Raw genomic sequence first — 114414 nt, 5'->3', positions numbered from 1 at the left:
CGGGAGAGGAGCTGCACGCGGAGATACTGCTGGGCTATGCGATGCAGCTTTTCCATGAACAGGCAATGCTGCCGCGCGAGGTGATCCGCGAAGCGCTGAACCTTGCGATCATCGATCAAATACTGCCGCCGGAGGATTTCGACCCGATCCGCGCCTCCGAGCTTGCTGATCAGGTAGAGATGATCAAGATCACGCCGCGGACGCTGTCCATGGACGATATGTCGAAGCTCTGGACGGCGTTTCAGGCGAGTTACAGGACGACGGTGGCCTATGACGTCTCTGTCGTGCTGATCGAGCGGGAATTGCCGGTGCGTCCAAGCCTGCCGGTTTTGTCGCGGGGCGGGCTGGTGGACCCGGAGACAGAGCGCGACCCCGGCGTGACGGTCCGCCCGGACCTGGCGAACACGGTGCCGACGCTGACGGCGGTCACGCCGGAAGATGGACATCCGGTGATGCGGCTTGGCGGGAACGTGGTGCTGGAGGGGTTCGCGCTGGATGGCGCAGAGGTAACGGTGCGCTTTACCGAACCCGGCACGGGTGTTGTGCTGGCCATGCCGCCGCTTGAGCCGGCAGCGCCGAACCGGTTGGTGGTGACGCTGCCCGAAGGGGTGCCGCTCTTGCCAGGATCGCCGCAGGCGGGCGGGGTGTTCGATCCGGCACGCTGGCGTGTTGGCGCCTACGTCGTTGATGTTTCGGTGTGGGATACTGACGGGCGCGAGATGATTTCCAACGCGCTGCCACTGGCGCTGGCGCCATTGAGTACAGCCGCGGCAGCGGCGGTGTTGGAGGATGTGCAACTGACGTTGACCTGCGCGCCGCCGATCAGGCCCGGGCAGACGGTTGCCATTGCTGCTGGGGCGTCGGCGATACCAGTGGACACGCCGGTGACGCCGGTGAATGAAGCATCCGCCACCTTCGCTGGCCTGACCTCTGGTATCGAGGTGCCGGTGCGATTGCGTGTCGATGGGATCGACAGTCCGGTGATCGACCTGACAACAGAGCCCCCGAGCCTTGAAACGGTGACGATCCCATGACGGTGACGATGCAGACAACGCCCGAGATGGAATTGGCCCTTCTGCGGGAAGGGCTGGAGGCGACAATCGGCTCTGTCAGGGCGCGGCTTTCGGCATTGGCGGAGGGTACGGCGCCACCGCCTTTCGCAGTATCCAAAGAGAGTGCGTTGCTTCGGCTGTCGTCGATTTTCCGGCTGACGGAGGCCGAGCAGGAATTGCTGGTGCTTGCCGTGGCGGTTGAACTCGATGGGGCGACGGCGGCCGTGGTTCAGACACTTGGCGGTCGCGACGTGTGCGACGTGTCGGTCGCTGAGCGCCTCGTGGGCCCGGCAATCTGGGATGCGCTTGTGCCCGAAGCACCGCTGCGGCGGTGGCGGCTGCTGGAGCTTGGCGGGGCAGGACCGCTCTGGCAGCGCAGTTTGCGCGCGGATGAGCGGATCGTTCATGCTTTGCTTGGCACGATGTATCTCGACCAGCGGTTGGAAGGCATGGTGCGACCTGTTTGGGCTGATGGGGTCGTGAGCGCGAGGGAGCGTGACTTGGCCGAGCGGTTGACGCAGGCCTGGCGAGGCGTGGCGCGCCCGCCGGTGATCCTGCTTGGCGGACGGGATGCGGCCGCGAAGCGGGCGCTTGCGGCGGCGGCGGCGGCGCGGTTGGGTATGGGGCTTTACCGGGTTGCGGCGGTGGATATTCCGGGCGACTGGGCGCAACGGTACGCGTTGGCGATCTTTCTGGACCGGGAGTTGGCGCTGTCCTCCGCCGCGGTGCTCATCGAAGGTGCGGCGGGGGCTTTTGCGGATCTGATCTCCGGTCCAACGATCCTGGCAGCGGACGACCCGGACTTGCCGGAGCGCCAGCCTGTGCTGCGCCTCGATCTGGCAGAGGCGGACCGGCGCGAACGGCGGGATCTTTGGCAACAGGCGTTGGGAACCCAGGGCGAGGCGGCATTGCTTGACCGGGTTGCAGCGCAATTTGCACTGCCGCCATCGGCCATTCGCGCGGCAGCGGCAGAGATGGAGCCGGGCATGGAGCCGGAGGCACTGACCGGACGGCTTTGGCAGGCGGCCCGGCTGCAGGGGCGGCGAGCGTTGGATGGATTGGCCGACCGGATCGAGAGCCGGGCGGGTTGGGCTGACCTTGTGCTGCCGGAAGATCAGCTTTCTGTTCTCAAGGACCTGGCGGGACATCTGCGCGACGCCTGGGTGGTAAATCAGGAGTGGGGCTGGGAAGGCAAAAGCCCGCGCGGTCTGGGTGCGGCAGCGCTTTTCGCCGGGCCTTCGGGCACCGGCAAGACGCTGGCGGCGGAGGTACTGGCAGGCGAACTGGCGCTTGATCTCTACCGGATCGACCTGTCGCAGGTTGTTTCCAAGTATATCGGTGAGACCGAAAAGAACCTGTCACGGATTTTCGAGGCGGCGGAGGATGGCGGGGCAATCCTGCTGTTCGACGAAGCGGATGCGCTCTTTGGCAAGCGGTCCGAGGTGAAGGACAGCCATGACCGCTATGCGAATGTGGAGGTAAGTTATCTCTTGCAACGGATGGAGGCGTATTCGGGCCTCGCGATCCTGACCACAAACCAGAAAGGTGCGGTGGATACGGCGTTTTTGCGCAGGCTCCGTTATGTGTTGAATTTCCCGTTCCCCGATGCGGCGGCGCGGGCGGAGATCTGGGCGCGGATATTTCCAAATGAGACGCCACTTGATGGGATCAAGCCCGACGCGCTTGCGGCACTGAACATTGCTGGCGGTGCCATTCGCTCGATCGCGCTTAACGCTGCTTATCTGGCGGCGGGCGCTGGGAAACCGTTGCGTATGGAGCATGTGCTGCGGGCCGCGCGGCGGGAATACACGAAACTTGAAAAGCCCTTCACGTCGGCAGAGATGGGGGCGTTTCGATGAGTGGCAGTCGGATCACACTTCGGATTGATCGAGTTGTCGTGGATCAGCCCGGGTTGACGCGGGGCGCGCTGGACAGCGCGTTACGCGCGGCGATCGAGACGCATTTGGCCGAGCGTGGGACCGCTGCATTTGTCGGGGGAGCGCGCGCGACGGCCACTGCGCAGATGCCACGGGCAGCGGATGCCTTGCCGGTGCGCGTCGCCTCTGCGGCGCTGAAGGCGGTGACGTCATGAGGTCGCGGGTGGCACGGCGGCGGGGTGCGGGTGTGCAGCGGTCCGTTTCGGTGAGCCGCCCTGGTGATGCGCATGAGCGGCGGGCGGATGCGGTGTCTGACGCGGCGCTTGGCGGTGTGGCGTCTCATCTGGGCGCGTCGCACGCGCCAGCTGTCTCATCAGGGGCGCTTACAGAGGCGGCGGATGCGACGGCGCTTGGTGGGCGGGCATTGGGTGCCGCCGAGCGCGCCTATTTCGAACCTCGCTTCGGACGGGATCTTTCCACGGTGCGCCTGCATACGGGCGTGAGGGCCAACGCGGCGGCAGCGGGGATTGGGGCCGAGGCTTTCGCGCATGGTCAGCATATCGCATTTGCGCCTGGTGCCTATGCGCCCCAGAGCCCGCGCGGGCGGCAGGTTCTGGCGCATGAGATTGTGCATACGCAAGCATCGGGCGGGCCGACGATCCAGCGGCTTTGCACGGCGAACAACATTTGCAACCCGCCCTCGGGCGGACCCGTTGCGGGCTCTGCCGAGGGCTTCAGTGAGGATCAGGAGGCGGAGGAGGCAGACCCGCGGGCACGCCGCCGCGGCATGACGCCAACACGGGCGCGCAGCAGCGGCCATGCGGGAAGGGCGCGGCAGCTTGAGCAGGTGCTGACGGCGCATGATGCCTCTCGCGTCGCGCTGGTGCATGGCATCTTCATCGATGCTGATTTGGCCGACGGAAGCTCCGCTATGTTGGCCGATTGCGGACGCTGGGCGCGGGAGAGCCTGCCAACCGGAGACACCGATCCGGACGGGTTCGCTGCCGCCACCAAGCGCTGCATCTTCGTGCCTGGGAAGCTCAATCGAGGGGCTTTGAAGTTCAACCGCGGTGCACGGCGGATTTTCGGCGAAACGCGTGATGCGTGGCACGCAGAGGCGCTTGCGGCGCTGGTCCACGAGAGCGAGCACGCGCGGTTTGAGGATACGATCAGTGGCGGGCTGACGCGGCCGGCGTCAGTGACGACGGCGACGTGCACCCATGCCGCAACGCAGGGCGAGCTTTCCGAGATTGTGGCGCTGGCCTCTGAGTTTCCCACGCATTTCGACGCGGCGGAGGCCGAGACAAGCCCGGGCGGGCCAGCACATCAGCGCCTCGATGCGAACATCGATTTCATCGCGACCTTCGATCCCAACAGCGAGAGCATTCCCGGATCGCTGCAGGCTTTGGGCTGCAAGTGCGAATGCAACGAGGTTGAAACGATGGTGACCCAGACAATGGATGCAGTGACGACGGGTTGGACGACGGCGCAAAAGGCCGGGCTGCGCACGGCGTTGCGGGGGCGGCTGCCCAACTGGCCAGCGGCACCGAGCCCATGATCCGGGCAGGCGCAAATAAAGCGGGAGGCTGCCATGGAGCGTAGCGTTGCCGTTGAAGCCGCCGAGGGTGCAATGGTGCAGCGGGCCTGCGACTGTGGCGGCGGCGAGGCATGCGCAGCTTGTGCGGCTGACGAGCAACTCGGGGTGCAGCCAAAGCTGACGCTTGGCGCACCGGGAGATGTGTATGAGCAGGAGGCAGATCGGGTCGCGGACCGCGTCGTTTCGGGTGCGGGCCTGACAGCGGCGCCGATCGCTGCAACGCCTTTGGTGCAGCGGATGGAGGCGGAGCCCGAGGAGGATGAGGCGTTGCAGATGAAAGCCGAGACGCTGCAGCGGATGGACGAGGAGGAGGACGAGGCCGTCCAGATGAAGCCCGAGTCGATACAACGCATGGCGGAGGAGGATGAAGAGGAAGCAGTGCAGATGAAGCCGGATCGTCTGCAGCGGATGGAAGACGAAGAGGAAGAAAGCGTCCAGATGAAGCCAGCAGCATCGGGACCTGCCGCGCATACAGGGGCAGCGGCCGCAGCGGTGGCCACGGGCGGGCAGCCACTTTCATCCGCGGACCGAGCTTATTTCGAGCCGCGATTGGGCTACGACTTCTCACGCGTGCGACTTCACACGGATGCGTCTGCGCAAAGGGCCGCCCGGGGTATCAATGCCCGCGCCTACACCCTGCAAAACCACATCGCCTTTGCGCCGGGCGAGTATGGTACCTCGACCGAGGGACGCCGGCTCATGGCGCATGAACTGGTGCATACGTTGCAGCAGGGACAGGCCGTGGGGTGCCCTGTGGTACAACGCGCCCCTGAGGCGTCAGAGGATCAGGCGGCGGTCCAAACGACAGATGTGACCACGCCCTGTGTCTGGGACTCCAAGGCTGAATGCCAATGTCCCCCGCCCGAGGTAGCCGCGCTGGTCAAGGCCCATGGCCTGGCCAGAGCCACGATGGCCCGGTCGCTTGCAGCGCTGCAAGCGAACCGCTCTGCGGCGGCGTCCGGCGGACGCAGGACGATGCAGATGCGCCGCATTGACCGCGTATTGAAACGCAATCTCGGGGTGCTGCGCGGCGATGAGGCGGGCCTTGACGAGGCGCTCGGCGCGCTCAAAAAAGCGCAGGTTTTTATCGGCGAAATCGACCCCGCAAACGATATCCGCTGTGAATCCGGCATCGCCGGCACACCTTGCGACAAGGCCGGCGCCGCGGCCTATTACAAATCCGGCAAGGTCACATTCTGCACCGACCAAGAGCGTTTTGCCCCCAATGTGAACGCGGTGACGATCGCGGCCGAATTGGATAAAGACCCAGACGAGCTGACCGAGGAACGCGAAGAACAGATCGAAGACCGCGTCAGCGATATCAGCGCGAAAAAGGAGAGCGAGGCAAAAGAGCTCAAGAAGTCCGGGGGCAATTCAGGCAAGGGCGCTGATCTTGAGACCGAGGATTACGAACGCATCGCGGAAGAGGCGATAGAAGCGCGCCCTGAAGTCGAAGCCGCCGAAGGCGCGTTGGGCCTGTCCCGTCTGGCAGCGACGCTCATCCACGAGGCGATGCACCACGCCATCGATCGCGGTCTGATCGACGTTTATATGGATCAGCAATACTTCACCGAAATGGGGCGCGACCGCAGGCGCGACCCGCCGGCAAAGACACTCGCCCTGCAAAACCCCGACAGCTACGTGATGCTGATCTATGACCTCGAAGAACGAGGCAATGACCCGCCAGCCGGGGATGAGCGACAGATGCAGGCGGGCACGAATGTGCGGCACACCAAAGGGATATACGACCTGCCCAAACCCATTCCCGTCTCCAAGGACAAAGGGGTGGATATCCGGCCCGTCCTTGGCCGCCGCTTGATCGGCACGACCTATGGGCAATCCCGCGCGGTGGTGCAGGAATTGATGTCGAGTTTCGGCGTGGTCTATACCGAGCTGGCCGACCCCGCGACGCCACTCACTGGTCTGGCGAACGCGAGCCTGGACGTGCTTGAACAGGACATCGGCCTGACGATTGATCGCGCCGCTGCGGCCAAAGGCGATGTCGATCTGTCGGCAATCTCCACCATCGCCTTTGCGCTGCAACAAACCTACATCGACTTCTTTATGAAAACCGACGGCAAGATCGTGATCTACCGCCGCTTCCCGGGGCAGGGCGAGGCAACCCACCGTGTCAAGATCTCGAAACACGCGGATTTCAAGGCGCTGGACGCCGAAGGTCGGGTACGCGAGTTGCTGAGCGCGCTGCCGCTCGACCAGACATTCCTGGATATCTTCAACGGCTCTTCTGAGTTGATCAATGGCCCGGTGCCAACGTTGAGCCCAAACATTCACACCGCAGCCATCAAACTGTCGCGCAAATTGGGGGTGCTGGCACAATGAAATTTTTGTCCTCTGCGGCCGCCGCCCGTTGGCCCGGACCCATCGCATCACGAGCCCTGTCATGACAGGTTTCCCACGCTCTCCGAAACTCACGCGTGCCGGGCTGGTGCTGATCTCGCCTGAGAGCGGGGCGGTGGAGCGGATCATCACTTTGCAATATGCGTCCGAAACGCTCTCTCGCTCGCTGGAAGTCCAGAGCATCGCGGACGAGCCGGATCGTTCGCAGCCGCTCAGGTTGACGGGCCCAGCGGTAGAGACGATCACGCTGGAGGCCGAGCTTGACGCGACCGATCAGCTGGAATTTCCACGGGAAAATCCGGATGCGGTGGAAGCCGGAATTTTTCCGGCGCTTTCTGCACTTGAGACGATGCTGCATCCCGCCACGGCGCAGTTGGAGCGGCAGAATGCGCAGGGCGCGGCGGGATCGTTCGAGATTACTCCGGCCGAAACGCCGCTGGCGCTTTTCGTCTGGTCCGCCAAGCGGATCGTGCCAGTGCGGGTGACGTCTCTGTCAATCACGGAGGAGTTCTTCGACGCAAATCTCAATCCCATCCGCGCGAAGGTCTCGCTCTCTTTGCGGGTCCTGTCCGTGGATGATCTGGGGTTCACACATCGCGGCTCCGGCCTTTTCATGGCGTATTTGCAGAACAAGGAACAGCTTGCAGGACGCGCGCGAGGCGGTGTTCTGAGTGGCTTGGGCGTGGGAGGATTGCCATGACGAATCCAATTCAGGCGATGTTTGAGGCGGGGATCGTGGAAGCCACGGATTTTCCACCGGAAAGCCGGTATGCGGGCCTGCCGACGAAGACGATCACAGGGCCTGATGGGCGGGTGATCACGTATGTGACGCGCCGGTTCGTGGCGCAGCCCGACGCTTTTGCGACGCAGGCCTACCGGTTGGTGACGCAAGGCGAACGGTTAGATCAGATCGCTGCCGCTGACATCGGCAACCCGGAGGGCTTTTGGTTTTTGTGCGACGCCAACGGCGCCGTGTTCGCCGAAGAACTTGAGGTTCCGGGGCGCGAGGTGCGTTTGACGCTGCCCCAGGGCGTGCCGGGCGCGGAGGAGGAGTTGTGATCAAGGGGATCAATCTTTCGGTGCTCTTTGGGCCAGGTGTGCCGGTGGCGGCCCCGCGCGCCGTCGTGGATGCGTTGCAATCTGTGAAGGTGATGGAGAATTCGGGAGAGACAGCGAGCGGGTTCGAGATGATGTTCGCGCTGGAGAAGGACTCGCCCCTGAACACGATCTTCCTGCTGGCAGGTGGGGCGGCGTTGCCGATCCTGCGGGTGGCTTTGTTGGCAACGATCAATGGGCAGGCCGTGAGCCTGATCAACGGCGTTGTCGAGAAGACGGATTTGCAACCGGGATCAGGCAGTGAACCGTCGATGCTTTCGGTCAAAGGCAAGGATGTGACGGCGGCGATGGACTACTTCGATTTCTCCGGCATTCCATATCCCGCTATGCCGCCCTTTGCGCGGGTTGGGTTGGTGTTGGCGAAGTATGCCTGGCTGGGCGTGATCCCTCAGATTATTCCCTCGTTGGAGAGTCCGCCGCTGCCGACAGACCGCATCCCCAGGCATCAGGACAGTGATCTGGCCTATATTCGCGCCCTGGCGAGGGAGGCTGGATACACGTTCTTTCTGAAGCCGGGACCGGCGCCTGCGACATCGGTTGCCTATTGGGGGCCGGAGATCAGACTGGGCGAAGTGCAGCCTGCGTTGACAGCAGAGAGCGGGTTTTCGACCAATACAGAAGAGCTTTCTTTCAGTTTCGGGAAGGATGAGTTCGAGGTTCCTGTGGTTTACATTCAGGAGCGGAATACCAAAGCGCCTATCCCGATCCCCATTCCGAGCGCGCATCCGTTTCATCTGCCGCATGGGGCGATCGTACCGCCACCACCCAAGATCAACCGCTTGAAGAATACAGCACGGTTGAACCCTTACGAGGCCGTGGTGCGAGGGTTCGCGGCGGCGGCCCAGCGAAGCGATCCGGTGCGCGGGCGCGGGCGGATCGACGTGTTGCGCTATGGTCGGATCTTGCGGGCGCGGAGCCTCGTGGGTGTGCGGGGCGCCGGGCGGGCGTTCGACGGCGTGCATTACGTCGACAGCGTGACGCACGATCTTTCGCGCGGGTCCTACAAGCAGTCTTTCACCCTGAAGAGGAGCGGGCTGCTGCCGACCCGTGCGTCGGTACCGGTATGACGGAGACGTATTACGGAAAATATCGGGGGACGGTCGTGAACAACGTCGATCCCCTGCTGACGGGCCGGATCCAGGCGATTGTGCCGGATGTGTCGGGCGTCGCTTTGTCCAGCTGGGCGATGCCGTGTTTTCCAATGGCGGGTATCCAGACAGGGAATTTGGCGGTGCCGCCGATTGGAGCGGGCGTGTGGATCGAGTTCGAGAAAGGCGATCCGGATTATCCGATCTGGACTGGCGGCTTTTTTGGCTCGGCCGCCGAGGTGCCCGCGCTTGCGAACATCACGCCGCCCGGCCTTTCGTCTTTGACGATGCAGACGACCCTGCAGAATGGGGTGACGGTGACGGACCTGCCGGGACCCACGGGTGGCATCGTGCTGAAAACCACCGCCGGGGCTTCTTTGATCGTGAATGATACCGGCATCTACATCCAGAACGGGCGCGGGGCCTCGATCACGTTGGTGGGGCCAACAGTGACGGTAAACAACGGAGCGCTGACAGTCATTTAAACAGGGTATTTGAGAGGGAGATCATGCCAGGACCAATGCTGCACCTCGGGGCGACCGTGACATGCTCACACGGTGGGCAGGCTTTTCCGGTGGCACCCAATCCACGGGTGCTGGTGTCCGGCCAGCCCGCTGTGGCGCAGACATCGGTTTGGACGGTGGCGGGCTGCGGGTTCGTGCCGCTTGCGGGCAACGGGCCGTGTGTGACGGCCACCTACGTCGTGGCCGCGACACGGGTGTTCATTGCGGGCGCACCTGCGGTTCTACTCGACAGTGCCAGTGTTTGCGCGCCAACCGGAACGCCTTTGATCCCGGTACAGAGCCAAACACGTGTGGTTGGGAGCTAGATGATGCAGCTTGAGTTTCCATATGGCTTCGATGGGCGGGACCGAACGGCGGAGACGTCCGAGGAGGAGCATATCCGCGATCTTATTGAGCAGGTTCTGTTCACCAATCCGGGCGAGCGTGTGAACCGGCCGGAATTCGGCGCAGGTGTATTGCAGCTTGTGTTTGGTACCGCAACACCAGAAGCGGCGGCGACGGCGGAATTCATGATCCGCGGGGCGTTGCAGCAGTACCTTGGGCAGCGAATTTCGGTTGAGGAGATCACAGCAGAGGCGGTCGAAGCCGCGATTGAGATTACGATCGTGTATCGGATTTTACGCTCCGACAGCTTGAGCACGACGACGTTCCGATTGGGAGAAGGCATATGATCTATCATTGCTGCGATCCCAGGCGGCGGGAGCTTGTCCTGGAAGCTATTGATGGCGGTGCGGCCATCAATGGGATCGACTTTCTTGAGGTGTTGGACAACGAGGCGCCGGATGATGTGGCCCCGCAACAGACGCTACTCCTGCGGTTTCTAGGAGCGGCGCCAGCACTGACAGTGCAGAATTTCGAGCTGACGGGCGGGGAACGGATCACCGGTGTTGCAATCGAGTGGGTGATGGCCGCTGATGCGCCGGATATGACCTTGGCCGAGCCCGGGTTGCTAACATATCTTGGAACGCTGCCAGAGCCTGCGAACGTCCTTGTGCTAAGGACGGATTCCGCCGGAGATTATGCTGGATATACGCTGCGCCTCGTCGCTGGCCCAAATGCATTGACGCCGCCGCCGGGTATAGATCGTGTGCTTTCGGAGGTGGACTTTTCCTTCAAGGTAGAATGCCCCACCGATTTTGATTGCGCGCCGGTCCATGTCTGCCCCGAGGAGGTGCCGGAGCAGCCATCGCTGTCTTACCTTGCCAAGGACTACCAAACCTTCCGCCGCCTGATGCTGGGGCGGATGGCACAGGTCATGCCAGACTGGCAGGAGCGGAACCCAGCGGATCTGGGGATCACGCTTGTGGAAGCGCTGGCATATACGGCAGATCGATTGAGCTATGCGCAAGACGCGGTGGGGACCGAGAGCTATCTGGCAACGGCGCGCCTTCGTTCCTCGATCCGACGTCACGCGCGGTTGGTCGACTACAGGATGCATGACGGGGCCAACGCACGCGTCTGGGTTCATGCAGCGACGGATACAGACGGGACTGTGGTTGCCGCCGGTACGCGGTTTTTGAGCCGGGTGCCGGGGTTCGATCCTGTTGTCTCCCCCGGCGATGACGAGGAAGAGGCGCTAAACACCGGACCGCTGGTGTTCCAGAGTTTTGCGGAGAACGAGCTGTTCGTACTCCACAACGCGATGGACTTCTACGAATGGGGAGATGCGGAGTGCTGCCTCCCGAAGGGTGCAACCCGCGCGACGCTGGAGGGAGATCTCGAAAACCTCGCCGTTGGAGACGTGTTGATCTTTGAGGAGCGGGTGGGACCGCGCACGGGACTGGAGGCAGATGCGGACCCGACGGTGCGCCATGCCGTGCGCCTGTGTGCTGTCGAGGCGGGTTTGACGGATCTGCTGACGAACGCGCCCATCACCGAGATACGGTGGGCAGAAGAGGATGCGCTGCCCTTTCCGTTCTGTATCTCGTCGCGGCTTGACGATGCTGTCGGCGGCGGGCTGGCGGTGCGCGTGTCGCACGCCTTGGGAAACATACTGCTGGCCGATCACGGGCAGACCGTTGTGGCGGAAGAACTCGGCGAAGTGCCCGAACCCCATTTGCGGCTTGTGCCGGAGCGCTCTGACGATCCGTGTAATCACCCGGAGCCGAAAGCGGTGCCACCCCGTTTCCGCCCTGTACTGCTGGACGGGCCGGTGAGTCAGATCGCGGAGTTTGACGAAGATGCGCCTTCGGCATTTGCTTCAACCGCCGTGGGGCTGGCGGGTCGGCGACCGGATGTGACGCTTGATACAGGCACGGTGGAGTGGGACGCGCGGAATGATCTGCTTGGTTCCTTCCCGGAGGACAGGCATTTCGTCGTCGAGACGGAGCGCGACGGTGTTGCGCGGTTGCGCTTCGGGGATGACCAGAACGGGCGGCGCCCGAATTCAGGCACGGCATTCGAAGCGACATATCGCGTTGGGAATGGGCGCGTGGGCAATGTCGGCGCTGAGGCAATAGCCCACGCGATTACGGGTGTGGCGAACATTACGGCTGTGAGGAATCCGCTACCGGCGACGGGCGGCGTCGATCCCGAGGGAATGGAGGAGGTGCGGCAGGCTGCACCACATACCTATCGGCGGCAGGAGCGGGCCGTTACGCCGGAGGATTACGCGCGGCGGGCCGAGACGTTCCGCGATGTGCAGCGGGCGGCGGCAACATTTCGGTGGAACGGGCACGGGCACACGGTGTTCGTGACAGTGGACCGCTTTGCCGGGCGCCCTGTAACGGCGGATTTCGAGGCGGAGTTGCGCTCTTATCTCGATCGGTTTCGTATGGCCGGATACGATCTTGAGATTGATGCACCGCGTTTTGTGGCCCTTGAGGTTGCGCTCTTTGTCTGTGCTGGTCGGGAACACTTTCGGTCCCAGGTTCGCGCCGATGTCCTGGCTGCCCTTTCGGCTGAGCGGTTACCCGATGGCAGCATCGGCTTCTTCCACCCCGACAATTTCACTTTCGGTCAGCCCCTTTATCTATCGGCGATCTACGCACGGGTGATGGAGATTGAGGGTGTGGAGTCCGTCGAAGCTTTGCATTTCCGGCGGCGGGGGCGGACCGACCCGGCGCCATTGCTGGATGGTGTGCTGGAATTTGGGCGGCTGGAGATCGCGCAGCTGGAGAATGATCCAAACTTCCCCGAGCGGGGTGCTTTGCAGATCGAGATGGGAGGCGGGAAATGAATGACGCGCCGATCAGGATTGGCCATCCAGATGAAGGCTTCGCGCCAGATGTCTGCGGCTGTTGTGACGGGACCGAGCTGGCAACGCTCAGACCAACAGAGAACCGGCCCAACCTTTCCGCGATAGCATTCCGGGCGGGGGATCACGGGCAGTTCAAAGCGTCGATGCTGACCCGGCTGGCGTCTTCCACATATCCGGCACTACGGGGGCTGGGGACGCGCGAAGATGACGATTTTTCGATTGCGCTCATTGATGCCTGGGCCTCGGCCTGCGATGTGCTGACCTTTTATCAGGAACGGCTGGCCAACGAGGCCTATATGGGCACCGCGACAGAGCGGCTTTCCATCGGGGAGTTGGCGCGGCTGATCGGGTATCGCCTGCATCCGGGTGCTGCTGCCGAGACCGATCTGGTGATCCTGATGGAAGATCCGCCAGCGGCGGAGGCGGATGTGGCAGAGCTTCTCGTGCCCGAAGGCACGCGGGTGCAGAGCCAGCCGGGACCGGACGAGATGCCACAGGTGTTCGAGACGATCGAAGACCTTGAGACGCGGGTGGCGTGGAATGCACTGCGGCCGCAGCTTTTCGAGGCGGTGCTGCCACGGAATGGGGATAGGTCCACCTGGCTCGCAGGGAGCCCCGCCTTACAAGTGGGCGACACGATCCTTTTTGTCAGCCGGGAACGCGATGATGAGGATTTTGTCGATTTCAGCACGAACTCTCCGTTTTGGGACAGACGGCGCATCGTACGAGTGGAGCTCTTTGCGGAGCTCGACCGCACGCGGATCACTTGGGATCGGCCGCTCAACAGTGTGAATTCCGGCCCCTCAGGACCGACAGCTGGTCTGCGTTTGTTTGTGCTACGCGACCGGGCTTCACTCTTCGGCTACAACGCGCCGCATCCGCTTTCGATCGGGGAACGAAACCGGGATGCCTACGGTTATTCTGATGATCCGCAGCCAAACTCGCCCTCCACCATCTCGGGCACGGATGCGGAGTCGGGTGATTGGCTTTTTACCTTTGCTGAAGACGGCTCGATCTCGCTCGATCTCGTTTACAAGAGTTTTGTGGAAGGTGGCTGGGTGGTCATCACGACGCCCGCAGGATTGAGCACTCTGCACCGGATCGAGACGGCGAGCGCAGATACGGAAGCGCGATATGCTCTGAGCGGCAACGTGACCCGGCTAACATTCGATCTACTGCCGGTAATCGTAGGGCTTGAGACCGTCTATCGCCGGTTCTCGGTGAACGGTGGCAGCGAGGAGCTTCAATTCGCGGACACCCCGGTGACGCGCATCGTTGCTGGTAGCGACGTGACGCTGAACAATGCGGTGGAGGGCCTGCCCGAGGGGCGGAAGCTGATTTTCCGCGGTAAGCCAGCGCGCCTGCGGGTTGTGGCGCAATCGGTGAATGTGGCGCGGCCTGATGCCGACCCGCTGGAGGTGGAGAAAGGCGCGTTACTGACGCTGCTGGCCGATCCAATTTCCATCTTCATCTTCGGCGTGACGATCTCGATTTTCCGGGTGCGGACGGAGGCCGGAGACGAGGGCTCGATCACGGTGTTTGGAGATGTCGATGCGGTGCTCGAGACCGTGGCAGCGGACGAGATGGTGCCGGAAACCGCCGTCGTTGCGGTTCTCAAGCGTGCCGAGACGATAGGGGGCGGTCCCACCGTTCTGACGCTGAAGGACGCGCTTCCCGTGGCCTTCGACCGGGAGAGCCTGCGCATCCACGCCAACGTGGCGCGCGCGGCCCATGGAGAAGGGGTGACAGATATTCTGGGCTCGGGCGATCCTTCGCAGCCCTTTCAGAAGTTTTTGCTGAAAGAGGCGCCTGTGACGCATCGGGTGGCGCCGACAGAAACAGGGATAGAAAGCACGCTGACGCTGCGCGTGGACGGTGCGGAATGGGATGAGGTGCCGGATCTTTATCAGCGGGGCCCATCGGCGCGGGTGTTCAAGACGTCGCTGACGGATGCGGGCGAGACGGTTGTGGAGTTTGGCGACGGGATTTCCGGGTCACGCCCCCTAGCGGGGCGGGACAATATCGTGGCCGAGTATTCCAAGGGGATCGGGCTTGCCGGGAACGTGCGTGCCGGGCAGCTGAAGCTGCCATTGGACAGACCCCTGGGATTGAAAGAAACGACCAACCCGCTGCCCGCGACGGGCGGGGATGACCCCGAGCGGCAGGAGGATGGGCGGCGGAATGCGCCGATTTACACGCTGACGCTGGGGCGGGTGGTCTCGCTCACGGACTATCGCGACTTTGCGCTCGGTTTTCCGGGGATTGCAAAGGCGGAAGCGCGCTGGGTTTGGCAGGGAGAGACGCGGCGGATCGTGGTGACTGTAGCAGGACCCGGAGGCGTAGAAATTCCTCAGGGCTCTACGACGTTTGCCAATCTCCTGGCGGCGTTCCGTGCTCTTGGGGACCCGCTGGTGGGCGTGGATTTGCTGTCTTACGCGCCCGCGTTCTTCCGGCTGGGACTACGTGTCGCCGTGGACACCGCATATGATGCAGACCTCGTGTTGCCTGCCACCGAGGCTGCACTACGCGAGGCGTTTTCCTTTGAAGCGCGGGATTTCGGGCAGTTACTGGCATTGAGCGAAGTGGCCGTGGCGGCGCATCGGGTGCCGGGAGTGGCGGCGATTGATGTGGATCTGCTCTACCGGGAGGAGGCGCCTCAAACAGCACAAATCGCCCATGCCAGGCTGATTTCGCAGCAGGGACGGCAAGGAACCGACGGTGAGCTTCTGCCTGCAGAAATCCTGACACTTTCGCCAGGTGCGCTTGATAAGCTGGAGGTGATGTCATGAACCGGATCACGCCAGAAGCTTTGTACGAGCTGCTACCAGCTGTGCACCGACTTCGCGATGCGGATCAGGGCGAGCCGCTGCGCGCGTTGATGGCAGTGCTGGCGCGCGAGGGTGCTGTGGTTGAGGAGAATATCGAGCAGTTGCTCGACAATCTCTTTATCGAGACCTGTGCGGACTGGGCTTCGCCTTACATCGGCGGAACGATTGGCTACCGGACGCTTCACCAGATCGAAGGCACGGATGTCGGCAACCGGGCGGAGGTGGCGAATACCATCGGCTACCGGCGCAGGAAGGGTACGGCGGCGGTGCTTGAGCAGCTGGCTCGGGATGTCACGGGATGGCCCGCGCATGTGGTTGAGTATTTCCAGGTGGTCGCGACGTGCCAGCATACGAACCATATCCGGCCCGCGCATCACCTCGGGCCGGATCTGCATGACCCTTTGGATATTGAGCCTTTAAACAAGGCGTTTGATCGGGTGTCGCAGACAGTGGATGTCCGCTCCATCCAGCAATCGCCGGGGCGGGAGAGTATTGGGGGCACGCATAATCTGCAGAACATCGGGCTGCATCTATGGCGGTTGATCCCCATGCAGCTGACGCGCGCTCCTGTGCGGGACGTCGATGCGACGCGCTTCCTTTTTGATGCGCTGGGAGCGCCGCGGCAATTGGTGAACCGGCCCGCGCCGGAGGATACGATTGCGAGCATCTCTGCACCGCGCCATGTGCCGGGGGATCTGACTCGGCGGGCATTGGATGCGGATGTTGCCGAATGGTATCCGCGCGCCTTTGAGATTTTTGTGGATGGCGTCGGAGTGCCGTTGGAGGAGATCGAAGCCTGCGACCTCTCGGATGATGGCGTCGGCTGGAACCATGTGCCGCCGAACCCTCCAGAGGGTGAGGTGGCGGGCGTGCGCGTGGATCCAGAGCTTGGGCGGCTCGCCTTTCCAGAAGCGCCAGCGGGTGAGGTGCGGGTGAGCTATCACACTGGCTTTCCGGCGCGGATCGGTGGAGGAGAGTACAATCGTGCGGCGGGGCTGGCAGGATTGCCAGAGGCGGAGGTACGCGAAGTACCAAGCCAGCACGCTACGATCCAGGCTGCGATCGATGCACTGACGGATGCGGGCGGGATCGTGGAAATTGCCTCCAACGATGTGTTCACAGGCAATGTTGTGATTTCCGTAGCAGATGGTCGGGAAATCGTGCTGCGGGCGGCTGACGGGTTTCGCCCGATCCTGCGCCCGGGCAACCCGATCCAGATTGAGGGCGGGGAAGACGGCCGTGTGATCCTCGACGGGCTTGTCGTCGAAGGGCAACGGGTGAACATTCGGGAAGTGGGTGACGTGTCACTGAAAGAGGTGACGCTGCGCCATTGCACGCTGATCCCCGGTCGGCGTTTCACAGAGACAGGTGCCCCGCAAAGCCCGAATGCTTCGAGCCTCACGGTGAACACGGTCGGGCTGGAACTGTTTCTGACGCACAGCATCACCGGGCCCATCCTGATGGACGAGACAACAAATGCGGAAATTCGGGACAGTGTTGTCGATGCCGCTGCCGCAGACCCCGGGGACAGCGCGGAGGCGCGCGCCATTCGGGGGACGGGCGGGGTAAACCAGCCAGCCGGTGCACTGACAATCATCGCGAGCACCGTGATCGGACGGATAACGGCTCGCGCGTTTCCGCTGGTTTCGAATTCCATTCTTTTTGCGCGGAGCCCCGGGCCAGGTGCGCCGATCCGCGCGCTCCAACGACAAGAGGGGTGCATGCGGTTTTCCTGGGTTCCGCAAGATGCGATCACACCAAGGCGCTATCGTTGCCAACCGCAACTAAGCATCGATCAGGCGATCGCGGTGGCCGAGGAGAGTGGGCCGGTGAGCCAGATGGTACGGCAGCTCATCATCCGGCGGATCACACGGTGGCTTGTGCCAAGTTTTACCGCACTGAGCGCCAGCCATCCTGCCTACTGCCAACTCCGGCAAGCGGCACCGTTAGAGGTTCGCACCGGCGCTTCGGATGAAAGTGAGATGGGCGTTTACCATCTTCTCTTTGCCCCACAGCGCGAAACGAACCTGCGTATTCGTCTTGACGAATATCTGCGCTTCGGACTGGAGGCCGGGATTTTCTATGAAACTTGATTTTGGAGGAACACGCCGATGAGTGGTGACTACAGCAGAGACAGTTTCGATGCCCTGCGGGATTATGCCGGGGTGTTCCTTCAGCAAGGTCGTGCAGTTCTGGACAGCGACTGGAACGAGATGGTCGAGATGTTCGAGCGGCGGATCCGGGCGGGCACCGTAGATACCATTGGACGTGCCGTGGTGCCGCGGGAGACGATGACGGGTTTCGAGATCCGGTTTACGGATGACGGTGGGTTGGAAATCGGACGAGGGCGAAAGTATCTGCATGGGCTGCTGCTCGAGTGCCACGGGGTTGCGAATTTTACGGACGAGGCACCCGCGTTGCCCGATCCTGTATTTGATCGAAGCAGGCCCAACACGACCAATGACGATCTTGGCGACCCCGAAGGGGTGCTGGACGAGTTGATCTCGCCCGAAGAAGGGGATTTCGTCAATTACCTCAACCAGCCCTACTGGCCGACGCCAGTAGATTTGCCCATCGGCGGCACGGCACTGGCTTACGTGGTGGCTTGGCAACGGGAGGTGACGCCGATCGAGCGGCCAGATCTATTGGAGCCCGCTCTGGGGGGCGTCGATACGACAACGCGCTGGCAGACAGTTTGGCAGGTGCGCACGTTCGATGTGCCGCGGGCGACCAACTGCCAGACTCCGGACGAAGATATCCCCGGGTGGGAGGCGGAGATCGCCCCCTCGACGGCGCGGTTGACGACCGGGACAGTAGATGTGGAAGACCCGGAGGATCCGTGCCTGGTACCACCGACAGACGGGTATTCGGGGATCGAGAACCAGCTTTACCGTGTCGAGTTGCACTCTGTTGGCGAGGTGGATGAAAACGGGAATCCGCCAGATCAGGAGGATGCGCGATTCAAGTTCAGTCGGGAGAACGCCTCGGTCGTGAGCGCTGTCGAGAGCATCGGCAGCACAAATGAGAGCGTCGTGTTGAATCGGATCGGACGGGATGAGATCTTGCGGTTTCGCGAAGGCGATTGGGTGGAGCTGACAGACGATCACAGGGAGTTCAACCACCGTTCCGGCGTGATGCTAAGGGTTGCGGTGGTGAATGCCGAAACGCGAGAGATCGAATTCGAGGCAGCCATCGACGCGGATGTGGAGAATGCGGATTTGGTGCCCTCAGGCGCGGGCGATGATACGGTCGCTGTGCGCCGCACGCGGCTGGTCCGCTGGGATCAGAGGGGGGTGATCCGAGAGACGGACGGGGCGGAATGGGTCGATCTCGATGCGCCGGGTTCCGACGGGCTGATCCCGGTGCCGCCAGCGGGCACTGTTCTGGTGCTGGAATCAGGAATCACGGTTGAGTTTTCGACGGCGGATGCAACAGGCCGCTTTCGCGAGATGGACTACTGGCGCTTCGAGGCTCGGACGGCTGGCACGCAGATCAACGAGCTGCAGACAGCACCTCCAGAGGGCATCCAACGACACTACTGCCGACTCGCCGTTGTGCGTTTCCCGACGGCGGCGGCGGGCGGGTTGGTGCTCGATTGCCGAGTGTTCTGGCCGCCGGCATTCGAGGGGGGCGATACGGAAGTTGAGGGATGCTTTTGCACCGTCTGCGTGACGGCCGAAGAACACAATTCTGGTTCATTGACCATTCAGGATGCGATCAATCAGGTGGAGGCGGCAGGGGGCACGGTATGCCTTGAGGCTGGCAACTACCTTCTTGGCGATCCCATTGTGATAACCAACCGCAACGCAGTGAAGCTGACGGGCCAAGGGATCGGTACAATCCTTGTCTATCAGGGGGCGGGCGGTGCCATTCAGATCGACACGGCCAACGACATCCAGTTGGAGCGCTTTTCGCTGCTGGTGGCGCCAGAGGAAGACGACTTGGGCAATATCCCCATCACGCATGGGGTGACCGCAATCAATGCAGGCCTTGTTGCGCTGCGGCGGTTGGCGGTGCTGGTGTTCAGCGACGACCCGGAAGAGCGAGTGGATCACGGGATCGCTTTTGACGGCACCCAGTTGGGCGCAAAGGTAGAGGAGTGCGTTGTGGTTGCGCCGGTGGCGTTTGGCTCGCGCTCTTCGTTCGGACTCGACGAGGATGGCGATCTGCAGTTTGCAGCTTTTGCAGAGCTGCGCGTGCTTGACAGCATTCTCTTTGGAGGGCGCTTTGGCATCCAGATCGACCGGGCGGCGATCAACATCTCGGCCGCACTTCTGTCGCGCAATCTGGTGTTCTCCAACGGAGAAGGAGTGCGGATCAACTGGGCGGAAATCCCGGCAGCAAGCCTTTCGATAGAGACAAGCACCGTCGTCTCTGATGCTGCGGCAATGGTACTGGGTGCCAATACGACGCGGGTGCAGGATTGCGAGATCTCAGGCGGGGATGAGGCAGGAGACGGTATCCGGCTGTTGCCCAATCTTGTGCCCGAGGCAACAACGGACGCACAGATCATCGGCAACACGATCTTCGAGCTTTCGGGGGCGGGCATTCGCATCGCCGGGCTGCATGATACGCTGCTGATCAAACGCAACATCATCCGGGATTGCGCGGAAGCCGGGATTGCGACGACGGCGGACGCGGAGATCCGACACATCGCCATCGACAACAATATGATCGAGGAAGTGAGCGGGACGGGTGCACAGTTTGGCGCTGCGGGCATTCTGCTGACGGCCGCGGCGTCCGGCCAGATTATCGGCAATTCGGTGCGGGCTGTGGGCCAGACGGGTGCTGGCCAAGAGAGCTTCGCCGGGATCGCTATCCAAGGGAGCGGGAGCGTGGACATCGCGCACAACTCCATCTCGGAGATCGGGCCACGCGATCCGGGACCGCGGACGTTCGGGATACTTGCTGCGTCGCCGTTCTTCGGGCTGACGATTTCGGACAACCGGATCGTCGAGATCGAGGATGATGTGGGGCCGAACGACATCGTCAACTGGCGGGCTATCCAAGTCGGGCGGTTCGACGCGGATATCGGTGCTGAGATCGGGACGCTTGCCACGGGGTTCGTGGCTGTCGCGCCAACGGTAGCACGTGAGGCGCTGGCTTTTGTGGCTGTCGAAGGAACGATGTTTCGCGCCTCGGCGGCGCGATTTACGGTCGCTTCGCGCAACCTGCCGAGCCAGATTTCGGTGAAGGGCAATCAAGTGCGGAGCAACCGGCAATTGCTGGGTCCTTTGGTCTCGCTTGTTGATCCGGGCGCGCGCAGCCTCGACTTCAGCCAGAACCAGTGCGATCTGCAAAGCGGAGGTGGACTTTCTGAGGTCGTCCTGATCGGTTCGCAGCGGCTTTCTGCAGGTTCCAACACGGTGACGCATCAGACAGATGCGCTTTCCATGCGGCTGGCCACAGGGGCCGCGGGCGCGGCGACGCCGATCGGCAATATCACGACTGCGGGCATTCAGTTGAACGGTGGCGGTCTTCCGGCACCGTTTTCGGCGCTGAACCTGCAAGCTTAGAGAAGGGAGAGAGGCGATGCCGACACGAATAGCGACATTGGGGCGGGAACGCCGGATCGCGACGCTCGCGCGGCGGGTGTTCGATATAGAGGGGGGCCCACGGGGAGAGGCGCAGCGCCGGGCGGAAATGGCGCTGTTGCGAGCCAATCCGCAGTTGGCGACGGAGGCGGGGTTTCGCCCCGGCGCCGCTATTGTCGTGCCAACTGTAGCAGGGCTGAGGCCGACAGAGGCCGTATCAATGGCGCAGGCGGATGCGCGCGGATTGACGGAGGAAGCTCGGCTGCGATTGCAGACAGGGAGCGCCGTAATCACATCTCGCTTTGCACTTTCAGAGCAACGATCGAAAGCGTTGCGGGCACAGCTTTCCAGCAGAGCGTTTCGCCAAGAGGTGAAGGAGGCTTTGCCCGAAGCGCTGCCCCTCGCCGAGGCGGCGAGTGCACGGCTGGAGGAGGAACAGGCCACGAACCGGGAGCGCAGTGCAGCGTTTCAGGCCGGGATCGAGCAGGCTTTGGATGCTGTGCAAGCACTGCAGGATCTGGCCGAGCAGGAGCAGAACAGCTAAGCCAGTCGGCAGGCGTGGTTGCGGCGTAGTTTTTCCGTGACGACATTGCCTGTCATGCGGCTAGGCTCAGGATTCATAACCAAAATATGAAAGCTGCAGCGCGTGCGATTGCGGAGAGGAAGACGGTTGGGGATCTGTCGTACCGCGTCGCGACACACCTCCAGTCCTTGATCCTGCGCAGCATTCTTTCAATCCGGTTACGTCGTTTATGGCGGCGCTTATCATATTTGACGGTTTTCCTGCGCGACTTGGCTCCGGAGTGCAAGGCTTTGTGCCCTTTTCTATAAGGGCCTCGCGGCACCAGTCAGCGTCGTATTCTCTATCAGCAAGCAGCCATTCAGCTTCTGGCAAGCCGCTCATTTGGGGGGAGTGGAAAGAACGTGGGGATTGACCGGACCGCGAGGTAACCTTCTGGGAAAGCGACCGGAGGGCTAGCGATGAAAATTCGTTTTAGGGTTGGGACCGAGTTCGGCTGGGGCGAGACATGGTCGCATGATTTGGGCAATGTGGAGTGCGACTCGGTCGGGGTGTGATTGTGCAGCTGCGGTAGCCGGTAGTCGTCAAGCGCCTTCTGTTTTTGGTGTGCGGTGTATGCGCACTGCTTTGGCGAGTTCCGGCACGATGATGAGCGGGGCGGCAAGCAGGCAGATGATTGACCAGTGTTCAATCCCGAGCGGGACGGTGCGCAGAAGCGTTTGCAGCGGCGGCCAGTAGACAGCCGCCAGTTGCAAGCTGACGCTGATGGTGAATGCGATCACAAGGATCGGATTTGAGAACCATCCAATTGTGGTTGTGGGCCGCGTGAGAGAGCGGAATGCGAACACGCTTACCTTTTCGAAGATCAGCATGGCGGTAAAGGCTGTAGTACGGGCGATGTCTACGCCGTGGGGCAAAAATGTGTAGAAAATCCATAAGCTTGCGGTGGCGGTGTAGAGCCCGAAGGTGACAATTAGTGCAAAGCCTGCCCGCCCGAGGATGGCCTCGCTTGGTTTGCGTGGCGGGCGCCGCATCTGGTCGGGTTCTTCCTTCTCCAACCCCAGGGCCACGGCAGTGATACTGTCGGTGATCAGGTTCATCCACAGGATCTGTGTGGCCAGGAAGATCAGTGGCCCGCCGATAATGAGGTTAACCATGATCGCCAGCACCTCGCCCGCGTTGGAGGACATGAGGTAACGGACGAACTTGCGCACGTTTTCGAACTGCCTTCGGCCTTCGGCGACGGCATTCACAATGGTGGAAAAGTCATCATCCAGCAGGATCAGATCGGCTGCACTCTTGGACACCTCAGTGCCTCGAATGCCCATGGCGACGCCGATATTTGCTTGCTTCAGGGCGGGCGCATCATTTACTCCGTCGCCCGTCATGGCAACAATCTGATCTTTGCTTTGAAGGGCTTTGACGATGCGCAGTTTGTGTTCGGGCCGGGTGCGGGCAAAAAGCACATCGTCTTGGAGCCTTTCAGCCAGTGCACCGTCATCCATGGTGTCAATTTCATGCCCTTCAATCAGATCAGGTGTTCCCAATCCGATCTTGTCCGCCACGGCAGCAGCAGTGATTGCGCCGTCGCCGGTGATCATGATCACCCGGATGCCTGCGTTGCGGGCAAGGCGCAGGGCTGACTCGATCTCTGCCCGTGGTGGGTCAATCATACCGACCAGGCCCAAAAAGGTGAGGTTTGTCTCTGATGTGTCTTTGCCGTCAGTTTCGCGTATGGCCAACGCGAGGACGCGCAGGCCTTGGGCGGCCATGGATTGATAGGCGCCCGCAATGCGTTGTCGTGTGGATGGGCCAAGCGGGTGTTGTGTGCCGTGGGTCAGGATGCGATCGCATCGCTCAACCACGACTTCGGGCGCGCCCTTGACGAAGAGGCGGGTCCGGCCTGCATCGTTTGCCAGCACGCTCATGCGTTTGCGTTCGCTGCTGAAGGGCGTTTCCGAGATTAGGTCGGCTTGCGATACCGGGGGTGCCCACCCCTTGTAGGCGAGGGTGACAAGCGCCCCTTCGGTGGGTGCGCCGATCATCGTCCAATGCTCCCCCTCGCGGTGGAGGGACGCGTGGGTGCAGGTCAGCGCCGTTTTCAGGATTAGGGCGAGCGTCAGGTCGTCGCTCGCCCGGACGGATTTTCCACCGGTTTCGATGTGGCCCTTGGGATCATAACCTTCACCGGTGACATCATACGTGCGATCGTGGGTCCAGATTTGCGTCGCTGTCATCTGGTTTTCGGTCAGTGTGCCGGTCTTGTCGGTGCAGATCACCGAGGCTGCGCCGAGCGTTTCAACCGCTTGCAACCGGCGCGCCAGTGCGTTCTTGCGCGCCATGGCGGACGCGCCGATAGCGAGTGTGATCGTGACGACGGCGGGCAGACCTTCGGGCACCATTGCGACGGCGAGCGACAGGCCGGTCATGAACATCTCAAAAGGGCCGCGGCCTACCATCAGGCCGATGACGACAACCAGAGCGGCGATGGAAAGAGCCGCAATGCCGATCTGCTGGGCCAGTTTGCCGAGCCGGATTTGCAGATTTGTCCGCTTTTGCCCGACGCTTCCCGTCAGTTGGGCGATCTGGCCGAAGCGGGTGTGTTGGCCGATCTGAGTTACGATACCGCGGGCGCGCCCTTTGACCAAGGCGGTGCCGGCAGAAAGAAGGGTTTCATCTTCTGTGCCCCGCTCCGACTTGTCCACTGGCACCGACTCCCCCGTCAGTACGCTTTCGTCCACGCGGATTTCCATGGCTGACACGATGCGCAGATCGGCGGGTACGGCCGCCCCGGCGGCCACAACAACAAGGTCACCGGGCACAAGTTCGCGGGCGGGGATGTCAATCTCTTGCCCGTCGCGGACCACTATGGCGTGGGGCGATAGCATGGAACGCAGTGCATCCAGCGCAGTTTCGGCGCGCCATTCCTGCACAAAGCCCAGAACCGCGTTCAGCAGGAGCACAAGGGCGATGGCCAGCGCGTCAACCCGTTCGCCCAGGGCCAGTGCGATCAGGGCAGCGACCACAAGGATCACAACCAGCATGCCCCCGAATTGGCGCAAGAAGACGATCAGCGGTCCGGGTGGTTTCTGGCGTGGCAATTCGTTCCAGCCGTGCTGGGCGCGCAAAGCGTCGATCTGCTGGGCTGACAGTCCTGTGGCAGGGGCTGCGGACACGTCGGAAGCGCGCATCTTGGTTTCTCCGGGCCGGGCCCTTTCGCGCTAGCAGTGCACGGGTCCTGCGGCATTGAGAAAGATCAATCGGTGGCGACCCCGGGCACGCTAGGCTCGCCTTCATCAGTCATTGTTGGGAGATCGAAATGCCACCGAAACAGCCCGCAGGCGCAGCGCAGACCGACACATCGACAACTGCCGATGTGACCAAGATGGCCGGGGACGTCGCAGCCATGCAGGATCAGGCCGTGAAATCCATGTCGCAGATGGGGCTGGCCTGGGTCGAAGGGATGAGTGATCTGGGCAGCGAAGTGCTGTCCTTTGTTGCAGACCGGATCAAGGAAGACGTCAAGACGCAGCACAAGATGCTGCATTGCAAGGACGTCTCGGAGCTTCAGAAGATTCAGGCTGAGTTCATGCAGACCGCCATTGACCAATACACTGCCGAGACTGGAAAGCTCGTGCAGATGAGCCAGGACTTGTATGCGCCGCCAAGTGCGGACGACACCAAGAAGAGCTGAGCCCATTCCCAAAAGGATCAGCCCAAGACGTAACGCCCTGGCGCTGGTCCTTTGGTCCAGCGCTTTTTTGCAGGCGTAAACTGTTTCGAGCCGCTGTGGTCGGCCAGCCATTTGACCCATGCAGGCCACCATGAACCGTCTTCGATGGGGGCTTGGTCCATCCAGGCTTCAGCCGCGGTGTGCGGGTCGCCTTCGGTCTTTTTGCGCAACCGGTAGTGGCGGTTTCGGTGGCCCGGTTCGGAGAGCACGCCGCTGTTGTGCCCGCCAGCAGTCAGGCAAAAGGTCACATCCGTGTCGGTCAACATTTGCAGCCTGAACACAGACCGCCAAGGCGACACGTGGTCAGTTTCGGTGGCAAGGCAAAAGATGGGCACCCGCAAGTCGGTGAGCGCGACCGTCTTGCCCCCCACTTTGAACCGCCCCTTGGCCAGCTGGTTTTCCAGAAACATCTGTCGCAGGTATTCCGAATGCATCCGCGCAGGCATCCGCGTTGCATCGGCATTCCAGGCCATGAGGTCGTTCATGGGGGTGCGTTCCCCCAGTAGGTAATGGCGCACGATCCTGCTCCAAATCAGATCGGTGGAGCGGAGCATGCGGAATGCCCCTGCCATCTGGTCCGCGCGCAGGTACCCTTGGGTCGCCATGATGTCTTCGAGGAAGGCGACCTGGTTTTCATTGATAAATAGTGACAACTCACCTGGTTCGGAGAAATCCACCTGTGCGGCCAACAGCGACAAGCTATGCAAGCGCGTGTCGTGGTCCCGCGCCATTGCGGCGGCTCCCGCAGCCAGCAGCGTGCCGCCAAGGCAGTAGCCGACCGCGTGCAACGCGCCGTCGTTTTGGGGTACTATGTGGTTGATGGCGGCAAACATTCCAAGATTCAGATAGTCCTCCAAAGACAGGTCAGCGTCGCCCTTGTCCGGGTTTTTCCAAGAGATGATATACACTTCGAACCCCTGATCGCGGAGATAGGCGACCAGTGAGTTCCGCGGCGACAGATCCAGAATGTAGTATTTCATGATCCAGGCGGGCACGATCAGGATCGGTTCAGCGTGGACCTTCTTCGTCGTGGGCCGGTAGCGGATCAGTTCAATCAGCTGGTTTTGGTAGATAACGTCGCCCGGTGTGATGGCGATGGTTTCGCCCACGCGGTAGTCTGGATGCAACTTTGGGCTCTGGCTGATCAATTGGTTGAAATCCTCGATCCAGTGCTGCCAGCCCTGTGTGAAGTTCTGCCCATGTTCCGCCAGCGTCTTGTCCAGCACATCCGGGTTGGTGAGTGCGAAATTGGCGGGTGACATGGTGTCGATGATTTGCCGCGCAGCGAAGGAGACAATTCGTTGATGGGCAGGATCGACGCCGACGATGGGCGCCGTTGCCTCTTGCCACCACGTCTCTTGCAGGCTGAACCAGTGCCGCAGTTGGCTGTAGGGTGGCACGTTCCACGCGAGGCTTTGGAACCTTGGGTCGTCTGTTTCGGGGGCCTTGCCGGTCAGAAACGTGGTCCATGCCTCTGCCCCCTTGGCCCATGCGCTGAAGGCCAGTTGGATTTGCCGTTCGGGGGAGCCCACGACATGCAGCGCCCAGTCGAGCCACGCGGTGCTGAGCGCTGTGGGCGACAGCCCGCCCGTGGCCTTGCCCACGGCGCTGTGCAAGATGCGGTCGAGGTTGCGGTCAGTGCTGTCCTTGGGCACGGGCGGTCCTTTCAGAAGGTGGTGCGTTCTTTGATCAAGGCACCATCGGTGAGGTCGTCGCGGGGGTGCTCCACGATGCGGTCACCGGGCTCCAGCCCGCTTTCCACCACCGCAAAGCGTCCATTGCGCGCGCCAAGGTCGACTGGCACGCGCGTGACCCTGTCGCCGTCCGCGCGGAACGCGGCCCAATAGTCATCGGTGCGGAACGCAGCACTTAGCGGGATCAGAAGTGCGTCTTCTTCCTCGTAGGTGACGATGCGCAGGTAGACGGCGAATTCATGGCCCAGATTAGGGCGTTGTTCGGGAGGTGTAGTGATGTCGAATACGACGTCGACGCGCTGTTCTTCAATCCCGAGGGCGGAGACTTTCATGCGCGCCGCGGGCTCTACATAAGCCAATTTGGCTTGAAGCGGGGGGCCGCCCCAGCGTTCAACGGTTGCGCGGGCGTTTGGTGGCAGGCTGACCGCGTCGGATGTGAGCAGGTCCGCCACGAGTTCGATCTGGCCGGGGTCGCCGATTGTCAGCAAGCGTTCGCCCGATGTAACTGGCCGAGCGCTGACCTCGTCGATGTCCAGAACAACACCGTCGGCTGGGGCAAGAAGCGACATGCAGCACGTATCGTTTTCGCCGTTGCCCGAGGTTTCGACCAAGGCCGCCTTTGCCCGTCGCAACCCTCCTTCGGCCTGCGCGATACGGGCGTTCGCGGCCTCAAGGGCGGCATCTGTGATGGCAAAGAGCTGTTGCGCTTCCTCCAGCCGGGTGATGCTGGCCACGCCCCGTTCAACCAGTTCCGAGGTGCGATCGAAATGTGACTTCGCGAAGATGTAATCCTCCCGCGCACGGGCCAGGTCCGTTTCGGCCACGTGCAGGGCGGCTTCGGCCTCGGTGACGGCGGCTTCGGATTGCATACGGGTGCGGGCATCGAGCAACCCGGGCGAGATGGGTTCGACCAATGCGACGACCGTTTCCCCCCCTGTCACCGGATCGCCGACGCGCACGGGCGAGCGTTGGGCGACACCGGCGATGGGGGCCGACACCTCGAACACCTCTACCACGCGTGTCGTGCCGTCGGCATCGACCGTGATCTCGAAATGGCCTCTATCCACGGTGTGCAGGTCCACCGGCACGGGTTCGGGGCGGAAGGTTACATAAAGCAGACCCCCGGCGATGCCGACCCCAATCAGGCCAAGGACGATGTTGCGGCTGGTGTGGGCCATGGTGTCACTCTCTGGTTTTCATCACGGAAACAAGGTCGATGCCGTCGAGCCTGCGTCGCACAATCAGGACGGAGACAAGGGCGGCGGTCAGCACGATCAGGCTGGCAGAGGAAAACGTGGAGGCGCTGACCACGAGAGGCATGGAGTAAAGGTCGCTGGTGTAGCTTTCGGTCAGCATCTTGGCGACGCCCCAGCCAATCCACCAACCCAAGGGTTGGGCGAGGACGGCCAGCAACATGATCTCGCCCACCAGCACGAAGCCGACCTCGCCCTTGGTGAAGCCGAGGATGCGCAGGCTGGCGAGTTCACGTGCGCGCTCCGACAACTGGATGCGCGCGCCATTATAGGCGACGCCGACGGTGATCAACGTGCCGAGGATGGCGTAGATCGTGGTCGTGATCAGGATGTTTCGGCTGATCGTATCCTCGAACCCTGCCCGGTTTTCCGCCAGCATCGCGCGCCCGGCCAGCTTTGGCAGGTCTTTGAGGCTTTGTTGAAAGGCGTCGCCATGGGCCGCGTCCAGCGTAACGTTGACGATAGAGACGCGCGGGTCTTGCTGGAAAAGGCGGTTGGCGGTGGTTTGATCCATGTAAGCGCCCAGACCGAAAAACTGGGTCACAAGCTGTGTGACGGGCAGGGCGTAGGTGCCTTGATGGACTCCAAGAAACTTCACCTCGATCACGTCGCCAAGGGACGCGCCAAGCTGGGCAGCCAAACGTTCCGACAGCATGATGCCGCCGGGCGGGGCATCCACCACCTGACCGTTCGTTGACACCACGCGGCTGAGGTTCATGCCGGGGCGCCTCGCCTCGATCGTGGCGCGCTTGCGATAGTGTTCGTGACGCAGCACTGCCGTCATCACCTGCTGCCCCTCGGCCTGAAGCACGCCGGGCAGACGACGGGCCTCAACCACCACGCTCTCGTCCACGTCGTCATTGAAGAACAGGACCGCGTGCTGGCGGTTGGATTGGTAGAACGCCGTATCGATAATCAGATCGAGCGCGTCGGGAAAAAAGTTGGAGGACACCAGGATGCCCACTGCCAGTGCCATGCCCAGGATGCTTAGGCCTGCGCGCATCGGCCAGCGGACGATGCTGCGCAGGATCATCATGGTGGGCTGGCTGACGCGGATAAAGTGCAAGGCGCGATCCACCCAGCTGGTTGTGAACCGGGGCGGTGCGGGTGGTGCCATGGCCGTGGCAGGCGCCAATCGCGCCGCGACCCATGCAGCGCGCGCGGCCCCTGTGCCTGCCGCGATCAGGCCCAGCACGCCGGACAACACGTAGATGTTCCACGACACCGAATAAATCAGGTAAGGGAACTTCAGGAAATCAGCATAGAGTTTCGCGAGCTCGAAACTGAGCCAACTGCCAGCGACATAGCCGATCGACACGCCGAAGACGCCCACCAGGCTGGCAAGCAGAAGGTAGTGCATCAGAATGGCCGTATCGGAATAGCCCAGAGCCTTGAGCAGCCCGATCTCGGCCCGTTCGAGCGCCACGATCCGCCCCATCACCATGTTCACCAGAAAGATCGTGATCCCCAGAAAGATAGGCGGCAGCGTATAGGCCAGCGTGCGCAATTGCGTGATTTCCGCATCTATGAAGGCGTTGGATACCTGTTCGGTCCGATCGATGGCGCCAAGCGCGCCGTATGGTTCCAAGAAGATGTCGAGCGCGTCGATCACCGGTTCCAATCGGTAGCCCGAGCGCAGTTTGACCGACAGGTTGTTGAACGCCCCCGTTCGGTCCAGAGCCGCGGCTAGCGCCTGTTCCGGCATCCAGATCACGCCGAAGTCTTCGTCGTTGGGGATCAGGCTACCGGGGCCGATGGTGTAGATGAACTCGGGCGACAGGGCCCAGCCCGTGACCGTCAGCGTGCGTTTGGTGCCATTGAGCGTGGCGGTGAAATCGTCACCGGGCCAGAGGTTGTTCGCTTCACCAAAGGGAGCGTTCAGGACCACCGCATCGGTGGCGGTGGCATCGGGCCAATTGCCCAGCCGCAGGATCGGTTGGTTGAGGGATGTGCCGTTTTCGGGCAGCGATACGACATAGGCCACCGTGGCATCAACCTTGGCCGGAATGTCCAGCGTCGCGTAGGTGGTAACGCGCGGCTCGATGGACGCGACCCCGTCGATATTGCGGATAATATCGAGCATCGTGTTCGGCGCCCGGTTCACGTCGATGAATATGTCGGCAAAGCGGTTGCGCTCGTAATAGGTCGCGCGCGTTTCTTCGAGCGCGTCAGACATACCGAAAGACATCAGCAGCACGGCCACGCCGGCTGCCAGCACAAGTGATATGGCGATGAACTGTGACCAGAGCCTGCGGAAGTCACGGATGAGTTTGCGGTCAAGCGCCTCCATACCGTTCACCATGCGATCTCGGCTGGGTCGAGCCGAGTTTCATTCACGTCGATGTTCGCGATCTTGCCATCTTGGAACCAGATCACGCGGTGCGCCATTTTGCGGATTTCGGCCGCGTGGGTGATCACCACGGTCGAGGTGCCCAAGTCTTCGTTTACCTGTTTCAGCACTTCCAGCACTTGGATACCGGTCTTGCTGTCAAGCGCGCCGGTGGGCTCGTCACAGAGCAGGATTTCGGGCCGTTTCGCCACGGCGCGCGCGATCGCGACACGCTGTTGTTCCCCCCCTGACAGTTGGGCCGGGAAGTGGTCCATCCGGTGCGTCAGGCCGACAAGGTCCAGGGCCTCTTCGGGCCGCATCGGGTTTGGCGCGACATCCGTGACCAATTGCACGTTTTCGCGCGCCGTGAGGCTGGGCACGAGGTTGTAGAACTGAAAGACAAAGCCCACATGGTCTCGCCTGTAGCGGGTCAACCCCCGGTCGCGCAGATTAGTCAGTTCCAGATCGCGGAACCAAACACGGCCATCGGTAGCGTGATCCAACCCGCCCAGAATGTTCAATAGCGTGGACTTACCGCTGCCCGACGGGCCCAACAGCACGGTCAACTCGCCCGCAAAAAGTTCAAGATCCACACTATCGAGCGCGTACACCTTCACTTCTCCGGTATCGTAGACCTTGGTCAATCCGCTGGTGCGGAACACGCGTTCGGCGGGCAATTTGGTCATGCAACACCTTGTGATGCCGACGTCATCATGGCGTGGGCAAATGCGTCGAGGCGTTTGTCCGTTTCCGGAGTGTCTTCGATCTTGTTCTGAATGTTTAAGCTTGCTGCCAACCGGCGGCCCAACACCGTTTCGCAAGTTGCCACGCATTTGAGCGGTTCACCGGCCCCGCCAGACGTGGTGAGCAGGCCAACGGGTGTCGCGGTTGACGCCAGCGCATTTATGACACTGCGCGCCGGGGAGGCGGGCTGATCCGCCCAGATGGGGCAAGCCACCACGATCCAGGGTCTGTTTGCTGTAACCACATTGCCGCCGGTTAGTGGCGGCAAATGTGATCGGCCCACATCCCAGATTGCGCGCAAGATCCACAGCAGAGGTACCTTATAGCGGTCGGTTTCAATTGGTATGACCTCGGCCACCGTCCGCTGCGCAAGCGTATCCGCGGCACGGCGGGTATGTCCGGATTTCGAAAAGCACAAAATGGCTGGTGATGTGTTTGCAGACATGACTCCGGGCTCCTTGCCGGGTCGGTTTACCGCCTTGGGTGCGCAGCGCATTGAGCAATATCAATGCGAACGCGGAAACCGGATGGCACAGAACGATCAAAGCCAGTCGAGAGGAGCCGTGAGATGCCGGACACGTTACCCAAGACAATGAAAGCAGCGGTTGTGACCGAGCTTGGCAAGCCGCTCGATATCCGAGAGGTTCCAGTGCCTCAGATCGGGCCGCACGATGTGTTGGTTCGCGTACGTGCCTCGGGCGTATGCCACACTGATCTGCACGCCGCGATGGGTGACTGGCCGGTCAAACCCACTGCACCGTTCATCCCCGGTCACGAGGGCGTCGGCGAGGTGGCCGCCTTGGGTGCTGAGGTCACGCATCTTAAGGAAGGGGACCGGGTGGGCGTTCCCTGGCTGCACACGGCCTGCGGGCGATGCGAGCATTGTTCGGGGGGATGGGAGACCTTGTGCGAAAGCCAGCAGAACACCGGGTACTCGGTTGATGGCGGCTATGCCGAGTTCGTGCGCGCAGATGCTGACTATGTTGGCCAGTTGCCCTCTGCGCTGGAATTCGGCACTGCCTCGCCCGTGCTATGTGCGGGTGTAACTGTCTATAAGGGTCTCAAGGAGACAGAGGCGCGCCCGGGTCAGTGGGTGGCAATCAGCGGCATTGGCGGGCTGGGTCACATGGCTGTGCAATACGCCAAGGCCATGGGTATGCACGTGGTCGCGGTGGATATCGCGGATGACAAGCTGGCCCTTGCAAAATCACTGGGCGCAGACGTAACCATCAACGCCGCCGTCACCGATCCGGTCAAAGAGGTAACCGACCATCTGGGCGGTGTGCATGGGGCGTTGGTGACCGCCGTCAACACCCAGGCCTTTGCACAGGCCACCGGCATGTTGCGGCGGCATGGCACGATGAGCCTTGTGGGCTTGCCGCCCGGATCGTTTCCCTTGCCGATATTCGACGTGGTGTTGAAGCGCCTGACAATTCGCGGTTCCATCGTGGGCACGCGGCTGGATTTGACGGAGTCGCTGAGCCTCGCGGCAGATGGTCATGTTGCGACGCATTTCGAATGGGACAGGCTTGAGAACATCAATGCGATCTTCGACCGGATGAAGGCTGGACAAATCACGGGGCGCACTGTGCTGGAGATTTGATCAAGACTGGACCACGCTTGACGTTGATGTCTGGACTGGCATTGCGGCGATCAGTCTGCTGAGCGTCTCCACCTTCATCGGCTTCGAGGACATGGTGAATGTCGCCGAAGACGAGAGTGTCACTGCCAATGCGGGCGCCTTCTATTTCCACACTTTGCGTGGCCTTGATCAATCTGAGCTTCAGCGCGCGCTTGCCGCTTGGCGGCCTTATCACTCTCTAACCTGGGCATGGACGCCACGGATGTTGAGATAAATCAAAGGCCGCGCGCGGCGCGCCCACTAGGGTGAAGTCCAATTCAGGAGAGGCGAGCAAAAATGACATCCACAATGAGAATGGTTTACGGACTGCTGGCCGCAGTCAGCCTGATGGCCTGCGCACCGGACAACGGGGAACCTGATCTGAGCGCTACCCGTGGTGAAAAGCTCTATTTCCAGAAATGCGCTTCGTGTCACGGGGTCGATGGCAAGGGCGGTAGCGCGCCCGACCTGACCACGTTGTCTGCGCAAAACAGGGGCATCTTCCCCCGGAATTTCGTAATGAGCGTCATTGATGGTTTCAATCGACGCGATCACCCCAACTCTGTTATGCCTGAGTTCGGAAACGAAGACTTGGGACCGACTGTTCAGGTCGAGGATGGGGGGGCGACCACACCGACACCATCCGATCTGATTGCTCTGGCGGCCTATCTGGAAAGTATTCAGAGGTAGCGGTCAGCCTTTGCCGAATTGTGCGATCTGCGCCAGCGCGTTTTGCTGCAGTGCAACTTCCCTCTGTGACGCACGCACGATCCCTTCAAGAGTCTCGTAGCCTTCAAGTTCGGTTTTGAGGTCCTGCGTGCGCCAGCCCAGTTCGACATACCGGGCTTCGATCATGTTTCGAAGGCGGTGTGATCTGTTAGTGTTCAGTCCCCGTTTGTCAGTGAAGCATTGCTGGTCCCGTCTTGACTGCCGCCAGTGCTTGAATACGTGCAGTCAAAGCGTCGAAGAACAGGCTCCGGAACGCGCGATGGCGCTTCAGAACGGAGGCGCACACGTCGTAAGTCATGCTGAGCATCCGCAGATCGCGTGTAGCATAGGCGCAAGTGTTGCGCACATCTGCCTGAAGGATCACGGTTGGTCCTGAAAGCTCGACCACAAATCCGCATCGCCACGCCGCGCGCAAGTCACCCGTGAGCACAATTGCAAGGTCGGCATGGTCTTCGAGGGTCATGCGTCGGCCGCATTCAACAGCATCCATCAGAACGTCGCCGTATGGCTCAAATCCGCTGCCGACAAGGTAAGCCAATTCATCGGTGATATGACATGTTCCATGCATTGCGTCCGTTCCATATTCCTGTCGCATGGCTCAACTTAGGTTGCCCCATGCGGCCTGGTATTGAGAATTGTCAACGCGGTCGCGGGTCTCAGCGCAAACTGTAGTAGACCAGCATGCTTGCAACGAAACTGATCAAAACCAGCACGGAATCCAGGCCAACATTGCCAAGTCTGGGTTTGCGCCGGATGAGTAGCCCCGTCAGGAAGATGGCCGTTACAACAATTGCAAAGCCGAGTGATGTCAGCACGATCGGTGAAGTCGTGCGCAAAACGGGCCCTGAGTGAAACAGAATGTCGGCAGGAAAAACCAAGACCAGCATAATCAGATTACTGCCAAATATATTAGAAATCGCCAATGTGTACGCCCCCATGCGCACCGCAGTGATGCTTGTGGTCAACTCCGGCAGGGACGTGGCAGCCGCCAACAATGTGACACCTATGAAGCTGGTGCCAAGCCCGGATTGAATAGCCATGCTTTCTGCGCTGAGCACCAGGAGACTGCCAAAGATCAAAATCACCGCACAAGCCAGCACGGCTTGTGCGGTGAGGAGTTTCGTAGACGCTTTGGTCAGGCCGGTGGGTGCTGGAAATGGCAAGGGGTCGGGGTCAGGGAGGTCTACCGGAACCCAGTCGCTGGCTTCGTCATAGCTGCGCAGCAACCAAAGCGCGCCAGCATAGACCACAGCGAGGATCACCGAACCTGCACCCACGCCCGCAATGGCGAACGGCTCGCCCACCATCAGGATCACGATCACCAGCCCAAGCATCAGAACAAGCAGAGTCGCCTCAAGCGTGTGATTTGCTTTACGCGGGTAGTTGGTGATTGCTCCGCGCGCCCAGAAGTCCGACATCGCCAGAATCGCCGTCTGCAACGCGATACCGCCAAAAAGGTTGTTCAGAACCAGCGCTTGCGCCCCTTGCACCGCAGCCGTCAACGTTGTGGCGATTTCCGGCAGGGACGTTGCTGTGGAAAGGAACACAAGCCCCACAACGGACTTTGCCAGTTTTAAGCGATCCGACAGTGCATCCGCCAGATAGGCCAGTCGTGCTCCAGCCACCCAGACGGCAAAGGCGCTGATGGCAAAGACCAACATTGTCAAAGGCAGGCTGTTGCTGAGATATCCCATGCAGGCGGCTTAAGCGTGCCGCTTGGTGACGGGTCTGACATTTCTCAAGCCGGAGCATCTGCCGGGCTTGAGCAAAATCAACGGTGCTCTGCCACGCGTAGTTTACGCTGACCACAAGGGGACAGTCGCTATGTTTTCAAATGCCCGCACCATCATCACCATTTTTGGCTTCCATATCCGGGTCGATCCCAGTTGGGTCCTGATTGCAGGTCTGATCACTTGGAGCCTTTATCAGCACACTTTTCCCGCCGTCTTGCCCGGTCTGTCGAGCTGGACATATGCGACGATGGCTCTTCTGGGCATGCTGCTCTTTTTCGCGTCACTTGTGGGTCATGAGTTGGCACATGCGGTGACGGCCCGGCGCTTTGGGGTCGACACGCGGAACATCACGCTCTTCCTGTTCGGCGGTGTTGCCGAACTTGCGCAGGAGCCCGCCAGGGCCATGCACGAGTTCTGGATCGCGCTCGCTGGCCCGCTGATGAGCCTTGCCCTGGCCGCGATGTTTTGGACATTTGCAGTGTTGGGCGCGGTGTTGTCAGGGGTGGGTCCGGTGGTTGAGGTGTTGCACTATCTTGCGCTGATCAATTTGGTGCTCGCGATCTTCAACTTGCTGCCAGCCTTTCCACTGGATGGGGGGCGCATCTTGCGTGCGTGGTTGTGGCGGCGCAGCGGGGATATACTGGCGGCCACGGAAACCGCCGCCCAATCCGGGACAGTCCTTGCCTACGCTTTGATGGGGCTGGGTCTGCTGGGTCTGTTCCAAGGGGCGGTGGTCGCTGGTTTCTGGCAGATCCTGATTGGCTTGTTTGTTCTTGCGGCCGCGCGCAGCAGCCTTGATGTGCAGCGCACCAGGACACTGCTGGGTCCACGCGACGTGCGGGCGTTGATGACAACCGAGGTTGTGACAACGGAAGCCGGGACCAGTCTGGCCGCACTGGTCAATCAGGTGATGCTGCCAAAGCGTATCGGTTTTGTGCCTGTTGTCGAAGACGGGCAACTGCTGGGCCACATAGACACTGATGTGATCAACGGTATCGACCGCGAAAACTGGGCCAATACCACGGTGGATGACGTCTTTGTCGAATTGGATCAAGCGGTCTGCATTCCTCCGGATTTGCCCGTTCTGGATCTGATGGAACGTATTTCACGAACTGGTCAACGCAAGTTCATGGTGGTCGCAGGCAGCCTCCTGCTGGGCGTCGTTTCGCTGTCCGATCTTACCCGATACCTTGGACTGCTGGCGATGTTGGGAAAAGGGAGCAACGCAGCCGCTCCGACGCAAGCCTGGAGCGAACACTCTTGACTCAAATCATGGCGGATTGATGCATCCCGGTTAACGTGATCCTAAAATGATGGAACTCGATCCTTGGACCACAACCGCGACGCAGCCCTTCTTACCGCTCTGATGGACGCCGCCGCCGATGCAATCATCGTCGCTGACCGACACGGCGTAATGCAGCGCGTCAACCCCGCGGCAGAGCAGCTGTTCGGGTTCAGCACAAGCGTCCTTGTCGGGCAAAGCGTGAACGTGCTGATGCCCAAAGCGCTGGCGGATGTGCATGACGGGTTTATGGCACATCACCTCGAAACGGGTGAGAGGCGGATTATCGGTATCGGACGCGATGTGGAAGGGAAGCGGCAGGACGGAACGGTTTTTCCCTTACATCTGTCGGTTGGGAGCGCCGAAGTTGGCGGTGACACAGTGTTCATTGCCATTCTGCACGACCTGACGGAACGTCACGCAGCGCAAGAGGCTTTGGCCCGCTCCCAACGATTGGATGCGGTCGGTCAACTCACGGGCGGCGTTGCACATGACTTCAACAATCTACTGACTGTGATCATCGGCAATCTTGAGCTGTTGCAAATGCGCGGCGCAGACGAACGTCAGACTGGCCTGATCGACGATGCGCTAACATCTGCGGAACTGGGCGCAGACCTGACCCGGCGCCTTTTGGTCTTCGCGCGCAAGGGCGACCTGAAACCTGTCGAAGTCGATTTGCGTGCACAATGCCGCGATGCACTTGCGATCCTGAGACGCACGATCGGGGAGCGGTACCAGATCCGAACCGACTTTGCGAAGACAGTCAGCAAGGTGATGATCGACCCGGTGCAACTACAATCCGCGCTGATCAACCTCGCTCTCAATGCCCGCGATGCAATGCCCGAGGGTGGAGAGTTCCTGATCTCTGTCGCCGATATCACCATCGACGATCACTACATGGCGCAAGAGACTGATATTCAGCCGGGGCATTACGTCAGGCTGTTTGTCAGCGACGACGGCGAGGGAATGCCGCTTGAAGCCCAACGCCGCGCGTTTGAGCCGTTCTTCACGATGAAGGCCGAAAGCGGTGGCACGGGTCTCGGCCTCGCTATGGTTTATGGCTTTGTGCGGCAGTCCGGCGGCCACATCACGCTGTACAGCGAATTGGGGCATGGAACGAGCTTTGGCCTCTACTTTCCTGCGCTGCGGCCCGCCAGCACACCCCAAACGAGTGGCGAGGACAGGATGGGCAATGACCTGCCTCGCGGCACAGGCCAGGTTGTTCTGGTTGTCGAGGACAACCCCCATGTGCGCAAACTGTCCGTCGCGCGGATACGCGATTTGGGTTACCAAACACTGGAAGCGACAAGCGGAGATGACGCCTATGCCTTGTTGGGCACCGGGTTACGGGTAGATGTGCTGTTCTCTGATCTGGTGATGCCGGGATCGCTCAACGGCTATGACCTGGCCGCCAAGGTCCGCGCGGAGCATCCGCACGTCAAAATACTCCTGACATCGGGCTATGCTAGCGATGTGGTCACCGGCAAAATGGGAGCAACGGGCGAATACAGAATCCTGCACAAGCCGTATCGCCATTCGGATCTGGCCGAACGGCTTCAGGCGCTTTTGTGAAGCGTTTCAAACGGTTTGCAATCCACGTCGCAAGCAAGTGTATATCCTACGCCACGCACCGTCTTGATAAGGCGTGGGTCGGACGGGTTGCGCTCGATCTTCTTGCGTAGCCGCGCCACCTGGTTGTCGATGGTTCGGTCAAGGGGTGACCATTCCACGCCTCCAGTCAGATCCATGAGTTGGTCTCGCGACAATACCCGTTTGGGCCGTTCCAGAAAGACCTTCAGCAAGTTGAAATCACCACTGGTCAGTGCACAGTCGGAACCGGTGCGGTCCATGACCTGCATCCGATCTGGGACCGCGATTATGCCGTCAAAGTAATAGGCCGCACTGTCGGGCACAGTGGCAGGGGTAGGCGCACGCGTCTGGGCGTCGGCTTCGGCAAACTGGTGACGCCGCAGAACGGCACGAATGCGGGCGATGACCTCGCGCAGATGAAAGGGTTTTGTGATGTAATCATCCGCCCCGATTTCCAGCCCCACAACGCGGTCGATTACGTCATCCTTGCCAGTGACCATTACGATGGGCACAGTCGATACCTTGCGGATCTCGCGCGCCAGATCGAGCCCATTGTCCTGACCCAAATGAATGTCGAGGGTGATTAGGCAGGGCGCGCGGTTTTTAACATGCTCAAGCACTTCTGCACCACTTGCAGCCTCCTGAACTGCAAAACCATCATCTTCCAGCACATTTCGCAGCAAGGCGCGCACCTTGAGGTCGTCTTCCACGACCAGAATTGTCGGCTGTTTGCCCATGATCCCCTCACCGGGTTTATGCAAATGCACCACGTGCCCCCGGAAACGGTGCGCATCGGCTAGGGGAGCGTTACAATTTGATACAAAACTGTCCTGCTCAACCATACGTAAGATTACAGTCTGCGTCCAACAAGGTCCTAGGACAGCCTAGGGGGACCACAGATGTATATCACTTTGTCAGCTGAAGAACGTCCAATGCCTGCCGTTTTGGGAGGGGATGAACGTGCGCGCAAATCGCTGACCACACGACTGCCACAGGGCAAATACCTTTACCGCGAAGGGGATTTGGTCGAGCGCATTTATCAGGTGTTGACTGGTGTCGTGCGCCTGACACGGATGCTGGAAAACGGTCGGCGACAGGTGATCGCGTTCGGCTACCCCGGCGATATCATTGGTTTTCCCGCCAATGGGTGCCACCACGCCGATTGCGACGCGTTGGTCGATACCACCTTGCGCGCGTATCGCCGTGCGGCCCTCGATCACGGTGAATGCGACCCGGAATTGCATACGGCACTGTTGCAGGCTGCCTTGGGCGAAATCAGCGCCATGCAGGATCACGTCATGATGCTTGGGCTGAAATCCGCTGCCGAGAAGGTTGCGTCGTTCCTGGATGTGCTCACCCGTCGGTACGGCGAAGATTTGGGCGCCTATCGCCAGATCGAGTTGCCGATGAGCCGCAGCGACATTGCCGACTTTCTCGGCCTCACAACAGAGACGGTCAGCCGCGCGGTGACCGCCCTGCGCAAGGCCGGCGTGATCTCGCTTGAGGGGGCGCAAATGATCATCGTGCTAAAACCCGACATCCTTGCGGAGTTGTCGCAGGGTGAGGACTAGGGTGCTGCCCAGTACACGCGCATCTCCTCGGGAAGACATGCGCGGACATCCTCGACCTCACCGTGGCTGATCCTGTTGTTCAGCAGATCAAAGACGTATCTGGCATCCTCCGCTCCGCGAAACTCGGATGTATCCGTCATCGCTTCGGCAATGGTGGGTCCAAAACGCAGATCAGTGTTCGGCGTGTGCTTGGGCTGCCACCCTTCAAACATGATGCCGCGCACCAGCAACGGCAACTGCGCAGAAAACTGTGCCATCTCGTTCTCGGGCAGCCGGTCCCGCAAACACTGCAACGTGACACGCAGTAATCGCAGCGCGCTTCGTTTCGACGTATAGCCGACCCGCTCTGCCAGTTCGTTGATCCACTCGTGCGTCAGGTGCACGGTATGGTCGATCACTTCGAGACCCTGATTGGACATACAATATCCTCCTTTTCAGGTTTTGGGATTGTCTTGGTCGACCGGCTGCATATCCAAGTCGAACGCAGGATCAATATCAGGCACAAGGGCCAGGAGGGCGGCATGGGTCATGGCGCCAACACCCAGCAGAACCAGTGTGTAGTTCGCCACCCATCCGACGAAGGGGACGAAGTTCAACAAAGCGACGGCGATGATGGCGGCAGCAAAAACCGCCAAACGTGTGACGTTGTGCGGATCAATCTGCCCCCCAAGGCCAATCCAGACACGCATCGCCACCGCATAGGCACCAAGCGCATAGGCCAACGTCCAGACCAACACGATGGACAAGATCGCGACAGGCACAAACGGGATCCCCACGATTGTCAGGCCAGTCACCGGCACAGCGCCGAATAGGATCGAAAGCCCAACCACCCCCTGAAGCAAAGTGCGCCCTGGCGCCGCTCCAATGGATTTGCGCAGCCACGATACATGCCTAGGCGCAAACCCCAGCGCGATGGCACCGACCAGGACGAAGAACAGCAAGGTCACCAGAAAACCAAAGAAAACAGAGGCGAAGGTCGGGAAGATCGGCATCTCCCGTATCCCGTCCCATTCACGCAAAAGAGTGCGGCCCGTCAGGGGTTCAAACGTGACGCGCGCGGCTGGAGCCACACGCTCCGGTACGTCCATTCTGGTGTCGGTTGTGTATTTCAGGCGACCCGCGACCACGGCCTTGGGCCCGAAGCGGAGTGTTTTGGCCAAAACCAGCGCGTCACCCGTCACGGGCGCATTCAGCAGTACATCACGTCCTGAAACGGACAGCGCACCGTCAATCGGCCCGTCCACAATGACCGTCGCCCCTGCAAGCCGCGCATTGCCACCAACACGTGATGTTGTATCCGTTCGAACGGTAAACCCTGCAGCAGTCAGATCTTGCCCCACCGTGCCCTTCAGCGTCACGGTCGCCCCAGCGGCATAGGCGTCTTCGCCCACATCAGCCTCAATCAGGACGTCAAAGCCTGCAACATGAAAGTCTTCATTGGCCTGGCCCAGCACCGTCGTAGACCGCCCCGCAACGAAGGCATCACCGGATACCTCCAGCGTTTGGGTAATGGTCTCGCCCGATACAAACGTGTCGCCCCCATGTTCGGTCACCACCGTCTCGGCGCTACCCGTCGAAACGCACAGAGCAAAACCGATCAGCACAGCTGGTAAATAAGTCTTTCGCATCTCAACCGCTCCCTTTCTGCAGCGACTGGATACAGCGCGTTCCTGAATTCCGATTGACAACGATCAATCGGGACCCGTGCCGATTTGCTAGTTTAGGAGGGCAGAAAACAAATGAACCAGAAAGGAGACCCATGGTGTCCAAGCCGAACCTTCCCACCCAAACGGGCAGCTTCTACCCGCCTTTTTTTCAATCTTTCCAAAAAGAAATGGCACAGATGCTTGACCATCTGCGTGGCACAGCGACCCCGCAACCGACCGAGGGTTTCTTTTCCAGCGGTAGCATGCTCGTGCCCGCTATCGATGTGGCCGAAACCGACACGGGGCTGGAAATCAGCGCCGACATTCCCGGCGTGAGCGAGGAGAACCTGGACGTCACAGTTCAGGGCGATACGCTTGTCATCAAGGGCGAGAAAAGCACCAACAAGGAGGAAAAGGAAAAAGACTTTCACCTTGTCGAGCGTCGCCATGGCAGCTTCCGCCGGCACATTCCGCTGGGGTTTGTCCCGGACAAAGGCGCGGTCGCGGCTGACTTCTCGAACGGTGTTCTCACATTGAAAATCGACCGTCCCGAAAACGCGACGACCGGCGTTCAAAAGGTCGACATCAAAACATCATAGAGCACTCGGCCCGGCAGCACATCGGGTCGGGCCGAAACCACCAGTCCGGAGGGGATTTTATGGGACCGAAGACAATTCTGGTGTGCCTGACCACCCAAGAGCACGCTGCCACCTTGCTGAAAGCGGCCGTGCCGCTGGCCCGCCGCACTGGTGCTCATCTGATCGGCTTACACACGTTGGAAGCGCTTGAAGTATATCCCGGTATTTCCATTCACATACCGGATCAGGTCTTTGCGAATTTTAGCGCCAGCCAGAAGCAGACCGCGGAGGAGATCAAAGAGATTTTCAACGCCCACACCCGGTCCGAAGATTTTGTGAGCGAGTACCGCTTGGTGCGGGCGCATTCCACCACCGCGTCAGAACGTATGATCGAGAGTGCGCGGGCCGCTGATCTGGTGATCATGGCCCACGAAGATAAAGACTTGGACAGGTACGATCAGCGCCGCGCGCAAGAGGCCGTGATCCGCCAAAGCGGAAGGCCGGTGATCGTGGTGCCACTGGGTTATGACGGCCCCGAGATTGGTCACAAGGCTCTTCTTGGATGGAGCGAAACAAGAGAAGCGGGGCGCGCGGCCCATGACATGCTGGATCTTATGGCACCCGGCTCCGAGATCGTCGCGTTGCGCGTCAAGGACCGTGCACAAGACGAGTTGCACGATTCCGATATGCTTGATGTGACCAGCGCGCTGGCTCGCCACGGACACAAGGTTGATCTACGCCATCTTGACCAAGCCGGTCAGGCTATCGCGGATGTGCTGCTTCAATGCGCGTTCGAAGAGGGTGCGGATATTGTTGTGACAGGCGCGTTTGGGCACTCCAACGCCTATGATTTTGTGGTCGGCGCAACCAGCAAGGCGTTGTTACGAAATGCGAAACTGCCAGTTTTGCTGTCGAAGTGAACAACGGCAAAGCATCCAAAAAAACAACAAAAGATGCCATTTGGTCTTATTGCGCATGGTTTGCACTGCACTTGAAATGAAACTGGCTGACTAAGGTTCGTCTGCCGGAAGGAGGCAGGTCTCATGCCCTCACTTTGATAAGCGGCAGCGATACGGCACTCGCCAAACCCTGCCCGGAACGCGAACAACCGCGATTAGATCAGTGCATCTAAATCCAGAAAGCACAGCTTTATCGCACTCCTCGGTAATCTGGATTGCACGCACCAGCATGGAGTTATTTCTAAGCCCCACGAGTCCGTTAAGTCACCAATTTTTTAGAACGGGCTGCATTGCACTTATGACCACAAGGAGGGTGCGAACACATGCTTTATGAGTAAGAGCGGCGTCTTGAGAGGGCCGGTTATCCCGCTTCGAGATCTTGAGCAACGCGGAATTTTGCACAATTCACGAATGGCCGCTTCCGGTCCTAAGACGACATCCAAGGTTGGTTAGCGATGCTGCGTTTGCAGCACGGAAAGCTGCCATTAGCTGCGAACGCAAATTTCGGAACTGATCGAACTCACAAAAGCGGGAGTTAGCTGCCTCTCCCCTACTTGCCCCGATGCACCCCCTCATGCAACCTTGAGGACGGATGAGGATTGTCAATCTCGCCGCTAGGTCCATGGTCAAAGGATCTGCGCGCCGACGTGTTTGGAGAGGAGTTCTTCATGACATCCAAAACCACAGGTCCGACACCACAGGACAAGCTGACGTCGCAGCAGCCGAGCATGCCCAAGGTCAACAAGGTGTTGGCGGAGGATATCAGCGCATCGCTGAAGGCCGGGTTTTCCGACTTTCTGGCACGCCCCGTCATGAGCGGCTTCTTCGGCCTCTTCTATGCGCTGTTCGGGATGCTTCTCGTCTGGTGCCTCGTCTGGCTTGGCAAAATCTGGATGATCATCCCCGCGTTGATCGCCTTTCCGCTGGTCGCACCGTTTGCTTGCGCCGGTCTTTATGAAATGTCGCGCCGGTTGCAGACGGCAGAGCCTTTCGGCTGGTTCAACATCCTCACTGTCATGGCTGATCAACGCAGGCGCGAGATGAGCTGGATGGCCTTTGTCACCCTGTTCGTATTGTGGGTCTGGTTCTACCAGTTCCGGACCGTTCTAGTGATCGTGCTGCAGGACGCGTCTTTCTCGGATCTGGACGGCTTCTTCAACACCGTCTTGTTTACACCGGAGGGCTGGACCTTCCTTGCAATCGGCACATGCGTCGGCGCATGTATGGCAGCTGCCTTGTTCACAGTGACCGTCGTGGCCATGCCATTGCTGCTCGACCGAGATATCGATTTCGTGACTGCCATGATCACGTCTATTCGTGTCGTTAAAGAAAACCCGCTGGTCATGCTCACATGGGCGGCGATTATCACGGTCACCATGCTGTTGTCGCTGGTTCCGGCGTTTCTGGGCCTGATCTTCACCCTGCCCATTCTTGGCCACACCACATGGCATCTCTATCAGCGAGCCGTGTCCCCAGCGGAGGGGCGATCCTCGGTACAATTGGGTTGACATGCTTCCGGCCGCAGAACGCCATTTGCTTTCATTGGCCGAAGTCTTGCGAGGTCCGCTTTGGGCTCGAAGCTGCCCTTAGCTTCGCAATACCCAAACTACCGCATGCGGACAAAACCCTGCGACAGAACATTCCTGCTACAAACGATCCTATCTGCCGGTGGCAAAAACGTCTGAGTTTTAGCTCATTCTGCATCCATCCGGAATCTGGTCCGTGATCTCTAAGAGTACCACTAGGTACTCACAATGCCTTCAGATAGGACATCTCCCCCGATCCAGACGTTACCTCGTTTGACCGCCCGGGCCGTTACTCTTCATTTCCTTTAGGTCATAGCTCTTTGGGAAACGATAATTGGTCTGCTTGTCCAAGCCCAGAACCCTTCGCCAACCGATGACCACGGATCGCGGTTACTTCCAAATCCATCGTTCTGGCCATATTCCACCGCTCGAGTCTTTCTTCAGGCATTGGATCATCAGCAGTCCAGTCGGTCAGCGCCTCAGCTAGGAGCGCGGCATCCCCAAATGCTTTCGAGGTGCCCGCCGCAGTGTGCGGGCGGACTGTTCCAGCGGCGTCGCCAATGAGCAAAGACCGACCATGAACACGCGGCTGCGCGGCTACGTCCTGCACGGGCTGCATGAATATCGCCGATTCATGAACAAGCGCGCGGAACAGGTGTGGCAGGCTCCGGTCAGCCAGTTCGTGCATCACGCGCTTCGTCGTATCCGTGACATCACTGGCCGGAAGAAATGACCTGTAACGTCTACCGGTTTGCCCCGTCACAAAGCGGTCGAGGTCATCGGTGGGCGTGTTCACATACCAAACCCAATTGACGCGGCGCTGGCCTGGCGTAGTCTCGCCATCCGCGCCGGGAACGAGGTAGCAAAGCATCTGCATTCCGGGGTTCATGTACGATGTAAAGCGATCCTTCAGTGCCGCGACCAACTCATCAGGCAGGTCGGACTCCTTTTCGAGACCACGCCATGCAACGTAGCCTGTATAGGCCGACCTCGCCTCATAACCTTGCAGCAGCTGTCTCGTTACGGAGTTCACTCCATCCGCACCGACCAGAAGGTCACTCTGCGCAGCATGATCATTGGCAAACCGCGCAGTGACGTTGACACTGGACTGATCGAGACCGATCAAACGACTGTCCGAATGATAGCAGGCGTCGCCGAGATGAGCGCGCAAACGCTTATAGAGAGTATCCCAGGCCGTCATCAGTTGCGGTGCGGAGTTCACGCTATAGCGACCGTCTAGTGCCAGACCGACCCGTTCGTGCAGTTCGACACAGACTTCGCGTGTTTGAACCCCAATCCGGTTCAACAGGGCATCAACCTCGCGCTGCATCACGACGCCTGCGCCACGGGCCTGCATCTCACCAGCGGAGCGTTCGTAAACTTTGACGTCTGCACCAAGTTGGTCGCGAAGTTCGATCGCGGCCGCGAGACCACCCACGGATCCGCCGATGACTGCGGCTGAAAAGGGCGTCGACATCTAACTACCCCTTTTCGAGATAACGGTGTACGAAGGAAACCGCCATTGCGCCTTCTCCAACCGCCGTTGCCACCCGCTTGACGGACATGTGCCTGACATCGCCCGCTGCGAACGAGCCCGGCACGCTCGTTTCCAGAAAATGCGGCGGGCGGTCGAGTGTCCAGCATTCGGGCGGTTTTCCATCGGTTAGTAGGTCAGGCCCGGTTATGAGGTAGCCGCCTTTGTCTCGAAGTATGGCCGTATCTTTCGCCCAGTCCGTGAAGGGTTGACCTCCAATGGCGACGAAAAGACGGCGAGTATCATGCCAGTCCGCATCGCCGGACTTGCTCGATACCTTTATCTTGGCAAGCCTTTCATCACCATCCAGCCCCGTGATCTCGCTGTCGTAGCGAATATTAACATTTGCGGTCTGCTGAATGCGATCCGAAAGATAGCTCGACATCGACGCGGCGAGCTCGGAACCACGCACAACCATCGTCACCTGTTTGGCATGATCCGCGAGGTGCATGACGGCTTGGCCCGCAGAGTTGCCACCCCCGACAACAAAGACATCCTCGCCAGAGCAGAGAGGCGCCTCGCTGACGCCCGCGCCGTAATAGAGACCTGCGCCTAGAAAGTCGTCTTCCCGGTCAAGGTTGAGACGCCGCCAATCGACGCCGGTGGCACATATGTTGGATCGAGCGATCATCGTTTTGCCATTCGCCAAGTCGGCATGGATGCGTCCGCCCTTGAACACGGCTTTCACACCCTCACGCATAAGCAGAATTTCCACCCCAAACTTGAGTGCTTGTTCTCGAGCCCGCTCGGCCAGTTCGACGCCTGCCAAACCCTTCGGAAAGCCAAGGTAGTTCTCAATACTGGACGTCGTACCAGCCTGGCCACCGACCGTGCTTCGCTCGATCAATACGGTGCTGAGACCCTCAGATGCAGCGTAGACCGCTGCGGAGAGGCCCGCCGGTCCCGCGCCGTAGATCGACAGATCGTATTCAGCAAGACTTGGTTCAACAACGAGACCGAGAGAGTGAGCCAAGTCCTCAACCGAGGGCGTGCTCAACTTGTCCAGACCAGGAATGCACGCGGTCGTTTTCTCGTCTGTTTCGGTCCATTCGTAGTTGATGCCAGAACGTTGGAGAAAATCGCGTAGCGCATGGCCACCCGCATCTTCGTTACGCCCTGTCAGGATGATCGGAGTGTCTTTTCCAGCGATTACTGAGGGAGTTTGGTCAGACATTTCACACCTCATCTAAGGAAAAACTTGGTGCCTTAGCGGCACGTAGCCTTATTAGATGTTAGGGAACCTTATGACGAGTAGGCACCTTTTGGTAACCACTAATTCCCGCTGAGGAGATCATGATGACCAATGATAATGTCGACAATGGCAGCAGCATAAGACTTGATGAAAAGTATCCAGCCCGTCGCGTACTGAACCACATTGGGGATAAGTGGACGCCAATTATTCTGCATTGCCTCGCATCCGGTACAAGACATTTTGGACAGATGCACAGGCGCATCCCCGGCTTGTCCAAGAAAATGCTGACGCAAGTGTTGCGAAGGCTGGAGCGAGACGGGCTGGTTACGCGTCGTGTTTTGGGTGCGGTGCCTCCAAAGACAGACTACGAACTCACATCGCTGGGTCTACAACTACATGAGCCCATCGGGCTCATCTGTCAGTGGGCAATTCAAAATGAAAATGTTCTCGATGCCATCGACAAAACGCGTGCGAAGTAGGCCGAAGATTGAAGTGCTGGTTGCAGGCCTCCGGCGAAATGGGCTCTTTCAGAGCTGATCACGAGAGGCGGCTCTCTGCGAAGTACATCAAGGTCTGCTGCGCGGGACATAGTGTGCTTTCGCTGCGCGTTGTTCGATGTCTGCTCTTTGGTAAAAACCTAGCTTCGATGACTTCCGGTTCAATCACTAAGCGACCGTTGAAAAATCAGGGTCGGATTGCGCGGCTTCGGAGGTAACCCATTGGCGGAATTGTTCAGTCTCGGGTCTGCGTTGCGCCTTACGTAAAGTAACGACGTAGTAGTGTAAGTCCGACGTAACAGTTTCGGTGAAGCATCGCTCTATGCGAGCCCCGGACATGATGCGCTACGCGCTGCCGACACAAATGAGCATTGAGCTAAGATCGGCTTAGCGGACAAAATGACTTTGGCTGCACCCGTGCGAAAGCACTACGAAAGGCGAAATGTCAGTGACTGCCGATGCAAAACTATGCCTCGTAAACGTGTATCGAGGTAAGGGTCTTTACATCTAAATACACGTTAGGAAGGTTGTGCTGCCGAATCTCCTTATGGTTAAATGAAGAGCACTGCGGCGAGGCCATTTTTGTCTATTCTGCCGGCGCAAAGCCAGTGATCAGCTGTCTCAGTCCCACGGCTGCACCGATGAAGATCGCCAAAAATGCCAAAGGCGCGCTGAACGCCAACACCGAAAATGCCGAGATGCCCTGACCGACACTGCATCCAACAGCCAGGATCGCCCCGGGGCCCATGAGCGCGGCGCCCATGATTTGCCGCCGCAACTCGCGTGGGTCTTCACAGGCCTCCCAACGGAAGTGGCCTTTGGAATACGATCCCAAGGCAGCGCCGATCACGACGCCCAACACCGAGCCGACGCTGAACGAAAGCGCATTGCCAGATGCTGTCATGGAATAGAAGATGGTGTCGCCAATGGGCGCTGCAAAGGTGTGGGTTTCAATTGGTTCAGCTTCGAACCCCGTCACGGCCACCCAGTACGTACCGACCCAGCCGGACACGATCGCAATGCCGACCACGCCGCCCCAGAACAGATGGCCCGGCGCTCGGCGCATATCTGCGGACGAGATGGCCCAAGTCAAAAGCGCGCTTCCGACAGCCAGGCCTGTGACCAAGGGTGCGATCCCGAACCCCTCGAACAGTTGCGTAAAACCCTGTGCCGATGAGGCGCCGGTTTCGACCGGGAACAGCATGACCCGCAGGTGGGCGAGGGGACCTGACATTACAAAATACGCAGACAGGCCCATGACCAACACAATGACGAACGACCGCAGGTCGCCACCGCCTAGCCGCGCCAAGGCGCCGTAGCCGCAATTGCCGCTAAGCGCCATGCCATAGCCGAACATCAACCCGCCGATGATGGTACCGGCGGGGTTCCACGCTCGGTCGAGATAGGCTGCTTCAGACGCGTCGAACATGCCTAGCGACATAGCGATATGGGTGCCGATGATTGCAACGCCGATGGCAATAAGCCACATCCGTAGGCGTCGATCATCCGAGCCGTAAAGTACGTCTTCGATAGCACCCAGGGTACAAAAACGGCCAATCCGTGCGGCAAGTCCAAGAACGATGCCCCCGAATAGACCAATCAATGCAACGGCGTTGGCTTCGCCCAGCAATTCCAGCATGTCGGCTTCCTCCCGAAGACCGATCGCTGGCGAAGTGACCGGTCAGTCGTTGTCCCTGCAGAACAGGTCGTAGACGACTTCCATGATTTGCCGGGGCCGGTCATCTGTCAAGCTGTAGTAGATCGCCTTGCCATCACGGCGCGGTTTCACCAACCCTTCCAGCCGCAAGCGGGAAAGCTGCTGTGACACAGCGGCCTGACGCGCCGATAGCAAATCTTCGAGTTCGGTGACCGACTTTTCGCCCGACGCGAGGTGGCACAGGATCATCAGACGTCCTTCGTGGCTGATCGCCTTGAGGAAATTCGACGCGTCCTGCGCGTTGCGCATCATCTTTTCCATATCCTCGGTACACATATTGGCGTCGAAGACGGGCAGGCGCGATGGTGTATCCACCTTGGGGTTCGGTTCGATTGTCATATCAAGCGTCATAGCGTTCTAGCCCGTTTTGTCCAAGGGGATGTCGGCGCGTTCAAACATCATCGTGAGGAGGCTCCAGAAGAAATCTTCGCCCGGATACCCTTCGATCCGACCCACTTCGGTACTGTTATTGATTAGGATGAACGTGGGCGTGAAACGCACCTTTTGAGCGAAGGTGACATCCGGTGTCTCGCTGTGCAGATCGTAGCGTTGAAGGGGGGCTGTCTTTCCCTCTATTGTCTTTGGGTAGATGTGGGAGATTTCCTCGTTCCATCTGGCACACCAGAAACATCCTGCTTCTTCTGCCATAAGCAGATAGGTATCTGCCGCAGCGGGCAGGGGTAGCGTCAGAAGGGCCGTGACCAGCCATTTGCGTATTGTGTGCACGACCCACTCCGATTGACGCCGTTTCATTCTTCATCATAATCTAATTTGTGAATATCTCAAGGCAAGGGGCCGCCGGATCATGTTTGATGTGACATATTTGGGCGCTTTGCTGGCGGGTCTGCTGTCTTTCTTGTCACCCTGCATTCTGCCCATCGTGCCGTTCTACCTGAGCTATCTCGCGGGGGTGGGTATGAACCAGATATCAGCCGAAGCAGAGGTTTCGCCACAAGTGCGACTGCGCGCGTTTCTGGCGGCGTGTTGCTTTGCTTTGGGTGTAATCACCGTGTTCATGGGGCTGGGGGCCACGGCCACTGCCTTCGGTCAGATGGTGCGCGAGTACTTCGATGTGCTGCGTTGGGTCGCGGCGGGGATCATCATTGCGATGGGTCTGCATTTCCTGGGGGTCGTGCGCATTGCGTTTTTGTACCGCCAGTTCAGGGCCGACGCCGGGAACACGTCGAATGTGGGGCTGCTGGGCGCTTTTGTAATTGGTCTCGCCTTTGCTTTTGGCTGGACACCTTGCGTGGGGCCGGTGCTGGCTGCCATTCTGTTCACAGCCGCGGGACAAGAGACAGCCGGACAGGGGGCGAGCCTACTCTTTGTCTACGGCCTCGGCATGACGCTGCCCTTTGTTGTAGCGGCGCTGTTCATAGGACCGTTCATGTCGTGGATGGCGCGGTTTCGTCGTCATCTCGGCCTGATCGAGAGGATGATGGGGGCGCTTCTCATTCTGTTTGGGGTGCTGATTGCCACCAATTCCATCAACTACATCGCCCAATGGATGCTGGAGCACGTGCCGTGGTTCAGCGCCATTGGCTGACATCCAAGGGAGGATACCATGTTTCGACTGATTGCACTGCTGACCGCCCTGTGCCTTGCCATTCCAACGACGGCTGCCGAATTGGGGGATGACGGGCTGCACAAAGCATCGTGGATGCGCGACACGTTCAAGGACCTGACAGAAGATCTGGAAGAGGCGGGTGCAGAGGGCAAACGCCTGATGGTTCTGGTCGAACAGCGCGGCTGCATCTACTGCAAGAAGATGCACGAGGAAGTCTTTGTGATCCCCGAGATCTCGCAATACATCGAGGACAACTTTTTCGTCGTACAGATCAACATGTTTGGCGATGTAGAAGTCACCGACTTTGACGGCACGGTGTTGCCCGAAAAGGATATGGTCAAACGCTGGGGTGCACTGTTTACGCCCAGCATATACTTCTTTCCCGAAGAGGTGGGCGATGATGTAATGGCAACGCAAGCAGCCGTTGCCAACATGCCCGGTGCATTTGGACGCTGGACCACCTTCAACATGCTGAACTGGGTCGTAGAGAAAGGATACGACGGCGATGAGCCGTTCCAGAAGTACCACGCACGGAAGTTCGAGGAACAGAACGGCTGAGCGATGCTGCAAGCGCGAAACAATTGTTGCGCCCAATGCTGCGTTTGCAAACAGATATAAAAATTCATGTAGTTGAATTTGATATTGCTCAATCGTGAATGTGTACGATAGTGTACCCCCAAGAACGGACGGGAATCGTCCAAGGGAGGGCACATGAAATACGGAATTGGACTTGGTCTGGCCGCAGCGCTGACAGCCTCTGTCGTCAGCGCAGAGGCCGTGAAACCCACCGCAGTGGTGTTCGAGGATGGCGCGATTGCCTCATCCTTGAGTGGCACACCGGGTGATGCGGCCAACGGTGCGATCCTGATGAACAAGGGATCGGGCAATTGCATTGCGTGTCATTCAGTCGAGGCGCTGTCGGACCTGCCTTTCCACGGAGAGGTCGGCCCACCACTCGACGGTGCTGCGGACCGTTGGAGCGAGGCAGAACTGCGCGGCATCGTGGCTGACGCAAAGATGATGTTCGACGGCACCGTGATGCCATCGTTCTACAAGACAACGGGATTCACCCGCCTTGGCGATGCCTACACCGGCAAGGCCCATGGTGAAGACGAGGTACAACCCCTTTTGACAGCTCAGGAGATCGAGGACGTCGTTGCGTTCCTTGTGACCCTGAAATTCGAGTAACTCGAGACAACTGGAGCGTTCCATGGAACTGACACGGCGAAAATTGCTTGTATTTGGCTCTGGCGCAGTCGCGCTGTCGAGCCTGACCGGTCTTCCGGCCTTTGCCAGCCTGACGGATGACGCGATTGCGGAACTGACGGGTGGTGCGGACCTTGGCGAAGGTGCCGTAACGATCACGGCGCCAGAAATCGCAGAGAACGGCAACACCGTCCCGATCGAAGTGTCGGCCCCCGGTGCCGTTGCCATCACGCTTTATGCCGACGGCAATCCGGTGCCCAACGTAGCGACCTTCAAATTCGGCCCGCTCAGCGCCTCGCGCAGTGCGTCCACCCGTATCCGCCTGGCCGCAACACAGAATGTCGTTGCCATTGCCGAGATGGAGGATGGGTCGTTCCAGAAGGCATCGGCCAACGTGAAAGTGACCATTGGCGGCTGCGGCGGCTGATCAGACAAGACGAGGAGAAAGAACATGGCATCTGGTGTAAAACCCCGCGTCAAGGTCCCGAAAACCGCATCAGCGGGTGACACGATCACGATCAAAACCTTGATCAGCCACAAGATGGAAAGTGGTCAGCGCAAGGACGATGATGGCAACATCATCCCGCGGTCGATCATCAATCGCTTCACCGCAGACTTCAACGGCCAGAACGTGATTGATGTCGCGTTGGAGCCGGCGATTTCGACTAACCCGTATTTCCAGTTCGAGGCAATTGTTCCGGAATCTGGTGAGTTCAAATTCACCTGGTACGACGACGACGGTGACGTCTACGAGGAAAGCAAGAAGATCGAAGTCTCGTAAGAGGACAGTGATCTCGCCAGGGAGGGAAAAAATGAACTTGAAACCATGGATAGCGGTGGCCGTCATCGGAATGGCCGGAGTTGCGATCGCGCAGGACAATAGCACGCTGTCAATCGACAGCGAGACCTTTGTCACAGAAACCGACGCACCGGCACATTTGGAAAATGTCAGCACGATTTATTCAGGCTGGCGCTTCCGGACACCAGAAACACAAGCGCTTCAGGTCGATGATTTTGACAACCCGGCGATGATATTCGTCGATCAGGGCATCGACCTGTTCAACGCGGTTGACGGGACCGAGGGCAAGTCCTGTGCCTCGTGCCACACGGATGGCGCCGAAGAATTTGCGGGGCTGCATGCCAAGATGCCCAAGGTTGTCGATGGCAAGCTGGTCGTGATGGAAGATCTGATCAATACCCACCGCCAGGACGTGATGGGTGCTGAGCCATGGAAGTGGTCGGGAGCGGACATGCAGGCGATGGTTGCCCTGATCGGTCTGCAGTCGCGTGGAATGCCCATGGACGTGGCCATAGATGGAGACGCAGCACCGTTCTGGGAGAAGGGCAAAGAAATCTACTATACCCGCTATGGTCAGCTTGAGCTGTCCTGCTCCAATTGCCATGAAAACAACTACGGCAACATGATCAGGGCCGACCATCTGAGCCAGGGCCAGATCAACGGCTTTCCGACATACCGCCTCAAACAGGCTAAGCTGATTTCGCGCCACAACCGTTTCCGCGGCTGTATCCGCGATACGCGGGCCGAGACCTTTGCCGAAGGGTCGGAAGAGTTCAAAGCGCTTGAGCTTTATGTGGCAAGCCGTGCCAACGGGCTGGATATCGAAACGCCAGCGGTTCGCCAGTAAACCAGATCAAGGGGCGTGCCTGCGGGTGACGCCCCTTTTTTAGGCGTATTAATTCAAACATACGCATATGTATTAAGGGACACGCATCATGATCTCGCGCAGGGATTTTCTTCAGGTTGGGATGGCGGCGTCTGCGCTGGTTGGAACCTCCGGCTTTGGCAAATGGGCGCGGTTGGCGGCCCAACAGACGCTGACGCAGGATCAGTTGCTGCAGTTCGACACCTTCGGAAACGTCTCGCTGATCCATGTCACGGACATTCATGCGCAGTTGAAACCCATCTATTTCCGCGAACCCTCCGTCAATATCGGAGTGGGCGGCAACAAAGGGGCTGTCCCTCACGTGACCGGTGCGGAGTTCCGAAAGCTGTATGGGATCGACGATGGCTCGCCTTCGCATTACGCGCTGAGTTCGGGTGACTTTTCGTCCTTGGCGCAGGCTTATGGGCGTGTCGGTGGCATCGACCGCGTTGCAACGGTGGTCAAGGCTATTCGTGCCGACCGCCCCGACGCGATCCTGCTGGATGGTGGCGACACGTGGCACGGGTCCTATACCTGCCTCAAGACCCAAGGTCAGGACATGGTCAATGTCATGAATGCGCTGGAGCCCGACGCGATGACGTTCCACTGGGAATTCACGCTGGGTTCCGAGCGGGTGGCCGAGCTCGTTGAGTCCCTTCCCTTCGCGGCGCTCGGCCAGAATATCTTTGACGTTGAGTGGGACGAGCCGACCGAACTGTTCCCGCCCTACAAGATGTTCGAACGCGGCGGCACCAAGATCGCCGTGATCGGTCAGGCGTTCCCCTACATGCCCATCGCGAACCCCGGCTGGATGTTCCCCGAGTACGCCTTTGGTATCAGGGACGAGAACATGCAGGCCATGGTGGACGAGGTGCGCAGCCTTGGTGCGGAATGCGTGGTCGTGCTCAGCCACAATGGCTTCGACGTGGACAAGAAGATGGCAACCGTGGTCACTGGCATCGACGTGATCCTGTCTGGCCACACCCATGACGCCTTGCCCGAACCCGTTTTGTCCGGCAACACATTGATCTTCCCTTCCGGTTCGAATGGCAAGTTCGTTACCCGCATCGACCTCGACATCCGGAACGGTCGGGTGCTGGGCTACAAGTCCAAGCTGATCCCGATTTTCTCCGATGTGATCTCTGCCGACGCTGACATGGCTGCGCTAATCGATGAACAGCGCGCACCATTCGAGGCAGAAATGTCCGAGGTGATCGGGCAGACTGACAGCCTTCTTTACCGGCGTGGCAACTTCAACGGTACGTGGGATGATCTGATCTGCGATGCGCTATTGGCCGAGCGGGATGCTGAGATTGCACTGAGCCCTGGCGTGCGTTGGGGGCCGTCCTTGATACCCGGCGAGGACATCACGCGCGAGGACATCTTCAATGTGACCTCCATGACCTACGGCAAAGCCTATCGCACGGAAATGACCGGCGAATTCCTGAAGGTCGTGCTCGAGGACGTGGCCGATAACATCTTCAACCCCGACCCCTATTACCAGCAAGGCGGCGATATGGTCCGCACTGGTGGGCTTGGCTACCACGTCGACGTCAGCCAACCGCAGGGCAGCCGCATCAGCAACATGACTCTGCTTGGCACGGGCGAACCGATCGATCCCACACGCAGCTACGTGGTGGCGGGTTGGGCCTCGGTCAACGAGGACACAGAGGGGCCACAGATCTGGGACGTGGTGGAAAGCCATATCGCCAAGATAGGCACCGTGACCGTCAATCAGAACAACAACAGCGTCGTCGTGACCGGCGTTTAATCAGGGGAAATCTAGACCATGGATGAGAGCTTCAAACCATCCCGGCGGGCCTTCCTTCGCGGCTCTGCCGCTGCGGCCGCAGGATCGATGGCCGGGGCAGCAGCGGCAAGTGGACCCGATCCGCTGATCACCGAATTGCAGGATTGGGCCAGCTACACGGGCGTCGGCGTGGACGAGACGCCTTATGGCATGCCGATCGGCTTTGAGAGCCACGTGGTGCGCCGCAATGTGGAATGGCTGACCGCCTCGCCCATCTCATCCATCAACTTCACGCCGATCCACGCGCTTGAGGGGACGATCACGCCACAGGGTTGTGCATTTGAACGCCACCACTCGGGTGCGATCGAACTGGCGAAACCTGATTATAGGCTGATGATTAACGGCTTGGTCGATCAGCCGCTGGTCTTCACCTATGACGATTTGGAACGCTTTCCGCGTGAAAACCACGTCTACTTTTGCGAATGCGCCGCCAATACGGGTATGGAATGGGCGGGCGCGCAACTGAACGGCGTACAGTTCACCCACGGTATGATCCACAACATGGAATATACCGGCGTGCCACTGCGGACCCTGCTGAAAGAGGCGGGCGCCGATATGAATCCCGACAAATGGGTGTATGTCGAAGGCGCCGATGCGTCCTCAAACGGGCGGTCCATCCCGATGGAGAAAGCCTTGGACGACGTGCTTGTCGCGTTCAAGGCCAACGGCGAGGCCTTGCGTATGGAGCACGGGTATCCGGTGCGCCTCGTCGTGCCGGGGTGGGAAGGCAATATGTGGGTCAAGTGGCTGCGCCGCATCGAAGTGACTGACATGGCCGTGGAAAGCCGCGAAGAAACCAGCAAGTACACGGATGTGCTAGAGGACGGCACAGCCCGGAAATGGACGTGGGAGATGGATGCAAAATCCGTCATCACCTCGCCCAGCCCACAAATGCCGATCAAACACGGCAAAGGACCTCTGGTCATCTCCGGCCTTGCCTGGTCTGGCCATGGCAAGATTACGCGGGTCGACGTGTCGAAGGATGGTGGCATCACTTGGAGCACCGCCCGTCTGGGCAAGCAGGGCGACACCAAGGCGCTCACTCGCTTCTACCTGGACATGGATTGGGACGGCGCGCCGATGCTGCTGCAGTCCCGCGCCATGGACGAGACGGGCTATGTGCAGCCGACCAAGGAACAGTTGCGCGAACAGCGCGGCGAAAACTCCGTCTACCACAACAACTGTATCCAGACCTGGTACGTGAATGCAGAAGGGATCGCCGAGAATGTCGAAGTCTCCTAATTTCCTCCTTCCCGCGCTTGGGGGCACGGCGCTTGTTCTTGGGGCGGCATTCGGTCTGATGAACCGCGACTACGCTGCCGACAAGATCGACACGCTTGAGACGCGGGTTGAACAAGTATCGGCGCAAGCAAGCAGCGCCGCTGAAAACGCCAAGGCCGAGGCTGCGCGTGCAACTGAGCTGGAACAGAAGGTGGCTGAAATACAAGCTGCGGCCGCCAAGCAAACTGCGGGCGGAACGCTGGCCGAACCCGCACCACGGATTGAAGGACGGTATGGATTGGGTCGCGCGGCCCATCCCGAAGAGATTGCCGCATGGGACGTTGATATTCTGCCTGATGGGCGCGGTTTGCCCGAAGGCAGCGGCGACGTGTGGACCGGCGAAGAAGTTTTTGTCAATTATTGTGCGTCTTGCCACGGAGACTTTGCCGAAGGCGTGGACAACTGGCCCGTTCTTGCCGGTGGCTTTGATACGCTGGCCGACAAGGATCCGGTCAAGACTGTGGGCAGTTATTGGCCGTATCTTTCCACCGTATGGGACTATGTCCATCGTTCCATGCCTTTTGGCGGGGCGGGGACACTGACAAACGATGAGACATACGCCATCGTCGCCTACATCCTTTATTCCAATGACATGGTGGATGATGACTTCGTGCTGAGCCGCGAGACGTTCTTGGACGTCGAGATGCACAATGCAGGTGGCTTCATCGTCGACGACCGTGCAGAGGCGGAATATACCGCCTGGAGCGCCGAGCCTTGCATGGAGAATTGCAAGGACGAGGTGGAAATCACCATGCGATCCGTTTTTCTTGTGGAAACGCCACCCGAGGGTGGATCGAATTCAGTCATGAACCCCGCATCGGTTGAAGACTTGCCATCCTTCACTGCTGCGGGCCCGTCCTTCATCCCCGCGGCTGCGCCAAAACCTGTGGACGCACAGACACCAGAGACAACGGATGTCGCTGCGGCCAGAGATGGTGACGCTCTGCTTAAACACGGCGAAAAAGTATTCCGCAAATGCTCGGCCTGCCACGCCGTGGGGGACGGGGCCCAGAACAAGGTGGGTCCACAGCTGAACGGGGTTATGGGCCGCACAATGGGATCGGTCGAAGGCTTCAAGTATTCAGGCGCGTTTGCCGAGGCAAATGCCGAGGGCAAGGTGTGGACCGCCGAGGAAATGTCTGCCTTCCTGGCCAAACCCAAATCCTACATGAAAGGCACCAAGATGGCCTTTGCGGGTTTGAAAAAGGCCGAGGATCTGGACGCTATCACCGCATATCTCGCGAGTTTTGCGGAGTGATAGGGGTGCGCGCGCTTCAATATCTGCTGCCTTTCGCCCTTGCCGGGCTGATGGCTTTCCCCGCCCAGGCCGAACCAGGCGACGCGGAAGCAGGCGAGAAGGTGTTTCAGCAATGCAAGGGCTGCCATCAAGTGGGCGCCGGGGCCAAACATCGCAGCGGCCCGCATCTGAACAGCCTGTTCGGACGACAAGCGGCAAGTCTGGATGACTTCAAGTATTCCAAAAGCTTCCAGCGCGCAGGCGCGGGTGGTCTGGAATGGCACGCCGAAACACTGGATGTGTTTCTGGAAAATCCACGCGCCATGACCAGTGGCACGCGCATGAGTTTTCGCGGGGTCAAGGACCCGCAGGATCGCGCGCACCTGATCGTGTATCTGCGCCAATTCTCAGACAACCCCGCTGACATCCCCGAGGCGGACCCGACAGCACAGGCAGTGGACCATGACCTTGATCCCGCCATCCTCGCCCTCAAGGGTGACCCGGAATACGGCGCCTATCTGAGCGGTGAGTGCACCACCTGCCACCAGGCAGCCGGCAGCGACGAGGGCATCCCGTCCATCACGCTCTGGCCCGAGGATCAGTTTGTCGTCGCCATGCACGCCTACAAGAAAAAACAGCGCAACCACCCGGTCATGCAGATGATCGCCGGACGGCTGGGAGACGAAGAGATCGCGGCTCTCGCTGCATATTTCAAAGACCTCGAGAACTGAGGCAACCCTAGGGAGGATATAGATATGATTTTCAATAGACGGACGTTCCTTGGAACTTCTGCAGTCGCGGCCGCCAGTCTTGCGGCCCCGATGGTGCGCGCGCAAGGCAAGCCGCGCGTGATCGTGATCGGCGGCGGTGCTGGGGGTGCAACGGCGGCCCGCTATATCGCCAAGGACAGCAAGGGTGCGGTCGATGTGACCCTGATCGAGCCCACGCGCACCTACTACACCTGCTTCTTCTCGAACTTGTATCTGGGCGGCATCAAGGAAATCGACGACCTGGGCCACAGCTATGGCGGTCTGGCCGCGGGCGGCGTGAACGTGGTGCATGATTGGGCCGTGGGTGTGGATCGCGACGCCAAGACGGTCACACTCGCCGGCGGCGGCAGCCTGCCTTACGACAAGCTGATCCTGTCGCCCGGTATCGACTTTGTCGGCGGTGCAGTGGACGGCTGGGATCTGAGCGCACAGAACGCCATGCCCCATGCTTACAAGGGCGGGTCCCAAACCGAATTGTTGAAGGCACAGCTCAAGGCAATGCCTGAGGGCGGTACCTTTGCCATGGTCGCCCCGCCAAACCCCTATCGCTGCCCACCAGGGCCATACGAACGCGTGTCCATGATCGCGCATTACCTCAAGGCCAACAATCCGACGGCCAAGATCATCGTGGCCGACCCAAAGCCGAAATTCTCGAAGATGGCCCTGTTCCAGGAAGGATGGAACAACCACTACGCCGGAATGGTGGACTGGATCGGCGAAGACTTTGGCGGTGGCGAAGTGTCCGTAGACCCCGCAGCGATGACGGTGACCATCGATGGCGAAGAAACCAAGGCGGATGTCTGCAATGTGATCCCTGCGATGAAAGCGGGCCGAATTGCCGAGATCGCAGGTGTCACCGACGGCAACTGGGCGCCCGTCAATGCGGCTGATATGTCGTCCAAGGCCGACCCGGACATCCACGTGCTGGGCGACGCAAGCCAGCAGGGCGACATGCCGAAATCCGGCTTCTCGGCCAACAGCCAGGCCAAGGTTTGCGCCAACGCCGTACGCGGCGCGCTGACAGGGTCCAAGGTGTTCCCGGCCAAATTTTCCAACACGTGCTGGTCGCTCATTGACGCCAATGACGGCGTCAAGGTTGGCGCAACATACGAAGCGACCGCAGAGAAGATCGCAAAGGTGGATGGGTTCATCTCGCAAACCGGCGAAACCTCGGATGTGCGCAAAGCCACTTACGAAGAATCCGAAGGCTGGTACGCAGGCATCACCGCCGACATGTTCGGCGCATCTGTCTGAGATCGTGGCGGGGCCTTGATACTTCTCAAGGTCCCGCCCGCACATCCATGCAATTCTGCGGCATGATCAGGAGGATAAGATGAAACAGATCATTCTTGCCATCACGCTGGGCCTTGCCAGCGCTGCCCATGCCGAAACTGCAATTACGGTGCCCTTCGACGGCAGTTTCGACGACGCGGCCTTTGCCGTGGAAAGCGCAATTGTCGGCAAGGGTCTCGTGATCGACTATGTCAGCCACACCGGCGAGATGCTGAATCGTACGGGCGCGGATGTAGGCAGCGATGTGGAGTTGTTCAAAGAGGCGGATATCTTCATCTTCTGCTCAGCCGTGGTGTCACGAGAGGTGATGGAAACCGATCCGATGAATATCGCGCATTGCCCCTATGGCATCTTCGTGGCCGAGAACGCTGACGGCGTCATGATCGGCTACCGCGAATACCCGCAAGGTGAGATGCAGAAAGTGCAGGCCTTGCTGGCCGACATTGTCGCGGACGCCGTGGAGAACTGATGAACTACACCGATTTTTTCCGGTCCGAACTGGACGCCCTGCGTGACAGCGGCAATTACCGCGACTTTGCAGTGCTTGAACGCCACCGTGGCGCCTTTCCTGCGGCCACCTGCCACAACGGGCCAGGTGAGGTGACGATCTGGTGTTCCAACGACTACCTAGGCATGGGGCAGCACCCCGTTGTGCTGGACGCCATGCACGTAGCGCTTGACCGCACAGGGGCCGGGGCAGGTGGCACGCGCAATATCTCGGGCACAACCCATGACCACGTGTTGCTTGAGGCGGAACTGGCTGATCTGCACGGAAAGGAGGCGGCGCTGCTTTTCACCTCCGGCTACGTGTCAAACTGGGCTGCGTTGGGCACACTCGCGTCGCGTATTCCCGCCTGTATCGTGTTGTCGGACGAATTGAACCATGCCTCCATGATCGAGGGCATCCGCCATAGCCGCGCGCACAAGGTAATCTGGAAGCACAACGATGTTGCTGATCTTGAGGCGAAGTTGGCCGCGCTGCCTGCCAACGCCCCCAAGTTGATCGCGTTCGAGAGCGTCTATTCCATGGACGGGGATATCGCCCCCATTGCCGAAATTTGTGATCTAGCTGATCGCTACAACGCAATGACCTATCTGGACGAGGTGCACGCCGTAGGTCTCTACGGCCCGCGCGGTGGCGGTGTGGCCGAGCGCGAAGGCTTGATGGATCGGTTGACGGTGATCGAAGGGACCTTGGGCAAAGCCTTTGGCATCATGGGCGGGTACATCGCGGCCTCGGCTGAACTGTGCGATTTCGTTCGGTCCTTTGCCAGCGGGTTCATCTTTACCACTGCCTTGCCGCCTGCTGTCGCGGCAGGGGCTGTGGCGTCCATCCGGCATCTGAAACAAAGTACCACCGAGCGTGCAGCCCAACAGGCGCGGGTCGCGCAAGTGCGCGCACGGCTGGATAAGATCGGACTGCCGCACATCGACAATCTAAGTCACATCATCCCGGTGATGGTGGGTGATCCGGTGAAGTGCAAATTCATCTCGGACACGCTGCTCAGAGACCATGGAATCTATATCCAACCCATCAACTATCCAACTGTCCCCGCGGGGACAGAGCGCCTGCGCATCACGCCATCGCCTGTGCACAGCGAAGCGGATGTGGAGCGGTTGGTGGCAGCCCTCGAAGATTTGTGGACCCAGTGTCAGCTTGCGCGGCGTCCGATGGCCGCACAGTAGAAGGGTTCAGGCCGATTGAACCGGTTGAGAGCGTGACGCCATCCAGCGATGCGTGATCATTGCGCCCAGCCACATGCAAAAGACCGCGACCCACGCGGTCAGCGCCATGATGGACCCGCCCGCCATGCCCGCACCGACCGCGCAGCCACCCGCAAGCATGCTGCCAAAGCCCATAAGGACACCGCCAACAAGATAGCGCTCCATCGGGGTGTCTGCATCGAAGCGTTGAACACGCGCCTCACCCTTGATGAGCGCGGCAAGAAGGGCGCCGACGAACACACCCGGGACAAGGCCCAGGCCGAAGCTGGGGATCACGTTAGGGGCAGCAACGAGCGCCATTAGCGTGTCGGTGGAAGGGCCGGTGAAGGTGACAGATTGCACCGCGATCACCTCGAACGATACTTGAGAGATGGCATATGTGGCCGCCCATCCGACACAGACGGCGACGCCGACAAGGGCAGCAGCGGCAAGTTCCGACAAGGGCACGCGGTGCAGGCGGCCAAAGATCACGGCAGCCACGAAGGCCAGCGCCGCCAGGGAGGTCAGTCCAGGCAAACCCATCCCCATCATGGCTGTGATACTGCGGGCAGATCCGCCAGGTATGGTCCACAACAGAGCGAGCGTTTCACGCACCGGCAACAGCGCGCCACCGAGCGCTGCCTGCGCCACGATTGTCACGACAAGCCCCGTCATGATGGCCCGCAGGTTCCCTGTGGCGGATAAAACCAGAAGTCGGCTGACACAGCCGCGGGCAAGGATCATGCCCGCGCCGAACATCAGCCCACCAATGATTGCGCCCGACAGGCTACCTGTAGCTGCCAGTTGGCGGGCATCGCTGGTATCCAGTGTCCCGGTAAGGATCGTGGCCTGTACCGTGACCAATGCGGCAAAGAACGCCACCAACCAGATTGCGAGGCGGGGGCCGGGCGTACCCTCTGCCACCTCGACCGAGGCGGCGCGCAAGCAAAACTTGGAATGCAGGGCCGCAGCCCCAAAGAGAAGTCCGACGAACAGGCCCGCTGCGCACATCACCGCCGGGTCACCGAACCGGTCAATCAGGGATTCCAGCACCGTACGCTCCTGTCTTCGTCCGCCCGTGCTTGATGTGCCAGTATTACCGCGTGCCCGCTTTGACCCATCGCAAATGCGAAGGCCTTATTCGAACTCCATCTGTTCAAAGACGCGGCCAGCGTTCTTGGTCGCCAACTCCTCAAATGTATCAAGATGGGCGTAAGGCGACTGATCGACGTAGTAGGCGTTGGCCAAGTCACCGCCCGCGTCTAAATGCGCTCCGATCTGTTGCCGCAGGTAGACAAGGTAGTCACGCGTGTAGCGGCGGACCTGATCCATGTTGGTGGGGTGGCCGTGGCCGGGGATCACATAGGTGGCGTTCAGCGCCTCGAAGCAGCACTCCCACGTGTCGATCCAGTCGGCCGTCATCGTGTCGGCAAAAATCGGCAGCATCCGTTCGTGGAACGCCATGTCGCCCGCAATCACAAGGCTTTGCTCGGGCAGCCAGACCTGCGTATCACCGGGGCCATGTGCGGGACCCAGGTGCAGCACCTCAATCCTGAAATCGCCTATCTCGATGATCTCCTGATCCTCGAACGTCTGTGTGGGTGGTGCGACAAAGGTGCGCTCGGCCTTGTCGCGGTTGTAGCGTTTCATGCCTTCGAGGATACGGTGCCCGTTTTCCTCGATCTCGTGCGCGGCATCGACATGGGCGAGGATTGGCACGCCTTGTTCGGCCCAGTAGGAATTGCCCAGCATCGCGTGGCCCTGACCATTTTCATCGATGACGAGTTTCACGGGTTGGTCGGTAATCACCTTGATCTCGTCATGCAGCGCCTTGGCCAACAGATAGGCAGCCCCGCCATTGATCACGACAACGCCGTCGCCGGTAACGATGAAGCTGAGGTTGTTGTTGTGGCCGCTGTTCTCGTAGGTCGGCGGGGCTGTGGCCCCGATGGCGGACCAGACATGCGGGATCACCTCCACCGGTTTGGAATAGAGCAAGGAACCGGGGTACTGGTCCGTGATATCCTCGCTGGCACTGGCGGGCAGGGGGATGAGTGCGGCAAAAAGAAACAGCCAGCGCATCATAGGTCGCCCGGCACGAACACGTACCCCTCTTCATCCTTGTCCACGCGGCCCATGCCACCTTGCGGCAGGTGGAAGCCGACGATCTGCATCTGCTCGGATGTGATCCGATCGAACAGAACCTTGCGCGTGGCCGCCGCCATGGCGCCGTCCTGATCCGAACCACTGATCCATTCCGGCTTGCGAAAGGCCACGTGGTGATTGCCGATGGCGTCCCCGATGACCAGCGCGCTGTCAGACCCATTTCGCAGCTCGAAGCTCATGTGACCGGGCGTGTGACCGGGGGTCGACACGGCAGCAATGCCGGGCAGGATCTCTTCCCCGTCGTCAAAAAGCTGCACACTGTCCTCGATCACCTCCATCCGGCGCTTGGCGCCCACGGCAAAAGCGGCGCGCGCGTCGCCGATGGTTTTCACGGTTTCAGGGTCCCACCAATAATCCCACTCGGTCCGGCCCATCATATAAGTGGCGTCGTAGAACAGCGGTTCGTCAAATTCGTCGAGCAGACCCCATATGTGATCAGGGTGAGCGTGGGTGAACACGACATGGGTGATGTCCTCGGGCGTGAGCCCGGCCGCGTCTAAGCTGTCGAGGATAGTGCCCGCAGTTGGCATGAAGTCCGGACCAGAGCCCACATCGAAAAGCACGGTGTTCGTCCCATCGCGGTAAAGTGCAAGGTTGCATTCCGGTGTCAACCGCTCGTCCGAGATACCGTAATCTGTCAGGATCGGGGCCAGTTCGTCCTTGGGCATGGGGTCGAAGATGAAGCTGCCGGGCAGCATAAGGCTGCCGTCGCTGATCGTGGTGAGGGTCGCGGAGCCCAGGGAAGTGTCCGCCCGGGCGAGGCGGGGCGCGATCCCTGCCAGCGGCACCGCGGCGGCAGTTTGCAGAAATGAGCGGCGTGACTGGCGCATTGAATCCCTCCGTTTAATTCTTATATTCGAATATGAATGTATTGAGCAACTGTGACAAGACGCCCGTTGCGCTGGCCGCATCGGAATCGGACCAAAGCGCAAAGATCGTTGGCCGCAAAACTCAAGGATCAGGGAACGATGGGTATTGGCGACTGGACGGAGCGCTTTCAGGGGATGGCGGCCCTGCCGCGCAAGGTGCGCGACCGACTTTTAGACAGCGCGCGCATTGTGCGCCTGCAAGCAGGCAGGACGGTATTTGGCCCTGACAATATCCCAGACAGCCTCATGTTCCTGGTTGATGGCACAATCCGTGTGTCGCAAACGTCCGAAGGTGGCCGAGACATCGTACTTTATCGGGTTGAGGCTGGGGAAAGCTGTGTTCTGACGACCGCCTGCATGTTGGCCGAAGAGGCTTACAACGCCGAGGGCCTAGCAGAGACGGATGTTGTGGCTGTGATCCTTCCGCGCCCCGCCTTTGACCGATTGGTCGCCGAAGAACCCGCATTTCGCAGCTTTGTGTTCGCAGCCTATTCGCGCCGGTTGATTGATCTTTTGCGTGTGGTTGATGATGTCGCCTTTGGCCGCATCGACGTGCGGTTGGCTGAACGGCTGATTGCATTGGCTGGGAACAACACGCAGATTTCCGCGACACACCAACAGCTTGCCAGCGAACTTGGCACAGCACGCGAGGTCATCTCGCGCGTGTTGCAGGACTTTTCCAAACGCGGGCTGATCCAGCAGACGCGCGGACACATCATCTTGAAAGAGCTTGAAGGCCTGCGCGCGATTGCAGACAGCACCTGAACCCCGGAAATCCTTTCCAGTTTGGTGACAATATCACTGAAGTGAGGGAACCAAGCCAGTATCCTGAGAACAGAATGAACGCGCTGGAGGATTTCGCATGACTGTGAACGTTGGAACTGTTGACCGCATTTTTCGCGCTGGCTTGGGCGTTGGTCTTTTGTACATCGCATTTCTGAGCGGTCTGCCGCTCTTTGCGGCGCCCCTGTTCAAATATGGTGCTGCGGCGATCGGCATCGTGATGTTGGCCACATCGACGCTGAAAATGTGCCCGATCTATTCGATCCTCGGGCTCAAGACCTGCCGGGACTGCTGACATGGAGACCGCGTTTACACCCGTCCTGTCTTTTGGCGGCGGGCTTGCCATCGGCCTTGGTACAGTCCTTCTGATGCTGGGGCTTGGGCGCATTTTTGGCGCAACGGGTATCCTGTCAGGTGCCGTGTTCTTCGAGAACCGGGAGGAGCTGTCGTGGCGTCTTGCCCTGATGGTGGGCATGATCCTTGCGCCCGGATTGATCTTTGTCACCACGGGCGAGATGCCCGCGATTAACGTACCCATCAGCCCGGCAATGATCGTTGTGGGCGGTGTCATCGTTGGGCTTGGCGCAAGCCTTGGGTCCGGGTGCACGTCCGGCCACGGGGTCTGCGGTTTGTCGCGCCTGTCCGTCCGGTCGCTGGTGGCCGTTCCGACGTTCATGGCGACGGCTGCCATCACTGTTTTTGTCATTCGCCACGTGTTGGGAGGGTAAGCGATGAAACTCCTGTTCGCCCTAGTCACAGGGATTGTTTTTGGCACCGGAATTGCTATTTCCGGCATGATGGACCCGGCCATGGTTCTTAATTTCTTTGACCTGGTTGGCACGTGGGACCCCAGCCTTGCCTTTGTCATGGGTGGCGCTCTGGTGGTCACCTTCGTTGGTTACCGGCTGGTGTGGCGGCGGGACGCGCCGCTGTTCGGAGGGCGGTTCCAGGTGCCTACAGGCACTGAGATTGACGGGAAACTGGTCGGCGGGTCTGCCCTCTTCGGCATCGGCTGGGGCATCGCGGGGTTCTGCCCTGGCGCGGCCATTCCGGCGCTCGGCACCGGGCGATGGGAGGTTGCGTTGTTCCTGGTGGCGGTGGTTGCTGGGTTCGGCCTGCGCCGACTGCTCGCACCAATCGCGCGGAACAAGGTCGCGCCGTGACGCCCACCAAAACATGCACATCGGAGGACATCGCATGACATCCTATCCCGTAGACATGGATACCACACCACTGGTCGAGGCATTTTTTGACGAATCCACCAACACCATCAGCTACATCGCCAAGGATCCGACCTCGGGTGCCTGCGCCATCATCGACAGCGTCATGGACATCGACTACGCCGCCGGGCGGATCACCTCCGGGCATGCAGACACCATGATCGCGCGCGTCACCGAGATGGGTGGCACGCTGGAGTGGATCATCGAAACCCACGTCCATGCTGATCATCTGAGTGCAGCGCCCTATATCCAGCAGCGGCTGGGCGGCAAGATCGGCGTCGGGTCAAAAATCATGGTGGTGCAGGACACGTTCGGGAAGGTGTTTAACGAAGGCACCGAGTTCCAGCGCGATGGCAGCCAGTTCGATGCACTGTTCGAGGACGGCGATACCTACCGGGTCGGCAACATGCAGGGCTTTGCCATGGCTACGCCGGGCCATACCCCGGCCTGCATGGTGCATGTCATAGGCAACGCCGCCTTCGTGGGTGATACTCTTTTTATGCCCGACGGCGGATCGGCACGTGCGGACTTTCCCGGCGGGGACGCGGGCGAGCTTTTTGATAGCATCCAGAAGGTGTTGGCGCTGCCGGACGACATGCGCCTGTTCATGTGCCACGATTACGGCCCCGGTGGTCGAGACATCGCATGGGAAACGACGGTGGGCGAAGAGAAGGCGCACAACATCCACGTTGGCGGCGGCAAGACAAAGAGGGAATTCATTAAGTTCCGCACCGAACGCGATGCGCAACTGGACATGCCCAAGCTTATTATTCCGTCGCTGCAAGTGAATATGCGCGCAGGCGAGGTGCCGACCGATGCAGATGGCAACCCGATGCTCAAGGTCCCGATCAACGCGTTGTAGCGCCGAAAGGGGATGCCTAAGACGGACATGAAAAAGATCACCGACGTCCTGACGGTCAGCCCTCAGATCCATCTCGCGGATATGGCAGCGATCAAGGCAGCATGCTTCAAGACAATCATCTACAACGGCCCCGACGGGGAAGGGACAGACCAGCCCGGTTTTGCCGAGATCGCGGCCGCTGCGGAAGCGGCTGGGCTCGAAGCGTGCACCATCCCAGTGACATCTGGACAGATCATCGATGACGACGTGACCGCCTTTGCGACAGCGCTTCAGGACGGACCGCACCCGCTGCTGGCCTACTGTCGCACCGGCACGCGCTTGGCGATGCTATGGGCTTTCCATGTGGCGTGCACCCACGCTACGTCTGATATTCTGACCGCGACGGCAGCGGCGGGCTATGACCTCGGTGATGTCGCGGACCGCATCGCAAACGGCGGCAAAGTCCCCGCATTAGGCTGATGTCCTGATGCGAAATATGTCCCATGCAGAGTGCGAACTGCGTGCGCGGGACATCGCGGGTGGATTGAAACCGGCCCAACCGCATCTGTTTGCCAAAGAGTGAGGCCCATGCGCCTGAAACACTATTTCCCCATCCTTGGCTGGAGGCGCACCTGTACCCGGGCGTGGCCATTGAACGAACTGCTGGCCGCGGATCGTGACCATTATGCTAATCTGGCAGTTGCTGGCTTACGCGCTGCTGGCCGGGTTGCCGCCCGAGGCAGGGATTCGCGTACGAGCCTGAAGGACTTTCTCGGTCCAAACTTTGAGGATGAAGTGGCAGACTGGATACGGGCGGGGGCCAACCAAGCAATCATACATTGGTCGCTTGCGGAATGTGTTTCGGTGATACGGGCAGTCCTTGAGGCAGATGACCGGGCAGAGCGGTTGGCGTGTCTGCTTTCTGATGCGGTCTTGGCGCGTGCGCAGAACAAAACGATCTTGCCAGTTTCGGCACATCGCCTCACGAAAGCGATGTTGCGGGACCTGGTTGCAGACGTGCATGGAGCCGAGCTGAGAATCCAGAAACGCCTACTTGATGGGATCGAAGACGCGATCGGAATTTCACGAGAACTGGCTCAAAGGGAGAGAGCACTTCGGGCCGTGGCTTCAAAACTTCGCGCCAAGGGCGCGGACGCGGCAGTCACGATCTTCTGTCTCGGCTGCGCTAGAAGGATCTGATTGCGAGCGGGCCAAGAGCGCCCAGGCCGGGTGTGCCAAATACCTTCGTGACGACAGAGACGTTTCTGGCGACGTTCGATTTGCAGACTTTGCGAGACTTACCACAGCTTGAGTAGCGTTTCCTACTTCATCGGGTGAAGTTCTGGGTGCCGTCCACCATATGTTAGCCCATCGGAGCGTGATCAGCTTCGCATCGACCTGCTGAGCGATGAAGCCATGAAGACCAGTGCCATCGAAGGTGAGATGCTCGACCGGCTCAGCGTACAATCCTCGCTCCGCCGACAACTTGGTTTGGCGCTGGACAAGTATCCGAGCAAACCACGTGAGCAGGGCGTGGCCGAGATGATGGTCGATGTCTACTCCACCTATGCCGAGCCGCTCACGCATGAGACCCTGTTCCGGTGGCACGAGATGCTCTTGTCCCATGACCGGCATCTGGAAGCGGTCGGTGCCTATCGGCAGCACGAAGACGCGATGCAAATTGTGTCGGGCCGCCTTGATTGGCCGGTCATGCATTTTGAGGCACCGTCATCCGCGCAGGTTCCAGACGAGATGGACCGGTATGTCGATTGGTTCAACAAGACCGCGCCGGGTGCGGAAGAACCGTTACCGGCGCTAACGCGGGCAGGTCTCAGTCATCTCTACTTTGAAAGCACCCATCCCTTTGAGGACGGAAAAGGGCGTTTGGGGCGGGCCATGGCAGAGAAGTCGCTGGCTCAGAACATCGGCCAGCCGAGCCTCATTGCTTTGGCTTTTACGATTGAGCGGGCGCGGAAGGTGTACTATGACCAGCTTGAGCAGCACCAGAAGACATTGGAGGTCGCGCCCTAGCTGGATTGGTTCGCCGAAATCGTTCTGACAGCGCAACAGGTTACTCTTGATCGTGTCGGGTTCTTCATCACGAAGGCACATTTCTACGACCATCACCGCGAAAGGTTGAACGAGCGGTAGGCCAAAGCGATCGAGCGGATCTTCCGTGAAGGCCCCGAGGGTTTTAAGGGTGGCCTGAGCGCCGAGAACTACATTTCAATTACTTGCACGTCCCGCGCGACAGCGACGAGGGACCTACAGAACTTCGTTTAAATGGGTGCCGTCACCCGCACTGGGGAGAGGCGGTACACACGTTACTGGCTCAAGCTCGAAACAACATCTCTCTAGCCTTCTTGGTACGGTGGGCGGGAAGCAGACCTTCGCTGCAGGTGGACAGCTGTCGGATCAGCGTTCTTCCTTCAGATTTTGGGCCGCTGCGGTGAACGGGGATCAATCTGTTTTCCGTAGGCTATATATTCCAATAGTTGTACGCCCAAGACACCTGCGGCGGCGATTTGATTGGACGAGTAAAGACGTGGGGCGGCCCTTGGACCGCCCCTTGCTGTTTTTAGCCGAGTTCCTGAAGTCGGGCGATGGCCGCTTTCATTTCAGCCTCTTCCCCTTCGCGCAAGCGCAGGTTTTCCTTGGCTTCTGCGACCACCTCATCCGGCGCTGAGGCCACGAATTTCGGGTTGTTCAGCCGGGCACGCAGCCCGCCCAGTTCTTTGCCCAGCTTCTGCATCGTCTTTTCCAAACGCGCAATTTCCGAGCCCACGTCAATCAACCCTTCCAGCGGGATCCCAAAGGTCCCGCCATCCGTGGGAATTGTGACGCAGCCTTTGGGGAAACTGTCCACGTGTTCCAGGCTTTCGATCCGGGCCAGCCGCTGGATCAGTGCCGCGTTGTTGTCCCAGGCCGATTGTCCCTTGGTGTCTAGTCCCATGACAAGCAATGGCACTTTTGCGCCTGCCGGCACATGGACTTGCGCGCGCGCAGAACGGATGCTTTCGATTAGCCCGATCACCCAGTTCATTTCGCGGTCTGCATCAACGTCGACCAGTTCCGTCCCGTATTCCGGCCAATCGGCGTGGATGAGCATTTTGGCGCGGTCGCCCGCCAGCCCCCAAAGCTCTTCAGTAATGAACGGCATGATCGGGTGCAGCATGATCAGGCATTGATCAAGCACCCAGCGCAGAGTCTGTTCGGTCTCGGCCTTGGCCGCCGCATCATCGCCTTGCAGGATGGGTTTGGAAAACTCCAGATACCAGTCGCAGACTTTGCCCCAGGTGAATGCGTAAAGCGCGTCGGCCGCATCATTGAACCGGTAGCTTTCCATGCCCGCATCGACGGCCTCGCGGACTTTGCCGGTTTCGCCGATAATCCACTTGTTGAGCGTCTGCGTGGCTTCGGGTCGTGCTGCGTCGCCCAGATAGGGGATCTGGTAGTGATCGGCGAAGCTGAAGGCGTTCCACAGTTTTGTGCCGAAGTTGCGATACCCCTTGATCCGGTCTTCGCTGATTTTCAGAACACCGCCCAAGGCCGCCATTTGCGCGTTGGAAAAACGGAGAGCATCTGCGCCGTAGGCGTCGATCATGTCGAGCGGGTCGATGACGTTGCCGCGCGTCTTCGACATCTTCTCGCCCTTCGCGTCGCGGACAAGCTGGTGCAGGTAGACGGTGTGGAATGGATCGTCTTGCAGGACGGCTTGCGACATCATCATCATCCGCGCAACCCAAGGGAACAGGATGTCCTGGCCGGTGACGAGAACGTCGCCGGGGAAGTATTTCATCGCCGGGTCGTTTTCGTTGGGCCAACCGAGCGTACCAAAGGGCCAGAGCCCGGAGGAGAACCAGGTGTCTAGAACGTCTTCATCCCGGGAGATAGCGATTTCTGTGATCCGACCTTCATCGGTAAAACCCCATGAAGCGTCCGCTGTAGCGACATGATGTCCCGCCGCTTTTACTCGTTCAGCCCAATCGCCTTCGATCATTTGAAAGTCGTCGATTTCGACTTCGTAGCCTAAGAGTTCTTTGTACTTTGCCTTGGCTAGTTCTACTGCCGCTCCATGGTTGGGTGCGCAGAACTGCAATTGATTTTGTGCGGAGAGCTCGCCCTGGGGCGTAACAGAAGGTCCGAACCAAACCGGGATCTGGTGCCCCCACCAGAGCTGCCGCGAGATGCACCAGGGTTCGATGTTTTCCAGCCAGTGATAAAAGACCTTTTCGCCAGATTCCGGCATGATCTTGACCCGGCCTTCGCGGACGGCATCCAGCGCGGGCTGAACGATTTTGGACGAGTCCACAAACCATTGGTCGGTCAGCATCGGTTCGATGACCACTTTGGAGCGGTCGCCGAACGGTTGCATGATTTTTTTGGCCTCTACGAACGGGATAGTCGCAGGCAGTTCAAGCTGGTCGCCATCGGGTGCCTCGGCGGTTTCAAGCGCCGGGTTTGCGATCATAACCGCGTTCCCCTCTGCCGTGATATCCGCGACGATGCGCGCGCGCGCCTCAAGTCGGTCAAGGCCCCGGTATTCATCGGGGACGAGGTTCATCGCGGCAACTTTGCCTTCGTCGAAACCCTCTTCACCCCGGGCAATGCGCTGTGCGCTGGCGGCCGCTGTGGCATACGGTTCACCGTCGTCGCGCATGTGCGCCTTGGTGTCCATGAGGTTGTACATCGGGATGTTGCCGCGTTTTGCAACTTCGTAGTCGTTGAAGTCATGCGCGCCGGTGATCTTGACCGCACCGGACCCGAAATCCGGATCGGGGTAGCGATCGGTGATGATTGGGATCAGGCGGCGGTGTTCCTTGGGGCCAACCGGGATTTCGCAAAGCTTACCGACAATGGGGGCATATCGCTTGTCCTCGGGGTGTACCGCAACGGCGCCGTCGCCCAGCATTGTTTCCGGCCGGGTCGTGGCGATTGAGATGTAGTCGCGCATCTCGCGGAGGGTGACGTTGCCGTCTTCGTCCTTCTCGACATATTCATAGGTTTGCCCATCCGCGAGCGGGTATTTGAAGTGCCACATATGGCCGTCAACTTCATTGTTCTCGACTTCGAGATCGGAAATTGCCGTTTCAAAATGGGGGTCCCAGTTGACCAGTCGTTTGCCGCGATAGATCAGGCCATCGTTGTACATCTGCACAAAGACCTTGAGCACGGCGTCATGGAAGTTACCGGGCTTCTCTGTCGCGGGTGCGCTTGCAGCCCCGGACATGGTAAAGGCCGAGCGTTCCCAATCCATACTATCGCCCAGACGACGAGCCTGCTTTTCGATCACGCCACCCTTGTCCGCTTTCCAGTCCCAAACTTTCGAGATGAATTCGTCCCGGGGCATCTCGGACCGTTTCCGGTTCTCTCCATCCGCGGCCATCTGTTTTTCAACCATCAACTGGGTTGCGATGCCCGCGTGATCCAGCCCGGGCTGCCACAGGACATCATATCCCTGCATCCGCTTCCAACGGGTCAGCATGTCCATTAACGTGTGGTTAAACGCGTGGCCCACATGCAAAAAACCGGTCACATTGGGCGGGGGCAGTTGAATACAGAATGTGTCCGCACCGGGTTTGGCATTGGCCCCGGCTGCAAACGCGCCTGAATCTTCCCACATCTTGTATATGCGCGGTTCGGCCTCGGCTGCGTTGAATGTCTTTTCCATCTGCGACTTCCATTGTCTTACGTGGGCTATACTCCAGACCATATCCAACAAGAAGACCCTAAAGCCCAGCCGAAATAGTCGAGTTGGAGTTTCCCCGGTTGTATGCGCGGTTATGGGTATGGAGACGCCTGCCTGTCAGCGGCGGTTCCTTTCCATCTGGTCGGAGACTCATAGCCCAAAGCGGAAAGGTGACGCGAGGGGGGTAGCCCCATGCAACGTACTCGACTTGTATGGCGACCCGGGCACACCGTAGAGGTTGCGCGGTGTAACCGCCATGTTCATCGCATCCAAAACAAGCGGCACCTTTTGGTCGTTCCCCATAGCCTAGCGGACAATGTGGCTACTGAAGGTATCCGTGATGTATTGGCCAGTATCCACGCCCACTCCCGACGCAGCGGGGGCAGGCCCACTAGCCTCCAAAATCATCCAGCATGATATCTTCGCGATCGACACCAAGGTCCATCAGCATGTTGATGCAGGATGAGTTCATGATTGGAGGACCACACATGTAATATTCGCAGTCTTCTGGTGCGGGATGATCCTTGAGATATTCATCATGCAGCACGTTGTGAATGAAGCCCGTGTATCCCGTCCACTCATCTTCTGGCAGCGAGTCCGAGAGGGCAACGTGCCAGGTGAAGTTGGGAAACTCCTTGGCCAGCTCGTCGAAATCCTCGACAAAAAACATCTCTTTTTTCGACCGCGCACCGTACCAGAACGTGATCTTGCGATCGCGGTTTTTGAGGCGCTTGAGCTGGTCGAAGATGTGGCTGCGCATGGGCGCCATGCCCGCGCCGCCGCCAATGAACACCATTTCCTTTTGCGTATCGCGGGCGAAAAACTCGCCAAACGGGCCGGAAATTGTCACCTTGTCGCCGGGCTTGAGATTGAAGATGTAGGACGACATCTGCCCCGGGGGGACATCTGATCCCGGAGGCGGCGAGGCCACCCGGACGTTGAGCATGATCAGCCCCTTTTCCTCGGGGTAGTTGGCCATCGAATAGGCCCGCTCAATCGGCTCTGCCACAGTGGACTTGTATTGCCACAGATTGAACTTGTCCCAATCCTCGCGATACTCTTCCTGAACGTCGAAATCATCATAGCTCAGCGCGTGCTGGGGCGCTTCGATCTGGATGTAGCCACCCGCGCGGAAGTTCACATCCTCGCCTTCGGGCAATTCCAGCACGAGGTTCTTGATGAACGTCGCCACGTTTTCGTTCGACCGAACCGTGCATTCCCACTTTTTGACGCCGAACACCTCTTCGGGCACCTCGACCTCCATATCCTGCTTGACCGCAACCTGACAGGACAGGCGGTCACCACAAGAGGCTTCGCGCTTGGTGATGTGGCTTTCTTCGGTGGGCAGGATGGACCCGCCACCGGAATGGATGCGCACGCGGCATTGGGCGCAGGTGCCGCCGCCGCCGCAGGCCGACGGTACAAAGAGCTTTTGCTCGGCCAGGGTTTGCAAGAGCTTGCCACCGGCGGGCACCGAGATCGTCTTTTCGCCATTGATGGTGATGTTCACATTGCCGCTTGAGACAAGCTTTGACCGGGCGGCGAGGATGATTGTCACCAGCGCCAGCACGATCAACGTGAACAGAAGAATACCAAGACCAAAGGTTGCCATAACAATCGCCCCTTACAGTTTCACGCCGGAGAACGACATGAACGCCATGGCCATGAGGCCCGCGGTGATGAAGGTGATGCCGAGGCCCTGCAGGCCGTCGGGGATGTCAGAGTATTTCAGCTTTTCGCGCACGCCCGCCATGGCCGTGATGGCCAAGGCCCAGCCAAACCCGGACGAGACGCCATAGGTGACGCTTTCGCCGAAATCGTACCCGCGTTCAACCATGAACAGCGACCCACCGAGGATGGCGCAGTTCACGGTGATCAGGGGCAGGAACACACCCAGCGCGTTGTAGAGCGGCGGGAAGTACTTATCGAGCACCATCTCGAGGATTTGCACGAGAGCGGCGATCACTCCGATATAGGAGATCAGGCCAAGAAAGGTCAGGTCAACCTCACCGAACCCGGCCCATGCCAGCGCGCCGGGGGCGAGCAGATAGGTCAGGATCAGGTTGTTGGCGGGCACCGTGATCGACTGCACGACCATAACCGAAATCCCAAGCCCGATGGCTGTCGAAATCTTCTTGGACACCGCGATGAACGTGCACATGCCAAGAAAGAACGACAGGGCAAGGTTTTCGACAAAGATCGCTTTGACGGCGAGGGCGAGATAGTTCTCCATCAATGGGGCTCCATCGTCTGGATTTTGTATTCGCGTTCTTCAACCTGCTTGGGTTTCCATGCGCGGAAGGCCCAGATGATCAGGCCGATGATAAAGAAGGCCGATGGCGGCAACAGCAACATGCCATTAGGCACGTACCATCCGCCATTGTTGACTGTTGGCAGCACCGTGATGCCAAAGAGGCTGCCCGAGCCGAACAGCTCGCGAATGAAGCCGACCAGCATCAGGATAAGCCCGTAGCCCAGACCGTTTCCGACCCCGTCGATGAAGCTGTCGAGCGGCGGGTTTTTCATGGCGAACGCTTCTGCGCGCCCCATCACGATGCAATTGGTGATGATCAGGCCGACGAAGACCGAAAGGGTTTTGGAGATCTCGAAGGCGTAAGCCTTGAGCACCTGGTCCACCAGGATCACGAGCGAGGCGATGATCACCATCTGCACGATAATGCGGATGGAGCTGGGGATGTGGTTCCGGATCATCGAGATGAACATGGAGGAGAACCCGGTGACCAAGGTCACGGCGATCGTCATCACCAGTGCCACCTGCAAGGACGATGTCACGGCCAATGCTGAACAGATGCCCAGCACCTGCAAGGTGATCGGGTTGTTGTCGACCAATGGGTCGATCAGCATTTCTTTGCGTTTATGAGCCATCAGATGCCTCCCGCTTTGAGATTTTCAAGAAACGGGGCGTATCCAGCCTCGCCCATCCAGAACTTAATCAGATTGTCGACGCCAACGGAGGTCAGCGTTGCGCCTGCCAGCGCGTCAATGTGGTATTCCTCGCCCGCAGGCGGTGCGGTCTTGGCCACGGTGATTTGAAGCGCGCCTGCGTCATCGCGCAGCCGGGCACCGTTCCACAACGCACGCCAGCGCGGGTTGTCCACCTCGGCCCCCAGGCCCGGTGTTTCCGCGTGATCGTAGAATTGCAGCCCGAAGATGTCGTTGCCGTTTTCCTCGAGCGCGATGAAGCCATAGAGCGTGGACCACAGGCCGTAGCCGTGGATGGGCAGGATGACCTTGTCAATCTCGCCCGCGTCATCGCGCAGCAGATACACGGTGACGTAGTCAGACAGGCGGCCGATGCCTGCGGGATCGTTTTCGAGTGCTTGCGACGTTGCCGGATCGTCGGCAGCCGCACGATCATCAAAGGTGGCTGGATCGAACGTATCCGAGAATTGCCCGGTTGCCAGCTCGAGCACTTGGGGCTCGAACACCGAGAACGCTTTGATCACATCGACCTCAGGGTCATGAACGCCGGCCACCTGCAAAATATTGACCTGCTTGTCTTTCAACGCGTTCACAGCCTGCGCCGGACGCAACGCAACCGCGGCTGATGACACGATCATGGACGCCACGAGGCAGACCGCGACGGCAACAAAGATTGTTTTGCCGACCGAGTCGGGGGGCAGGGCAAGGAATCGCCCGATGGGCCCTTTGGGTGCGTTTTGCGGGTCTTGGTCAGACATTGCGCTTTGCCCTCCGCTTGATGTTCGCCTGTACGACAAAGTGGTCGATGAGCGGCGCAAACACGTTTCCGAACAGGATCGCGAGCATCATACCTTCGGGGAAGGCAGGGTTGATCACCCGGATCATCACAACCATGACACCGATCAGCGCGCCATAGATATAGCGACCCATATTGGTATGCGCACCCGAGACCGGTTCCGTCACCATAAAGACAAGGCCAAAGGCGTATCCGCCCAGCACGAGGTGCCAGTACCAGGGCAGGGCGAACATCGGGTTGGTGTCGGACCCTATCGCATTCAGCAAGAGCGAGAAGCCGATCATCCCGCCAAGACAGCCCAGCACCATTCGGTAGTTGGCGATTTTTGTCGCCAGCAGGAAGACAAGACCCAGCAGCGCTGCCAGTGTCGATGTTTCGCCCAGCGACCCCGGCACAAAGCCCAGGAAGCTGTCCCACCAGGTCATGCCGCGCGCGGCCAGTTCCTGAAACCCGTCAGACGCGCTGACGGCCAGCGCTGTAGCCCCGGTAAACCCGTCGACGGGCACCCAGACGCTGTCGCCGGACAGTTGGGCGGGATAGGCAAAGTACAGGAACGCCCGACCGGTCAGGGCCGGGTTGAGGAAGTTCTTGCCCGTGCCGCCAAAGACTTCCTTGCCGATCACCACGCCAAAGATGATGCCGAGGGCCACCTGCCAGAGCGGCGTCGTTGCGGGCAGGATCAGCGCGTAGAGCATGGACGAGACAAGAAAGCCCTCGTTCACCTCGTGTTTGCGCACGGTTGCGAAAATGACTTCGAAGATGCCACCGGCCACCAATGTCACAATGTAGATGGGCAGGAAGTACAAAAGCCCATGCAGCATGTTCGCGAGGGGATTGAGCGGGTTAAACCCGATCCCCAGACCGCCGATGATGGCTGCGCGCCAACCCGAGGGGCCAAATTCGGCAATCGCGAGGTTTGTCTGGTAGCCGGTGTTGTACAGTGCCATCAGAATGCACGGGACCGTCGCCAGAACGACGTAGGTCATGATCCGCTTCATATCGATGTATGATCGCGCGTGCGGTGCCGCGGTCGTGACAGTTTTGGGCGTGTAGAGAAAGCTCTCTACCATCTCGTAGATGGGGAAATAGCGCTCCCACTTGCCGCCTTTGGTGAATTGCGGCTCGATCCTGTCGAAGAAGTTGCGAAGCCCCATAACTTACCCTTCTTTCTCGATTTTTGCGAGGCAATCGCGCAGGGCGATTCCATATTCGTACTTGGCGGGACAGGCAAAGCCAACGAGGCCAAGATCCTCTTCATCCAGTTCAAGCGCCCCCAGAAGCTGGGCTTGATCAGTGTCCATCACCAGCAAGGCGCGCAGCAATTGTGTCGGCAGAAAATCCTGCGGCATCAGCTCTTCGAACGTGCCCAGCGGAACCATGGCGCGGCGACCGCCGTTCAAGTTTGAGCTCAGCGGGAAGGTTCGCTTGGCGAGGGCAGATCCAAGAACGGGCTGGACCGCGTATTTGGAAATCATCGGGCGGATCCATCCCATCGGGATCTGCGTCTTGTCCTCTTCGATGAGCGTGACCTGTCGGGCGTAGCGGCCCAGATAGGCATCGTCGCCTTCGCCAGCCCGTCCGCTCAGAACCGAGCCGGAGATCATCCTGACGGGGAGGTCAGGCAAATCGTCTGCACACAAATCTGCAAGCGATGCGCCTGCGACGGTGCGCACCAGACGCGGGTCTGTGCACGCGGGCCCCGCCAGCGCAATGATGCAGCTTGCATCATATGTTCCGGTCAGCATCAGGCGGCCGATCACGATCACATCCTGATACCCGATCGTCCAGACATACCGGTCGGGTTGTGGCGGCGTCAGAAAATGCATGTGAGTGCCAGCCAGTCCTGCGGGATGCGGACCGCTGAAATTGACGGCTTCAACACCTGCCAAGTTGCTGCCGGGCAAGGGGGCATCAGAGCTTTGGCACAGATAGGTCGGACCGTCCGTCAGTGCGGCAACTGTCTTCAGTCCCGCCTCAAACGCCTCTGCATCTTCGGTGATCGCGATCTGTGGGTTGGGTGCCAACGGCTCTGTATCCGTTGCGGTCACGTAGATGGCGATTGGTGCGCCGTCCGGTGCAGGGATCTTGGAATAGGGGCGTGTGCGGAACGATGTCCACAAACCGGCCGCGCACAGCCGCTCGACAATCCCGTCACGGGTGGTGCTGTCACCGACCTTTGAAAAGTCTACCGGTGCGGCAGAGGATTCGTGCGTATCAATCACGACGCTGATGAGCTTGCGGCGCGCCCCTCGGCTGATGGTACGGACCTTTCCGGAAACGGGCGCGACGATCTGTGCTTCGGGCATCGTCTTGTTGATCATGATCGGAGTGCCGGCGACCACCTCGTCGCCCTCTGCAACAAGAATACTTGGTTTCAGGCCAATGTAGTCGGCACCCAGCAGCCCGACGGAAGTGACGGCGCGGGCCTCCTCTACGTCTGATCTTGGGGCACCGGAGATCGGCAGGTTCAAGCCTTTTCGGAGCACAAATTGCTTCACTTTAGAGACCTTCAGTTGATGATAGCCGTTTACGGCCGATTGGCTTACGGTGTGGCCGCGTCGGTGCTAGAGCTTTTTTATGACTTTGACCATATTGAGGTTGAAGATTTTACAAATTGGTCTAAGGCCAACGCGACCGCGCAAGAAGGGGACTTTCTGTGACCGCCTCACTCAAATTGCACCGCCGTACGTTTCTCGCCATGACACTTGCCTTGGCTGCATGTAAAAACCGCACTCATCTTATTGAGATTACAGGTTTTTCCATGGGGACAACTTACAATGTTGTCGCTATAGATCACGATGGAACGTTGGACAAGCCCGAGATCAAAGAGGCGATTGACACGGCCCTTGCCGATGTCACGCGGAAGCTTTCGAATTGGGACAATGGGTCAGAAATTGCGCGCTTCAATGCCGCATCAGGTGGCGCGACACAGACGATGTCACCCGAACTATCGCGCGTCATGAACGCATCCGCACATGTGCATGAAGCAAGTGAAGGACGCTTTGACACAACCATCGGCGGTTTGATCGAATTGTGGGGCTTTGGCGCGCCCGGTGCGGCAACTGTGCCGAACTCTGATGCGGTCGCCGAAGCGATGGAGATCGCTGGCCATCAGAACGTATTGAACTTGAACGGCGACCACATGGCCAAGCGCCACGCGCAAGCGCAGATCTATCTGGCAGGGATCGGCAAGGGCTATGGCGCCGATCACATCGGTCAGGTTCTCGAGGCCTTTGGCCTGAAGGACTACATGGTCGAAATTGGTGGCGATCTTTATACGGCGGGCCTCAATCCCGATGGGTTGGCCTGGCAGATCGGGATCGAAGTGCCCAACCCAGGGGACCGTACGCTTGCCGGTGTTGTAGGGCTGTCTGGTATGGGCCTGGCAACGTCCGGCGACTACCGCAACTATTTCGAGGTGGACGGTCAGCGCTTTTCGCATTTGATTGACCCGACCACGGGGTACCCCGTGACGCATGAGACCGCTTCTGCGACTGTGCTTGCAGATAACGCGATGCTTGCGGATGCGTGGTCAACTGCGATGCTTATCCTCGGTCGCGAGAAGGGGCTCGAGGTTGCGGCAGCGCAGGATATTGCGGTTCAGTTCATCGAGCGTCGCCCCGGCGTTGAACAACAGGCCTTCAAGACATACGTCAGTCCCAGATTTGAAGCTCTTACCGCTTAGCAAAAGTCAAACGAGGCACCAGACATGGCCACTTTCCTGCTGACTTTTCTGTTTCTTCTTTTGGTGACGCTGGGAATGTCGCTTGGCGTGATCTTTATGAACAAGCGGATCAAGGGCAGCTGCGGCGGTCTTAACGCCATTGGTGACGGCAATGAATGTCTGGTTTGCCACAAGGAAATCGACCCTGATTCACCTTTGAAAGACCGGCTTGAATGCCCACGTGCCCGAAAAATGCTGGAGCGGTCCGGTCTTGATCACACGGCTTAACCGGGCAAGTCGACCGGAATAAATCCAAGGATCAGAAGGCCGCTGGCCGCAAGCAAACCGAAGACCCAATATTGATAAATGGGCCCTTCGGCCTTCCACACACGCCGATACCTATGCCCCGCCAGACAGGTGAGGCAGAAGATCAGGGTCGCCAGCGCCGGGCTGAGCGTGAGACTGCTGAAATCCATTGGCGTTCCTTGGGGCATCAACGACCTGTTGAGCCGTCAGTATTATCTTACAAACCTGATCGTCCAGCACAAAGCACCCAAGCCCGAATTCATCAGCCTGATGCCTGATTGCTGTCTCGCGATCCGTCAATGATCGTGCGCCAGGGATGCCATGTGTCTTGGGTGCGTACAGAATCCGTTTAGCTGTGCGACATACAGCGCAGGGATTTGGGTCAGCCTTGAGCATTTGATGCGATGCGTTTACGTCGGCGCAGCGCACGGATCGCCAGAATTTTATCTTTTTGCGGCAGAATTCTGTACGCCGTCGACTTGAACTTGGTTTTTTATTGTATACTACAGCATACAATTGCAGATCGGCGCGTGGATATCGTGGCGCCGGCCCAGCGGAATGCCAGACGCGGATAGACCCATGACCCTTTATACTGAATACCTGACCGAAATCGAAACACGAAAAGAACAGGGGTTGAGCCCGAAGCCCATCGATGATGGCGCTTTGACCGAAGAGGTCATTGGGTACATCAAGGATGCAAACAGCCTGCACCGTGACGATTGCCTCGACTTCTTTACTTACAACACGTTGCCCGGCACCACGAGTGCTGCGGGTGTCAAGGCCCGCTTCCTGAAAGAGATCGTTCTGGGAGAGGTCGAGGTAGATGAAATCACGCCAACCTTCGCCTTTGAATTGCTTAGTCACATGAAAGGCGGGCCTTCGGTCGAAGTGCTACTGGACCTGGCGCTTGGCACGGATGAGGGCATCGCCAAGGAAGCGGCAGAAGTCCTGAAGACACAGGTCTTCCTTTACGAAGCTGACACTGACCGGATCAAAGAGGCCTATGAAGCTGGCAACGCGATTGCCGTCGAACTGCTTCAAAGCTACGCCAACGCCGAGTTTTTCACCAAACTTCCCGACATCGACGAAGAGATAAAGGTCGTGACTTATATCGCCGCAGAAGGCGATATTTCCACCGACCTGCTTAGCCCGGGCAACCAGGCGCATTCCCGCGCCGACCGCGAGTTGCACGGCAAGTGCATGATGTCCGAGGAGGCGCAGAAAGAGATCGAGGCACTTAAGCTGAAGCATCCCGATGCGCGCGTTATGCTGATTGCCGAGAAGGGGACTATGGGCGTCGGATCCTCCCGGATGTCAGGGGTCAACAACGTGGCGCTGTGGACGGGCAAGCAGGCGTCGCCCTATGTGCCGTTTATCAACATCGCTCCGGTCGTGGCCGGAACAAACGGAATCTCTCCGATCTTTCTGACCACGGTTGGCGTGACGGGCGGGATTGGTGTCGACCTGAAGAACTGGATCAAGAAGATGGGCGAGGATGGCAAGCCGATCTTCAACAACGATGGCAACCCGGTGCTGGAACAGCGTTATTCCGTCGAAACCGGCACAGTGCTGACCATCAACACAAAGTCCAAGAAGCTGTACAGCGCGGATGGCAAGGATGAACTGGTCGATATGGCCGGATCGTTCACGCCCCAAAAAATGGAATTCATGAAGGCGGGCGGTTCTTACGCTATTGTCTTTGGTATGAAGCTGCAGACTTTTGCGGCCGAAACGCTGGGGATCGAAGCACCGGCGGTCTTTGCCCCTTCGAAAGAGATCAGCCACGAAGGTCAGGGCATGACTGCGGTCGAAAAGATTTTCAACGCCAATTCGGTTGGTGCCACACCGGGGACAATGCTGCATGCAGGTTCTGACGTGCGGGTGCGGGTCAACATCGTGGGGTCGCAGGACACCACGGGTCCGATGACGGCGCAAGAGCTTGAGGCGATGGCGGCGACCGTCCTGTCACCTTCCGTGGACGGTGCCTATCAGTCGGGCTGTCACACTGCATCTGTCTGGGATGCGAAGGCGCGGGCCAACACACCGAAGCTCATGGCATTCATGAACAAATTCGGCCTGGTAACCGGGCGCGACCCCAAGGGCGCGTACCATGCGATGACAGATGTGATCCACAAGGTACTTAACGACATTACAGTCGATGATTGGGCGATCATCATCGGCGGTGACAGCCACACGCGGATGTCAAAGGGCGTGGCATTTGGTGCGGATTCCGGCACTGTTGCCTTGGCGCTGGCCACCGGGGAAGCATCGATGCCGATCCCCGAGTCCGTGAAGGTGACCTTCAAAGGCAAGATGGCCGATCACATGGATTTCCGTGATGTGGTCCATGCGACCCAAGCCCAGATGTTGGCGCAGCATGGTGACAATGTGTTCCAGGGGCGCATCATCGAAGTGCATATCGGGACGCTACTGGCAGACCAGGCCTTTACCTTCACCGACTGGACAGCGGAGATGAAGGCCAAGGCCTCGATCTGTATCTCGAACGATGAGACGCTGATCGAAAGCCTGCAGATCGCCAAGAGCCGTATCCAGATCATGATCGAAAAGGGCATGGAGCATGAAAATGGCATGCTCGCCAAATTGATCGACATTGCTGAACAGCGCATCGCCGATATCAAATCGGGCCAGAAACCCGCGCTGACGCCGGACGATAATGCGAAATACGCAGCGGAAGTGGTGGTTGACCTTGATCAGATCGTCGAGCCCATGATTGCGGACCCCGACGTCAATAATGTCGATGTCTCCAAGCGCTACACCCACGACACGATCCGCCCGATTTCCTACTACCAGGCTGAAAAGAAGGTCGATCTTGGTTTTGTCGGGTCTTGCATGGTTCACAAAGGGGACATCAAGATCGTCGCCCAGATGCTGCGCAACCTCGAGGCGCAATATGGCGAAGTCACGTTCAAGGCGCCGCTTGTGGTGGCAGCACCAACCTACAACATCATTGATGAGCTGAAGGAAGAGGGCGACTGGGCCATCCTGCAGAAATACTGTGGCTTCGAATTCGATGATGCCGCGCCAAAGGTTCAGGCACGCACCGAGTACGAGAATATCCTCTATCTTGAGCGTCCGGGGTGTAACCTGTGTATGGGCAACCAGGAAAAGGCGGCCAAGGGTGATACTGTTCTGGCCACGTCGACGCGGCTGTTCCAGGGGCGTGTGGTTGCGGACAGCAAAACTAAGAAAGGCGAGTCCCTGCTTGGATCAACACCGGTGGTGGTCCTGTCTGCCATTTTGGGACGGACCCCGACGCTCGAGGAATACAAGGTCGCGGTTGACGGCATTAACCTTACCAAGTTTGCCCCGCCGCTCACAAAGCCGTTGGACAGCCTGTCGGTTCACTTCTAAGGTGCTGTCGGGCGGCGCGTGTTCCTAGTAGAGACGCGCGCCCTGTGTATCGAAATGATATGCGCTTTGTGGATTGAAGCCGAAACGCAGGTCCTGACCTTCCTCGACCGCGTGCTGGCCGAAAAGGCGGGCCGTGATTTGGTGATCCTTCAAATGGGCAATCACGTTGGTATCACCCCCGAGTTTTTCGACGTGGCTGACGCGGGCAGACAGGATACCGTCATCTGCAAGAAACAAGTCTTCGGGGCGGACGCCCATGATCCGGTCATCGCCGTCCTGGATGATCCCGGCCGGAAAGAAATTCATGGAAGGTGCGCCAAGAAACCCTGCAACGAATTGATTTGCGGGGTTGTTATAGAGCTCCATCGGGCTGCCGATCTGTTCGACCCGTCCGTCGCGCAGGACAACGATCTTGTCTGCTAGCGTCATGGCCTCGGTCTGGTCATGCGTAACATAAATCATGGATGCCCCAAGCTGGCGGTGCAGGTTCGCAATCTCAATCCGGGTGTTCATCCGAAGGGCTGCGTCAAGGTTGGAAAGCGGTTCGTCGAACAGGAACAACTCTGGTTTGCGGACGATGGCTCGACCGATGGCGACACGCTGGCGCTGCCCGCCCGACAGTTCTGAGGGGTAACGGTCGAGATAGGGTTCGAGGTTGAGCATTCTGGACGCCGTTTGCACTCGCTCTTCGATCACCGATTTAGGCTGGCCTTCCTGTTTGAGCGCCAGCGTCATGTTTCCCCGTACATTCAGATGCGGGTAAAGCGCGTAGCTTTGGAACACCATGGCGATGCCGCGTTTGGAGGGGGGTGTCAGGTTCACGACCTCGCCACCGATGCTGATCTCGCCCGATGTGGCGTCCTCCAGACCTGCGATGACCCGCAGCAGAGTGGACTTGCCGCAGCCTGACGGACCAACGAACACCACAAACTCACCTTTCTCGACATCCAGATTGACGTCCTTGAGGACATGGACCTTGCCGAAGGATTTGTTCACATTTTTCAGCGACAGGGCAGTCATTTCAGGATCTCCTCAAGCAAAATGGGCTGGCCGAACCGGATGCTTTCATCCGCGGCCAAGCAGATAGCAAGCGATTGCACCGCATCGTTCATGTGGCGTGTCAGGTCGATATCCTCGGCGATGGCGCGCAAGGTGTAGTTCTGTTCTGCGTCACACAGCGCCTGGTGACCGGGCTCGTCGGGCATGTCGATTTCCCGGTCTCCGTCAGCTGTGTGAACCAGAATACCGCCCACTTTGGTGTGCCCGTCGATGTCTGCAGACGCGCCTTTGTTGCCGTCAGTGATCGAGACGGCACCATTTGGGCTGACGATGTCTTTTACGAAGAACGCGGTTTCGGACATCATCGGGCCCCAACCTGCCTCGTACCATCCGACGGAGCCGTCGCTGAAGATCACCTGAAACTGGCCGTAATTGTACATATCCTCGGCGATTTCATCGGACAGGCGAAGCCCCATTCCATGTACGCGGATCGGTCGCGCATCCGTGATCTGGCACATCACGTCGACATAGTGGACGCCGCAATCGACGATGGGGCTGGTTGTTTGCATCAGCGCCTTGTGGGTTTCCCATTCAGCGCCGGACGATTGCTGGTTCAGGTTCAAGCGGAATACATAGGGACCGCCGAGGTCGCGTGCTTCATTGATCAGGCGGATCCATGATGGATGGTGGCGGAGGATGTATCCGACCACGAGCTTGCGGTTTGTGCGCTTGGCCGTTTCGACAACGCGCTTGGCGTCTGCGACGGTGGTTGCAAGCGGTTTTTCCACAAAAACATGGGCGCCTGCTTCCATGGCCTTGCAAGCAAGGTCCGCGTGGCTGTCCGAGTAGGTCGCGATCACGACCAGATCGGGGGTTGTTGCCATACCTTCCTCGAAAGTTGCGAACCTTGGGTATTCCGAAAGCTCTTGCGGCAAGGAGACATCGGACCGATTGACCAGTCCCTTTATCTGCGCGTCTGCGTTGTAGTGGTGCGCCAGCGCATGACTGCGTCCCATATTGCCCAGGCCTACAATCAGTACGCGGGTCATTTGACTGCTCCAGACGTTATGCCCCGGATCAGCTGCCGCGAGAAGATCACATAGAGGATCAGCACCGGCAGGATTGCCATCGACAGGGCCGACAGGACCGCGTTCCAGTCTGTCACGAACTGACCAATGAACACCTGAGAGCCGAGTGTCAGCGTCTTTGTTTCTTCGGCAGGCGCCAGGATCAACGGAAACCAGAGGTCGTTCCAGATCGGGATCATGTTGAAAACGGCAACCGTCGCCATGGCGGGGCGCACAAGAGGCAGTACAAGGCGGAAGAAGATCGTATATTCACTCAGCCCGTCGATCCGCCCGGCATTCTTGAGGTCGTCTGACACCTGCCGCATGAATTCGCTGAGGATGAAGACCGCCAGTGGCAGCCCCTGCGCGGTGTAGACAAGGATCAAAGCCCAGAGAGAGTTCACAAGCCCGGTCGCGACCATCATTTCGAGGATCGCAACGGTTCCGATACGGATCGGGATCATGATGCCCAACGCAAGGTAAAGGCCCATAAGCATATTGCCGCGGAACCGGTATTCGCTGAGGGCGTAGGCCGCCATTGAACCAAAAAGCAGTATGAAGAACAGCGATGCCACCGTGACGATCATCGAGTTCTGAAAGTAGAGGAAAAAGTCGCCCTGCTGCATGACGGTTTCGTAGCCGATGGTCGAAAAGCTTTCCGAATCTGGCAGGGCCAACGGTTCACGAAAGATCGAGCGGCGTTCCTTGAAGCTGTTGATCAGGATTATGAAAACCGGAAACAGCGCGATCAGAGTGTAGAGGATCAATGCACCATGCATTGCCAGCGTGTTCAGCGGATTGGATCGTGCCTTGTTCATCGGGTTGTCCTCACAGCTGATAGCGGCGCATCCGCGTCTGGATGCCAAAGAGGTAGATACAGACACCGACGAGGATGATCGCAAACATCGCGCCAGCGATGGCCGAGCCCATATGTGGGTCGCCCAACTGAAGCTGGAAGCCAAAGAAGGTGCGATACATGAATGTGCCCAGGATATCGGTCGAGAAATCCGGCCCGGCCAGAGCGCCCTGTGCTGCATAGATCAAATCAAAGGCGTTGAAGTTGCCGACAAATGTTAGGATCGAGATGATCCCGATCGATGGCAAGATCAGTGGCAGCTTGATTTTCCAGAAGGCTGCCATGCCGGTGATGCCGTCAACCTCACCGGCTTCGAGGATTTCTTCGGGAATGGTGAGAAGTGCGGCGTAGATCAGCATCATCGGAATGCCCACGAACTGCCACACCGAGACAAGCGCCAGTGTGGTGAGTGCATATTCTTCTTTCCCGAGCCATGGGGCGTAGAGCGAGCCGAGTCCCACGGCATCCAACATAGAAGGTGCAATGCCCCATATGGGCGAGAGGATCAGCTTCCATGCGAAACCGACGATGACGAATGACAGGATTGTCGGAATAAAGATCGCTGAACGGTAGAGCGCGGCAAACCGCAGTCGCGGATGACTGAGCAGAGCGGCGAGTGCGATGCCAATCGGGTTTTGCACCAGCATATGGACCAGAAAGAACCAGAAGTTATTGCACAGAGCATTCCAGAACTGTTCAGCCCAGATTGGGTCAAAGAACAGCGTTCGGAAATTCTCTAACCCCACAAACACACGCTCCTGATCGACCCGCGTGTAAAGCGCGAGCCGCAAGGTGTTGAAGAGCGGAAAGATCATCACGGCGGTGTAGACAAAGACGGCTGGCGCAAGGAACACGAGGATATGCCAGCGAATGCGGGCCTGTTTCATTTATCTCACTCCGGGAAAGGGCCCCGGGCCGTTTGACGTGCCCGGGGTTTTGCAGCAAAAGAGGTTACTGCTGCGGTTCGTACCAGCTTGCCAGTCCGTCCTGCAGGCCCTGGCCAAGGTCTTCGGGCGTCGCGGTGCCTTTGATAGCGGCAACCGATGCACCCCAAGTTTCGTTTTCGAGGTTCGGCGTGCCACGTGACAGGATCTGGTAGGTTGACCGGATGGTCGATTCACATTCCCCGCGCCAGCTCACGAACTCCTTGGCAAGCGGGTCTTCCAGGTCCACGGGCGTTTTCGACAAGGGGAAGAAACCCGGGAGCGCGTTGCCGAAGATGCTTGCGAATTCAGGGCTTGCGACCCAGGCTAGGAACGTTCGCGCAGCTTCCGGGTTGTCGGTGGCAGCATTCATGCCGATCCCGATATCCGTGTGATCCGAGATATAGCATGTGTCGCCCGCGTTCTGGACCGGCGGCTTGAACGCGCCCATCTCAAAATCAGCCTGTGTGTTGAAGCCGGAAATTTCCCAAGAACCTGCCGGATAGATCGCTGCGCGCCCCAATGTAAAAATGTTTTGGCTGTCAGGGTAGGTCTGTGCCTCATATCCCGCGCCAAGATAGTCGCCCCAGCGGGCGAGGGTGGCGTAAGGCGCGATCCATTCCGGATCGGTAAGGGTCTGCTCACCGGCGATCAATGCCAGACGGCCCTCTTCACCCTTCCAGTAGTTTGGACCAATGTTGTTGTAGCCCATTGTCGCGGCTTCCCATTGGTCGTTTGTGCCCATCGCCATCGGAATGTAGCCGCCATCTTCCTTGATTGTGTCGAGGGCCGCGAAGAATTCAGCCTCTGTTTCGGGGACGCTTAGATCTAGCTCTTCAAAGGCGTCCTTGTTGTAGATAAACCCATGGATGACGCTTGCCATCGGAACGCAAAAGCTGGCTGATCCATCGTCCGTTTGCCACGCGGATTTGGCAACATCCGAGAAATTCGACATGGCTTCGAGGTCGCTGAGGTCAGACAGATGACCCGCGTCATAAAGGGCCAGGGACGCATCAAAGGGGCGGCAGGTGATCAGGTCACCGGCCGATCCGGCATCCAGTTTGGAGTTGAGTACAGCGTTGTACTCGGCTGGTGCTGACGGTCTGAATTCAACCTTGATGCCAGGGTTTTCAGCCTCAAATGCCGGGATGATCTGGTCTTGCCAGAGTTTCAGGTCGTCGTTGCGCCAGCTTTCAATGGTCAGCGTAGTATCTTGCGCGTGGGCGCTTGTTGCCACTAGTGCTGTCGTTGCAAGCGCCAGCTTCAATGTGTTGCGTGTCATATTTGACCTCCCCTAGGATTTTTAGTCAGGTATTTCGCGCCAAAGCGGCGCGCAGGTTTCCTTCGGTTTCTCGAAGAATTTCATGTGCCTTGTCCGCTGATACGCCCGTGGCGGCGATAAGGGCGGCTGGCTTGACCTCGCCCTGCGCCATCTCGAGCGCGGTTTCTGCAGCGGTTGGTTCGACATTCGCGATCCGGCAGACAATGGATCGTGCCCGAGCGCGAAGTTTGATGTTATCGGCGTGCACGTTGACCATCATCCCATCGTGGACGTGGCCAAGTTCGACCGCCATCAGCGTTGACAGCATATTGAGTGCGATCTTTTGCGCCGTACCGGCGCCCATGCGGGTTGATCCCGAAATCACCTCGGGTGGTGTGGCAAGGCAGATTGGATGATCTGCCAGTTCCAGAAGCGCAGAGCCGGTATTGTTGGCGATTGCCACAATTGTCGCGCCTGCCGATCGCGCAATCTGCGCGGCAGCAAGCGTGTAGGGTGTCGAGCCGCTGGCCGAGACGGCGATGATCGTGTCCCGCGTGGACAGGTCCGTGAGTGAACCCTGAAGGCTGTCAGTGGCGTCTTCGGTGTCCCCAGGCATCTCGACGCCGGTTGGCAAGCCGCCCGCCATATGGATGCGCAATTGTTCAGGCTGAATGGAGAAGGTGCCGCCAAGTTCCTGTGCATCTGCGGCTGCCATCAACCCCGAAGATCCGGCGGCCACATAGTGCAGCACGCCGCCCGCGCGGATCGTGTTTGCCATGGCAGCTGCGCCGTCTGCTATGGTCGGAGCCGCCGCTAGAACAACTTCGGCCGCGGCGATCTGCCCGCGGGCCAGCACGCCTGCCACATCTGCCAGCGGGCGCATATCGAGCCCCTCTGCCATGTCGTGCAGCGCTTCAGTTCGTGGCCTGGGCATGCGATTCCTCCGTTATAGATAAAAAGATACCTATATAATACCTTTTGTCCAGAATTTTCTTAACCTCTGGAAATACGGAGAAATTTGCAATTTTTTGGGAGTATTGGTTCTATTTAGGCCTTTAGTTTCTGCGATAGGTATTGTAATGGCATTAGTATGAGCAGATCAGACGATACCCTTGTTATTGCCATCGACGGTGGTGGAACGCGCTGCCGTATGAACGCGTTCGAGCGTGGGGATGTCGTTTCGGTTGAAACCGGGTCTGCGAATGTGTCCACAGATTTTGACCGGGCGGTTCGTGAAGTTGTGCGGGGACTTCAATACCTTGCCGAGCGTATGTCGCGACCGGTTGAGGAGCTGTCCGCCGCGCCCACCTTTGTTGGTCTGGCGGGTGTTACGGGGATAGATAGCATTGAGCGCTTGCGCGCCGCTTTGCCGTTTCGACGGGTTCGAATCGCGGATGATCGACCCGCAGCCGTGCGCGGTGTGCTGGGCCAGCGGGATGGTGTCATCGCCCATTGTGGGACCGGTTCGTTTTATGCCGCACAGTTCAGTGGCGATATCAAGTTGGCCGGTGGTTGGGGTCCGGTTCTGGGAGATGAGGCGTCGGCGCAATGGGTTGGTCGCATGGCTCTTCAGCTGACGCTTGAAGCCGTTGATGGTCGGGTCGATGCCAGCCCGCTGAGCGCGCGCATCCTGACCGATTTTAAAGGGGCTGCGGGCCTTGTTGGCTTTGCAAGAGCGGCGGATCCGTCGGAGTTTGGCAAGCTGGCACCGCAGGTGACCAGTGCCGCGGCGGATGGTGACACACTCGCGCTAAAGATCATGTCTCGGGGGGCGAGCGAGGTTGCCCGAGCAATCGGTCATCTGGGATGGCAGGCAGGCGTACCGGTGTGTTTGACCGGTGGTATTGGACGGCATTACGGGCCGTACCTTCCGGAAAACGTTCGGACCTGTTTGTCGAAAGCTGAGGGTGAGCCGCTGGATGGCGCGATGTCCCTCGCGCTGGATTTTGCAAGGGAGATCGCCGATGAGCACCGTTGAGTTCCTTCGCCCGGATAGTTGGTTGGCCGCCAATGGTGGGCCGCGTTACGTGCAGCTAAGGCGGCGGCTGGAAGAGGGGATCGGCACTGGCGTTCTGCCGCCCAACTCCTCGCTCCCGCCGGAGCGAGAATTGGCGGATATCACTGATCTTTCGCGCGTAACCGTGCGCAAGGCCATCCAGGCGCTGGTTCAGGACGGCCTTGTAGAGCAACGTCAGGGTTCGGGAACGTTCATTCGCGAGCCTGTCGCGCGGATGGAGCAGTCGCTTTCGCATCTGACCTCGTTCACCGAGGACATGTCCCATCGTGGCCTCGACACAACCTCGAAATGGCTGGAGCGTGGTGTTTTTGCACCCACCGAGGAGGAGCAGTGTGTTCTTGGCCTCGGTGACGTGAACGAGGTCGCGCGCATTTATCGCCTGCGGGAAGCGGGTGGTCGACCGATGGCGCTGGAACGCGCTTCGCTGCCGCTCGATATCTTGCCGAACCCGTTGGAGGTCAAGACGTCGCTATACGAGGTATTGGCGCGCCATGGACGGCGCCCGGTCCGTGCGGTTCAGAAAATCTCGGCCATCAACATCGACGCTCCCGAGGCAGACTTGCTTGGCGTTGCTGATGGGGCTGCCGGACTGAAAATTGAACGTACATCATATCTGGAAAGTGGTCGGGTCGCAGAACTTACCCGCTCGCTCTATCGCGGTGACGCCTATGATTTCGTGGCGGAGCTGCGTTTGTGACAAGAGGAAGGTCGTCCCACATGTCAACCGAACCAACACAGATGCGCCGGGAAATTCTTGAGATACCCGACGCGGTCGAACGTCTTTTGGCGGAGGGCGGCAGTGCCGTCACCGCAGCCGCTGAAAGAGCGCGCGCTTTCGACCCGCGCTTCTTACTATCTGTCGCGCGTGGATCGTCGGACCATGCGTGCACCTACCTCAAATATGTCAGCGAGTTGATCCTCAAACGGCCCATGGCGTCGGTTGGCCCCTCCGTTAGCTCGATCTACGGCGTGGATCTTGATGCGGCTGACGCGCTTTGCATCGCTGTTTCGCAATCGGGGCAAAGCCCAGACATCGTGGCCATGACTGAAAGCCTTCGAAAGAATGGTACGTTCACGGTTGCGATCACCAACAACGACAAGTCGCGCCTTGCCATGGCCTCGGAAATCACACTTCCCATACATGCGGGTCCGGAACTCAGCGTTGCGGCGACCAAGACTTTCGTAACGTCCCTTGTCGCGGGCCTCTGGTTGATCGCAGAGACAAAGGGCGATCAAGACCTTGTCGCGGCGATCCATGCGCTACCTGATCACCTTGCTGCCGCGGCACGATGTGACTGGTCAGAGGCCGCCGCCGCAATCGACGGTTCATCGCTCTTTACGCTGGGACGTGGACCTTCGTGGGCAATCTCCAACGAAGCCGCCCTCAAATTCAAGGAAACCTGCCTCATTCACGCAGAGAGCTATTCTTCTGCCGAAGTGTTTCACGGACCAGTTTCGATCATCGGGCAAAGTTTTCCAGTTATTACCTTCGCTGCTGGCGACGCCGCCGAGGACAGTGTTGCGCAAACGTCCGACGCACTTGTTGAAAAGGGCGCGGAGGTCTTTACGCTGGCCCGAGGTGCAAAACGTGCAACAGTGTTGCCACATGTGCGGACGGGGCATTGGCTGACCGATCCGGTGGCGGCAATCGTGTCATTCTACGGTATGGTCGAGGCGGTTGCGGTTGGCCGTGGCATCAACCCCGACGCGCCGCGTCACCTTAACAAAGTGACCGAGACGGTATGACCCAAGGCGCAACAATCTATCGGAATGCTCAGGTCTTTGACGGTGAAGCCTTGCACAAGGCAGGTGCGGTCAGGTTTCAGGATGGCATCCTGACGGCCTTTGGATCGGATGTTGACGTGCGTGCCGACGCTTCCGAGTTCGATCTGGCTGGGGATATTCTGTCCCCGGGTTTTGTCGACCTCCAGGTCAATGGCGGCGGTGGTATCATGTTCAATGATGACCCGTCTGTCGGCACACTTCGCAGGATTGCATCAGCACATCGGCGGCTTGGGGTTCGTGCCCTCTTGCCCACGCTCATCACCGATACGGCGGACAAGACCCATGCCGCAATCGCCGCAGCGGTCGATGCCGTGCGCGACGGTGTCCCCGGTATTGTCGGGCTGCATCTTGAAGGACCTCACCTGTCCGTTGCGCGCAAGGGGGCCCATGACGCTGCACTCATCCGCCCGATGGAACAGGACGATCTGGATGTTCTGTTGGCTGCGGCGCGCACGTTGCCGGTCTTGATGGTCACTGTCGCACCTGAGAACGTTACAGAGATGCAAGTGCAAACGCTTGCAGCCGCTGGTGTTGTCGTTTCGTTGGGGCATACCGATGCGGAGTTTGATACCTGCTGCCGATACTTTGCCAACGGTGCCCGCTGCGCCACGCATCTTTTTAATGCCATGAGCCAACTGGGCAATCGCCAACCGGGTTTGGTAGGGGCCACGCTTGCCACCGGTCATGCGTCCGCCGGTCTGATCGCGGATGCCGTTCACGTCCATCCGGAAACCATGCGTGTCGCCTGGCAGGCAAAGACGGGGCCGGGTCGCCTCTTCCTGGTGAGCGATGCCATGGCAGTTGCCGGGACTGACGGCGAGGTTTTTGAATTGGGTGGGCGAACCATCCGGCGCAAGGACGGTATCCTGACCCTCGCCGATGGAACCCTTGCAGGCGCCGATCTGGACCTGACCACGGCTATTCGAACGATTGTTGAAAAGGTCGGTGTTCCGCTTGATGACGCGCTGAGGTCGGCAATCAGTGACCCGGCTGACCTTATTGGACTGCCGGGTTCAACATTGGAATCTGGCCGGACGCGATTGACCGATATGATCCGCATTTCTTCTGATCTGAGCCGCGTTTCAGCCCTGATCTGAACCGATCGGTAGGACGTGTCGCCGGAATGACGTCTTGCGTTGGTCTTTGGCACATCACCAACCTCTGCGCGCGTGATCCGATCTGTGTGCAGAGTGGTTTTTAGGATGGATGCGGTGCGCCTTGCCCCCTGTCGAGATATTTCTTCAGGCTTTCCAAGAAGAACATATCCCAACCCGCTTCGCAGATGTCGTAGCATAGCAGCTTTGGAGTGAGCCCATCGTGTTCAAGCTCGATCTTCGTGCCTGCTGCTCCTTCGCTGATGCTCCAGATCACCTTGGTGCCCAGCCATTCGGTTTCAATGGCTTTTGGTTGCCCGTCATGAACATGCAGGGCGTCCACGCAGGTCCATTCCACCCGTGACGGGTCGTCCGTGTGGGTCAGTTCGAAGGTCCAGTATGAGACACCCGGCGGAAAGGAGAACTTGGCCCGATCCCCTGGGTGTCGAAGTGGTTGATCCGGGCGCGTCCACCAGTGTTCGACACCGTGCGTGACAGCATTGAAGGCCGCGGTAGCGTCCGCTGTGACAACAATGGATTTCCGGTAGTTTTGCATGTTCACTGTCTCGCTCCTTACGACGCTTCGGTCCAATGAGGTGGGAAGGTCGCTGCCACGTTTGGCAGCTGCTCAATACGTGCCACCCAATCTGCGACTTTGGGTGAGATCGCGTGGAGATTGGGCAACCCGAGGTCTTGCATGATCTGTGGTTTCGTCTCGGTCGCCCGTTGGATCAATCGAACATGGGGAAAGGCAACGGCGTCCACTGCTCCCGGCCGCGCCCCGGACAGGTAGGCCGCGTCGCTCAAGATGTCGGACAAATGGCCCAATTCGGATCGCAGAGTGTCAGCGGCGGCCAATAAATCGTCAGTGGCTTCTGCAGCGCCATTGAAAAAGATTGGCGACAGAACCGCACTGGTCGCCGGTGGCAAATAGTCAAAGACATCCATTGTGCGTTGCCAGATTTGCCCGGCTTCCTGTGGCGTTTCCCCAAACAAAGGTGACCCGGGATGCGTGCGATCCAGCCACGCGAGGATGGCAATGGAATGACCAAGCGTTTGATCGCCGCTTGTTAGAGTTGGCACTGTGCCGCGGGGATTGAGCGCAAGATATGTATCTGATTTGTGCTCTTTTTGTGCGGCAGAAAGCATGTGAACGTCATAGTCGAGGCCCTTGAAAGCCATGCCAAGCGCTGCGCGCCAGGGGCTTGGCGCCCCGCTCACTGTCCAGAATTCGACTGTCATGGTGCATATCCTTTGAGGCTGCGTGTTTGCACAGGCCTAGCCTCATTGGTATGTTTGGAAAAGTAGGCAGGAATTTTTGATATACTATCAAAAATGATACTATTGGGGAAATACTGATGTCTGAGGCTGTAACGGCACCGGTGGACACGCCTGTTTCTGGTGACAAGACGTGCCCTGCACCGATTGTGATCGGGATGATCGGTGGAAAATGGAAGCTGCTGATTCTACAGATTCTGATTTTTCAAGGTACCAAGCGATTCGGCGAATTGCGCAAATCCATTGATGGGATCACCCAAACGATGTTGACCAACCAGCTTAGGGCGCTTGAGGCAGATGGGCTTGTGACCAGAAAGGTCTACGCTGAGGTTCCGCCACGCGTGGAGTATTCAGCGAGCATGGATGGGTTGGCTTTGGAACCGGTGTTCACGTCGATGCATGACTGGTGGACCAATCGGTCAGCCGCGCCTTAACGCCTGGTCCACCCGATCAATCTCGGCCTCATACCAGGCAATTGTGCCGGCTGGGTCATCAGCATAGCTTGCCGCGAATGATGCGGGTGCTTCTGTGACGTCATCATATTGCGTTGCCCAAACCATCATAGTCACAAGTGCCGGCAGGAAATCCTTGGCCTTTTGTGTCGGGAAATAACAGACACTGCTCGCTTTGCGTGGGTCCGGCTCGCGGGTGAACATGCCAAGGGCTTCAAGCTTGGCCAGGCGATTGGCCAGGATGTTGGTCGAGATCCCTTCGGGGGACGCCAGAAACTCGCGATATGTGCGTTTGCCGTGCAGCAGGACGTCGCGCAAAAGCAGGAAGCACCATTTGTCCCCTACAATTGCCGCCGCATAGCGCGTCGGGCATCCGTTCCAATCCGGTTTGCCTGCTGATGTCATGATGCAGTTATAGATGATCACAAAATACTTGCAATATGCAAGCACACGGCCTACTAGTTACTTGCAAAATGCAAGTGGAGTAGAGTGATGCCATCACCTTTCGTCTGGTTCGACAACATATCAGCGCAACGCCAGGACACGGCTAAGTTCATGCAGGACATGTTTGGATGGCGGCCTTCGGATATCGGGTCGATGACTTTTTTGACCAGTGAGGGGGAGGCCAAACCTTTTGCAGCAGCGTGTGGGGAGATGTCCAATATTGCGGGTTGGGTGCCATATGTTGAGGTGGATGATTTGCAGGCTTCCGTCGCACGTGCACGCGAAAGCAGGGCATCGGTCCTCTTTGAGGATGTTAAGGGCCCAGCAGGTGACGCGAGTTTTATCCGTGATCCCGGAGGCAGCGTGATGGCGCTCTGGAAACGCGGGCAGGACGTGTGAGGTCACGATGATGAAGAAACAGATATTGGCCGCAGTCATCTACCCGATCATCGTCTTTCCTCTGGCGATCGTCTGGCACCTGATTTTGTTCAAGGACAAGTACATGGCCTTTGGCTATTTCGAGGGCGAACCAAACATTGTCGTTGGGTTGGCCACGATGGTCATCCAGGGTGCGGTGTTGGCCGCCATCTACCCGATGTTCAAGGTTCGCCGCACCGGCTATCCTCGGGCCTTTCAATTTGCCGGTCTCTTGGGCCTGTTCTTTTGGACCAGCCATGTGCTTGCACTAGTCGCAAAGCAGAATGTTCCCAACGCCAGAACATTTGTCTTGATGGAAACCTTTTATCTGGGCCTACAGTTCGGGCTGTTCGCGCTTGCACTGGGCTTCATCTTTCGTGGGGAGACTCGGGTCAATGTGGCTGTGTAGTCAGTGATCTCATGCACAGCTAGCGTGACAGACTGGTCCACACAGCCGCGGCGATGATGAGGCTGGCGCCAATAAGGAAGGCGACGGTAGGGACCTCGGAGAAGATCACGTAGCCGACGACCGTCGCAAAGACCAAACTGAGGTAGCCCAGCACGGATAGAAAGGCCGCTTCGGCGCGGAAATGTGCTTGTAGGAAACAGAACTGTGCGGCTTGCGCAAAGACGCCGATGGCAAGCAGTGGAAGCAGATGATCTGGGGCAATCGGTGTCCAAACTGCAAGGGTGAATGGGGCGGTCAGAACGGTCAGTCCGCCGGTGTAGAACGTCATCATCACGGGAACAGGCGTATCGGAAAGCTTGCGGGTGAGGATGATGGCGGACGTGCCGAAGAGGACGGTCATGAAGGCAGCGGGCAGACCCCAGTTCAGTGTCACAAGTGCTGGATCGACGGCGATATAGACACCTACAAACGCAACGCCCGCCGCCCACCAGCGGCGGCGGGGCACAACCTCTTTCAAGAACAGAAGTGCCAGAACCATTGTAACCACGGGCCGGGTGAAGCTTATGGCCGTGAACAGGGCAAAGGGTAGGCGGGCAATGGCAAAGAAACTGGTCGTCAGGGCCAGCGCAGATAACACCACGCGCAATGCATGGAGTGGCAGTCGATCAACATCTTTGAACGTTTGTCCATCGCGCCAAACGAATGGGATCATAACAATCAGGCCGGTGCCTGCGCGCAGAAAGACCAACTGCACGGCCGGGTAGCCCAACCCCAGCGCCTTCACGATGGTCAGCGCAAGGATGTTGAGCGCCATATCGGCGATCAACCATGCACCACCTGAGAGGTTGCGGGCTGGGGTCTCTTCAGCGCGGCGCAAGTAGGTTCGCCATAAGGCGATAGGCGCCCGGCACTCCATGTGCGAGTTGGTGGTGCAGAATGAGGGCGCAGTGGGTGTGGCGCCCTTTCCCGATCTCAGCCGTCAGCAGCGCTCCGGTCAGCGGTGCTTCATCCGGGTCCGCCATGGACAGGAGGGGTGTATATGCGTTGTCCCAGCTTTTGGCGAAGTAGAGCCCACGCTCTTTGTACCAGCCCTTCCAGTCGCTTTCGGTGATGTTGTTGGGATGTGAAAGGACTGGATGATCGGTCAGGTGGGTTACGGCCGCTGCCTGATCCGTCACACGCCAGCGCAGCGATGGTTGACCAATCTCGATCCGTTTTGGCGGTGCCGTATCCGGGTCCCAGTTGTCCCACGGGCGATGGTACAGGGTAAGAAGTGTACCGCCCGCTGCGGTCCACTCGTGCAGAATGGGCATCGCGTCCGCGAGGCCAGGACGGAACTTGATGGCAAAGATGCCGATCACCACGGCGTCGAACTCTGCAAGCCCTGCCGGTGTGATCTGTTCATCGTCCAGCGCCGTGATGTCGAACCCGGCGCAGGCCAACCAGTGATCGACACGGTCGTTGCCGCCACCGATATACCCGATCTTTGCACTTGGAATGGCGCAATCAATCACGTGCACCGACATCTCAGCCGGTTCGGTCAACGCGCGCGGCGGGATGTGCGGATGACGGATGATCTGGGCTGTCTGGGCCGGTTGACCGTCGAGTGTCAGGGGGATTTGATAGCGCCCCACAGCCTTATCGTTAGGCAAAGTGATCTCGAACCCGGCTTCGTTGCGTTTGGCGGTCCAGCCATTGGGCACTGTAAGCGCCGCAACCGCCGTCGCGGGGCTGAGCGCGCGCAATGTCAGCGACAGGCTGCGACGTGGGGTGCGCAGGTTCACAATCTCGGTCACTGGATCCAGCGTGGCACGCTGGCTGGGCAAGATCAGTGGTGGGGTTTCAAATGGGAGATGCGTCTGGCTGACCACATCACCCGTGCGCACGCTCAGGGTAACGAACGGTGCTGTCGGCGCATCAGGAAGATATGTATCGGGCATCGCGGAGCTGGGGGCAGCGTGTTCCGTGTGCAGTGTTTCGCCGTCGAGGTGCCATCCGTCGGGGAGGGTGACCCGTGTTTCAAACTCTGCACCGTTGGTGTCGAGGGCCATGGACAGTGTTGTGGTATCGCCGGGCGTCAGGACGTCGACGCTGGACGCGATATGCGCGCCGACACCAGCGGCTATTTGGATCACTTCGGCGGCTTGCACGATCTTGCGATTGACCTTGTGGTCATGTTCTGGCGCAAGAGTTGCTGCTTGCAACAGGGCGAGACCCGCGGCGGTCTCAGCCTGACTGATCGCGAAATCAGGGAAGGCCGCGCGCGCAGCGTCGAAATGCGTCTGAGCGTCGCGCAGGCCAAGATCGGCAAGTGTTGCGGGCAGGCCTGACGACAGGTCTTCATCTGGTCCTGCTACATGGCTTTGAGCCAGATGAAGGGGCCAGTCCCGCGTTTGCCCGGGCGGAACCCAGCGACCCATGGCCTGGGTCAGGTGAAACGCACGGCTTTGTTGTCCGATCTGGTCATAGGAAAAGCCAGTAATCGGGTCGCGCCCACCAAGCACCGTCAGTGTTTTGAGGGGCGGGGGTAGATCGTCATCATAGGCTTGCCCTGCGCCGGACCAAGCGGGCAGGTAGAGCTTTGCAATCCGCCAAGGGGCGTGTCCCGTTTCGAAAGAGGGATCTGCTGCAAGCGCCACGACGTCGCGTGCGGCGGCGGTCATCGCGCGGTGATGACCATGCTGACCGGGCACATCAAGGAAGGTGGGGCAAAGGATGTCGGGGCGTTCCGTTCGTACAATTTCGACGAACCGCCGCAGGGTGCGGTCGCCGCCCCAATGCTGCAGCGTCTCTTCTCCGGATTTTGAGAACCCGAAATCCCGTATCGGGTCGTCCGCGGACTGGCCCAGCCAATAGAGCCGCAGGTTCAGCACATCTGCCGCGCGCTCCATCTCGGCTGTGCGGAGGACGCCAAGGGCCGCGCCGGATTCCGTGCCGATATCGTTCTGGCCGCCGTCGCCACGCGTAGAGCAGGCGTAGCTAATGTCGATCCCGTCCCGCACACCAAGTGCTGCGAGCATGTCCGAAATCTCGTCATCCGGATGCGCGCCTGAGTTCATGAAGGACACGACGGTCTGAAGGCGGCTAAGCGCGCGATGGAGTGCCACGATGCGTGGTACAAGGCGGTGATGCAGGATGCGGGATTGGTCGGACAACGGCACGTCGATGGTCATTCCTAAAGGGCGGTCGTTTGCGTCGTGAAGGCGCGGTTGAGGATCAGGGCGGCGGCGCCAAAGGTCGCAGTCATGCGTCCGGACGTGCCGCATTGGAGGCGGGGCAGGGTTGCATCCGGGCGGTTGGACACGGACAGCTTGGGCAGGGGTGTTCCCTGTGCGAGATGATCGAGGATCAAGGCTGGCATTGCGCCGCCCAGGATTACAGTTTGTGGATCGAACAGGTTTTCGATGACGCCCAAAGCTTGTCCCAGTGCGTCGCACGCAGTTTCAAGCCAGCGCATTAGGTCCGGGTCTGCCACATCGCACAGCCGGTCCAGAGCGTCGATGTCGAGGGGACCATGCGCGGCCAGGGCTGATTGGGCGGACACACGGCTGACCATCTGCTCCAGTGGTTTCAATCCATGCTTGGTCATGACCGGCAAGTTGCCGATCTCTCCGGCGTTTCCGAAGGTGCCTTCAACCAACTGCCCGTGGTGCACGAGGCCGAGGCCGAGGCCCGCGCCAAAATAGAGAAAGGCATAGTCCGTCAGGCCCTGCGCCGCGCCAAACCGCTCGGCCATGGCGGCGGCATTGGCATCGTTCGAGACAACAACGGCCCGTTCGAGGGCCTCGCCAAACAGCGCAGGCACATCAATCGTTTGCCATCCCGGAAGGTCTGATGCCTGACCAGACAGGCCAGTTGCGCCGAAGGGGCCGGGCATCACGATCCCGGCACCCAGCAAGCGGTCGGGCTTGACGCCGCATTCGCGCAGCATCTGGTCGCGGAGTTGCAGAACCTGGTTCACGATCTTGTCCGGTGCGAGATCGGTTAGCACCTTTCGTCTCGTCGCCCGGGGTCGGCCGCCCAGATCGACAAGGGAGGTCAACAGGACATCGGGGCGTATCTCGACCCCCAGTGCAAAGCCGCCCTCGGGGTTCACGGCGTATTGGACCGCAGGCAGGCCGCGGCCTGCACTTTGTGCGCCGCGTTCTATCAGCAAACCTTCGGCTTCGAGATCAGCGATGATATTGCTGACGGCTTGGGTGGACAGGCCCAGTGACCGCGCAATGGCGGCCCGTCCCATTTGGCCCGCACTGTTGATCTGGCCAAGCACGGCCTTTCTGTTTCGCAGTCGTGACCGGTCGGGATTCGCACCGGGACGTGTATCGAACAGGAGATCGGAACTGGTCATGACACGGCTTTAACTCAATCAATACAATAACTCAACTTACTTGAATATTAAAGTTACTTGGCTTAATCCTGAGAGGAATCGGCGACGGACAAACGGCGCCATCCAATAGGAGAGGTTGTTCATGACACGTTATCTGAAGGGTATGGCTCTGGCCGGGATGACCAGCGCGATGGCATTGCTTGGGTCCGCTGCGTCCGCGGTCGAGATTGAGTACTGGCAGTACTACTTTGACGCCCGCGTAACGGCGATGGAGCAGCTGATCGAGAATTTCGAAGCGGCCAATCCTGACATCACCGTCAAGATGACCCACTTTCCCTATGCCGACTATCGCACCAAGGTCGCCGCAGCGATCCCTGCAGGCGAAGGTCCGGATGTGGTGCAGTTGTTCTATGGCTGGCTGAATGACTATGTCGCCGCCGAATTGATCCAGCCCTTGCCAGCTGACACCTTCCCCACGGCGCAGATCGACGAGCAGTTCTTTCCTATGGTTCAGGCCATGAAGGAAGGTGACCAATACTGGGCCTTGCCGACGGCCGTGCGGTCGCTGGCTCTGTTCTACAATGAACGGTTGCTGGATGATGCCGGTGTTGAGCCACCCACGAACTTCGATGAACTGATGGCGGCAGCCAAGGCGATGACCAAACGCGATGGCGCGGGAAATATCACCCAGGTTGGTATTACGGCTGGCATGACAGCGCAGGACCACCATTGGTGGCGCGAAGGCCTGATCCGCCAATTCGGTGGGGAGCCGTATTTGGATGATTACCAGACGGTCAACTACAACACCGAAGCTGGACGAGAGGCACTGGAATTCTATGCGAGCCTGTTTACTGGCGATGATGCCGTATCTGCTATTGGGTTCATGGATGAACCGCAGGCTGCTTTCAAAGCGGGCCGTGCGGGTTTCCATATCGACGGATCGTTCCGCATCGGATCGCTGGACAAGACACGCGGTTTGAAGTGGGGCGTGACAGAGCTTCCCGCTACAGCGGACGGCGTGCAGTCCAACTATTCTTCGTATTGGGTGAACGCGATCACGACCAAGGCGGAAGGCGAGAAGTACGACGCTGCGGTGAAATTCATGGAATACGTCACCTCGGACGAAGCGATGCAGATCTGGTTGGATGTGGTGGGTGAGCTGCCCGCCAAACCGTCGGTTGGTCTGACCGAGGCCAATGCGAACAACGAGACCTACGGCCCCTTCATCCGCGGTTTGGCCTATGCCAACACCACCAAGTTTGCCAACGAAAGCGGTCAGCGTCAGCTGATGGTCGAGATGGTCGAGCGGATGACCCTTGAAGGTATGAGTGCCGCCGAGAGCCTCGCCATCGCTGCGGAGGCCGAGCAAAAGATACTTGACGACTACTACAAGTAACGACGCTCCCCCCAGCAGGTCGCCCGTTTCTGTCTCCTGTGGCGGCCTGCATCCTCATTTTCGGGACATCCGATGCGGCTGTATTCCAACCTCTCGATCAAGCAGAAACAGATCGTCTGGGCGTGGGCATTTCTTGCTCTGCCTGTTCTTTTTTATGGGATCATCCGGTTTTATCCGACCGGCACGGCCTTCGTCATTTCCTTTCAGGAGTGGAACCTGCTCGGGGACCGTACCTGGATCGGGTGGGTGAATTATGTCGAACTTTGGAATGATCCTGTTTTCTGGAAGGTCTTTGTTAACACTTTCGAATACCTGCTGATCGGCACGCCGCTGTCGTTGGTGGTGAGCTTTGTCATTGCCTACCACCTCGACAAACTGCGCTTCATGCACGGTTTTCTGCGGATGCTGTATTTCCTGCCCTTCATGACATCGGCCGTGGCTATGGCCTGGGTCTGGCGCTGGTTTTATCAGGACGTACCTATTGGTTTGTTCAACAACCTGCTGGCCTCTGTCGGCATCCCGCAGATCGCTTTCCTGAACTCCACCACCAATGCGCTGCCCGCAGTTCTGGCGCCGGCAGTTTGGGCCGGTCTGGGGTTCCAGGTGATTATCTTCATGGCCGGTCTGCGTGCGATCCCGCAAAGCTATTACGAGGCGGCAAAGATCGACGGTGTTGGTTGGTGGACCGTCCTGACGCAGATCACGATCCCGCTGTTGCGTCCCACTATCGTGTTCATCGTCGTCTTTTCGTCCATCGGGTTCCTGCGCATCTTTGACCATGTGTTCAACATGACCACAAACAACCCGGGCGGGCCGCTGAATTCGACCAAGCCGCTGGTTCTGATGATCTACGACACCGCGTTCAACGGTTTCAACATGGGTTATGCGGCGGCGCAAACCGTCGTGCTGTTCCTGATCCTTCTGCTCGTGTCGTTGGCGCAGCTTTGGCTTTTGCGGAGCGACTGAGCATGACCGCAACCGACATCCGCGCCTCCTCCGCCACGCTGGATCGCTCCGCGGTCACCAAGCCGCGCAATATGGGGCAGATCATTCGCTGGTTGCTGCTGTTTATCGGCGGGGTGCTAATGGTGATGCCCATCGCCTACATGATCTCGACCTCTCTGAAATGGCCGCATGAAGTCTATAACGTCAATCTGATCCCCCAAGAGCCGACGATCGAAAACTACACCTACGTCCTTGAGGACGGGCGGTTCTATTGGTGGTTTGTCAATTCGATCATCATTGCGACGATCACAACCATCTCGAACCTGCTGTTTGACAGTCTGGTTGGCTACACGCTTTGCAAGTTCCGGTTCCCCGGTCGACAGATCGTGTTCATCGCGATCCTGTCCACTTTGATGATCCCAACCGAAATGCTGGTGATCCCGTGGTACCTGATGAGCCAGAGTCTGGGCTGGCTGGACAGCTACTGGGGCATCATGTTTCCTGGTCTGATGACAGCCTTCGGCACTTTCCTGATGAAGCAGTTCTTTGAAAGCGTGCCGGATGACTTTATCGAAGCGGCCCGCATCGATGGGCTGAACGAGTTGCAGATTTGGTGGACGGTTGCCATGCCACTTGTCAAACCGGCATTGGCCGCCCTTGCGATCTTTGTATTTCTTGGCAACTGGACAGCGTTCCTCTGGCCTCTGATCGTTACGAACTCGGTCGAGATGTATACGATCCCCGTGGGCCTGTCTGGCTTTGGGGACGAGGCGGACGTGGCGTGGGAGTTGATCATGACGGGTGCGGCCATCTCGACCATTCCGACGCTTGTTGTCTTCCTTATCTTCCAGCGCTTCATCATCCGTGGGGTGGTGATGGCGGGGCTGAAAGGGTGATGACATGCCAGACACCGACCAGAGGTCCGACGCGATGACTGACCAGACCACGTTTCCCGACCCAACCTACCGCGACACGGTGTTGGCGCCATTGTTCGAAGGCGTCAAAATGCATTTCGCTCATGGCATGGCGCAGATCAACCGCGCCCATCTGGTGATGTTGGCCGAAAGTGGCATCCTTGGATCAGCGGACACACGTGCGCTGGCGCGCGCGTTGCAAGACTTCGAAGATGAGACCGATATCGCGGCGCTGACCTACACGGGTGAGCACGAAGACTACTTTTTTGTTGTTGAGGCGGCTTTGCGTGCGAAGCTCGGCGATTTGGGCGGCGCACTGCACACCGCGCGCTCCCGCAACGACATGGATCACACGGTGTTCAAGCTGGCGTTGCGGGTGCGCGTGCAGGGCATATTGAAGCTGCTCGCAGACCTCACACAAGCATTGTTGGAGAAGGCCGAGCTGGAGAAGGAGACGTTAATCGTTGCCTACACCCATGGCCAACCCGCGCAACCGACGACATTCGGCCACTACCTGTCGGCCGTGATCGAGGTGTTGCTGCGCGATATGGAGCGGCTGGATGCGGCAGCTGATGGCCTTGAGCATTGCCCAATGGGAGCCGCCGCGATTACCACCAGTGGTTTTCCTATCGATCGGGGCAGGGTGGCGGAACTTCTGGGGTTCGAAGGGCCGCTTCTGAATGCTTATGGTTGCATCGCTTCTGTCGATTATGTGACCGGCCTGTACTCCGCGCTGAAACTGCCCTTCGTCCATTTGGGGCGCGTGGTGCAGGATATGGGTGTCTGGGCGTCGTTCGAAGTTGGGCAGCTATACGTGCCGAATGCCCTTGTGCAGATTTCGTCCATCATGCCGCAAAAGCGCAACCCGGTCCCCATTGAACACATGCGGCACCTTGCAAGCGTCACAGCCGGGCGCTGTGACATGGTTGTGAACACGATGCACAACACGCCCTTCACAGACATGAACGACAGCGAAGGCGAGGTGCAGCAGGCCGGGTTTGCAGCGTTTGAAAGCGGTGGACGAATGCTCCGCTTGTTGCAGGCGTTTCTGCCTGCCTGCGAGATCAGTGATACCAACGTGGCTCGGAACACCGATGCAGCCTGCATCACGATTACCGAGTTGGCGGACACGTTGGTGCGGGACGAGGGGCTGACGTTTCGTCAGGCTCACGAGATCGCTGCGGTGACGGCGCATGCCGTGATTGCGGCTGGCGCGCCTCTTGGTCACGGCTTTTCTTCTTTTGCAGAAGCTTTTGAGGCTGAAACCGGCCGAGCCTCGGCACTTTCAGAAGAGCGGTTCGCGACAATTGTTTCGGCTCGACATTTCGTTGCTGTTCGCGATCGCCCCGGCGGCCCCGCACCTGTGGCGCTAAACGCTGCGTTTTCCGTCTACCACGCGGACTTGCGCCGCCTGATCGAACGCGCGACAGCTCGTGCAGACCGACACGTTGCAGCTTGCGCAATGCTCGACCACAGCTTCGCTGTGCTTCTGGAGACCTGATCCATGGCCAATCTGTCTCTCCGCACGCTTACGAAGGCCTACGCCCAGACCGAAGTTCTGCACGGCATCAACCTTGATGTGGCGGATGGCGAATTCATTGTCTTTGTTGGTCCGTCAGGCTGCGGCAAGTCCACCACCTTGCGCATGATTGCGGGGTTGGAAGAGGTTACGTCCGGTGAGGTCGTGATCGGCGACCGGGTCGTCAACCACCTTGAGCCCAAGGAACGCGACATCGCGATGGTCTTTCAGAACTATGCGATCTACCCGCATATGTCGGTGAAGAAGAATATCGCCTTTGGCTTGCGGTCTTCAAAGATGTCCAAGGCTGACAAGGAGGCGCGCATTGGCGAAGTCGCTGGCATCCTCGATATGACACATTTGTTAGATCGCAAGCCCGCCCAGCTCTCAGGGGGGCAACGCCAGCGGGTTGCCATCGGTCGTGCCATGGTCCGCGATCCGGCCGTGTTCTTGTTTGATGAACCGCTGTCTAACCTTGATGCACAGCTGCGCACACAGATGCGGCTGGAGATCAAGAAGCTGCACCAGCGGGTCGGAAACACGATCATTTTTGTAACCCATGATCAGGTTGAGGCGATGACTATGGCGGACCGGATCGTGATCATGAAAGACGGCCACATCCAGCAGGTCGGCACACCCTCCGAAGTATACCATTCCCCTGCCAATACCTTTGTTGCGCAGTTCATTGGCGCGCCTTCGATGAACATGCTGCCCGGCACGTTAAACGGTGGGGGCGTTCGGCTCGCGTCCGGACAATCCGTGGGCACCACCCATACCAGCACAACAAGCCGCCCCATCCTTTTGGGCGTCCGTCCGGATGATCTGACGTTGCAGGGATCCGGACCGACAGTTGTTACCGGACATGTTGCGGTGCGAGAGCCACTTGGTGCTGAAACGTTGATCTATGTGACGACCGAGGCGGGTGAAGTGATTGCCAAGGCCGATGGGCGCAACCCGCCCGACGTCGGTGCCCATGTCACGCTGTCGGCGGATCCCACCAACGTACATGTCTTTGACGCTGACAGTGGAGCGGTTCTGACGTGACGGGCGGGTCCACTCCCAGCATCCTTTGCGCGGGGCGGCTTTATTGCGACCTGATCTTTACTGATCTGCCACATTTGCCGCATCTTGGCGAAGAAGTGTTTGCCCCGGGCCTCAGTCTGCACGCGGGCGGTGGCGCTTTCATTACAGCGGCTGCAATTCAGGCGTTGGGAGGTCGGGCGGGGCTATGTGCTACTGTGCCGACCGCCCCTTTCACCGACACCGTTCTGCGGGACATTTCGATGGCTGGGATGGATGCCACCCTTTGTGTTGCTGCGCCTGCCGGGCAATCACCACAGATTACGGTTGCGTCCGTGCTCGGCAACGACCGCGCCTTCCTGACGCATGCAAGCGGACTGGCGTTACCTGATACCCAGTGGCCCCAAAATTGGCGCCATCTGCACATCGGAGAACTGCGGACACTGGTCGAGCATCCCGATCTTGTCGAGCGTGCGCGTGCGCGTCAAATGACGGTATCGCTTGATTGTGGTTGGGATGACGCCTTGGTCCATCAGGGTGCTGATATGGCGCGCCTTATCTCCGAGGTTGACCTGTTCTTGCCCAATGCGTCTGAACACGCTGCCCTCGTAGACAGTGGCCTTCCTGCCAACGCGGCGCCCCTTACCGTCGTGAAAGATGGGGCGCGGGGTGCGCGCGCCGAGAGTGAGGGCGATGTGCATCATTGCCCGGCCCTGCCGGTCAAGGTGGTTGATACAACTGGTGCAGGTGATGCTTTCAATGGCGGTTTTTTGGTCGCGTGGTTGTCCGGTGTTGGGGTGCCCCGGGCATTGTCTACCGGTGTTCGCTGCGGTGCCGCAGCAGTTGGGCAAGTGGGTGGCACCGGTGGTTTGACCGATCTCCACCGCATTCAAATCGAAGCGGCGGAGTAGCTCGGATGTCCTTTGCGTCCGACGCGACACGGACGTCGTGATCTTTGCAGCATGGCGCCAAGCCCGGTTTTCAAGCCTCACACACTGAAAGCACGCCGCTTCGCGACCACAGGCGCTAACGTGAAGCGACCACATTGTTGCAAGATGGAATGCCACCGGTGAAGAATGATTCAGATACATGGCGGGCTTCGGTCACGATGAGATTGCTTTCGGCATCCCACACCATGTCATGAGTCCAGACGACATCTCCTGATGATGATACTTCCAGAAGACGCCCATGTTCAGCTTCGGTCAGCAACAGGTTTCCGTTCGGAAGCGTTTGGTGCTTACCGCGCCGCCATGTATAGAATGGCTCGGCTTCCGTCCCTTCGAAGTCAACTGAGACGCTGTTGTCGCGGGGGTCTATCCGGAGAATGCGAGAGCGCATCGCGCCTGTGGCATTGTCGAAAACAGTGATCGTGCCATCAGGTTCGAAGTCCGGGTCGTGTTGTTTGAACCAGGGTCCGTGCTGCCACCATTTCAGCACCCCTGTTTGCGGATCGACCACTGCAACAAGGTTTGGTTCACGCAGGCTGAACATCAGATCGCCAGCTTCGAACATGGGAAATACATCGGCCAGCTCTGGGCGCAACATCTCGACATCGTTGGGATGAAACGGGTCATCAAGATAGGTGATTTGCTCAGCTGCATCACCCGGCATACGCACGCGAATGTCAAAGATGCCACGCTGATCGCCGCCCTTTGCTGCGATGATGTCATTGCGCAGATTCAGCGAAAAGGTCTTTTCGCCTGTTTCCTCATCCAAACGCACCATGTCTTCACCGTACCACGTCCAGATGCCCCCGGCACCGTCACGGGTGATGGAATGGTGAAAGCCACCGCGCACACTCCACATGGTTTGCCCGCATTGGTCGACACGCGCGATGGCATTGCCCACGTCGAAGGTCACGACGAGAGAGCCATCCTCGAACACCTCCATCCCGTGAAGCATGACGTTTTGGGGCGGCGTCTCAGGATCAAAGTTTTCGTAGTTTATCGGCCAACGGTGAATCTCATCACCATTTTCATCCATCATGCGGACAGCAAAAACTGATGTGTCCTGATCATCGCTGAGCCCTGCAATCAGGACGTAACCCGGCGCGCGCTCTGTCCCGGGTCGACGCTCGTAGCCACGATCAAGGGTAGCCTCACCTCGATCGTTTGGGGCGACCAGGTGACGTGTCGGTTCAAGCCCGATATCGTTGCGCCAATTGCGCGACACGTCCAGATACGTGCGATGTGCTTCACCGATCTGCGGGGCAGGAAACCAACCCCACCAAGACGAGACAATGCCATACACCATGGCAATCAAAGCAAGCGAGACGATGAAAAAACCTGGGGCAAAGCTGTCAGATGATGGCAATTTCATTTCATGACCTTTCCAGTCGGCGAAAGCGTGCGGCCAATTGCCTGGCTGCACAGTTCCGCATGTAGAATGTCGGCGCGTTGCAGCAGGCTGGGTGACGCACCAGAGAGAGAGGGGGCAACTCGGGGTGCGCGCAAGATGTCGGCCACGGCCGAGACGCTGTCTTGATCGTCGAGCTCGATTGCCGCAGCGAGTTCGGGCAAAAGCAAGTTGGGTTCGGTGCAAAGTGCATCGTGATCGACAAAAACTGTACGCGGCCCCGCTGTGGAGAGCACATGTTGATATGCGTCAATCCAGTACCGCAACCAGAAGTCTACTTGTTCTGGGGTTGGTAAACCTGTTCGCAGGGTGCTGAACTCTATTGGGCGCAGTGCCGCGCCAAATTCGAAATGCCCAATCCCTTCCATGTATCGGCGTGCGAAGGGTTCGCGGGCGTGCAAATCGGCAAAGCGCAGGTGCTGCGTTAGGAGTGACCTGACTTGTGCACGTGGATTGCGGATTGGGACCACGATGGACGCGTCTGGAAAGAGGCGTTCGAGAAGGGCCAAACGTGCGATGTTCGCGTTGTTTTTCGAGATGTAGCGCGTGGCGCCGGGCTTGGTGGTAACAATCTTGGCCATGTGGGTGCAAAAAAAGGCTTCGAACTCTGGCTTTCGATCTTCCGCTGTCCAGGGTGTGATGTGATTGTTGGCGAAATGTTCGGGCCAAAAGGCCATCCAGAGCATTTCCTCAAACGCTTCGGGACTGTCCACACCGACTTCGATGCCGTCCCCGTGCGCCCGCTCACTTTTGTCCCCAGCCTTACGAAACTTGCGAGAAAACCCGCCCCACAGGAGGGGTGACAGAGTAAACGGCATGTGTTGGTAGGTGGCCGAAGCAAAGTGCGGCAGGCTGGCAAGACCTTCGAGCATAATCGTCGTACCGGCACGCGGCAGAGATGTGATGAAGACAGGTTGTCGGGATGTTTCCGTACGAATGCGGCGACGATAAAGCTTGGTTTCCAAAGCACCCAATCGGATTTGCCGCTCGGGCGATGCAAAGGCGAAGTCGTGCAGCGCCTTGTCGAGCGGGCTGTAGGGCACTTCGGCAGGCGCGTTGGCTTCAGGGGTTGTTTTTTGCAGCTTTTCTAGCGCGATCCAGAGCGCGATGGCGGCTGCAGTAGAGCCAATGATAAAAGGCCAGCCAAGCGCGACCGAAATTGCCTTGTCGACAGTGTAAAAACCAAGTGCCGCGCCGCCCCATACGATGAATGCTGACGCGCCTAATGATGCGACACCTATGGCAGTGATCCAGAAGAACCCACCCAACAGCTTGATGGATGCGCGCTGTACCTGTGCTTCCTTGTCCTCAACGGCGATGTCGCTGTTCATCATGACCGACAACGCCTGCTGGGTCGTGTCTATGATGCCACCAGCGACCCGTTGGGTGTCAAGAATCCGCAGGACAGCGATAAATGCGAAAAGGCCCAGAACAAGGGCGGCGACGCTCAACTTTCATTCTCACGGGGGGTCTGGATATCTGCCTTGGCTTTTCGGGCGCGTAGCATCCTTTTGACCGGGTACCAGATGAATCCGACGATAGCGAGCACGAGCGCAGCCAAGAGTGCAATCATCGTGCCAATGGCGGTAAGACCAGCACCCGGCCCAACATAGGCCTGTGCAGCGGCGGGCATCACAACCAATGCGATGACCAGTAATGTGGGTGAGTGGGTCACACCCGAAACCCATGTGTCGCGCTTCATAACGAAATCCTCACTTAACACGACCAAATGCGACCGGGACAATCAGACAGGTCGACATGATCGCTTTTGCTCTTTTCGCAACACAGTTGTGAGTTGCCGATGCAGCAGCAAGGTATGGGGCGGAAAGCGGCGAAAGCCTGCCAGATCACTCAATCCAGACGGAGCATTTTCGCCCGTTTGAGCGTTCCAAGGCGGTCGAGTGTGAAACGCCGCCTTGGATCAAGAAGATTTGACTGTCTCGGGGTCGGGGTACAGGCGTCGCCTCAACGGGAGTCGCCATGGTCGCTGGCTATTCGCGAGCCGTTTCCAGTTCGATATCCGGTTCACTTGCTTCGACCGCAGCCATGTCCACACCCAGAGCCTCGATTTTGCCCTTCATCAGGAAGACGTTGTAGACTGGCTTCCAGCGCGACATGGTGAAATAGACCGCGTCGTCGATTTCCAGTCCCGGTACGATATAAGGAGCGTAGAGACCTGGATATTCATCGGCATGCGCGACGATTTGGGGCGCGCTCCATGGGCCGGTCATTGTTGGTGCGCTGCGCAGAATGACCGCTTTTTCGACAGGCTCAAGATACATCATCAGCCAGGATTGGTGCACGTTGCTCCATGCGACGGACAATTCGCCTGCAGGTGCTGGAACCACCGCTTTGGCGTTATGAATGTTCGTGGACCATCCCTGGCCGTCCCAATACATATACGCTCTTGGGTCAAATACGTCCTGTGGGGTAACACGGCCAAGCCGTACACCTCCGAACCGCCCCTGCGGAATACCAAAAACGTAGATCATCCCGTCGTGTTCAACATAGGCCACTTGCTCAAAGCCCGTGCCTGCAGGCCACATCGCGGTTTCCGATCTTGTCCAGTTCTGACCGTCGTCATCGGAATAAGCGAGGCCGGAACGGCGGACATACCATTTGTCATCAGCGCCCCACATGCGCACAGACATGTAGTGAAGCACCATCCGTTCTCCAAGCGAGATGCCGTTTGTCGGAATGACGGTCCATTCCAAGCCGGGTATTTTCGCCGAGCGGATAATTTCCTTGGCCGCTCCTGTCGCACTTTCGATCATTGAAGAGATCGAAAAGCCGTTGGCCGGGTCAGGATCGGCGATGCGTGCTATGGTATTGCTGCGCCAATCGCCGCCATCTGGTCCATATGTGTCACCGAACACCATGTAGAGTTCGCCCTTATGGGTAAACATGTGGCCCAGATCCGTGCCATGCACGTTCCAGCGCGTGTCCGTGGCGTTTTGGGATCCGGACCCCGTCAGCTGGTTCACGATTTCGGTTTCCACGATGCGCAGTGCGCCTGGGATCGATGTTTCCAGCATATCGCTCTGTTGTCCAAAGTCCGACAAGGCCATCACATCCACAGTGTCAGTACTTTCTACATCAGCAATTGCCATAGGCAACTGACCAGAACAGGAGAAGATGAAAGCTGAAAGCGATACACCAAACAGGGCTGAGGATATGCGCATATTAGAGTACCTTCTATGGCCGGAACACGGTTGTAGTCGGAACGTCTCGGGCACTGCTTGAGAATCAGTAAAGAACCCGTCGCACATACGTGCGTTGCGCCTGTCAACAGATCAAGCGGATTATCGCTCATATGACGTAATGTAAGAAATCTTGACGCTGCGTCATACAGCGTCATTCCACCCTGGTCGGCGAAGGATGCCTATTCCTGTAGCAGCTCTTGTGATGTTCCCAAGCGGGTGCAAACAAAACCATAAGCTGGCCACGTTACGGGCTCCGGTTGATTGATCGGCAGCGTAACGCACGACAGGTGCGGATTGCGGTGTTCGATCCAGCGCAACATCTGTTCCCCATCTGTTGGGATGACGACACCTCCAACAGGGCCGAGTTCAGGTATCACCTCCTCTGTCCGCCACGTGACGCGGTAGGTCGCCGGTTGCGGCACCTCACCCAGAAGCTCGTGGTAGAGCGTGGCCATCCTCAGCTCATAGGACATCGACACAACGGGATTGTCCACGGGGGACTGTGCAATCACGATGCCCAACGTATCGACCAAGTCGGCGTAATCTGGTTCGCGGGCGCCTAGGTACAAGGCCATTTCAGCCATACGTAAAACGCCCATGGCCAAAAGGAGCACACCGAGCCAAGGTTGCAGTCTTGGCCATCCCTTCAGCCACCAACCGATAGCTGCGACCGCACCGACAAGCAGCGGGCCTAATACGGGAAGGTGAAACGCTTGGATATCGTAAGCCCCGTACCAGATCATGAAGGGCAGAAATGCAAGTGCCGTACCAAGCAAGAGCGCGATGCCTGCCCAATCGGCATTGCGCCTGCGCCAGCCGATACCGAACGCCAAAAGACCGAGTGCTATGATGGGAATTGAAAGCATGGGGTGCGCTTGACTGAGCGTACCAAACAAGACCGATGCAGTTTGCAGCGATTTGAGGCCGGAGC

At 59.1% G+C, this 114414-nt stretch carries 107 protein-coding genes and 2 pseudogenes (2 of these 109 running past the window's edge); 63 read left to right on the top strand and 46 right to left on the bottom strand.

Annotated features, from left to right (window positions below):
- The 16 genes from AC53L6_RS07390 to AC53L6_RS07315 form a co-directional block, all read left to right on the top strand.
- Positions 1–1034 carry the 3' portion of a Pvc16 family protein gene (locus AC53L6_RS07390; protein ID WP_496907369.1) on the top strand. It extends 304 nt beyond the left edge of the window, so the window shows 1034 of its 1338 coding nt (coding positions 305–1338); its start codon lies beyond the left edge, outside the window; the stop codon is at positions 1032–1034.
- Entirely contained in the window at positions 1031–2911 is a 1881-nt protein-coding gene (locus tag AC53L6_RS07385) for an ATP-binding protein (RefSeq protein ID WP_496907368.1), read from the top strand. Before AC53L6_RS07390 ends, AC53L6_RS07385 begins: the two co-directional genes overlap by 4 nt.
- Positions 2908–3144 (top strand): hypothetical protein, encoded by a 237-nt coding sequence (locus AC53L6_RS07380; protein ID WP_496907367.1) that lies wholly within the window; start codon positions 2908–2910, stop codon positions 3142–3144. The genes AC53L6_RS07385 and AC53L6_RS07380 overlap by 4 nt, the downstream gene beginning before the upstream one ends.
- Positions 3141–4487 carry an eCIS core domain-containing protein gene (locus tag AC53L6_RS07375; protein ID WP_496907366.1) on the top strand — a complete coding sequence of 449 codons (1347 nt, stop codon included), beginning with the start codon at positions 3141–3143 and terminating at the stop codon, positions 4485–4487. The genes AC53L6_RS07380 and AC53L6_RS07375 overlap by 4 nt, the downstream gene beginning before the upstream one ends.
- A 33-nt stretch (positions 4488–4520) precedes the next feature.
- Positions 4521–6866 carry an eCIS core domain-containing protein gene (locus tag AC53L6_RS07370; RefSeq protein ID WP_496907365.1) on the top strand — a complete coding sequence of 782 codons (2346 nt, stop codon included), beginning with the start codon at positions 4521–4523 and terminating at the stop codon, positions 6864–6866.
- A 61-nt stretch (positions 6867–6927) separates the two neighbouring features.
- Positions 6928–7584, top strand: coding sequence for a hypothetical protein (locus tag AC53L6_RS07365; RefSeq protein WP_496907364.1), 657 nt, complete (start codon positions 6928–6930; stop codon positions 7582–7584).
- Complete coding sequence (locus AC53L6_RS07360) at positions 7581–7943, top strand: hypothetical protein (RefSeq protein WP_496907363.1); 363 nt, start codon at positions 7581–7583, stop codon at positions 7941–7943. Before AC53L6_RS07365 ends, AC53L6_RS07360 begins: the two co-directional genes overlap by 4 nt.
- Complete coding sequence (locus AC53L6_RS07355; RefSeq protein ID WP_472726133.1) at positions 7940–9067, top strand: hypothetical protein; 1128 nt, start codon at positions 7940–7942, stop codon at positions 9065–9067. Before AC53L6_RS07360 ends, AC53L6_RS07355 begins: the two co-directional genes overlap by 4 nt.
- Complete coding sequence (locus AC53L6_RS07350; RefSeq protein ID WP_496907362.1) at positions 9064–9573, top strand: phage baseplate assembly protein V; 510 nt, start codon at positions 9064–9066, stop codon at positions 9571–9573. The genes AC53L6_RS07355 and AC53L6_RS07350 overlap by 4 nt, the downstream gene beginning before the upstream one ends.
- 23 nt (positions 9574–9596) lie before the next feature.
- The gene (locus tag AC53L6_RS07345; protein ID WP_299605088.1) at positions 9597–9917 is read left to right on the top strand and encodes a hypothetical protein; all 321 of its coding nucleotides are present in this window, start codon (positions 9597–9599) and stop codon (positions 9915–9917) included.
- Entirely contained in the window at positions 9918–10283 is a 366-nt protein-coding gene (locus AC53L6_RS07340) for a GPW/gp25 family protein (RefSeq protein WP_299605086.1), read from the top strand.
- Complete coding sequence (locus tag AC53L6_RS07335) at positions 10280–12790, top strand: putative baseplate assembly protein (RefSeq protein ID WP_496907361.1); 2511 nt, start codon at positions 10280–10282, stop codon at positions 12788–12790. Before AC53L6_RS07340 ends, AC53L6_RS07335 begins: the two co-directional genes overlap by 4 nt.
- Positions 12787–15600 carry a baseplate J/gp47 family protein gene (locus AC53L6_RS07330; protein ID WP_496907360.1) on the top strand — a complete coding sequence of 938 codons (2814 nt, stop codon included), beginning with the start codon at positions 12787–12789 and terminating at the stop codon, positions 15598–15600. The genes AC53L6_RS07335 and AC53L6_RS07330 overlap by 4 nt, the downstream gene beginning before the upstream one ends.
- On the top strand, positions 15597–17732 hold the full coding sequence (locus AC53L6_RS07325; protein WP_496907359.1) for a hypothetical protein: 2136 nt from the start codon (positions 15597–15599) through the stop codon (positions 17730–17732). The genes AC53L6_RS07330 and AC53L6_RS07325 overlap by 4 nt, the downstream gene beginning before the upstream one ends.
- A gap of 18 nt (positions 17733–17750) precedes the next feature.
- On the top strand, positions 17751–21155 hold the full coding sequence (locus tag AC53L6_RS07320; RefSeq protein ID WP_496907358.1) for a DUF6519 domain-containing protein: 3405 nt from the start codon (positions 17751–17753) through the stop codon (positions 21153–21155).
- Between the two features lie 16 nt (positions 21156–21171).
- Positions 21172–21717, top strand: coding sequence for a hypothetical protein (locus AC53L6_RS07315; RefSeq protein ID WP_496907357.1), 546 nt, complete (start codon positions 21172–21174; stop codon positions 21715–21717).
- A gap of 73 nt (positions 21718–21790) precedes the next feature.
- Here AC53L6_RS07315 and AC53L6_RS07310 read toward each other — a convergent pair.
- Both AC53L6_RS07310 and AC53L6_RS07305 read right to left on the bottom strand, forming a co-directional pair.
- Positions 21791–22077 (bottom strand): annotated as a pseudogene (locus tag AC53L6_RS07310) (transposase); the annotation flags it as partial.
- A 200-nt stretch (positions 22078–22277) separates the two neighbouring features.
- Positions 22278–24884: a cation-translocating P-type ATPase gene (locus AC53L6_RS07305; protein WP_496907356.1), complete on the bottom strand. Its 2607-nt coding sequence runs from the start codon at positions 24882–24884 to the stop codon at positions 22278–22280.
- Positions 24885–25012: 128 nt separating this feature from the next.
- Between AC53L6_RS07305 and AC53L6_RS07300 the strand changes: the two genes are divergently transcribed.
- Positions 25013–25387 carry a phasin family protein gene (locus AC53L6_RS07300; RefSeq protein ID WP_299747599.1) on the top strand — a complete coding sequence of 125 codons (375 nt, stop codon included), beginning with the start codon at positions 25013–25015 and terminating at the stop codon, positions 25385–25387.
- 17 nt (positions 25388–25404) lie between these two features.
- On the opposite strand, the gene AC53L6_RS07295 is transcribed toward AC53L6_RS07300, so the two are convergent.
- Genes AC53L6_RS07295 through AC53L6_RS07275 form a run of 5 tightly spaced genes read right to left on the bottom strand, consistent with a single transcriptional unit; the run spans position 25405 to position 31891 of the window.
- Entirely contained in the window at positions 25405–27081 is a 1677-nt protein-coding gene (locus AC53L6_RS07295; protein ID WP_496907355.1) for a PHA/PHB synthase family protein, read from the bottom strand.
- A gap of 11 nt (positions 27082–27092) precedes the next feature.
- Positions 27093–28298 carry an efflux RND transporter periplasmic adaptor subunit gene (locus tag AC53L6_RS07290; RefSeq protein ID WP_496907354.1) on the bottom strand — a complete coding sequence of 402 codons (1206 nt, stop codon included), beginning with the start codon at positions 28296–28298 and terminating at the stop codon, positions 27093–27095.
- 4 nt (positions 28299–28302) lie between these two features.
- Entirely contained in the window at positions 28303–30675 is a 2373-nt protein-coding gene (locus AC53L6_RS07285; protein ID WP_496907353.1) for an ABC transporter permease, read from the bottom strand.
- Positions 30669–31388 (bottom strand): ABC transporter ATP-binding protein, encoded by a 720-nt coding sequence (locus AC53L6_RS07280; protein WP_496907352.1) that lies wholly within the window; start codon positions 31386–31388, stop codon positions 30669–30671. The genes AC53L6_RS07285 and AC53L6_RS07280 overlap by 7 nt, the downstream gene beginning before the upstream one ends.
- The gene (locus AC53L6_RS07275) at positions 31385–31891 is read right to left on the bottom strand and encodes a hypothetical protein (protein WP_299210333.1); all 507 of its coding nucleotides are present in this window, start codon (positions 31889–31891) and stop codon (positions 31385–31387) included. Before AC53L6_RS07275 ends, AC53L6_RS07280 begins: the two co-directional genes overlap by 4 nt.
- Positions 31892–32014: 123 nt before the next feature.
- On the opposite strand from AC53L6_RS07275, the gene adhP reads away from it, so the two are divergent.
- Positions 32015–33049 (top strand): alcohol dehydrogenase AdhP, encoded by a 1035-nt coding sequence (adhP, locus tag AC53L6_RS07270; protein WP_496907351.1) that lies wholly within the window; start codon positions 32015–32017, stop codon positions 33047–33049.
- Between the two features lie 315 nt (positions 33050–33364).
- On the top strand, positions 33365–33757 hold the full coding sequence (locus tag AC53L6_RS07265; protein ID WP_299210327.1) for a c-type cytochrome: 393 nt from the start codon (positions 33365–33367) through the stop codon (positions 33755–33757).
- Between the two features lie 3 nt (positions 33758–33760).
- On the opposite strand, the gene AC53L6_RS07260 is transcribed toward AC53L6_RS07265, so the two are convergent.
- The 3 genes from AC53L6_RS07260 to AC53L6_RS07250 form a co-directional block, all read right to left on the bottom strand.
- Complete coding sequence (locus AC53L6_RS07260) at positions 33761–33922, bottom strand: hypothetical protein (RefSeq protein WP_496907350.1); 162 nt, start codon at positions 33920–33922, stop codon at positions 33761–33763.
- Positions 33923–33965: 43 nt separating this feature from the next.
- Positions 33966–34364, bottom strand: a complete 399-nt coding sequence (locus AC53L6_RS07255) for a hypothetical protein (RefSeq protein ID WP_299210323.1) — start codon at positions 34362–34364, stop codon at positions 33966–33968.
- A gap of 88 nt (positions 34365–34452) precedes the next feature.
- Positions 34453–35490, bottom strand: a complete 1038-nt coding sequence (locus tag AC53L6_RS07250) for a sodium:calcium antiporter (protein WP_496907349.1) — start codon at positions 35488–35490, stop codon at positions 34453–34455.
- A 130-nt stretch (positions 35491–35620) separates the two neighbouring features.
- On the opposite strand from AC53L6_RS07250, the gene AC53L6_RS07245 reads away from it, so the two are divergent.
- Complete coding sequence (locus AC53L6_RS07245; protein ID WP_496907348.1) at positions 35621–36793, top strand: site-2 protease family protein; 1173 nt, start codon at positions 35621–35623, stop codon at positions 36791–36793.
- 63 nt (positions 36794–36856) lie between these two features.
- Positions 36857–38383, top strand: a complete 1527-nt coding sequence (locus AC53L6_RS07240; RefSeq protein WP_496907347.1) for a PAS domain S-box protein — start codon at positions 36857–36859, stop codon at positions 38381–38383.
- Here the strand turns inward: AC53L6_RS07240 and AC53L6_RS07235 are convergent.
- On the bottom strand, positions 38368–39138 hold the full coding sequence (locus tag AC53L6_RS07235; RefSeq protein ID WP_496907346.1) for a response regulator: 771 nt from the start codon (positions 39136–39138) through the stop codon (positions 38368–38370). The genes AC53L6_RS07240 and AC53L6_RS07235 overlap by 16 nt on opposite strands.
- A 162-nt stretch (positions 39139–39300) precedes the next feature.
- Here AC53L6_RS07235 and AC53L6_RS07230 point away from each other — a divergent pair, with 162 nt between their 5' ends.
- Positions 39301–39972 carry a helix-turn-helix domain-containing protein gene (locus AC53L6_RS07230; RefSeq protein ID WP_496907345.1) on the top strand — a complete coding sequence of 224 codons (672 nt, stop codon included), beginning with the start codon at positions 39301–39303 and terminating at the stop codon, positions 39970–39972.
- On the opposite strand, the gene AC53L6_RS07225 is transcribed toward AC53L6_RS07230, so the two are convergent.
- Together AC53L6_RS07225 and AC53L6_RS07220 are read right to left on the bottom strand one after the other, a co-directional pair.
- On the bottom strand, positions 39969–40391 hold the full coding sequence (locus AC53L6_RS07225; protein WP_299605038.1) for a DUF2267 domain-containing protein: 423 nt from the start codon (positions 40389–40391) through the stop codon (positions 39969–39971). The genes AC53L6_RS07230 and AC53L6_RS07225 overlap by 4 nt on opposite strands.
- Before the next feature lie 15 nt (positions 40392–40406).
- On the bottom strand, positions 40407–41600 hold the full coding sequence (locus AC53L6_RS07220) for a DUF8173 domain-containing protein (protein ID WP_496907344.1): 1194 nt from the start codon (positions 41598–41600) through the stop codon (positions 40407–40409).
- 53 nt (positions 41601–41653) lie between these two features.
- Here AC53L6_RS07220 and AC53L6_RS07215 point away from each other — a divergent pair, with 53 nt between their 5' ends.
- The 3 genes from AC53L6_RS07215 to AC53L6_RS07205 all read left to right on the top strand — a co-directional run bounded on the left by AC53L6_RS07215 (position 41654) and on the right by AC53L6_RS07205 (position 44663).
- Entirely contained in the window at positions 41654–42217 is a 564-nt protein-coding gene (locus tag AC53L6_RS07215; protein WP_496907343.1) for an Hsp20/alpha crystallin family protein, read from the top strand.
- A 59-nt stretch (positions 42218–42276) separates the two neighbouring features.
- Entirely contained in the window at positions 42277–43116 is an 840-nt protein-coding gene (locus AC53L6_RS07210) for a universal stress protein (RefSeq protein ID WP_496907342.1), read from the top strand.
- A gap of 707 nt (positions 43117–43823) precedes the next feature.
- A complete protein-coding gene (locus AC53L6_RS07205) occupies positions 43824–44663 on the top strand; it encodes a DUF2189 domain-containing protein (protein ID WP_299773847.1) in 840 nt (279 codons plus the stop codon).
- A gap of 328 nt (positions 44664–44991) precedes the next feature.
- On the opposite strand, the gene AC53L6_RS07200 is transcribed toward AC53L6_RS07205, so the two are convergent.
- On the bottom strand, positions 44992–46158 hold the full coding sequence (locus AC53L6_RS07200) for an FAD binding domain-containing protein (RefSeq protein WP_496907341.1): 1167 nt from the start codon (positions 46156–46158) through the stop codon (positions 44992–44994).
- Between the two features lie 4 nt (positions 46159–46162).
- Positions 46163–47389, bottom strand: a complete 1227-nt coding sequence (locus AC53L6_RS07195) for an NAD(P)/FAD-dependent oxidoreductase (protein ID WP_496907340.1) — start codon at positions 47387–47389, stop codon at positions 46163–46165.
- A gap of 119 nt (positions 47390–47508) precedes the next feature.
- Here AC53L6_RS07195 and AC53L6_RS07190 point away from each other — a divergent pair, with 119 nt between their 5' ends.
- On the top strand, positions 47509–47886 hold the full coding sequence (locus AC53L6_RS07190) for a winged helix-turn-helix transcriptional regulator (protein ID WP_496907339.1): 378 nt from the start codon (positions 47509–47511) through the stop codon (positions 47884–47886).
- A 604-nt stretch (positions 47887–48490) separates the two neighbouring features.
- Here the strand turns inward: AC53L6_RS07190 and AC53L6_RS07185 are convergent.
- From AC53L6_RS07185 to AC53L6_RS07175, 3 genes are read right to left on the bottom strand one after another with little or no spacing between them, the layout of a single operon-like run.
- Positions 48491–49543 (bottom strand): YeeE/YedE family protein, encoded by a 1053-nt coding sequence (locus tag AC53L6_RS07185; RefSeq protein ID WP_496907338.1) that lies wholly within the window; start codon positions 49541–49543, stop codon positions 48491–48493.
- Between the two features lie 42 nt (positions 49544–49585).
- A complete protein-coding gene (locus AC53L6_RS07180) occupies positions 49586–49960 on the bottom strand; it encodes an ArsR/SmtB family transcription factor (RefSeq protein WP_299206355.1) in 375 nt (124 codons plus the stop codon).
- A gap of 18 nt (positions 49961–49978) precedes the next feature.
- Positions 49979–50374 (bottom strand): hypothetical protein, encoded by a 396-nt coding sequence (locus AC53L6_RS07175; protein WP_496907337.1) that lies wholly within the window; start codon positions 50372–50374, stop codon positions 49979–49981.
- A gap of 52 nt (positions 50375–50426) precedes the next feature.
- Here AC53L6_RS07175 and AC53L6_RS07170 point away from each other — a divergent pair, with 52 nt between their 5' ends.
- From AC53L6_RS07170 to hemA, 13 genes are all read left to right on the top strand, one after another.
- Positions 50427–51167, top strand: coding sequence for a cytochrome c biogenesis CcdA family protein (locus tag AC53L6_RS07170; protein WP_496907336.1), 741 nt, complete (start codon positions 50427–50429; stop codon positions 51165–51167).
- A gap of 18 nt (positions 51168–51185) precedes the next feature.
- The gene (locus AC53L6_RS07165; protein WP_299206352.1) at positions 51186–51746 is read left to right on the top strand and encodes a thioredoxin family protein; all 561 of its coding nucleotides are present in this window, start codon (positions 51186–51188) and stop codon (positions 51744–51746) included.
- Between the two features lie 153 nt (positions 51747–51899).
- Positions 51900–52376, top strand: a complete 477-nt coding sequence (soxX, locus tag AC53L6_RS07160; protein ID WP_496907335.1) for a sulfur oxidation c-type cytochrome SoxX — start codon at positions 51900–51902, stop codon at positions 52374–52376.
- A 22-nt stretch (positions 52377–52398) separates the two neighbouring features.
- Positions 52399–52821, top strand: coding sequence for a thiosulfate oxidation carrier protein SoxY (soxY, locus tag AC53L6_RS07155; RefSeq protein WP_496907334.1), 423 nt, complete (start codon positions 52399–52401; stop codon positions 52819–52821).
- Positions 52822–52845: 24 nt separating this feature from the next.
- Positions 52846–53175 carry a thiosulfate oxidation carrier complex protein SoxZ gene (gene soxZ / locus AC53L6_RS07150; protein WP_299206346.1) on the top strand — a complete coding sequence of 110 codons (330 nt, stop codon included), beginning with the start codon at positions 52846–52848 and terminating at the stop codon, positions 53173–53175.
- A gap of 31 nt (positions 53176–53206) precedes the next feature.
- On the top strand, positions 53207–54040 hold the full coding sequence (gene soxA / locus AC53L6_RS07145; RefSeq protein WP_496907333.1) for a sulfur oxidation c-type cytochrome SoxA: 834 nt from the start codon (positions 53207–53209) through the stop codon (positions 54038–54040).
- Between the two features lie 88 nt (positions 54041–54128).
- Complete coding sequence (gene soxB, locus AC53L6_RS07140) at positions 54129–55829, top strand: thiosulfohydrolase SoxB (protein ID WP_299747655.1); 1701 nt, start codon at positions 54129–54131, stop codon at positions 55827–55829.
- Positions 55830–55847: 18 nt separating this feature from the next.
- The gene (gene soxC / locus AC53L6_RS07135) at positions 55848–57110 is read left to right on the top strand and encodes a sulfite dehydrogenase (RefSeq protein ID WP_496907332.1); all 1263 of its coding nucleotides are present in this window, start codon (positions 55848–55850) and stop codon (positions 57108–57110) included.
- Positions 57094–58407 (top strand): c-type cytochrome, encoded by a 1314-nt coding sequence (locus tag AC53L6_RS07130; protein ID WP_496907331.1) that lies wholly within the window; start codon positions 57094–57096, stop codon positions 58405–58407. Before soxC ends, AC53L6_RS07130 begins: the two co-directional genes overlap by 17 nt.
- A 50-nt stretch (positions 58408–58457) precedes the next feature.
- A complete protein-coding gene (locus tag AC53L6_RS07125; protein ID WP_496907330.1) occupies positions 58458–59117 on the top strand; it encodes a c-type cytochrome in 660 nt (219 codons plus the stop codon).
- A gap of 24 nt (positions 59118–59141) precedes the next feature.
- Positions 59142–60410, top strand: coding sequence for an FCSD flavin-binding domain-containing protein (locus AC53L6_RS07120; RefSeq protein ID WP_496907329.1), 1269 nt, complete (start codon positions 59142–59144; stop codon positions 60408–60410).
- 79 nt (positions 60411–60489) lie between these two features.
- Positions 60490–60918, top strand: coding sequence for a DUF302 domain-containing protein (locus AC53L6_RS07115; RefSeq protein WP_299605006.1), 429 nt, complete (start codon positions 60490–60492; stop codon positions 60916–60918).
- The gene (hemA, locus tag AC53L6_RS07110; RefSeq protein WP_496907328.1) at positions 60918–62135 is read left to right on the top strand and encodes a 5-aminolevulinate synthase; all 1218 of its coding nucleotides are present in this window, start codon (positions 60918–60920) and stop codon (positions 62133–62135) included. The genes AC53L6_RS07115 and hemA overlap by 1 nt, the downstream gene beginning before the upstream one ends.
- 6 nt (positions 62136–62141) lie before the next feature.
- Here the strand turns inward: hemA and AC53L6_RS07105 are convergent, their stop codons facing one another.
- The 3 genes from AC53L6_RS07105 to AC53L6_RS07095 all read right to left on the bottom strand — a co-directional run bounded on the left by AC53L6_RS07105 (position 62142) and on the right by AC53L6_RS07095 (position 65149).
- On the bottom strand, positions 62142–63206 hold the full coding sequence (locus tag AC53L6_RS07105; RefSeq protein WP_496907327.1) for a YeeE/YedE family protein: 1065 nt from the start codon (positions 63204–63206) through the stop codon (positions 62142–62144).
- 84 nt (positions 63207–63290) lie between these two features.
- Positions 63291–64235: an MBL fold metallo-hydrolase gene (locus AC53L6_RS07100; protein ID WP_496907326.1), complete on the bottom strand. Its 945-nt coding sequence runs from the start codon at positions 64233–64235 to the stop codon at positions 63291–63293.
- The gene (locus AC53L6_RS07095; RefSeq protein WP_299747674.1) at positions 64235–65149 is read right to left on the bottom strand and encodes an MBL fold metallo-hydrolase; all 915 of its coding nucleotides are present in this window, start codon (positions 65147–65149) and stop codon (positions 64235–64237) included. The genes AC53L6_RS07100 and AC53L6_RS07095 overlap by 1 nt, the downstream gene beginning before the upstream one ends.
- Before the next feature lie 138 nt (positions 65150–65287).
- Between AC53L6_RS07095 and AC53L6_RS07090 the strand changes: the two genes are divergently transcribed.
- The 8 genes and pseudogenes from AC53L6_RS07090 (at position 65288) to AC53L6_RS07055 (ending at position 70390) form a co-directional block, all read left to right on the top strand.
- On the top strand, positions 65288–65953 hold the full coding sequence (locus AC53L6_RS07090) for a Crp/Fnr family transcriptional regulator (protein ID WP_299706704.1): 666 nt from the start codon (positions 65288–65290) through the stop codon (positions 65951–65953).
- 97 nt (positions 65954–66050) lie between these two features.
- Positions 66051–66266: a YgaP family membrane protein gene (locus AC53L6_RS07085; protein ID WP_299206328.1), complete on the top strand. Its 216-nt coding sequence runs from the start codon at positions 66051–66053 to the stop codon at positions 66264–66266.
- A 1-nt stretch (position 66267) separates the two neighbouring features.
- Positions 66268–66699, top strand: a complete 432-nt coding sequence (locus AC53L6_RS07080) for a YeeE/YedE family protein (protein ID WP_496907325.1) — start codon at positions 66268–66270, stop codon at positions 66697–66699.
- 3 nt (positions 66700–66702) lie between these two features.
- Positions 66703–67134, top strand: a complete 432-nt coding sequence (locus AC53L6_RS07075; protein WP_496907324.1) for a DUF6691 family protein — start codon at positions 66703–66705, stop codon at positions 67132–67134.
- A gap of 34 nt (positions 67135–67168) precedes the next feature.
- Positions 67169–68053 (top strand): MBL fold metallo-hydrolase, encoded by an 885-nt coding sequence (locus AC53L6_RS07070; RefSeq protein ID WP_496907323.1) that lies wholly within the window; start codon positions 67169–67171, stop codon positions 68051–68053.
- Between the two features lie 27 nt (positions 68054–68080).
- On the top strand, positions 68081–68512 hold the full coding sequence (locus tag AC53L6_RS07065) for a protein tyrosine phosphatase family protein (RefSeq protein WP_496907322.1): 432 nt from the start codon (positions 68081–68083) through the stop codon (positions 68510–68512).
- 315 nt (positions 68513–68827) lie between these two features.
- Entirely contained in the window at positions 68828–69232 is a 405-nt protein-coding gene (locus AC53L6_RS07060; protein ID WP_496907321.1) for a DUF1403 family protein, read from the top strand.
- A 142-nt stretch (positions 69233–69374) separates the two neighbouring features.
- Positions 69375–70390, top strand: a pseudogene (locus tag AC53L6_RS07055) (Fic family protein).
- Positions 70391–70610: 220 nt separating this feature from the next.
- On the opposite strand, the gene AC53L6_RS07050 reads toward AC53L6_RS07055, so the two are convergent.
- The 7 genes from AC53L6_RS07050 to AC53L6_RS07020 form a co-directional block, all read right to left on the bottom strand.
- The gene (locus tag AC53L6_RS07050) at positions 70611–73703 is read right to left on the bottom strand and encodes a valine--tRNA ligase (RefSeq protein ID WP_496907320.1); all 3093 of its coding nucleotides are present in this window, start codon (positions 73701–73703) and stop codon (positions 70611–70613) included.
- A gap of 409 nt (positions 73704–74112) precedes the next feature.
- Positions 74113–75333 carry an NADH:ubiquinone reductase (Na(+)-transporting) subunit F gene (gene nqrF, locus AC53L6_RS07045; protein WP_496907319.1) on the bottom strand — a complete coding sequence of 407 codons (1221 nt, stop codon included), beginning with the start codon at positions 75331–75333 and terminating at the stop codon, positions 74113–74115.
- A 12-nt stretch (positions 75334–75345) separates the two neighbouring features.
- Positions 75346–75954, bottom strand: coding sequence for an NADH:ubiquinone reductase (Na(+)-transporting) subunit E (nqrE, locus tag AC53L6_RS07040; protein WP_299604979.1), 609 nt, complete (start codon positions 75952–75954; stop codon positions 75346–75348).
- On the bottom strand, positions 75954–76607 hold the full coding sequence (locus AC53L6_RS07035) for an NADH:ubiquinone reductase (Na(+)-transporting) subunit D (protein WP_496907318.1): 654 nt from the start codon (positions 76605–76607) through the stop codon (positions 75954–75956). The genes nqrE and AC53L6_RS07035 overlap by 1 nt, the downstream gene beginning before the upstream one ends.
- Positions 76607–77422 (bottom strand): Na(+)-translocating NADH-quinone reductase subunit C, encoded by an 816-nt coding sequence (locus AC53L6_RS07030; protein ID WP_496907317.1) that lies wholly within the window; start codon positions 77420–77422, stop codon positions 76607–76609. The genes AC53L6_RS07035 and AC53L6_RS07030 overlap by 1 nt, the downstream gene beginning before the upstream one ends.
- On the bottom strand, positions 77415–78614 hold the full coding sequence (locus tag AC53L6_RS07025) for an NADH:ubiquinone reductase (Na(+)-transporting) subunit B (RefSeq protein ID WP_496907316.1): 1200 nt from the start codon (positions 78612–78614) through the stop codon (positions 77415–77417). Before AC53L6_RS07025 ends, AC53L6_RS07030 begins: the two co-directional genes overlap by 8 nt.
- Positions 78615–78617: 3 nt before the next feature.
- Positions 78618–79958 (bottom strand): Na(+)-translocating NADH-quinone reductase subunit A, encoded by a 1341-nt coding sequence (locus AC53L6_RS07020; protein ID WP_496907315.1) that lies wholly within the window; start codon positions 79956–79958, stop codon positions 78618–78620.
- Positions 79959–80221: 263 nt separating this feature from the next.
- On the opposite strand from AC53L6_RS07020, the gene AC53L6_RS07015 reads away from it, so the two are divergent.
- Positions 80222–81145, top strand: a complete 924-nt coding sequence (locus AC53L6_RS07015; protein WP_496907314.1) for an FAD:protein FMN transferase — start codon at positions 80222–80224, stop codon at positions 81143–81145.
- 24 nt (positions 81146–81169) lie between these two features.
- Positions 81170–81412: a (Na+)-NQR maturation NqrM gene (gene nqrM, locus AC53L6_RS07010; protein ID WP_299206298.1), complete on the top strand. Its 243-nt coding sequence runs from the start codon at positions 81170–81172 to the stop codon at positions 81410–81412.
- On the opposite strand, the gene AC53L6_RS07005 is transcribed toward nqrM, so the two are convergent.
- Entirely contained in the window at positions 81409–81600 is a 192-nt protein-coding gene (locus tag AC53L6_RS07005; RefSeq protein WP_299206296.1) for a hypothetical protein, read from the bottom strand. The genes nqrM and AC53L6_RS07005 overlap by 4 nt on opposite strands.
- Before the next feature lie 409 nt (positions 81601–82009).
- Here AC53L6_RS07005 and AC53L6_RS07000 point away from each other — a divergent pair, with 409 nt between their 5' ends.
- Positions 82010–84802, top strand: a complete 2793-nt coding sequence (locus AC53L6_RS07000) for a bifunctional aconitate hydratase 2/2-methylisocitrate dehydratase (RefSeq protein WP_496907313.1) — start codon at positions 82010–82012, stop codon at positions 84800–84802.
- A gap of 24 nt (positions 84803–84826) precedes the next feature.
- Here AC53L6_RS07000 and AC53L6_RS06995 read toward each other — a convergent pair whose 3' ends face one another.
- From AC53L6_RS06995 to AC53L6_RS06970, 6 genes are all read right to left on the bottom strand, one after another.
- Positions 84827–85822, bottom strand: coding sequence for an ABC transporter ATP-binding protein (locus tag AC53L6_RS06995; RefSeq protein ID WP_496907312.1), 996 nt, complete (start codon positions 85820–85822; stop codon positions 84827–84829).
- Positions 85819–86850 carry a Gfo/Idh/MocA family protein gene (locus AC53L6_RS06990; RefSeq protein ID WP_496907311.1) on the bottom strand — a complete coding sequence of 344 codons (1032 nt, stop codon included), beginning with the start codon at positions 86848–86850 and terminating at the stop codon, positions 85819–85821. The genes AC53L6_RS06995 and AC53L6_RS06990 overlap by 4 nt, the downstream gene beginning before the upstream one ends.
- A complete protein-coding gene (locus AC53L6_RS06985) occupies positions 86847–87686 on the bottom strand; it encodes a carbohydrate ABC transporter permease (protein ID WP_299604954.1) in 840 nt (279 codons plus the stop codon). Before AC53L6_RS06985 ends, AC53L6_RS06990 begins: the two co-directional genes overlap by 4 nt.
- Positions 87687–87696: 10 nt before the next feature.
- Positions 87697–88611 carry a carbohydrate ABC transporter permease gene (locus AC53L6_RS06980; RefSeq protein WP_496907310.1) on the bottom strand — a complete coding sequence of 305 codons (915 nt, stop codon included), beginning with the start codon at positions 88609–88611 and terminating at the stop codon, positions 87697–87699.
- Between the two features lie 64 nt (positions 88612–88675).
- A complete protein-coding gene (locus tag AC53L6_RS06975; protein ID WP_496907309.1) occupies positions 88676–89929 on the bottom strand; it encodes an ABC transporter substrate-binding protein in 1254 nt (417 codons plus the stop codon).
- A 25-nt stretch (positions 89930–89954) separates the two neighbouring features.
- The gene (locus tag AC53L6_RS06970; RefSeq protein WP_496907308.1) at positions 89955–90842 is read right to left on the bottom strand and encodes an N-acetylmuramic acid 6-phosphate etherase; all 888 of its coding nucleotides are present in this window, start codon (positions 90840–90842) and stop codon (positions 89955–89957) included.
- A gap of 156 nt (positions 90843–90998) precedes the next feature.
- Between AC53L6_RS06970 and AC53L6_RS06965 the strand changes: the two genes are divergently transcribed.
- Genes AC53L6_RS06965 through nagA form a run of 4 tightly spaced genes read left to right on the top strand, consistent with a single transcriptional unit; the run spans position 90999 to position 94807 of the window.
- Complete coding sequence (locus AC53L6_RS06965) at positions 90999–91886, top strand: glucosamine kinase nucleotide-binding domain-containing protein (protein ID WP_496907307.1); 888 nt, start codon at positions 90999–91001, stop codon at positions 91884–91886.
- A complete protein-coding gene (locus AC53L6_RS06960) occupies positions 91873–92622 on the top strand; it encodes a GntR family transcriptional regulator (RefSeq protein WP_496907306.1) in 750 nt (249 codons plus the stop codon). Before AC53L6_RS06965 ends, AC53L6_RS06960 begins: the two co-directional genes overlap by 14 nt.
- 20 nt (positions 92623–92642) lie before the next feature.
- A complete protein-coding gene (locus AC53L6_RS06955) occupies positions 92643–93671 on the top strand; it encodes an SIS domain-containing protein (protein ID WP_299206268.1) in 1029 nt (342 codons plus the stop codon).
- The gene (nagA, locus tag AC53L6_RS06950; RefSeq protein WP_496907305.1) at positions 93668–94807 is read left to right on the top strand and encodes an N-acetylglucosamine-6-phosphate deacetylase; all 1140 of its coding nucleotides are present in this window, start codon (positions 93668–93670) and stop codon (positions 94805–94807) included. Before AC53L6_RS06955 ends, nagA begins: the two co-directional genes overlap by 4 nt.
- A 100-nt stretch (positions 94808–94907) precedes the next feature.
- Here nagA and AC53L6_RS06945 read toward each other — a convergent pair whose 3' ends face one another.
- Both AC53L6_RS06945 and AC53L6_RS06940 read right to left on the bottom strand, forming a co-directional pair.
- Positions 94908–95360, bottom strand: a complete 453-nt coding sequence (locus tag AC53L6_RS06945; protein WP_496907304.1) for an SRPBCC family protein — start codon at positions 95358–95360, stop codon at positions 94908–94910.
- Between the two features lie 17 nt (positions 95361–95377).
- Entirely contained in the window at positions 95378–96046 is a 669-nt protein-coding gene (locus AC53L6_RS06940) for a glutathione S-transferase family protein (RefSeq protein WP_299206262.1), read from the bottom strand.
- 116 nt (positions 96047–96162) lie between these two features.
- Here AC53L6_RS06940 and AC53L6_RS06935 point away from each other — a divergent pair, with 116 nt between their 5' ends.
- Positions 96163–96516 (top strand): winged helix-turn-helix transcriptional regulator, encoded by a 354-nt coding sequence (locus tag AC53L6_RS06935; RefSeq protein ID WP_472726203.1) that lies wholly within the window; start codon positions 96163–96165, stop codon positions 96514–96516.
- On the opposite strand, the gene AC53L6_RS06930 is transcribed toward AC53L6_RS06935, so the two are convergent.
- On the bottom strand, positions 96502–96939 hold the full coding sequence (locus AC53L6_RS06930) for a winged helix-turn-helix transcriptional regulator (RefSeq protein WP_299604941.1): 438 nt from the start codon (positions 96937–96939) through the stop codon (positions 96502–96504). The two genes, AC53L6_RS06935 and AC53L6_RS06930, sit on opposite strands and share 15 nt — an antisense overlap.
- 87 nt (positions 96940–97026) lie before the next feature.
- Between AC53L6_RS06930 and AC53L6_RS06925 the strand changes: the two genes are divergently transcribed.
- Entirely contained in the window at positions 97027–97377 is a 351-nt protein-coding gene (locus AC53L6_RS06925; protein WP_496907303.1) for a VOC family protein, read from the top strand.
- Between the two features lie 7 nt (positions 97378–97384).
- Complete coding sequence (locus tag AC53L6_RS06920) at positions 97385–97804, top strand: hypothetical protein (RefSeq protein WP_496907302.1); 420 nt, start codon at positions 97385–97387, stop codon at positions 97802–97804.
- 19 nt (positions 97805–97823) lie between these two features.
- Here AC53L6_RS06920 and AC53L6_RS06915 read toward each other — a convergent pair whose 3' ends face one another.
- The 3 genes from AC53L6_RS06915 to AC53L6_RS06905 are packed head-to-tail and all read right to left on the bottom strand — an operon-like array spanning position 97824 to position 102152.
- A complete protein-coding gene (locus tag AC53L6_RS06915; protein ID WP_496907301.1) occupies positions 97824–98681 on the bottom strand; it encodes a DMT family transporter in 858 nt (285 codons plus the stop codon).
- Entirely contained in the window at positions 98668–100977 is a 2310-nt protein-coding gene (locus AC53L6_RS06910) for a PIG-L family deacetylase (RefSeq protein WP_496907300.1), read from the bottom strand. The genes AC53L6_RS06915 and AC53L6_RS06910 overlap by 14 nt, the downstream gene beginning before the upstream one ends.
- A 2-nt stretch (positions 100978–100979) precedes the next feature.
- Entirely contained in the window at positions 100980–102152 is a 1173-nt protein-coding gene (locus AC53L6_RS06905; protein ID WP_496907299.1) for an ROK family transcriptional regulator, read from the bottom strand.
- A 121-nt stretch (positions 102153–102273) separates the two neighbouring features.
- Between AC53L6_RS06905 and AC53L6_RS06900 the strand changes: the two genes are divergently transcribed.
- The 6 genes from AC53L6_RS06900 (at position 102274) to AC53L6_RS06875 (ending at position 108836) form a co-directional block, all read left to right on the top strand.
- Complete coding sequence (locus AC53L6_RS06900; protein ID WP_496907298.1) at positions 102274–103527, top strand: extracellular solute-binding protein; 1254 nt, start codon at positions 102274–102276, stop codon at positions 103525–103527.
- Between the two features lie 72 nt (positions 103528–103599).
- Positions 103600–104493, top strand: coding sequence for a carbohydrate ABC transporter permease (locus AC53L6_RS06895; RefSeq protein ID WP_299206242.1), 894 nt, complete (start codon positions 103600–103602; stop codon positions 104491–104493).
- A gap of 2 nt (positions 104494–104495) precedes the next feature.
- Positions 104496–105368 (top strand): carbohydrate ABC transporter permease, encoded by an 873-nt coding sequence (locus AC53L6_RS06890; protein ID WP_299747737.1) that lies wholly within the window; start codon positions 104496–104498, stop codon positions 105366–105368.
- A 4-nt stretch (positions 105369–105372) separates the two neighbouring features.
- Positions 105373–106887, top strand: a complete 1515-nt coding sequence (gene argH, locus AC53L6_RS06885) for an argininosuccinate lyase (protein WP_496907297.1) — start codon at positions 105373–105375, stop codon at positions 106885–106887.
- A gap of 3 nt (positions 106888–106890) precedes the next feature.
- The gene (locus AC53L6_RS06880) at positions 106891–107949 is read left to right on the top strand and encodes an ABC transporter ATP-binding protein (protein WP_496907296.1); all 1059 of its coding nucleotides are present in this window, start codon (positions 106891–106893) and stop codon (positions 107947–107949) included.
- Entirely contained in the window at positions 107946–108836 is an 891-nt protein-coding gene (locus AC53L6_RS06875; protein WP_496907295.1) for a carbohydrate kinase family protein, read from the top strand. The genes AC53L6_RS06880 and AC53L6_RS06875 overlap by 4 nt, the downstream gene beginning before the upstream one ends.
- 115 nt (positions 108837–108951) lie before the next feature.
- Here AC53L6_RS06875 and AC53L6_RS06870 read toward each other — a convergent pair whose 3' ends face one another.
- From AC53L6_RS06870 to AC53L6_RS06850, 5 genes are all read right to left on the bottom strand, one after another.
- The gene (locus tag AC53L6_RS06870) at positions 108952–110244 is read right to left on the bottom strand and encodes an arylsulfotransferase family protein (protein WP_496907294.1); all 1293 of its coding nucleotides are present in this window, start codon (positions 110242–110244) and stop codon (positions 108952–108954) included.
- Complete coding sequence (locus tag AC53L6_RS06865; protein WP_496907293.1) at positions 110241–111731, bottom strand: sulfotransferase; 1491 nt, start codon at positions 111729–111731, stop codon at positions 110241–110243. Before AC53L6_RS06865 ends, AC53L6_RS06870 begins: the two co-directional genes overlap by 4 nt.
- Positions 111728–111982, bottom strand: a complete 255-nt coding sequence (locus AC53L6_RS06860) for a hypothetical protein (protein WP_299747747.1) — start codon at positions 111980–111982, stop codon at positions 111728–111730. The genes AC53L6_RS06865 and AC53L6_RS06860 overlap by 4 nt, the downstream gene beginning before the upstream one ends.
- A 289-nt stretch (positions 111983–112271) precedes the next feature.
- Positions 112272–113462, bottom strand: a complete 1191-nt coding sequence (locus AC53L6_RS06855; RefSeq protein WP_299206226.1) for a glycoside hydrolase family 183 protein — start codon at positions 113460–113462, stop codon at positions 112272–112274.
- Positions 113463–113662: 200 nt separating this feature from the next.
- Positions 113663–114414: the final stretch of a protein O-mannosyl-transferase family gene (locus AC53L6_RS06850; protein WP_496907292.1), read on the bottom strand. Its footprint extends 787 nt past the window's final position; 752 of the gene's 1539 nt are visible here — the last part of the coding sequence; the start codon falls outside the window, past its right edge — the gene reads right to left on this strand; the stop codon is at positions 113663–113665.

The sequence above is a fragment of the Tateyamaria sp. LSS28 genome, from assembly GCF_059611725.1.
The sequence above is the reverse complement of the archived record's forward strand: the minus strand, read 5'-3'. Positions and strand labels throughout refer to the sequence as shown.

Excerpts from the sequence above, each read along its gene's own strand:
- AC53L6_RS07385 (WP_496907368.1), top strand. The coding sequence starts at position 1,031 with ATGACGGTGACGATGCAGACAACGCCCGAGATGGAATTGGCCCTTCTG.
- AC53L6_RS07380 (WP_496907367.1), top strand. The coding sequence starts at position 2,908 with ATGAGTGGCAGTCGGATCACACTTCGGATTGATCGAGTTGTCGTGGAT.
- AC53L6_RS07375 (WP_496907366.1), top strand. The coding sequence starts at position 3,141 with ATGAGGTCGCGGGTGGCACGGCGGCGGGGTGCGGGTGTGCAGCGGTCC.
- AC53L6_RS07370 (WP_496907365.1), top strand. The coding sequence starts at position 4,521 with ATGGAGCGTAGCGTTGCCGTTGAAGCCGCCGAGGGTGCAATGGTGCAG.
- AC53L6_RS07365 (WP_496907364.1), top strand. The coding sequence starts at position 6,928 with ATGACAGGTTTCCCACGCTCTCCGAAACTCACGCGTGCCGGGCTGGTG.
- AC53L6_RS07360 (WP_496907363.1), top strand. The coding sequence starts at position 7,581 with ATGACGAATCCAATTCAGGCGATGTTTGAGGCGGGGATCGTGGAAGCC.
- AC53L6_RS07350 (WP_496907362.1), top strand. The coding sequence starts at position 9,064 with ATGACGGAGACGTATTACGGAAAATATCGGGGGACGGTCGTGAACAAC.
- AC53L6_RS07345 (WP_299605088.1), top strand. The coding sequence starts at position 9,597 with ATGCCAGGACCAATGCTGCACCTCGGGGCGACCGTGACATGCTCACAC.
- AC53L6_RS07340 (WP_299605086.1), top strand. The coding sequence starts at position 9,918 with ATGATGCAGCTTGAGTTTCCATATGGCTTCGATGGGCGGGACCGAACG.
- AC53L6_RS07335 (WP_496907361.1), top strand. The coding sequence starts at position 10,280 with ATGATCTATCATTGCTGCGATCCCAGGCGGCGGGAGCTTGTCCTGGAA.
- AC53L6_RS07330 (WP_496907360.1), top strand. The coding sequence starts at position 12,787 with ATGAATGACGCGCCGATCAGGATTGGCCATCCAGATGAAGGCTTCGCG.
- AC53L6_RS07325 (WP_496907359.1), top strand. The coding sequence starts at position 15,597 with ATGAACCGGATCACGCCAGAAGCTTTGTACGAGCTGCTACCAGCTGTG.
- AC53L6_RS07320 (WP_496907358.1), top strand. The coding sequence starts at position 17,751 with ATGAGTGGTGACTACAGCAGAGACAGTTTCGATGCCCTGCGGGATTAT.
- AC53L6_RS07315 (WP_496907357.1), top strand. The coding sequence starts at position 21,172 with ATGCCGACACGAATAGCGACATTGGGGCGGGAACGCCGGATCGCGACG.
- AC53L6_RS07305 (WP_496907356.1), bottom strand. The coding sequence starts at position 24,884 with ATGCGCGCTTCCGACGTGTCCGCAGCCCCTGCCACAGGACTGTCAGCC.
- AC53L6_RS07300 (WP_299747599.1), top strand. The coding sequence starts at position 25,013 with ATGCCACCGAAACAGCCCGCAGGCGCAGCGCAGACCGACACATCGACA.
- AC53L6_RS07290 (WP_496907354.1), bottom strand. The coding sequence starts at position 28,298 with ATGGCCCACACCAGCCGCAACATCGTCCTTGGCCTGATTGGGGTCGGC.
- AC53L6_RS07285 (WP_496907353.1), bottom strand. The coding sequence starts at position 30,675 with ATGGTGAACGGTATGGAGGCGCTTGACCGCAAACTCATCCGTGACTTC.
- AC53L6_RS07280 (WP_496907352.1), bottom strand. The coding sequence starts at position 31,388 with ATGACCAAATTGCCCGCCGAACGCGTGTTCCGCACCAGCGGATTGACC.
- AC53L6_RS07275 (WP_299210333.1), bottom strand. The coding sequence starts at position 31,891 with ATGTCTGCAAACACATCACCAGCCATTTTGTGCTTTTCGAAATCCGGA.
- adhP (WP_496907351.1), top strand. The coding sequence starts at position 32,015 with ATGCCGGACACGTTACCCAAGACAATGAAAGCAGCGGTTGTGACCGAG.
- AC53L6_RS07265 (WP_299210327.1), top strand. The coding sequence starts at position 33,365 with ATGACATCCACAATGAGAATGGTTTACGGACTGCTGGCCGCAGTCAGC.
- AC53L6_RS07260 (WP_496907350.1), bottom strand. The coding sequence starts at position 33,922 with ATGATCGAAGCCCGGTATGTCGAACTGGGCTGGCGCACGCAGGACCTC.
- AC53L6_RS07255 (WP_299210323.1), bottom strand. The coding sequence starts at position 34,364 with ATGCATGGAACATGTCATATCACCGATGAATTGGCTTACCTTGTCGGC.
- AC53L6_RS07250 (WP_496907349.1), bottom strand. The coding sequence starts at position 35,490 with ATGGGATATCTCAGCAACAGCCTGCCTTTGACAATGTTGGTCTTTGCC.
- AC53L6_RS07245 (WP_496907348.1), top strand. The coding sequence starts at position 35,621 with ATGTTTTCAAATGCCCGCACCATCATCACCATTTTTGGCTTCCATATC.
- AC53L6_RS07235 (WP_496907346.1), bottom strand. The coding sequence starts at position 39,138 with ATGGGCAAACAGCCGACAATTCTGGTCGTGGAAGACGACCTCAAGGTG.
- AC53L6_RS07230 (WP_496907345.1), top strand. The coding sequence starts at position 39,301 with ATGTATATCACTTTGTCAGCTGAAGAACGTCCAATGCCTGCCGTTTTG.
- AC53L6_RS07225 (WP_299605038.1), bottom strand. The coding sequence starts at position 40,391 with ATGTCCAATCAGGGTCTCGAAGTGATCGACCATACCGTGCACCTGACG.
- AC53L6_RS07220 (WP_496907344.1), bottom strand. The coding sequence starts at position 41,600 with ATGCGAAAGACTTATTTACCAGCTGTGCTGATCGGTTTTGCTCTGTGC.
- AC53L6_RS07210 (WP_496907342.1), top strand. The coding sequence starts at position 42,277 with ATGGGACCGAAGACAATTCTGGTGTGCCTGACCACCCAAGAGCACGCT.
- AC53L6_RS07205 (WP_299773847.1), top strand. The coding sequence starts at position 43,824 with ATGACATCCAAAACCACAGGTCCGACACCACAGGACAAGCTGACGTCG.
- AC53L6_RS07200 (WP_496907341.1), bottom strand. The coding sequence starts at position 46,158 with ATGTCGACGCCCTTTTCAGCCGCAGTCATCGGCGGATCCGTGGGTGGT.
- AC53L6_RS07195 (WP_496907340.1), bottom strand. The coding sequence starts at position 47,389 with ATGTCTGACCAAACTCCCTCAGTAATCGCTGGAAAAGACACTCCGATC.
- AC53L6_RS07190 (WP_496907339.1), top strand. The coding sequence starts at position 47,509 with ATGATGACCAATGATAATGTCGACAATGGCAGCAGCATAAGACTTGAT.
- AC53L6_RS07185 (WP_496907338.1), bottom strand. The coding sequence starts at position 49,543 with ATGCTGGAATTGCTGGGCGAAGCCAACGCCGTTGCATTGATTGGTCTA.
- AC53L6_RS07180 (WP_299206355.1), bottom strand. The coding sequence starts at position 49,960 with ATGACAATCGAACCGAACCCCAAGGTGGATACACCATCGCGCCTGCCC.
- AC53L6_RS07175 (WP_496907337.1), bottom strand. The coding sequence starts at position 50,374 with ATGAAACGGCGTCAATCGGAGTGGGTCGTGCACACAATACGCAAATGG.
- AC53L6_RS07170 (WP_496907336.1), top strand. The coding sequence starts at position 50,427 with ATGTTTGATGTGACATATTTGGGCGCTTTGCTGGCGGGTCTGCTGTCT.
- AC53L6_RS07165 (WP_299206352.1), top strand. The coding sequence starts at position 51,186 with ATGTTTCGACTGATTGCACTGCTGACCGCCCTGTGCCTTGCCATTCCA.
- soxX (WP_496907335.1), top strand. The coding sequence starts at position 51,900 with ATGAAATACGGAATTGGACTTGGTCTGGCCGCAGCGCTGACAGCCTCT.
- soxY (WP_496907334.1), top strand. The coding sequence starts at position 52,399 with ATGGAACTGACACGGCGAAAATTGCTTGTATTTGGCTCTGGCGCAGTC.
- soxZ (WP_299206346.1), top strand. The coding sequence starts at position 52,846 with ATGGCATCTGGTGTAAAACCCCGCGTCAAGGTCCCGAAAACCGCATCA.
- soxA (WP_496907333.1), top strand. The coding sequence starts at position 53,207 with ATGAACTTGAAACCATGGATAGCGGTGGCCGTCATCGGAATGGCCGGA.
- soxB (WP_299747655.1), top strand. The coding sequence starts at position 54,129 with ATGATCTCGCGCAGGGATTTTCTTCAGGTTGGGATGGCGGCGTCTGCG.
- soxC (WP_496907332.1), top strand. The coding sequence starts at position 55,848 with ATGGATGAGAGCTTCAAACCATCCCGGCGGGCCTTCCTTCGCGGCTCT.
- AC53L6_RS07130 (WP_496907331.1), top strand. The coding sequence starts at position 57,094 with ATGTCGAAGTCTCCTAATTTCCTCCTTCCCGCGCTTGGGGGCACGGCG.
- AC53L6_RS07125 (WP_496907330.1), top strand. The coding sequence starts at position 58,458 with ATGGCTTTCCCCGCCCAGGCCGAACCAGGCGACGCGGAAGCAGGCGAG.
- AC53L6_RS07120 (WP_496907329.1), top strand. The coding sequence starts at position 59,142 with ATGATTTTCAATAGACGGACGTTCCTTGGAACTTCTGCAGTCGCGGCC.
- AC53L6_RS07115 (WP_299605006.1), top strand. The coding sequence starts at position 60,490 with ATGAAACAGATCATTCTTGCCATCACGCTGGGCCTTGCCAGCGCTGCC.
- hemA (WP_496907328.1), top strand. The coding sequence starts at position 60,918 with ATGAACTACACCGATTTTTTCCGGTCCGAACTGGACGCCCTGCGTGAC.
- AC53L6_RS07100 (WP_496907326.1), bottom strand. The coding sequence starts at position 64,235 with ATGCGCTGGCTGTTTCTTTTTGCCGCACTCATCCCCCTGCCCGCCAGT.
- AC53L6_RS07095 (WP_299747674.1), bottom strand. The coding sequence starts at position 65,149 with ATGCGCCAGTCACGCCGCTCATTTCTGCAAACTGCCGCCGCGGTGCCG.
- AC53L6_RS07090 (WP_299706704.1), top strand. The coding sequence starts at position 65,288 with ATGGGTATTGGCGACTGGACGGAGCGCTTTCAGGGGATGGCGGCCCTG.
- AC53L6_RS07085 (WP_299206328.1), top strand. The coding sequence starts at position 66,051 with ATGACTGTGAACGTTGGAACTGTTGACCGCATTTTTCGCGCTGGCTTG.
- AC53L6_RS07080 (WP_496907325.1), top strand. The coding sequence starts at position 66,268 with ATGGAGACCGCGTTTACACCCGTCCTGTCTTTTGGCGGCGGGCTTGCC.
- AC53L6_RS07075 (WP_496907324.1), top strand. The coding sequence starts at position 66,703 with ATGAAACTCCTGTTCGCCCTAGTCACAGGGATTGTTTTTGGCACCGGA.
- AC53L6_RS07070 (WP_496907323.1), top strand. The coding sequence starts at position 67,169 with ATGACATCCTATCCCGTAGACATGGATACCACACCACTGGTCGAGGCA.
- AC53L6_RS07065 (WP_496907322.1), top strand. The coding sequence starts at position 68,081 with ATGAAAAAGATCACCGACGTCCTGACGGTCAGCCCTCAGATCCATCTC.
- AC53L6_RS07050 (WP_496907320.1), bottom strand. The coding sequence starts at position 73,703 with ATGGAAAAGACATTCAACGCAGCCGAGGCCGAACCGCGCATATACAAG.
- nqrF (WP_496907319.1), bottom strand. The coding sequence starts at position 75,333 with ATGGCAACCTTTGGTCTTGGTATTCTTCTGTTCACGTTGATCGTGCTG.
- nqrE (WP_299604979.1), bottom strand. The coding sequence starts at position 75,954 with ATGGAGAACTATCTCGCCCTCGCCGTCAAAGCGATCTTTGTCGAAAAC.
- AC53L6_RS07035 (WP_496907318.1), bottom strand. The coding sequence starts at position 76,607 with ATGGCTCATAAACGCAAAGAAATGCTGATCGACCCATTGGTCGACAAC.
- AC53L6_RS07030 (WP_496907317.1), bottom strand. The coding sequence starts at position 77,422 with ATGTCTGACCAAGACCCGCAAAACGCACCCAAAGGGCCCATCGGGCGA.
- AC53L6_RS07025 (WP_496907316.1), bottom strand. The coding sequence starts at position 78,614 with ATGGGGCTTCGCAACTTCTTCGACAGGATCGAGCCGCAATTCACCAAA.
- AC53L6_RS07015 (WP_496907314.1), top strand. The coding sequence starts at position 80,222 with ATGGGGACAACTTACAATGTTGTCGCTATAGATCACGATGGAACGTTG.
- nqrM (WP_299206298.1), top strand. The coding sequence starts at position 81,170 with ATGGCCACTTTCCTGCTGACTTTTCTGTTTCTTCTTTTGGTGACGCTG.
- AC53L6_RS07005 (WP_299206296.1), bottom strand. The coding sequence starts at position 81,600 with ATGGATTTCAGCAGTCTCACGCTCAGCCCGGCGCTGGCGACCCTGATC.
- AC53L6_RS07000 (WP_496907313.1), top strand. The coding sequence starts at position 82,010 with ATGACCCTTTATACTGAATACCTGACCGAAATCGAAACACGAAAAGAA.
- AC53L6_RS06995 (WP_496907312.1), bottom strand. The coding sequence starts at position 85,822 with ATGACTGCCCTGTCGCTGAAAAATGTGAACAAATCCTTCGGCAAGGTC.
- AC53L6_RS06990 (WP_496907311.1), bottom strand. The coding sequence starts at position 86,850 with ATGACCCGCGTACTGATTGTAGGCCTGGGCAATATGGGACGCAGTCAT.
- AC53L6_RS06985 (WP_299604954.1), bottom strand. The coding sequence starts at position 87,686 with ATGAACAAGGCACGATCCAATCCGCTGAACACGCTGGCAATGCATGGT.
- AC53L6_RS06980 (WP_496907310.1), bottom strand. The coding sequence starts at position 88,611 with ATGAAACAGGCCCGCATTCGCTGGCATATCCTCGTGTTCCTTGCGCCA.
- AC53L6_RS06975 (WP_496907309.1), bottom strand. The coding sequence starts at position 89,929 with ATGACACGCAACACATTGAAGCTGGCGCTTGCAACGACAGCACTAGTG.
- AC53L6_RS06970 (WP_496907308.1), bottom strand. The coding sequence starts at position 90,842 with ATGCCCAGGCCACGAACTGAAGCGCTGCACGACATGGCAGAGGGGCTC.
- AC53L6_RS06965 (WP_496907307.1), top strand. The coding sequence starts at position 90,999 with ATGAGCAGATCAGACGATACCCTTGTTATTGCCATCGACGGTGGTGGA.
- AC53L6_RS06960 (WP_496907306.1), top strand. The coding sequence starts at position 91,873 with ATGAGCACCGTTGAGTTCCTTCGCCCGGATAGTTGGTTGGCCGCCAAT.
- AC53L6_RS06955 (WP_299206268.1), top strand. The coding sequence starts at position 92,643 with ATGTCAACCGAACCAACACAGATGCGCCGGGAAATTCTTGAGATACCC.
- nagA (WP_496907305.1), top strand. The coding sequence starts at position 93,668 with ATGACCCAAGGCGCAACAATCTATCGGAATGCTCAGGTCTTTGACGGT.
- AC53L6_RS06945 (WP_496907304.1), bottom strand. The coding sequence starts at position 95,360 with ATGCAAAACTACCGGAAATCCATTGTTGTCACAGCGGACGCTACCGCG.
- AC53L6_RS06940 (WP_299206262.1), bottom strand. The coding sequence starts at position 96,046 with ATGACAGTCGAATTCTGGACAGTGAGCGGGGCGCCAAGCCCCTGGCGC.
- AC53L6_RS06935 (WP_472726203.1), top strand. The coding sequence starts at position 96,163 with ATGTCTGAGGCTGTAACGGCACCGGTGGACACGCCTGTTTCTGGTGAC.
- AC53L6_RS06930 (WP_299604941.1), bottom strand. The coding sequence starts at position 96,939 with ATGACATCAGCAGGCAAACCGGATTGGAACGGATGCCCGACGCGCTAT.
- AC53L6_RS06925 (WP_496907303.1), top strand. The coding sequence starts at position 97,027 with ATGCCATCACCTTTCGTCTGGTTCGACAACATATCAGCGCAACGCCAG.
- AC53L6_RS06920 (WP_496907302.1), top strand. The coding sequence starts at position 97,385 with ATGATGAAGAAACAGATATTGGCCGCAGTCATCTACCCGATCATCGTC.
- AC53L6_RS06910 (WP_496907300.1), bottom strand. The coding sequence starts at position 100,977 with ATGACCATCGACGTGCCGTTGTCCGACCAATCCCGCATCCTGCATCAC.
- AC53L6_RS06905 (WP_496907299.1), bottom strand. The coding sequence starts at position 102,152 with ATGACCAGTTCCGATCTCCTGTTCGATACACGTCCCGGTGCGAATCCC.
- AC53L6_RS06900 (WP_496907298.1), top strand. The coding sequence starts at position 102,274 with ATGACACGTTATCTGAAGGGTATGGCTCTGGCCGGGATGACCAGCGCG.
- AC53L6_RS06895 (WP_299206242.1), top strand. The coding sequence starts at position 103,600 with ATGCGGCTGTATTCCAACCTCTCGATCAAGCAGAAACAGATCGTCTGG.
- AC53L6_RS06890 (WP_299747737.1), top strand. The coding sequence starts at position 104,496 with ATGACCGCAACCGACATCCGCGCCTCCTCCGCCACGCTGGATCGCTCC.
- argH (WP_496907297.1), top strand. The coding sequence starts at position 105,373 with ATGCCAGACACCGACCAGAGGTCCGACGCGATGACTGACCAGACCACG.
- AC53L6_RS06880 (WP_496907296.1), top strand. The coding sequence starts at position 106,891 with ATGGCCAATCTGTCTCTCCGCACGCTTACGAAGGCCTACGCCCAGACC.
- AC53L6_RS06870 (WP_496907294.1), bottom strand. The coding sequence starts at position 110,244 with ATGAAATTGCCATCATCTGACAGCTTTGCCCCAGGTTTTTTCATCGTC.
- AC53L6_RS06860 (WP_299747747.1), bottom strand. The coding sequence starts at position 111,982 with ATGAAGCGCGACACATGGGTTTCGGGTGTGACCCACTCACCCACATTA.
- AC53L6_RS06855 (WP_299206226.1), bottom strand. The coding sequence starts at position 113,462 with ATGCGCATATCCTCAGCCCTGTTTGGTGTATCGCTTTCAGCTTTCATC.